Below are 106,761 nucleotides of genomic sequence, written 5' to 3'. Positions count from 1 at the left end.
GATTCGCTCATTTTTAATGCTAGCGATTCTTCTTTATATAAAGAAGAAATCTTTATTTTCATCATCCATTTGTTCAGTTTTCAAAGAACTTGTCTGTCCTCGTTTCTTCAACGAGTCAGGAATTAGATCATACCATGTCGGTTGCTTTCTTGTCAAATCTTTTTTTGATTTTCTTTTCAGCATCCTCCGCTTCGAGAAATGTTATTCTCAAAGCAACGTCTAATAATGTAACATGCCTAAAGTTATTTAGCAAGCATTTTTTAATTTATTTTTTCCACAGCTATAATACCTCCTACTTTAAACAGTAGATAACAAAACAGCCAACCCGTAATAGAACGGAATGGCTGTACTCTTGCAATCTAATTATTCTTGCTCCAGCAGTCTGATGAACTCATTCTCATCTTCTATGGTATCAATTCCGAGCTGTTGGGCCTTGGCCAGCTTACTTCCTGCCTTTTCACCAGCTATGACCAAATCCGTCTTTTTGGATACAGACCCAGTCACATGGGCTCCGAGTGCCTCCAGCTTAGAAGCAGCTTCATCACGCGTAAGCTGATGCAAGGTACCTGTAAGCACAACCGTTTTGCCACTGAAAAAGCTATCTGTCTTCTTCTCCTGAGGAGCTTCGGGAGCCTGAGCCTTTACCCCTAGGGATAACATCTTTTCAATCCCCGCTTGGGTAAATGGATCAGCAAAGAAGGCAACGATACTCTCAGCTACAATCCCGCCCACATCCGGCAATTCTATTAATTCCTCTACCGTAGCGGACATGACCTTGTGCAAATCACGGTAATGATCAGCCAACATGCGTGTAGTCGCTTTACCGGTATTCGGTATACCAAGGGAATAAAGGAATGAAGCCAAATCCCTCTCTTTACTCTGCTCAAGCGCTGCCAGAAGGTTATTGGCTTTTTTCTCACCAAATCGCTCCAGCTTCACAAGATCATCGAATTGAAGTGTATACAGATCCGCAGGCTCGCGCACTTCCAGTTCGTCATGCAACTGGATTGCCGTTTTGTCGCTGAAGGTTTCAATATCCATGGCGTCACGTGACGCAAAATGGGAAATACGAGCCACAATTTGTGGCTTACACCCCAGCTTATTATCGCAGAATAAATGAGCCCCTCGCTGCTGCAACGGGAATCCACAGGCCGGACAATGATCCGGTACGATAATTTCCTCTCCGTCGTCCTCAGACGTAACTTTTCCCAAAATTTCCGGAATGACATCATTCGAACGGCGGATAAACACACGAGCACCCAAAGCGAACTTCAGATTTTTCCGCTCGATATCCCCAGCATTGTTTAGTGTACAATTTTGTACGGTGACTCCCGCCAGCTCTACCGGTTCTACCCTTGCCAGTGGCGTAATTTTACCTGTACGACCTACATTCCACTCAACAGAGTTAAGCACCGTGGTCGTTTCCTCCGCCTCGAACTTATACGCCACTGCCCATCGCGGAAATTTATCGGTATAGCCGAGAACCTCACGTGTGCGCATATCCGTAATTTTGAGTACCGCCCCGTCAATGAGATAATCCAGTCCAGTACGAGACTTTTCGATATCAGTCAGTTGTTCCATAGCATCATCAAAATCGTCAAAGTAAGTCAGATACGGATTCACCTTAAAATAATTGTCACGCAGGAACGTCATCATCTCCTGGTGGCTGCTAAACTGGATGCGGTCCGCGTACCCCACATTGTAGAAAAATGCATTCAATCGTCGTTCTGCTGTTGTTTTGGGATTCAAATTACGCAGAGCACCTGCTGCGGCGTTGCGTGCATTTTTAAGAGGGTCCACAGCGGTCTCATTATATTTGGCCAGCACAGACAGATTCATAATGCCTTCTCCCTGTACTTCAATGGTCCCATCCTGAAAAGGAATCGTAAGCGGCACGGATTTAATGGTTTTCACCTGTGCCAATATTCCCTCGCCCACCACGCCATTGCCGCGTGTAGAAGCCTGTACCAGCTTCCCGTCGGTATAAGTCAGGTTCAGCGTCAGTCCATCAAATTTAAGCTCTATCGCATATCCTAGAGGCGGTAAAGGCTGCTCCGGGTTCTTGGTGTTGTAATCGTTGACCAGCTTCACGACACGCGCGTTCCAGGCACGCAGCTGCTCCACATTCTGTGCTTTATCCAAGCTCCATAACGGGGCCAGATGGCGATGTGGTGTGAAGCCTTTGAGTAACTCCCCGCCCACACGCTGTGTCGGCGAATCTGGCAGCACAAGACCGCTCGTCTGTTCAAGCGCTACCAGCTCGTCATAAAGCACATCATATTCTTTGTCGCTGATCTTGGGCTCATCCAGTGTGTAGTAATGATAGTTATATGTGTTCAGCTCAGCAACAAGCTGCTCCATCCTGTGCATTGGATTCATGCAGGCGTATCCCTCCGGGAACTTCATCAGGGCAGAGGCCTAAACCACGCTGCCACTGTGAGGTTCGAGATTTAATGATGTTTGAGATTTATTCTACTTTTGTAATCGGTGCAAAGCCAGCCAGCAGGCGTTTAACCCCTACTGGAGCCGGGAAAGCGATCTGAAGCTCCATATCATTGCCTGTACCTTTTACAGCTACAATGGTTCCAATTCCCCATTTGCCATGCTGCACCTTGTCTCCGGCAGCAAAAATGGAGGGACCTCCTGCCGAAGCAACCGGAGTTGGTTTCGCGGATGAAGATGTTGTAACGGTTACGCGGGGCGACGCAGAAGCGGACGAACCACTGCGGCTCATCGTATCAAAGGAACGTTCTCCGCCAAAGTTACTACCGTTGGTATTACCCAGTCCACGTCCGCCATAAGAGCCGCCTACATTGCCTGAGCGGCGGTAGCGGTCACGTTTGATAATTGTATCCTCTTTGAGCTCTTCCGGAATCTCTTCAAGAAAGCGGGAAGGCGGATTAGCGGTGGTACGGCCAAACAGCGTGCGCATCTGTGCGCATGTAAGAAACAGTTGCTCCTCTGCACGGGTAATCCCGACATACGCCAATCTGCGCTCTTCCTCCAACTCTTCATTATCCAAAAAGGCCCGACTGTGAGGGAATACTCCCTCCTCCATACCGACAATAAATACAATCGGAAACTCCAGTCCTTTTGCGCTATGCATGGTCATCAATACAACCGCATCGCTTTGTTCCTCTTCATCGTCATTCATGGAATCAATATCCGCGATAAGAGCAAGATCGGTCAGGAAGGAGACGAGTGACTTGTCCTCCGCTCCTTTTTCAAATTCCATCGTTACCGACAGGAACTCATCAATATTCTCCAGACGTGAGCGTGATTCAAGCGTATTCTCGTTTTGCAGCTCCAGTCGATATTGGCTGGTTTCCAGCATTTTTTCCGTTAACTCGGTGACCGAGAGATAGTCCACCATGCGACTCAAGCCTTCGATCATATCGTAGAACTCTACAAGCGCATTGCGCGTACGTCCGGCAAAGCCCAAATCGTCTACCACCTGCAACACACGGAAAATAGAAACTCCACGCTCCGCTGCGGCTGCTTGCAATTTACCGACCGTTGTATCCCCAATACTCCGTTTTGGCACATTAATGATTCGGATCAAGCTGATATCGTCATCAGGATTGGAGAGTAGGCGAAGGTACGCCAGCAAGTCCTTAATCTCTTTACGATCATAGAACTTGATGCCGCCAACGATCTGGTACGGAATATCCGATTTGATCAAAATTTCCTCGACAACCCGTGACTGAGCATTGGTACGGTACAAAATAGCATGATGGCTATAGGTTTTGCCTGCATTGATATTTTTATGAATTTCCGAGGCGATAAAATAGCCCTCATCATGCTCCGAGTCAGCCCGGTAAACTTTAATCTTGGCCCCGCCTTCTTTGTCAGTCCATAGTTTCTTCGGCTTGCGGCCCGTATTTTGACCAATCACTTCATTGGCGGCATTCAGAATATTCGAGGTTGACCGATAGTTTTGTTCCAGTAAAATGGTACGCGCTTCCGGATAGTCCTCTTCAAAGTTCAAAATGTTGCTGATATCCGCCCCGCGCCAACGATAGATGGACTGATCGCTATCGCCAACTACGCAAATTCGGTGATGCTGGTCAGCCAGCATTTTACACAGCATGTACTGCGCACGGTTCGTATCCTGATATTCATCGACATGAATGTATTGAAATTTTTTCTGATAGAAATCAAGCACCTCAGGTACTTCTTTAAATAGTTGAATCGTTGCCATAATCAGATCATCAAAATCCAGAGAGTTGTTGTTTTTGAGACGTTGTTGGTATTTGGTATATACCTTCGCCACAATTCCCTCGAAATAGTCACCAATCTTGCGCTCATACATTTCAGGAGTGACCAGTTCATTTTTAGCTGTACTCATCATGGACTGAACCGCTTTGGGCTCGAATTTTTTGGTGTCTATGTTCAGATCCTTCATGCAGCTCCGAATGACAGACAATTGATCCGTGGAATCGAGAATGCTGAAATTGGAGGTAAATCCGATTCGCTCGATGTCCCGACGTAAAATACGCACACACATAGAGTGAAAAGTGGATACCCACACATCTCTCCCCTGCGGGCCAATCAGCTTGGATACGCGATCCTGCATTTCACGCGCGGCCTTGTTTGTAAAGGTAATCGCCAAAATGCCCCATGGAGCCGTCTTGCGGGTCGCGATGAGGTAGGCAATCCGGTGCGTAAGCACTCGGGTCTTTCCACTGCCTGCCCCAGCCATAATCAGCAGCGGTCCGTCTATCGCCTCCACTGCCTGACGCTGAGGCGGATTGAGGCGGGCTACAGCCTCGTGTATATCTATTGATTGCATGCGTGCATGCTCCTTTCTGCAAGCTTCCATAAAATCACGTTCTATACTTCCAACTTCACAGCCACCGTCTCCAGCGCTTTCGCCAAGTCACGGTAAATGATGTTCCCTACTACAATGGTGTCACAAACGGCAGCCGCTTGTAACGCGGTAGATTTATCCACGATACCTCCTCCGTATAGGACACGGGCGCACTCCGTATTGCGATGTATTCTTTGTACCAGCTCCATATCCCCAAACGTACCGCTATACTCCACATATACAATTGGCAGGTGCATAAGCTTGTCAGCAACCTGTGCATATGAGGCGGCAGATGAGACATCAAGCGATGTATCCGCCCCTGTAAGCTTGGCGACCGTGGAATCACCGTTCAAAACAATATATCCTTCCGTCACAAGTAAATCCCAAGGGATCATATAACCAAACTGCTCAATCGCACGCTGATGCTGTCCTACGATCCAATTACTGTCCGTGGTATTAAGCACCATTGGAATCATATACAGATCAAACCCCGGCACCACAGCCTCCAGATCGGACACTTCAAGTACACATGGCACCTCATAACGCCGAACCCGCGACAGCAAATCCACCGTATTTTCATAGGTAATGCCCGATGAGCCTCCTACCATAATGGCATCCGTACCAGACATGCATATGGCATCCAGTCCCTCATCGTCCAGTTCCTTGTCAGGGTCCAGCTTAAATACATGCCTCCATGATTGAATCGAATCTGCCAACACACATTCCTCCAGCATCCATTGTGCTTTTGCCACGATCCGGTCTAACCGGATTCCAATATCCAAAAGCGTTCTATGCTAAGTCTATGACAGTGCTCAAAAGGTGTCAATGTTCGTATTCGATGGGAACACTCTGTTCACATATCTCAGGGCCGTAACGCGTACAGCCAACTGCGTTTTTGGAGTTCCTTTTCCGTTAAAACATCCGTATAGAATCCGCGCACACCCATCTGTTCGTAGTCAGCAGCATCTTTTAGATCGTTAATTGTATTTACGTAACACACCGCCCCCGCCTGCCGCAAACTTTCCACTAAAGCACCACTAACCCTGTTTTCTGGCAAAGTCACTGCCGTTATATCGTTTTGTTGTACAAACCGGATGATTTGGTCATCCGTATCTTCTGTCGCATAAAGCGTATAAATAATGGAGGTATAGGGATAAATGCTACGCAGCGTTCGCAGCATTTCCTCGTCATAAATTTGCGGGACGATGCGAGATAAAAGTTCCGGATTTTTCTCCTGTGCCTGACGGGTCAGTTGCGCAAACAACTGTTTTATTTGGGCCGGGTCCTGTTCTTTTGTATCGGTCACGACATAGGCATCCGGGTATTTCTCTAACAGATCCAATACATCATTCCAGTCTACCGGGGTATAGGAGCCGTAAATGGGGGTGTTTTTGAATTGCTCGTAGCTCCAGGGCTTCCCTCCCTGTTCTTTACCAACTACCTGCTCCTGCTGCATTTGCTCTGTAAAAGACTCTGTCCATTCATGGCGCGCCACCAAATGCCTGTCCGAAGTAAACATCAGGTCGACCTCGAACACGCGGCTGCCTTTTTTATAATTATTCACAAACGCTTCACGCGCATTGGTATAGGCTAAACCGTCAACGGCTCCCATAGCATGCGAAATCACACGATGGGTGGTAAAACCGGTATGCTCCTCCGTGGATTGCCCTCTGTAAGCCAATAAAAACGTGCCAATCAACATTAATAGAATTACCGCCGCAATCAGTCGTTTCATAGGGTGTCACATCCTTTTCGTACAGGTCAATACCCTGCATGCGCACACTCAAAACAACTTCCAGACACAAAAACACCCTCCGGCTGAACCGAAGGGTCAAATCTGGATTAATACGCATTCTTGAAACCGTTGCGGATGGTGCGGAAAATAATTTTAATATCGAATAAGAGCGACCAATTCTCAATATAGAAGATATCATGCTTAATCCGTTCCTCAATGGACGTGTCACCACGCAACCCGTTGCTCTGTGCCCAGCCTGTAATACCAGGACGAACATGGTGCTTCACCATGTACTTTGGAATCTCCTCGCGGAACTGATCCACGTAATACGGGCGCTCCGGACGAGGGCCGACAACGCTCATATCTCCTAGCAGCACATTAAAAAATTGCGGCAGCTCGTCGAGACTCGTTTTACGAATAAAGGTGCCAAAGCGAGTACGCCGGGGATCATTGGCCGTCGTCCAGCCTGTATCCTCAGTCCCTGGTGGCAATACCTTCATCGAGCGGAATTTGTACATCATGAAGGTACGCCGATTCAGACCCACCCGCTCCTGTTTGAAAATGACCGGCCCTCTCGATGTCGTCATCACGCCAATCGCCACTGCCAGCATAACCGGAGAAGTCAAAATAATAGCGAACAGCGAGAACAGAATATCGAACAAACGTTTAAACAATCGGTTCCCCGCCACATCCAACGGAATATCCCGTACATTGATCATTGGCATGCCTGCAAAGTTATCAAAATACGGTCGAGACGGCAAGTAATCAAAAAAGTCGGGAATGATGAGCGTGCGCACCCCAGCCTTTTCACACATGTTGATAATCTTGGGATACTTATCATGTGCATCCAGCGGAAGAGCCAAAATGACCTCGTCAATCATCATGCTCGACAGCGTAGCTTCTAACTGATCCAAGCCTCCAAGGATTGGGCGGAAATGCTCTTCTTCCTCTTCATCCCAGTGACGCTTATCATCCAGAAAACCCACCACTTCATATCCCAGATCAGGATACTGTCCAAGATTATGATAAAAACGCTGGCCCAGAGTACCCGCCCCGAGAATGAGCATGAACTGCTTGTTGTAGCCTTTTTGGCGGAGAGCTTTAAGTACCTGCTTCAAAAAATATCGATAGAATAAAATAAGCAGTACGTTCCCAATCATATAGATCGCCAGATAGGACCGCGAAATGTCAATTTGCTTTACGAAGAACATGACACTCAACAGCACGAACAGGCCAACAATATGAATCTGGGTGACGCGAAATACGTCGTCTGCAAACCGTTTTTTGCGTTTGGGTGAATAGAGAGAGAATAACATCCCCAGCACCACGGCAATCAGACCGTAGATTAAGCTCCAGCCTCCATAGACTTGAATAGGAAGCGGCTCTTGATAGGTAATCCATTCACTTTCGAATTTGAAGAACCAGGCGATCAGAAAGGATAACTGAATGACCGCGAAATCCGCCACAATATACAATTGGGTTAAAAAACGTTGATTTCTGCGTATCATGCTTTCACCTCGGTACGAGATTGTTCGCCACTGTCTGGCTTGGCCGGTGCAGTGAGCTTATTTTTCAAAAAGGCCATTCCAAATTTCACCGTAATTCCCGCATATACAACCATATTAGTGATCCAGCTGTACTGCTGTTTATAATGCTTGCGGTGAAATACCCACATGGCTCTATGAAACTCGTAAATAATTTTCAAAGGACGACGACGAGCGCTGCCACCTTTGATATGAATAATATATGTGCGCGGATAGTAGTAAATGCCCCATCCCGCCTGCTTAATCCGGTAACACCAATCAATGTCCTCGCCATACATGAAAAAGGTTTCGTCCAAGCCGCCGACCTGCTCAATCGTCTCCCGACGCACCAGCATAAAAGCACCCACCAGCACATCCACTGGATACTCATCATCCGGGCTTAAGTGCCCGAGCTGGTATTGATTGTACTTGGGGTTATCCGGGTAACGCTTCGACCAGCCGAAGGCGTAATAAAAGGAGGCAGACGGCGTTGGAAACCCACGCTTACAGGCCTTATCCAGCGAACCATTCGGCAAAATAACCTTGCAGCCCGATGCTCCCATCTCCGGATTCGTATCCATGAACCGAATCATCGTATCCAGCGTGTCCGGTTGCACCAGAGTATCGGAATTCAGCAACAATACGTAACGCCCGCCCGCTACCTCGATGCCCTGATTGTTTGCCTTGGCAAAACCTGTGTTATCCTCATTGGCAATCAACGTAATCTCCGGATAGGCAGCACGAATGGCTTCCACAGACCCATCATTGGAGTGATTGTCGATAACAATCACTTCATATCGATATTGCGTCTCTGACGCATACACCGACTGCAAACAATCCAGCGTCAAACGGCATGTATTATAGTTGACGACCAGTATGCTTACATCCATATTTAAAACGCTCCTGACAAATTCAGTAATCTATTCTACTATCGACTATTATAACATACCCAACAGATCACGGGGCGCAAAAAAGCACATAACTTGTAACCTTACACAGTTAGCAGGATTTTGCAAAATTCGATTCCAGCCGCTTCAAAGTGCAAATATAGACGAACGAAAACGTTTCGATCTATATATTGTTCATTGGAAGTCGCTTTTTAGATTTTTGTAAAATCCTCGGTTGAGGTATAAAAATCATCGTGGTAAGATATACATGGAAAAAGGGCTGGTGCCAGCCAGCCCCTGCGCAACCAACGCTCCAAGAGCGGACGGTTTTGGAACATCAGGCCGAAAATAGACCCTTCCTTTCGGGGGCGGTCTATTTTCGTTTGTTAAACTCTAACAGTGTGACGATCAACGCCCCGAACGTCAGCATTAAACTGAGCGCCTCAAACACTGTCACAGGCTTCACCCCCTCCTCGGGAGAGTTAGCCGACCGCCCTTGCCAGCCTATATCGGTTGCACCCTTCAATTATACTATATTTTTCCATAAAGGAACATGTATTCGATGATGTTTTTGTAAAATAGTCATGTCTGTTAAAAAATACAATGAACATGTAGGCATAACTACAAAACGAGGCCTCTATCCTTTCATTTGCTCTCCAACTGGATTAACAGAAAAAATAACGATAAATATTTTTAGATGCGGCTTGTCGGGGGTATTGAAATCCAGAACTTCTTTATTATCCATGCAGAACATAGTGTTTAGGTTTTCAATTAAAAATTGTAGATGTACGACATATGGAGCATGTTAAGAGCATAAAAAAAGCTCATGGCTGATTTCATGTAAAATGAGGAGACGCACCATTTACACAACATCAATCATGAGCAGCTGACATCTTGATATAACCGGAAATAACGAGTTAGAAATCCTTCCGCAATAAGAGCGCCTGTCCTACTTATAGGAAATCAGTTCATCTATTTGTATCCACTCTCAAATCAGTCAATTAATCAAGTGAAACAGTGGTAGTTACCAACAGTTTATTCACTTGTTTTTTTCATAAATACAATGTATTTGCTCGCCAAATAATTTACTGCTATAACTATAAAATTCACAATAATTTTTGCTAGAAAATCATCCATCCGTACATTTTGGACTAGCACAATCATTAAAATGATTTCCAAACAAAGAGATGATAATCTGATAAGGAGGAATAAGATGAATTCTTTAGACAACAAAGTCAATCGAGAGTCATTTTTTTTAAACACATATAGTTTATTCGTTACAAAAGCAAATATTATAGATATTAACCAAGCGACGGTAATAGAAAGTTTATAATCTGCACCCATTACTTTTGTGAAGAAGGCATATACAATCAAATTTATAATTGTTGTAAGAACTCCAAAAACAGCGTAATTCAAAAACTCCTTACCTAATTTCATATCCGACCCTGAAAGAATCTATTTTCCATTTGTTTTTGTTCCGAGATAGCATCCTTGCCATTGTTATACTCTTTCACAAAATACAGTGGTCTTCTTTTGGTTTCATTAAATACTCTTCCTAAATATTCGCCAATAATACCGAGAGATAACAATTGTATTCCTCCAAGGAATAAAACTACTGTCATAAGTGAAGCATAGCCAGCGACGGAGCCCCCGAAAACAAGCGTTCTAGTTATAATAAAAATCATGTAAAAAAATGCACCTATTGAAATGAACACCCCCAGCATTGCAGATAATCTTAGGGGTACCGTTGTGAAAGAGGTAATTCCTTCAATAGCCAAATCTAAAAGTTTATAATAATTCCATTTTGTTTCTCCCGCCGCACGAGAGTCGCGATTGAATAAAATCTCCTTCTTTTTAAATCCAATCCAACTAAACATACCTTTTGTATACCTTTGTGTTTCTCTTAACTGTTTTAATGCCTCTATACAGCGCCTGTCGAGCAAACGAAAATCCCCTGTATTTTCTTGTATAGGAATCCTGCTCATTTTCTGAAGCAACTTATAGAAACTAGAGGCTGACCATTTTTTAAACCAAGTTTCCCCGGCTCTGGTTGCCCGCTTTGCATATACGTCATCATAGCCTTGCTCCCAATATTTAATCATCTCTATAATTAATTCAGGAGGATCTTGAAGATCCGCATCAATAATCACCACAGCATCCCCCATGCAAAAATCTAATCCAGCAATCATCGCAATCTCTTTTCCGAAGTTACGTGATAGATCCACTAATGAGATTCTTTTATCCTTCTTGCTTAAATCTTTAAGAATTTCAACTGTGTTATCCTTACTTCCGTCATTTACGAATAATAATTCAAAATGATAACCTGTAATAGAGTCAATTACTCTGGTTAAGCGAGAATAAAGTTGGTAAATAACTTCTTCTTCATTATACGCAGGTATAAGAATTGTTATAGTTTTAAACATGGAAGCCCCTTCTTTACAAGCATAATTATTTAAATTTAATATTACTGATTAAAGTAGTATCATTATTATTTGAGAATTTCCCCTTATCAACCTGAATCACCACTTTTTGATATTGAGAAATATCTACATCGAATACTCTGGGATTGTTAATTGTAATATACTCTTTTTTTATCTGTTTCCCATCCCCTAATATCGTTAAATATACTTCCGCAGCTTCCGGTATCTTGGCTATATCTTTATCTTTCGTTTCCATAGAAGCAGTAAAGGATAATCTTTCAAGAGATTTTTGCGAATCTACTTCTACATAGGAAACACTTTGAACATCGTTGGTTTCTCCAGGGTGAATAGTTATGTTATCCGGCGTTAACTTAACTTCAACATCAGGCAATCCAGAGTAAGTTTTTGAAATATTAACTCTATAATCAGAAAATGTATACAGTTCTTTTTTGTCAGGATATTTGTCAAAAAACTCTTTTTGCATTTCATTTAGAGCCTGCAATGAAGAATTGGAAAATGGCTTCATGCGCTCAAAAATAGTGACCTTTGTATTGCTGACCATATTAACTGTCTTTATCACAGAATAATTATCAAATCGACCATTGAGGAAATACTCAGCGGTTTTCCTTACAACCATTTCATCCGATACAATTGGTTCAACTACTACAACAAACCCAGACCTTAATAATAAATCTGGAAATCCTAAAGCATCATTGTAGGATGAACGAACTAAATAGTTTAATGCATTTTTTTGATCAGGAAGATACAAATTATTGAAAATATCATCATAACAGCAGCCGCCTGAAATGACATATACAGGTTTGCTTGGACTTGACACACTATTTAAAAATTTAGTTATGTCCTTGATCTGATCAATATCATTGTTAACTCTAGGCTCAGTGTGTTTCGGTAATAGGGATACCTTTCCAACAGTGGTTTGCAAATTAACGAAATAGCCATTAGCTATAAATAGCATACTTATCGCTAAACAAACTGTAAGCAATAGTTTGAAGATCAAACTCATCTTGGATATCGATAGTTTAACAGAGCATTTTTTTATTAAAAACACATAATTGTAATTCATAAAAACAAGCACCATCATACCTGTTGAAACCAATAAAATATGCTGAGGTGACATGCCCTGCTCCGATGTAATCAATAGATAAGCGAAGCAGCTCTGCAATATTGAAAAAATTGCAAAATATCGAGTCTTTTTAAAAGCGACACCAATAATCGCCCCAGTTAATACCAAAGTCATAGTAATTAAACCGAAATAATTAAACATCTCAATTAATTTATCCAGAGGAGGATGATTATTATACTCATATACGCCTTTACCTACGTCACGTATACTCAGTAGAATAAAAGACTTGAAAAATAAAAATAAGACTAACAAGCATCCTACTCCAATTACAAACAGTTTTGAAACACTGCGAAAGAATTCCTTTAACCCATATTGTTTATCCCAAAGGGTCTTAATAAGTTCAGTGATAAATACTGCTGCGAAAAAAGATACTACGAAATAAGAATACCATCTGCGCAAAAAAGCAAGTGAAATCAGCAGAATAACCATAATTATAATATCCTGAATACTAAGTGATTGTATTCTCTTTTTATACAAAAGAAGATACAGCATCATAATAGATATAAGGCCTACTCCATCAAGGTAACCAATCAAGCTGGAATACACCACGCCACTAAAAGAAAAAATCATAAGTGTTACAACCAATAAGATACCACCTATTTGTACATCTTTCTCTTTATTCTCTTTAATATCCCTAATAAGATTACTGGACAGTACAACAAAGAAAAATAAAGCTGGTAGTATAAAAGCAAAAAAGACACTGAGTATGTATCCTTTATACCCAAAACCAAATACTTTAATCCAAGGAGATAAAAATAAAAGCACCAAATCATTGTAATCTTCATGAAGGACAGACTGATACACATTATAAATTATTTCAAAAAAACTCTTATTGAGATCATTGAAAAAAACATTACTCTTACTCCAATAAAAAGCATTATCCGAAAAGTATATCGTTCGTTCAATAGAATAAATATAACTTATAATCACGGTTCCTAGTAACGCTATACAAATAAAAGATAATGTGTATAGAATCGCCTCTTTTCGGCTCCGTACAAAATTCAGTTTCAATAAAATGTACAGAAAGAAAGCAAAAATAAACAAATTAATATAGGCCAAAAAAAGTATATTGCGATTACCGGTGTCTTTAACAAAAAAAGCTACTACTGCTGCTATGATAATAAAAATTATACTGTAGATAGTCTTAAGTTTGTTGCTTGTAGGTAATAAATACATTCAGGTAAACATCCTTTCAATAGTCCAGATACTCATAATCGTCTGCTTAATTATTTGTGCCGCTATGAAAATGTATAACATAACTTCTATGAGGAGCTCAGTTAACTTAAATTTTATAAAACTTCATTGCGTAGCTCAAAAGTGCTGAAGCGTTAATTCAACCATTTTTAGAGTTTACCTATAATAAAAACAAACTTGTATATCAAATTGTCAATTACAGACTGTCTATAAAATGGTGTTCGGAACATATATATTACACGCTCAATTATATTTTTGCTCTGAAAACTAAGAAATTCGGCAATCTCCTGTTGTTTTTGATAATCAAACCTCTGTTGAAATGTCTCTGCAAACTCTTTAGCCTGTTTACTTAAAATATAATGATTTTTTCCGTTCAAAAATCTATTCCATCTTTTGCTCCACTTGCTTCTCCATCCATCTGATGCTCCCCCCAGAACATTGTTTTGATGTTGCCGATAGAGAATCCTTGGCTCGGGATCGAAAAAAACCCTTCCAAAGGATGAAACGCACAAGTAGATCCACCAATCGTGCATGATGACATTATTTATATTTAATGGGAGGTTTTCTTTTACTAATTCCATTGTATTTTTATTGAATACCATTGTACAACCAACACATACATTTTCAATCAATGCATTGTAAAGAGACAAAGGTCTTTGCGGCGGTATAGGCCATATTTTTATAGGAGATAGTTGCTTATCCACCATTTGGGTTGCAGAACAGTACATTAATGGAACGTTAGTAGCAAGCTCATTTAGAGAGGATACCGCGCTTATTAACTTATCCTTATTCCAAACATCATCTTGATCACAAAATGCGTAAACATCAAACTCATTGGAAGACATCAAAACGAGATCAAAAAAACTTTGAGTAACCCCCTTATTCTCACCCTTAAATATAACGATTTGCTGTGGATACAGCTTTTTAAGATACTCCAGCTTTTCCACAGTACTATCTGTTGAACCATCATCACGAATTAATATTTGAACTGACACGCCTTCTTGTCTAATTAAGCTTAAAATTTGCTCGTCAATATACTGTTCTCCGTTGTAAGTAGATAATAGAATCTGAACTCTGGAAGCTAGCAGATGATCCCCCCCTTGTAAAACACACCCGTGTTCTTATTAATCAATATATTCAGGCTACTATATACACTATAGACTGTACTTCTCACAAAGCACAAGAAAAAATCCCCCAATCTCTGTAGCATATAGGGGGATTTTTAACATTCTAATTATCATTTCGAAAATCAGCCAGTTCTTTTATAAAGTCATGTAAGCCTTCCCGCCAATGGCGAAGATTGTTCAAGCCGTTCGTACGAATTGCGATATGCTCCATAACCGAATTACTTGGACGTGCTGCCGGTCTCGGAAACTGATCAGTCGCGCATGACTCAAGTGTCGCAATTATCGTAGCGTCCAATATGTCCGCTGCTTCTTCAAAAATTGCTTGTGCAAATTCATACCATGTGCAAGAACCGCTATTGGACGCATGATATACGCCATACTTCTCGGTTTGAAGCAACTCCGCCAAAAAACGAGCCAAATCTACCGTATAGGTAGGTGAGCCTTTCTGATCGTTTACGACCTGAAGGTGCGGCTTTTCCTGTCCAAGCTTCAGCATCGTTTTAACAAAATTGTTCCCGTGCAATCCATATACCCATGAAGTACGAACAATAAAGTATCTGGAGGAAAGTGTCTGAGCCAATATCTCCCCGGCCCGCTTGGACTTTCCGTAAATACTCTGCGGATTTGTATTGTCATACTCATGATATGGCTGCTCCGCTGTTCCATCGAATACGTAATCTGTGCTGATATACACCAGCTTGGCTCCTGCTTTTTCCGCAGCCAGTGCCATATTACGTGTTCCTGCTGCATTCACTTGATAAGCCCCGTCTACATCGGTTTCCGCCGCATCCACTGCTGTATATGCTGCACAGTGGACGACAGCGTCAGGTTGATATTGCCCTACGATCTTCACAGCTTGCTCCAAATTCGTTATATCTAGCTGTTCCCGATCGTATCCAAGGACATCATTTCCTTGCTCCTGAAAAACCTTTACTACGTCTTTACCAAGTTGACCCGATGCTCCAGTAACTAGCACCTTCATCTTTATGCATCCCCCATGCGGGAACCGTACTGCTTTGCATAGTATTGCTGGTATTCGCCGGATTGAATGCGAGTCCACCATTCTTCGTTGTCCAAGTACCAACGAATCGTTTCTTTAATGCCTGTTTCAAAAGAGTGCTTTGGCTTCCAGCCCAGCTCATTCATGGTCTTTGTTGGGTCAATGCCATAACGGCGGTCATGACCTGGACGATCCTGCACATACGAAATTAGAGATTCTGGCTTGCCCAGCTCCTCCAATACCGTTTTGACTATATGCACATTCGTCCGTTCGTTATTTCCACCGATATTGTATACTTCACCAAGCTTCCCTTGATGAATGACCAGATCAATTGCACTGCAATGATCCTCAACATACAACCAATCGCGGATATTCAAACCATCCCCGTATACGGGTAGTTGCTGATCGCTCAATGCACGTGAGATCATTAGCGGAATCAGTTTTTCCGGAAACTGATATGGGCCATAGTTGTTGGAACAACGCGTGATATTCACAGGTAGACCAAAGGTTTCATGATATGCACGAACCAGCAGATCGCTTCCTGCCTTGGACGCAGAGTAAGGACTATTAGGCTGCAGCGGAGTTTCCTCCGTAAACAAGCCTGTTTCACCCAAAGAACCGTACACCTCATCTGTGGATACCTGTACAAACTTGGTCACGTTATATTTCTTAGCTGCGTCCAGCAGCACCTGTGTACCAAGAACGTTCGTCTTCACAAACACTTCCGGTTCCAAAATACTCCGATCGACATGCGACTCTGCCGCAAAATTCACCACCACATCAATTCCTTGCTGCATCAGTTGGTCAATCGCTTGAGCGTCGGTAATATCCGCTTTCACAAAGGTATGCTTGGGATGATTTTCGATGGACTTCAAATTTTCCAGGTTACCTGCATACGTAAGCGCATCTATATTCACAATTTCGTAATCTGGATACTGTTTCAGCATATATAATACAAAGTTACTACCAATAAATCCGGCACCGCCGGTGACAAGAAGTTTCATAAAGACCTCCTAAAATACTTTCCAATATATACATAACATGCACTTAAATCAAAAAGGAACGGACAACAATGGATTATACTCTTACTTTATCGTTCCATATCTATTCAAAATTAATCTCTGCATTTGCTAATACAGGGTGCTTCTGATCCTTCTCCGAAAGAATTGCATGGGAAGTAGGCCAATCAATCCCAAGCGCCGGATCATTCCAGAGTATACCACGATCATTTTCAGGTGAATAATACTCATCTACCTTATAAAACACCTGAGTATTAGGCACAAGCGTACAGAATCCGTGGGCAAAACCTTTAGGGACCAGTAATTGACGCTTATTGTGTTCACTCAAAATTACACCAACCCATTGACCGAATGTCGGGGAACTTTTACGAATATCCAGAATCACATCATAGATAGCTCCTGAGATCACACGAATGAGTTTTGTTTGTGCTTTTGGATCAAGCTGATAATGCAAGCCACGAATAACTCCAGTCTCTACAGATAACGACTGATTATCCTGAATGAAAGCATGGTCAATACCGTTGTCTTTCATGATCTGCTCATTGTAGCTCTCCATAAAATAACCACGATGATCACCATGGACCACCGGTTCAATTATTTTTGCACCTTCCAGTTCCAAAGGGATTACCTTCATAGTTCGTATCCTCCCTTTATTTAAAGCTTTAATTTTCCAAATTCTTCACCAAAGACGATATCCTTGGCTAATTCATTAGCACGTGCAAGAGATGGGTGGGTTCCCGCATCTGTCCACCATCCTTGAAGAACATCGTATGTTAATGTTCCATTAGCAATATATGCATTGTTAACATCAGTGATCTCAAGTTCTCCTCGAGCTGATGGTTCAAGTGTTTTTACAATTTCAAACACACTATGATCGAACATATAAATTCCTGTTACAGCATAATTGCTTTTTGGATCTTTAGGTTTCTCTTCAATAGACACAATCCGTGCACCTTCAAGCTCAGCCACTCCAAAACGGTGTGGATCTTGTACCTGTTGAAGAAGGATCTTCGCCCCGGTGATTTGATTACGGAAATTATCCACAAATGGTGCAATATCATCTTCAAATACATTATCACCCAAAATAACAACCATTTGATCGTCTCCTACAAATTGTTCAGCCAGATCAAGGGCTTGTGCAATCCCACCTGCCTCATCCTGAACTTTATAAGTGAATGTTACGCCCATTTCACGACCGCTACCAAGAAGGTTAACGACATCTCCCATATGCTCTTTACCTGTAACGATAAGAATATCCTGAATGTCAGCTTGCTTGAGCTTGGATACAGAGTGGAAAATCATTGGATATTTACCCACAGGCAGCAGATGTTTATTTGTTACTTTGGTTAAGGGATAGAGGCGAGAGCCTGTACCTCCTGCAAGAATTATACCTTTCATAAAAAAACCTCCCAATATAAAAAATAGACCTTATATTCAAAAACAATTTACCTATTTTATGTTTCTTTCGTGTTCCCTTTAATAATAGAGGCTATTCCATCTTCAAGAGTAGTTGATGGGTAATACGCCGTTAGACTATTTAATTTATCTGTATTAACCACATTTTTCATAATTGTAGTTTGCCCTGTATTTTTATATTCAATGTTTATTTTCTGATTCGTTCTTTGCTCGACTATTGAAATAACCTGACTTATAGAAGTGCCTACTCCACTGCCAATATTTAATATCTCTTGATCAACCAACTTAATCGCACGGAAAGTCGCTTCCAGAAAATCATCTATAAATATAAAATCGCGAACAGCCTGAATATTACCCCAGAATATAAATTCTTCCTTATTTAGCGCCTTATTAATTAAGACTGGGATGATTCCTTGTTTCTTATTGGGATTCTGGAATCCTCCATAAGGATTGGTAACCCTCAAAATAAGATAAGGCAAATTATTGGTTTCATTGTGCTTAATTTTAATTAAATTTTCAAAAAAGACTTTCTGTAACCCATATATATTGATTGGATTCATGGAATCATCCTCTTTGGCTCGGGCCAAGGTATTGCCATATACTGTTCCTGCAGAGGATAAAAACACAAATTTTTTTACTTTAACATAGCTACAGAATTCAATAAGTTTTACAAAAGAAGTATAATAGGATTCTATGTCTGCTAACACATCTGAAAACATATTTGTTGCGTTAATTGAACCAGCTGCGTATAAAACAATGTCGTCTTGCTTAATATATTTTTGGAGTTCTTCCATATCGTTTATGTCAGCCCCAACAAATCTTATTCCTTCTGAAAGCAAATGCGAGTACTCCGAGTCTCTGCCCATAATCGTCACAGACCAAGCTTTTTCATGAAAATAATTGGCCAAATGTGAACCTAGATATCCACAACCAATGATCACAACATGTTCCATTTAACCCTCCAATATTTTAAAGAGATACGTTTGAATTTTTTCTGCTTCTTTTTCCCAGGATGAGTTCTCCAGCAGATCACTCGCATTATCCATTAGAATTTGAACGTCTACTTTTTTATTCACAACTTGATCGAGGGCCTCTACAATTTCATTCACATTATCTTCCACATAAATAAACATATTTTTATCGGGATCGATCCAGTCATTATTTCTACCCCGATTAATTACAACCGGGCATCCAGACGCCATCAATTCCAGAGGTAGTAAAGACAAGTTTGTAAAAGATAAAATTAATGATACATCGCACTGGCCATACAAATGTGATAATTCTTCAATTCTGACTACACCAGCATTAAAATGCTTAAAGGGTATTTCGTACTCAGAAACATCCCAACCAGCCATAACAACCTCAACGTCCGGATTCTTCTTGCAAAATTCGTTCAAAGCTAAAATCCCCAGTTCGAAGCCTCTTCGCTCTGTAGGCGGCCGGGAATAAAAAAAGACTCTTCGTATCTCCTTATCCCGTTTTTCCTGTGGCTTATAAAGATCTTTTTCGTATGAAAAACTAAAACTTTCACATATCATACCGTAATCTGATGCCAGCTTTTCTTTAAGCCATTCACCTGCCGTTATTCCATAGAAGCCAAATTTATAGGTTTGTTCTGCAAATGAATACGCACTTCCTGGTGCGTAAAAATAAGGCTCAAAATCTTGCACAAAATATACTTTTTTCACACACTTATCAAAAGACCTAACATAATAGGCTGTTTGCCAAGAAGTCGCAACAGCAACATCATATTCGATGTTTACATCAACCTTGTCATCAAGTATATAAACATTAGACTTTAGTGGAAAGAAGTAATTCCCGATAACCCCTTTAACACTGGCTGAGTCCCCCCATTGAGATTCACCACAAATATATATATCTGATTTAACATCTAATTTCTCTAATAAATATACAATTCTAAATATATTCAGATGACCGCCTGATCCAATCCCAAAGTCAGGAATAAACCATGCCAGGCTCAACTCATTTCCAAGCCTATTACTTAATTTAGCCGCTTTATTTTCCAGTAACAAATAATGATAGAACTTAAAAACATTTTTCTTCGTTACAGCAATCTCATTTTTCTTCTTTATTTTTGAGACCACGGTTTTACTGCCTTTTATAACTCCTTGCGACCGAATAATCTTTGCTGCTTTTTTAGCATTATAAAGAAACACATTATACATGATCAGCCCTCATTATTACTTATTTATTAATTTGTATTCTCTTGAAAACAACCGATTAAGTGACGTATACTTGTTTCCCAAAACTCCTAAATAGGCACCTGAGTACCTTATTGTATTTTTAACTAAAGAGTAAGCAGCCCAATATAGTTTTCTTTTTCGACTTATATTGGTGTTGTGGCGCAGAAACCTAACATCACTTATAAAGTGTTTAGCTATATATGCTGGCAATAAAAAAACACTCTTAACAGAAGTGTAATTATAAATTCGGTACAGGCCCTTATACTCGTCATAATAGCGTTTAAACTGCTGCTTAAACGTATAATTATGAGAATGGTAAACTACTGATTGGGGAGAGTAAGCCTTCTTGTACCCTCTTTCAATTATTTGCCTTGCCCACAGCTGATCCTCAGCAAAATCCACTTCTGGATAAGGAATTATATCCCAAATTTTTTTGCGCATTGCCGAGGAATTATCCGAATAATAACATAATAAATGTCTGTATCCTTCTTCCCTATTGTATCTCTCTTGATCATCCAAATAATATATTGTTGTCTCTGCACCAAAATTATTAAAATGTGTTATGATGTTATGCTTCTCAAAAATATCGCAATCATCATAAGGCAAGTGCCTGCCGAATACACCCACTATGTCCTCATCTAAATCAAAGCACGAAACCAAGTTTTTCAACCAAAACTGATCGTAGGGCAAGGCATCTTGAGTAATAAACACAAGGTATTTACCACTGGCTAAAGAGGCTCCTAGATTCCTTGTTTTCCCATGCCCAAACTCTTTGGGCATAATTTGCTTCAGAACGATGTTTTCATTTTGTTTTTGCATATCTTGTATAAATACAACTGTTCCATCAGAAGACCCGGAATCTACAATAACAATTTCAAAAGGAGCTCCCAAATCCTGATTCAAAACTTCCACCAATACTTTTTTGAATATATCTCCTCCGTTTTTTGTGGGAATAATTACAGAGGCTAATTGATTCAATTCATTCATGGTTATAAATTCCCTTTTTTTATTTTTTTATGTTTTAAATAGTATATAAAACTGCTCATTACATTCTTATACTCATTTTCGATCAGCAAGAGTCTTCGATTCTCATCTGTTAATACGTTTTTTTGCTCTTGAAGATTCTCTAGTTTTTCATTCAATTGTTTTATACTACTCTGGGCTAAGTTAATATTATTTTCCAATTCACTATTTTTGGACTCGCTTTGGTTTACTCTTTCCCACAGTTTTTGTATCTGCTCTCTTTCTTGAGACAGAAGCGTCTCAGTACTGTTAACCCGCTCCCATAAAGCCTCATTCTGAGCATACGTCTCTTTAAACACGATTTCAGAGGTATTGACCCTCTTCCACAAAGATGACACTTCAAGCTCTTTCTTATTAATTATAGCTTGTTCAACTTTATATAGCTGGTCCAGCTCTTTAGAGTAAGATAAAGCATTTTTATTTTCAGAAAGATCAAGCAGGGCATTTTTTACGAAGTTAAATATTCTGTTGGAAAGATCCCTGAGTTCATGAGTATTATCTATTCCACTCCTAAAGTAATCAACTATATACTCAGCTTTGTCCAGCATATAGACTGGTTTTCTCAGACAGTAATTACTTTTTTGGATGAGTTCAAAAAAGCCTGTTAACTTAGTGGAATACTCGCCAGAAAAAGTCACATGAGGGATGCCGTAACTGTATGAAATGATATTTCCGTGTAGACTCGATCCAATAAAACCTTTTGCATTTGCTAAAATAGCCACTTTATCCACCAAAGTTAGTAAAGGTATATTTTCTTTATTAATTAAATAAGAGTCAGCAAGTAGAGGTGCAAGTTGATCATATAATTCATTGTCCCCAAGACACTCACCAATTGAAATAAGGACAATAGGTAAACCAAGGCTCTTGGAAATAATATTGAGGAAAACAGCTACGTCTTTAACCTCTTCCTTGGAGATAACATTATCGTTAGCCTGAAAAACAATGTACTCCCCTTTTTTTAATAGATATTGACTATCAGTTGCTAAAGAGTCCAAAGTGGATTCAAGAGATGCCTTAGGGAAATATTTAGAAATACATAATACCAAGTCAGGTACAATTTCACTACTTATACCGACATCAGACAGAAACTTGCTTGACCTCTGATCTCTTACTGATACGGCTTTAAATCTGGCAAATGAATTTTTCACATATCTTGAGAAACCCTCATCTAATTGAAAGGGAACACCTAAACCAATTGTGTAACAATTCTCAATACTAGCATCAGTAGGAGAAATAATATTACTGAAGCTAAGTCTACTCTCTTCATAAAGACTATTAATAGACCAGTCATCTGACCTTAACAAATCGCCTCCACCAATAAAAACCTTATCGAAAGAGTAATTATCAAATTGTATAATATCCTCTACTTGCTTTTGATCTGTGTAGGTCGGTGTGTATTGCATACAATTGGGGCTAAAAAACTTGATTTCATATGCCTCGTTTGAATGACTACAAATATCATTCACAATTTTTTCAAAAACCATGGGAAAAAGCAAATCACCTAAGTTATCAACATTAAATGTACCGACCTGAGCAATTTTCTTCATAATTAACCACCTTTAATTATTTCAACTGTAGAATCCATGTCCATCAAACCTATTACAGTCCTTTCCGACTTAACGGTTATCTTGTTAACATCATATCTTCTATCCAGTGGGCGGCTCGTTCCTTCTACATAATCAGATAACCCTACCGATACTATATATTCATCAGGAGCAAGATACATTTTTTGCGAAAAAGTAACGATAATTTCTTCTCCTCTTTTTACTGGTCCTATATTTTGATTAAGATAGTGAGTATTACCACTATACATCTCAAGTCCCTTCTTATTCTTTATATAAAATCCAAGAACAGGGTTCTCACAATACTGTAAAAACTTAACAGTAACCTTCAATTCAAAAGAATCCAGCGTATAAACTAGCCACTGACTCTCTGAATCACCCTCACTTATACACTGGATTTCTTTTATCACTGCAGTCTCATCGCCATATCGATATTCCTCAGAAGAAGTCTCACTTACAATGTCTACCAATGAGGATTCCTTTTCAACTATTTTATTGACTCTTTCTATTTTTTGGGTGATCTCATTATTAGTATTGTACAGTTTCACATAATCGTTAATGATCCTTCTAGGCTCACCTTGCGAAAAAACTTCTCCCTTATTCAATAGAACACATCGGTCACATAATGTACTTATACTGGTAACATCATGACTAACAAATAAAATAGTTACTCCGTCATTCTTCATAGTCTTTATTTTCTCAAAGCATTTTTGCTGAAAAAATATGTCTCCGACTGATAATGCCTCGTCAATTATAAGAATTTCAGGTTCTACATTTATGGCTACAGCAAATGCTAATCTTGCGAACATCCCGCTAGAATAGTTTTTAACGGGTTGGTATACAAAATCTCCAATATCCGCAAAGGAAAGGATATTTTCTATTTTCTTATCCATATCCGCTTGTTCAAATCCCATAAGCATACCGTTAAGATATATATTCTCAATCCCCGTATACTCAGGATTAAATCCTGCACCCAATTCCAACAAAGCAGCAATTTTACCACTAATTTTCACGGTACCGCGGGTAGGGGTTAGGATACCTGTAATTATTTTAAGTAAAGTTGATTTCCCAGAACCATTTTTCCCAAGTATCCCTAAGGACTCACCTTTATTAACATGGAAGCTCACATCATTTAATGCGTAAAAGTTCGTATGATATTTTTTTCGCAATGGGTTAATTGCTTCTTTAAGTCTATCCGTTTGATGCTCATACAACTTATATTGTTTTGAAATATTCTCTACCTGTATAGCTATACTCATATTCAAATATCTCCTTATAACACATCAGCAAAGTGAGGTCTTAATCTCTTAAATATAAAAGCGCCAATAAACAGAAAACATAAAGTCACAAACCAAAAATACAAACTCATCCTTGGATATTCCCAAAACCAGCTTCTAAAAATTAAACTATTCCTATAACCTTCTATAATGTAGTACATGGGATTCAACTTAATAAGAAATTCATATTTTCCAGGTATCATTTTTAGAGACCATAAAATAGGAGTTACCCAGTATCCGAATTGTAATAACATCGCTAATATTTGCCCTACATCCTTTAGAAAAATAACCAGTGCAGAGGTAATCCAAGAAATACCAAGCAAGAAAACAGACATAGCAAAAAGATAATAAAAGATTTGTAAAAAATATATATTCGGTGGATAGCCATATCCCCAAAACATCAGTACCATTATAACCAAAAAAATCAAATGAATAATTAATGGAGATACTATTTTCACAATAGGTAATAAACTAACTCTAAATACTACATTCTTCACAAGAAAGACATTGCTCACTATTGAGTTTGTAGCATTCATAATGGCATCCGAGAAAAAAAACCACGGGATGATTCCCGCTACAAGCCATAGAATGAACGGGTAATTATCAACGGGCATGGACTTGAATCCTACTTGGAATATAAACCAAAAGATTAGTATAGAGATTGTTGGCTGGATTACTGCCCAAAGAAAACCTAAATACGATCCCAGATACTTGTCCTTTAGATCTTTTACAGATAATTGTAAAATCAATCTCCTATTTAAATAAATATCCTTAAAAAAAGATAACCCTAACATTAAACTTACTTCTCCTTCCGCACGCTCAACTGTTGAAACGATAATGTCAATTTCTAATGTAACTGTCAGTGAATCTACATTCCGCCTAGCTCGTAGATAATCATTATGCTAAAATATTGACGTATCTACAAGAAAAGGAGATTGTAAACCTTGTCGAATCCAGTATACGGGAAACAGGCCAAAACGTCGACCCGTGACGATAAAAGGCCGGCTATGTTTTGGGTGTTAATTGTTGGCATCGTTCTGTTTTTAGCTTGGGCCCCCTTCCAGGCTGCACTTTTTAATGGGCAAATGCTTGATTTTGAGAAGCCACTCTATTGGGCTTTGATTATCAGCACGATTCTGCTGATTTTGGGAATCGTATCTTATTATAAGAAATTCAAGCTGGAAGAGCAAAGGGATTGGCTGGCTGTATTGGTACTGCTGCTTCCCCTGACTTATGTGCTTTCACTAACTTCAGCAGCTTCACATTACCTGGCCATGAATATGGTGGTGGTACAGTGCATCTATGCCGCTCTGTTTATCATCTCAATTTATCTACTTCAGGATCGGTTAGGCAATAAGATTCTTCACAATCTGATTATGACCGTTGCTTATGTCATTGTAGGCTTTGGCTTTATCAACTGGTTCGGACAGTGGGTGCTTACCGGCAAGCTGGTAGGTTGGTTTAGCCAATATGTTTATCAAAACCGTTATACCAATGCAGTCATGACAGATACAAATGGGCTCCGGCTGACATCGGTGTTTCAATATGCGAATACATATGCCGCCTTTCTAATGGCTTTCCTATTCGCTGCCGTTTTTTGTCTGATGAAATCAAAATCATGGTATGGCAAAGCTACTCATGGCTTCATGTTGGTGCCAATTCTGGTCTCGCTATTCCTGACCCTGTCACGGGGCGGTCTGGTTATGCTGCCAGTCGTATTCGTGCTGCTCTTGCTTTTCTTTAAACCTGCACGCCAGATTATATGGATTTTACATTGCGCCATTGCAGGTGTAGCGTCAATATCTATCTTGACTCCGATTACAAATATGGGATTACAACTCAATAAGACCTACAACGGCGGAGAGGCGGCCAAGGCTTGGGGATTACTTATTGGTGTCTCCCTTGCTGTTGCTGTCGTACTGTGGCTTGTTGAACGTTATCTGGCACCAAAGCTGGAGAGTGCCCTCACAGGGTGGACCTCCCGAAAGTTATCCAACCTGTGGCTGCCTGTCGGATCGGTTGTGGTGATTGGCTTGCTGGCTTTTCTGTTTATTGGAACTGGCCTGCGCAGCGTACTGCCTGATAACGTCCAGGTCCGGTTAGAAAACATCAATTTCCGGCAGCATAGTGTTCTGGAGCGGCTTGTATTCTATCAGGATGCTGCCAAATTAATTAAGGATTACCCTGTAATTGGCACTGGTGGTGGCGGTTGGGCTACTTTGTATGAAAAATACCAAGACTATCCTTATACTAGCCGTCAGGCTCATAATTTTTTCATGCAGTATTTAGTTGAAGTGGGCATTCTCGGTTTCGTAATTTTCATGTCATTCATCTTATATATCTTCTATAAATATATTCGTAGCTATATTAGACAAAATGATGAAGATCGAGATTCTCACTTTCTGTATCTTATTTTGGCACTCTCGATCTTACTTCACAGCTTGTTGGACTTTAATCTTAGTTACGTGTTCATGGGCATACTGGTATTTATGAGTCTTGGTGGTATGGCCGCTGCTATGGACAGCAAGCCGCTTAAACGCCTGTCTATGAACGCTTCCGGATTCCGGATCATGTACAGTGCAGTCATTGGTGTCCTGAGCATCGTGCTGCTTTTTGCTGGTCTCCGCTTCGTGCAATCAGCTAATGCTGCCACATATGCGAAACAGATCATGGCGGTCAGTACATCATTTGAGGAAATTCAAAGTGCTATTAATAAAGATCTTGAACTTCGTCCTACACATCCGGATTCGGTTATAAGACTGGCTGCACTGTACAAGAATGTTTATCAGCAAACGAAAAAAGAGGAATTTTATACTGCTGCAATAGAGGTGCTAAATACGGGCCTGAAAGCAGAACCGTATAATAAATTCATGTATAGCTCCAAAATTAACCTTTTACAAATAAAGGGTGAGAATGAGCAGGCCCTCAGCATTTTGGAAAATAACATCTCTAACTTTAGATGGGACAATGACTGGTACAATATGTTGATTACTCAAGCTTATTCTCTTGGTGATCAGGCACGTGAGCAGAAGGACACGGCCATGGAGCAGAAATATTTCCAAGCAGGTCTTGCTGCTTACCAGCAGGTTCTGGATGGGGTAGCTCATATTAAGACGGTTCCACCTGAAATTCAATTGACACGTACTTTTGAAGTAACCCCAAGCATTGCGCTCAGTACTGGCAAAATTGAGTTCATGTCAGGTAAGCCTGCAGAGGCTGCCAACATCCTCAAAAACGGCTTGAAGGACGACCTGAGTGACGCTACAAATCGTGAGGTGGCTCGTTATTATATCGTCGCTCTGCAAAAGCAGGGACAGGATGACAAAGCATTGTACGATAAGCTGATAAAAGCTGATCCGAAGGAGAAAGAGCTAATTGCTCAGTTGAAATCGGAGAAATAGAGCAACACAAAAAGAGACTGCCGTGATATAACACATCATCTGGCAGTCTTTTTTTTATACTGAGGAAGAGGGGCTTATTACGGTGATACTTTTTTTTGCTGATCCATCTTTTCAATAACTTGCCTCATATAAGCCAGCACTTCATCTTTAATCTCATCATGTTGTAGAGCATAATGAATGGTTGTTTCAATGAACCCCAACTTTTCTCCAACGTCATGGCGATTTCCATCAAATTCGTAGGCCAGGATCGGATTCTTTTCACCCAGTTTGGACAATGCATCCGTCAATTGAATCTCCCCGCCTACTCCAGCGGATTGCTGACCAAGGATGTCGAAAATATCTGGCGTCAAGATATAGCGTCCCATGATCGCCAAGTTGGAGGTTGCTTCTTCTTTCTTCGGCTTCTCCACCAAACGTTCTGCCTCAGAGATCTTCGAAGTAAGTGCATGACCCTCAACAATCCCGTAACGATGAACCTCGTTCCAATCTACTTGTTTTACTCCTACAACAGAACGCTGATACTCGTCGAAAACGTCCATCATCTGTTTGAGACATGGATTCTCAGACTCAACGATGTCATCACCTAAAAGTACAGCAAAAGGCTCATCCCCTATGAATTTACGTGCACACCATATAGCGTGACCTAAACCTTTGGGCTCCTTCTGACGAATATAGTGGATGTCTGCCATCTCTGATGGCTTGCGCACCTCATTGAGCAGATTCCATTTTTCCTTGGCTGCCAGATTATGCTCCAGCTCAAATGAGTAATCAAAATGATCCTCAATAGCTCTTTTACCTTTACCAGTAACGATAATAATATCTTCAATCCCAGATGCTACAGCCTCTTCGATAATATATTGAATGGTTGGCTTATCTACAATCGGAAGCATTTCCTTAGGCATCGCTTTGGTAGCAGGTAGAAAACGGGTTCCTAATCCCGCAGCAGGAATAATCGCTTTACGGATTTTCATGGGTTAATCTCCTTTGTCTTCAATATAACGGATAGATATACTTCTATGATTATAACAGGAAGATGGATTAATTTAATAGGCTAAAGAAGAAGACATCTTCCCTCAAAGAGAAAATGTCCTCCAATCACTAGCTTGCTATATGAATATATTATGCTTCTGTAATCTTTTTAGCTCCAGACAAATATACAGTTATTTACTTTACCAGTTGCCCGCGTGTAACACCCAACTGATTCGTCGCTTTAAGCGTCTTCCAGACCTGCGTACCGCTGATCTCTCCGCGCAAGGCACGGTTGTAGAGGTCAATCACCTCTCGTACCTGCTCCGGTGTCTCCTCCAAAAACTCCACGCGGTAGCGGGACACGCCCAGCTCCATAAAGTTGGACAGGTACTCGGCACCTGATTGCTCGATGGCGTTGTATACCGTGTTGCGGCAGCCTTCGTCCACGCGAACGGGGTGAGACATACCAATACGGTCGCGCAGGGATGCGCGATGGTCCTCACATGGACGTCCGCAGTTGGTGTAGTCCGTGCCTTCGCTCATGAAGGTGCAGTATACGCAATGTTCGGTATGGAACATCGGCATATGCTGCTGAATCACGATCTCCAGCTTATCGGTACGCGTGCGTCTGAGCATATCGACCATTTGCTGGATGTTCAGGTCGTACGACGGCGTAACAAGGTCACAGCCAGAATCCAGGAACAGATCAGCCGCTTTGTGGTTAGCGACATTCAGCGAGAAGTCACCGATCAATTGCGGATGGTGTGCATCTGGATTTTCTAACCGATGACGCATGTAGAAATACAGCGCACCCGGATTGCGTACCAGCACAGCATCTGGCTTCAGGCGCAGGATATTGTTGTGGTAGCCGTTTTCACCCGGCATGTGAATACGCGGGGTCGCCAGCGCAATTCGACGCCCTGCGGCGTGCACAGCCTCTACGGCTGCCGGGAATTGCTTAATGAACTCGAAGTCGGCGTAGATGAACTCCACGCCGGCCTCCAGCGCAGCCTCAACCTGCGGGAGGCTGCGGCACAGCGCGGTCAGTTCTGCCTGACCGCGTGCCACTGGCGATGCGGGAACCGATGCATCGCCATACACCTCTACCGCCCGCTTCGTGTACACGGGCGGTTTGGGGCGCTCGCCCGCGAGCAATTCCACCGCCTGACGGCGGATGCTGTTCAGCTCGCGCATCGGCACGATGACGTCCCCATGCAGATGGACGTCCAGTTCTTCCAGCTGGAACACCGTTCCGCCCAGTCGGCCGAACTGCTCCTCGAGCAGTTCGCGCGTCATTGGACGTTTCTGGGCGATTTCAAGTTCCAGCTCGGAATCCACGCGGACCGTCGTGCCTTTCTGCACATCGGTCCACCAGGTCGACAGCGGCTGCCCTGGAGAGCCGCTGACACGCACATGTACCGGGAAGACGCGGTACGGCTTGTTGGTGTCATACGTCTGGCGCAGACGCTTGTCCAGCGCCGGGTCGTTGGTCTTCCAAATGCGGTCGCCGACATGTACACGGCGCAGATCCACATCGTTGCGTCCCGCTACGATGTCGATAATCCAGCCTTCTCCGGCTTCGCCTTCGATCTTTACACCCTTGCGACGGATATCGTATACGCGTCCGCCTTCTTCTTTTTGCGTGGGATCTCCCGCATCGAATACAATACCGTCGCCACGTTTTAGCGGTGCATCAATACGGCATACTACACCGTCACGAAGGATTTGTTCCACCCGGCCCAGATACACACCCCGGCTTTTCGGGAATGTACCATCAACCAGCTTCTTGTTATTCGTTCCTTCCAGAAACCCGTGCGTAAAGCCGCGTGAAAAGCTTTGCTGAAGCTCGCGGATATCTTCTTTGCTGGTCTTGGAAGTGTCACCTTCAAAATACTTATCAATCGCTTTACGGTACTTGCTGACCACGTTGGCTACATACTCAGGCGTTTTCAGTCGTCCTTCGATTTTAAAAGAGATGACGCCTGCGCCAATCAACTCCGGCAGCAGATCAATGGCAGCCAAATCCTTAGGTGACAGCAGATACGTCACATCGGCCATCGGCTTTTGCTCACCATCCACCATCAGATCGTAAGGCAAACGGCATGCCTGTGCGCATTCGCCACGGTTCGCAGAGCGTCCGCCCCACATTTCAGAAGTCAAGCATTGACCCGAGTAAGATACACATAACGCGCCATGCACGAATACTTCCATCGGAAGTCTCGCTTGCTCACCTATTTTTTGAATCTGTTTTAAGTTATTTTCACGTCCGAGCACGACCCGCTCAATGTTGTACGGTTTCGTAAACTCTACCGCCTCCGGCGAGGTAATCGTCATCTGGGTAGAGCCATGGATCGGAAAATCCGGGGAAATATCGCGAATCATTTTCACCAAGCCCATATCCTGAGCAAGCAACGCGTCCACACCCGCATCCACGCAGGCATCGACCAGTTCCTTGGCGTCCTCCAGCTCGTTTTCAAACACCAGTATATTAAATGTCAAAAAGCCTTTAACCCCGTAGCTATGCAAAAACGCCATAATTTCAGGCAGTTCATCCATACGGAAATTGTTCGCCCGTGCCCGTGCGTTGAACTTTTCCACCCCGAAAAAGATCGCATCGGCTCCATTCGCCACCGCCGCACGCATACAATCCCAGTCACCGGCTGGTGCCAGAAGCTCGACATCTTCTCTTCGTACTGCTGATTTCATCATTGTCCTCCCTATACTGAGAAATAACTTGTTATTCTTTGGTTAAGCGTTATTTTTCAGAGCAGCGATGCTGCTTATTTTAAAATCCTATGAACTATCATCCTATCCGATCATCCCTACTCTGAACCCCAGGCTCACGGGATCAATGGCATCCAACTCAAAAAATCCGCACGACAAGCATTTGCGGCATAATCATTCTTATCTTGTAACTAATCTAGTGTACCAGACTGCGCCCCAAGCTTCTACACTTTCCAAGCGATTCCTTGCAAAAATATCATACTAAAAATAAAAACACCCCCAATCCCGTAAAACGGTACATTGGAGATGCTTGAACAGCCCTTGACCTTCCCCTGCCTCACTCTATAAAAGATTAGCGATCTTATGGCGGGTGCCAGCGGAGCGGGCCATTTGAATCCGTAGAAGCGCAGCGATCGCAGGATCAAATGGCCCGCGCAGCGCTCTCCCCACCATAACTCACTAATCTTTTCCCTACACCCTCTACTTCACAAACATAAACGAATTCAGCGTTGAATCCAGTGCATTAGACTGCACGCCCGTGTTGTTCGCGTCATTCAGCGTCGTTGTCACGGTATACGTTTTTCCGTCACGCTCCAGAACGATTTGGCGCCCTGTGTAGCCAATGCCTTCTTCCACGCGATGGAATGTAAAGGAAGCTGCCGAAACCCCAGCGAACGTCACATCCTTAACCTCTTCAACCTTGAGGTTTTTGTAGCTTTTACCCTGCTTATCGTAAAAGTCCTTGAGCTGGGATACCGTTAACTCGAACGATTTGTCATTATCGACTTTGATGGAGAAACTTCCTCCGGTAAACTGGTACTCCACATCACCCAATTCAAACTGGTCGCTGATCGCTGTCCAGTATCGTGGAATATTCACCGTGTACTCATAGGCTTTGGAAGTCTTTTTGACCGTTTTCGTTTTGTCTGCCAGATAGTCGTCCTCTTCCAGTTGTCCGAAGTTGCTCGCTACAGTTTGGAAATCGATTTGAAGCGAGGAAATGAGCGCATTGAACTGATCATTCCCTTTGCTCACTTTTTCCGGCACAGCGTATTCAGCCAGATAGCGGTATCCATTTTGCTGAATCAGCACACTGTATTCTTTAACCCATCCGTCGCCAAAATTGTATCGATACTCCTGAACCAGCCCCTGAACCCCCGCAACCTCAAGTGGATACGTCTTCTGGGCCTCATAAGCTGTAGATACAAATGAATCACTCAGCCACTTTTGCAGCTGTTGGCTCCAGTTTTCCAACTTGGCATCAGCCGGAGCTGAGGTCACTTTCAAGTGGAAACTCGATCCATCATTGCTTTCGTACTGCATCCGCTGATCGTCCATTTTCCAGCCTGCCGGTATGCTAAGCGACACACCATAGTCCGGGTTTCCAGCCTCACGTGTTCCCCCTACGACGGTCGACAGGTCTTTAATGCTTTTATCCTGTGCATTGAAGGAAGTCTTGAAGGAATTTAACAGACCCGCATACTGTGAGAGATCCTTATAATTCGTTGCTTTGGCATCGGAAAAATAAATGACATACAGTCGCCCGTTATCATAATACTGACGGTTTTCCCACAGCACGCCATCTCCATCCTTCGTAATGACACGCGCATAAGGTACCTTCGATTTCGGGAAGGATTTTCGATCTACAACGATTTCTCCCGTCTCCTTGGCGGTTTGCACCAATTGCTGGAGAAGGTCGTCCGCGTTCAACGGAACCGGCTGTGAGGCCGTATGTACTTCCATATAGTACGCACTGTTCTCGTCCATAAATGTGGAGATGCTCTCATCCCCACCACCTTGCCCGATAACCAGCCCTGTAGGATAGTTCATGGACCAATCGTAGTAACTGTTCCCGATCTGCGTCTTGCCCTCATCATTATCAATGCTCGGCGTTTCTTCAGCTACTGTGCCTGCCTCTTCTTGTGCCTCCATCCGAATGATAATGCCCGCACCATTCTTCTCCAGCTTGCCTCCGAGACCTTCTGCTACTTGACGTAGCGGAACCATCAGGACACCTGATGACATTTCCGGTGGAGCGGGGAGCGTTACCTTATGGCCGCCCACCCAGGCAGTACGGCTACCGATGGTCAGCGATACGATGCGAGCACCGCTGCTAATTTTGACCACATTATCTTCGGCCAGCCGAATTTTGCTGTTAAATGCTTTTTTGAACACACCAGCCGGAACCATCAACGCACCGCTTTTCGAATAGGGTTTTGCAATATTGGCATTCTGACCGTTCACGATGGCTGTGTTGCTGCCACCTTGCAGGCGTAGCTCCAAGATCGGTTTATCGCTGTCCGCCGCCACTGCGGGCAAAGCAGATAGCAGAACAGACAATGCAACCACGCCAGCTCCCAGCTTATGCATCATTTTTCTTTGAATATGCTTCACAGTAATCTCCCTCTAGCTATATTTGATATCATAACGCTCCGTTTTCAATTACTTTCCTGTAACGGTTGCCTGTTGGACTGACTCAGATGCTTCCTTGGAAGGTGCTACATTGCCATCACCAGTTGACTCATCCGAGTCCCCGGAATCCTCTCCGCCCTGAATAGATTCATAGATTTCGCCATTATCCTGTGACAGTACCAAATTGCGTTTTACAATATCGCCGTCCGTCTGCATGAGCAAGCTCACCGTCTGACCCGGCTGATAGCTTTTAAGCAACTCGTTGACGTCGATAGCGGAAGCAACACGCTTGCCGTTTATGCTATACAACTCGTCGCCTTCCTTGATTTTGGCCTGAACAGCACTAGCCGAAGTAATTTTCGTGACTTTCAAAGGGTCCTCTGTAGGCAGCCCCACGATCGCCGACCAGCTCTCTTCCAATCCTAGACCAAGACTGGCACGCCGAACCTCACCATACTTGAAAAATTGAGCAATCACATATTTCACCGTATCCGAAGGAATCGAAAAGCCCATATTTTCAATACCAACAGCCGAAAATTTCATTGTATTGATCCCGATTACCTCACCCTTGAGATTTACAAGCGGACCGCCACTGTTACCAGGATTGATCGCAGTATCGCTTTGGATGAGACGATAGGCAGCGTTGACGCCACGGTTCAATCCGCTGACGACACCCGAAGTTGCCGAATTACGCAGGGAAAAAGAGATAGGCGTACCGATAGCCACTACCTGCTCTCCCACCTGAAGATTATTCGGCGAGCCTGCTAAGGTAGCAGGTTTAAGGCCGCTTGCTTTGATTTTAACCAATGCCAGGTCACTGACCGGATCACTGTAGCTATCTGTAATACTGTAAGATTTACCGTCCGAGGTCACGACTACCGCATCATTTAATCCTTCAATGACATGCGCATTCGTGACAATCCATCCATCTGTCCGAATGATGACCCCCGTGCCGTGAGCAAGGTTGTACCGATCTCCGCCTGCCACGGCTTGTCCCGTTGCTGAGCGGCCGATGATGCCTACCACAGAGGGAGATACGTTTTTAACCACCTGCGGCACACGATCGGCCGATAACGTATATGTACCATTTGCGCTGTTATACGCGCCGCTGGTTCCTAATGCTTTATTCACATCGCCTACGTTAACATAGACCCCGCCGTTAATGACCTTTGCCTTCAAAGCAGTTCCACTGCCGGCTGCACCTGCTGTTCCAGATACACACAAAGCGCTGCCCAAAGCCAGTATGACCGCCCTTTTCCCCATCTTACGCATAGTTTCACCTTTTCCTCTCTAACATGACCCTGTTCTATCAGTTAGTCCAAATCTACCATAGAGGAGACACGCATACAATCGCTTTTAGCCCTATCTTTTTCTAAAAAAGCTATGTTTGCTGCTAACATGACCCCTCATGTCATTTATACTATAAAATTACCAAATCCTTATATCAAAAAAATAAGCAAATACGATAAATAATCGTTATAGCGTTTGGGCCATTCCTTCATTTACGGGCACTTCCAACTATGATACCATCACATTATATCTTAGTTCTATTGTCGGAAATAAAAGTATAATCTTGAATTCCTGCAAACAATGCATATGAAGGAGGCAAATGGATGGCTTACGAACCAATCTGGACCGCTCATCCCGATAAACTGAACAAATTCGAATTTGCCAAGCTGGAAAAGGACGGCCTTGACGTCATACGCACCATTATCGAAAACTATGCGAGCGAAGGCTTCGATTCGATCACTGCGGACGACATGGATCGTTTCAAATGGGCCGGAGTGTATCAGCAAAAGCCCAAGGACGGTCATTTTATGATGCGCGTCCGTATTCCTACAGGTATCATGACATCAGCGCAGGCACATGCATTAGCGGACATATCCACACTGTACGGACGCAGCCTCGTTGATGTCACCACCCGTCAGGCTATTCAGTTTCACTGGCTGACGGTTCAAGATTTACCCGATATTTTTGAGCGTCTGGAAAAAGTTGGCTTGTACTCCTTTGAAGCCTGTGGCGACTGTCCGCGTACGATTGTTGGCAATCCTTTGGCAGGCATTGATCCGAATGAATTGGTCGACACCAAGGATATTGTGGATGAAGTCAACCGTTTTTTCCTATTAAATCGGGACTTCTCGAATTTGCCGCGTAAATACAAAATGTCCATCTCCGGTAATACGTACAATAACGCGCAGGCTGAAATTAACGATTTGTCCTTTACGCCTGCTACTAAAGTAATCGACGGGAAAGAAGTCATCGGCTTTCATGTGATGGTCGGTGGAGGTTTATCCGCCAAGCCACATTTGGCGCAATCGCTGGACCTGTTTGTCCGTCCTGATGAAGTTTTGAAGGTTGCCATTGCAGTCACCACCATTTTCCGGGATTACGGCTATCGGGAAAAACGCCACCATGCCCGCCTGAAATTCCTCATCGCCGATTGGGGTCCGGAAAAGTTTTTAGCCAAGCTCACGGAGTATATCGGCGAAATGCCGGGCCGAGGCGAGGATAAAACGATCGGCTGGCAAGCAGCCTACTTTGACGGTGTGCATCCACAAGCGCAGCAGGGTCTAAACTATGTCGGTCTGAACGTGCCAGTCGGCCGTCTGGATGCTGATGAGCTGCACGAGCTGGCCGAGCTGGCTGACCGCTACGGTGATGGACAGATTCGTACGACCATGTCGCAAAATATTTTACTGAGCGGCGTGCCGGACAATCAGGTGAATGAATTACTACAGGCTCCTGTGCTGCAACGCCTGACGCCACAGCCTAAGCATTTTATGAGCCGTACCGTTTCATGCACCGGGAATGAATTCTGCAATCTGGCGATTGTGGAGACTAAAAAGCGGGCGGTTGACGTTGCCGAGTATTTGGATCAGCACGTAGATCTGGATGAAAAAGTGCGCATTCATTTCATCGGCTGCCCGAATTCCTGCGGACACAAGCATATTGCGGACATCGGTCTGCAAGGCTCGCTCATTAAAACACCCGAGGGTATGGTCGACGCGTTCGATATTGCTGTTGGTGGAGCGCTCGGACCAGGTGCCCAGTTCAATAAAGCGCTCAAAGGCCGCGTACGTGGTGATCAGGTTGGCCCGGTGTTGGCCGAACTGATTCTGTTTTACAAAGAAAATCGAAATGCCGACGAAACCTTTTATGCGTATGTACAACGGGTGGGCATTCCGACTTTTCAGGAAAAGCTATCTGCTATTTTGCAGTCCAGCACCGTCGCTTCCTGAGTACCATTTTAGTAAGGCCATTTCTATAACATGTTCTCTTATCTTCATAAAGAGCGCCCAAGCCTGCCTGTTTGTATCTCGCATACAAGCAGGCTATTTTCTTGTGGTCATAACATGGCTGCAAAAGGTGCTCTGCTGTGCTTTCAAAAAAAAGACACCGGATTATTCCGGTATCAATATTTTCGCAAAATCAAGCACTATCGGTTTTCGGGCCCCGCCGGATGTGGATGTCACCACTGCATAGCCTGTCGGTATTTTGTATATGAGTCCCGTGTCGTATCGGATGCCGAAGGAATTGTCTTCCTTGTAATGAGTAGTGGTTTCCCAAACCTTCGTACCGTTTCCTTTCAAGCCAGTGATGGTGATCCCATGCATCTTCGTGCTGCTTCCCAGCGGATCATATCGGTCACTAAACTGGACATACACCTGTTCCTCCGGCAGATATATCCGGTCGGCCGGATAATCCTCTGTATCGCCGAACAATTGTAGTCCATTACTCAAAATCTGTGTACGCTTGCTGTTTCCTTTAAGCCCTGTGACGGCTATATGGCGGCTGCCAGACAACTCCCGCACCTCTGCAATATCTTTACCAGAGCCCAAGTCAAAATGGATGTTACGGATTTCCCGTCCGTACACATCTGCCTGTACTCCTACCGGGCCATGGGGACTGTTCATAAGTGCATAATATCCATCGTGATTGCCAACCAGCCAACCTGAGGTCACCCCGTCCTTCGTTCGGTTCCACAGCTCCTCACCGGTTTCTGAGTATTTGAGCACGGTGAATGATTGCTCCGCCCGGTTCAGAGAGGATACAAGAAATCCTCCGTCCGCAAGCGGTTCCAAACCTATAAGGGAGTTCTGTCCATGGGATGCCAAGCCATCCGTTTGTAACGTTTTGGACCACACGCTATTCCCATCCTCATCAAACCGTGAAGCCTGTAACTCCCGTATCCCATCTGGCTTCGTATAGTCGATAAGCAGCAGCGAGCCACCATCCGACGTCTCCCGCTGGACTCCCCTACTGCTTGCACCAGGCTGCACGTTCAGATCCAGCTCATGTTTCCACACACCCTCCAGCGAGCTGTCCAGCTTGCCGTACGTGACATGCGCCACACTTGTCTCAGTGTTGTCTTCGATGTTCAGTACCAGAAACCCACCATTCGCTGCGGGCTGAATATAATTGTGTGGATTCCCTTCATCCTCAAAGCTTCCAATCGTCGCGCTTGTTTCAATTTCAGCCTGCTTGGGCACAGCCGCCTCGGACACCTCGGATGCATAAGACGGAACAGCGCTAAACCCCATGACCAATGCCGCTAAAGCAACTCCTGCTGTCCATGAATAAACACGTGTACGTAGAAACCCGTTTCGCCTTCCCTTCAAACGTTCCAGCTCCCTTCATGACTTTACCTCAGAGATGTTTTTAAAAACCTTAGATGTGATAAGACTACAGACGGTTTCACTTCAACTTGTAATGGTTGTCACGTGGGCACGGAACTTCATGCGATGCTATACAATCATGAGTTATATATTTACCTCTTCAAGCCCGAGCCCAAACATTTGAAACTCCACAATGGAGACTGCTCCGAGACTTTCTGCCGATGAATATAAGTATAAATTTATTATTCCAGCGCTTGGTAAACTATGTGTCACATGCTTTAACGCAAGATTTGGATAAAAGTTCTCTTTTTTTACAAAATAAAGCCCCACCAAGGCAAAGGAATGAATACGGCAATTCGTATTCTGCCTCCATACCTGTGTAGGGCTTACAAAACTTACATTAAATGATGTCTACAGATCGGCTGTCTGAAGCGCTTGGCTGCGCTGTGTATCCCGTTCAAGGATTGGCTTCAAATACCGTCCTGTATAGGATTCTTCAACCTTCACGAGCTGCTCAGGTGTTCCAGCAGCCAAAATCGTTCCACCGCCGCTACCGCCTTCCGGTCCCAAATCAATCAGATAATCGGCTGTTTTAATCACATCCAGATTATGCTCAATGACCAATACTGTTTCTCCCGAATCGACCAAACGATGCAGCACCGTCAGCAATCGGTCAATATCGTGAACATGCAGACCCGTTGTCGGCTCGTCCAAAATGTAAATCGTCTTACCCGTGCTGCGACGATACAGTTCGGAAGCCAGCTTCACACGCTGCGCTTCGCCCCCGGATAAGGTAGTCGCAGGCTGTCCCAGTTTGATATATCCCAGGCCTACATCCAGCAGCGTCTGAATCTTGCGATGAATCTTCGGAATATTTTCAAAAAACTCTGTCGCATCCTCTACCGTCATCTCCAGCACATCGGCAATACTTTTACTTTTGTACTTCACTTCAAGAGTTTCCCGATTATAGCGTTTACCCTTGCATACTTCACACGGAACGTATACATCCGGCAGAAAGTGCATTTCAATCTTGATAATGCCGTCGCCCTTGCAAGCCTCGCAGCGACCACCCTTAATGTTAAAGCTAAAGCGACCTTTTTGGTAGCCTCGGACCTTAGCCTCATTTGTTTTTGAAAATAAATCACGAATATCATCAAATACCCCGGTATAGGTTGCAGGATTTGAACGCGGCGTGCGGCCGATCGGAGACTGATCAATCTCAACGACCTTATCGATATTTTCAAGCCCGCGAATTTCCTTATGTTGACCCGGACGCACTCTGGCCCGGTTCAGATCACGCGCCAGCGTTTTGTATAGAATTTCGTTGACCAGCGTTGACTTCCCAGAACCGGATACGCCAGTAACAGCCGTGAAAACACCTAACGGGATTTTAACATTCAAATTTTTGAGATTGTTCTCCTTAGCCCCACGGACCTCCAGCCACTTATCCGTAGGCTTACGCCGTTCGGTATTGACCGGAATGAACTTGCGTCCGCTCAAATATTGCCCGGTTAAGGAATTCGGGTCTTCCATGACTTCCTGCGGAGTCCCCTGTGACATGATCATTCCGCCGTGGATTCCGGCCCCCGGCCCGATATCAATAATATAATCGGCTGCCATCATCGTATCTTCGTCATGCTCCACCACAATCAGTGTATTCCCGAGATTCCGCATATGCTCCAATGCACTAATCAGTCGGTCATTATCCCGCTGGTGCAACCCGATGCTTGGCTCGTCCAAAATATACAGTACGCCCATCAGACTGGAACCGATCTGTGTCGCCAACCGGATACGTTGTGCCTCACCACCGGATAACGTGCCTGCTGCACGGCTTAAGGTCAGGTATTCCAATCCAACATTAACGAGGAATCCCAAACGGCTGTTAATTTCCTTAAGAATGAGATTGGCAATGGACTGTTCCTTCTCACTCAACACCAACGTTTTGAAAAATTGAGACGCTTCGCCGATGGACAAATCAGTTACATAGGCAATGTTACGCTCCTGAATAGTCACCGCCAGAGTTTCTTTCTTCAAACGATGTCCCTTACAGGTGTTACACGGCTTTGCGCTCATAAATCCTTCGATAAATTCACGGATACCATCCGAAGCCGTGTCACGATAGCGACGCTCCAGATTCGGGATAATTCCCTCGAAGGTCACATAGGCTTCCTTGCGTTGGCCAAAATCATTTTCATAACGAAACCGGATCTTCTGGTCGCCCGTTCCATGTAATATGGTGTTCATTTGTTCCGTGGTCAGTTGGCTGACAGGAATGTTCTGTGGAATACTATAATGCTCGCATACGGACTGCAAAAATTGCGGATAATAGGTGGAAGTTCCTCCACTCCACGCCTGAAATGCTCCATCTTCTACACTTTTCTCCGGGTCAGGAATAAGCAGGTCGGGGTCGACAACCATTTTAACGCCCAATCCGTCACAATCCGGGCAAGCACCGAATGGACTGTTAAAAGAGAACATCCGCGGCGACAGCTCGTCTATACTGAAACCACAGATCGGACAGGCAAAATTAGAACTGAAGCGCAGCTCTTCTTGCCCCATCATGTCCACCAGCAACTGACCTCCCGAAAGGTTCAATGCTGTCTCAATAGAATCGGACAGACGTGTACGCACATCCTCCTTCACTACGATCCGGTCTACAACCACTTCAATGGAATGCTTCTTGTTTTTCTCCAGCTCGATCTTTTCGGACAATTCACGCAGTTCGCCATTGACACGCACCCGTACAAAGCCTTGCTTGGCAATATCCGCGAATAGCGTTTTATGCTCACCTTTGCGTCCCGAAACCAATGGGGCCAAAATTTGCAGCCTTGTCTTTTCAGGGTATTGCAAAATGCGGTCTACCATTTGTTCAACCGTTTGTGATGTAATTTCAATGCCATGTTCAGGACAATGAGGGTGACCAATTCGGGCAAACAACAGCCGCAAATAGTCATAAATCTCTGTAACCGTACCGACAGTAGAACGCGGATTACGGCTCGTAGTCTTTTGGTCAATGGAAATCGCAGGTGACAGTCCGTCAATGGAATCCACGTCCGGCTTCTCCATCTGCCCCAGGAACTGACGCGCATACGCGGATAAAGACTCCACATAACGCCGCTGTCCTTCTGCATAGATCGTATCGAAAGCCAGTGACGATTTACCTGAACCACTTAGCCCCGTGAGGACGACAAATTTGTCCCTTGGGATAGTCACGTCAATATTTTTGAGATTATGCGCCCTTGCGCCTTTGATGATGATGCTTTCATTCGCCAAATGTTTCATCTCCTTAACCATAGTTCACGTCATGCTATATTGCGATGGAATACCCCATACAAGTGATATATCGCAAAGAGAACGACCACATGGGCCGCCCTCTCTATTTTTAAAAGCAATCATCCATTTCATTTTTTCAATGTGTTCGCGCTACTAGCCGCCCCTGAAAGCTTAATCAGCCCGCAGTTCCAGCAAAGCGTCACGCAACTCGGCGGCGCGCTCGAACTGAAGATTCTTGGCGGCATCCTTCATCTCCGCTTCCAAACGCTGAATCAGCGACTGACGCTCCTTCTTGGAAAGTTTACCCGTCTCGCCAGGAAGGTAATCATTACGTGCCTCGGCCACCTTGGTCGCTTCAATGACATCACGAATCTTTTTACGAATCGTTTGCGGGGTAATGCCATGGTCTTCATTATATTGAATTTGAATCGCACGGCGGCGTTCGGTTTCTTTTATCGCTTTATCCATAGAATCCGTAATTTTGTCACCGTACATAATAACACGACCATCACTATTCCGCGCTGCCCGTCCAATGGTTTGGATGAGCGAACGTTCGGAACGCAGGAAACCTTCCTTGTCCGCATCCAAAATCGTCACCAGTGATACTTCTGGCAAATCCAGACCTTCCCGCAACAGGTTGATCCCAATCAGTACATCAAAGGTACCCAAACGGAGATCCCGTAAAATCGCCATCCGCTCCAGTGTCTTAATGTCAGAATGCATATACCGGACCTTGATACCCACTTCTTTTAAATAGTCGGTCAGATCCTCAGACATCTTCTTGGTAAGCGTGGTGACCAGTACCCGCTCCTCACGCTCCATCCGAAGCCGTATCTCGCTAATGAGATCGTCGATCTGTCCCTTGCTTGGACGAACCTCGATGATGGGATCAAGTAGTCCTGTAGGTCGGATGATCTGCTGCACTGTCGTTTCACATTTTTCCATTTCATAGGGACCAGGTGTAGCCGAAACGTAAACGATCTGATTCACCTTGTCTTCGAACTCTTCAAACTTCAGCGGGCGGTTATCCAACGCAGAAGGCAGACGGAAACCATGCTCCACCAGTACATTCTTACGTGCCTGGTCACCATTATACATCGCCCGAATCTGCGGCAACGTAACATGAGACTCATCAATCACGATCAGCATATCATCCGGAAAATAATCCATCAGTGTATATGGTGTCGCCCCACGCTCGCGGAATGTCAGTGGACCTGAATAATTCTCGACGCCGGAACAAAAACCAACCTCTTTCATCATCTCAATATCATAGCGGGTACGTTGCTCCAAACGTTGTGCCTCCAGCAGCTTCCCTTGTTCCTTCAGCTCCACTAACCGCTCTTCAAGCTCACGTTCAATGTTGACCAGTGCTACCTTCATCGTATCCTCATGAGTAACGAAGTGAGATGCAGGGAAAATGGCAATATGATCACGTTCACCGATCAATTCACCCGTAAGCACATTAATCTCGGTGATCCGTTCAATTTCATCCCCGAACAGTTCTACCCGTATAGCGTGTTCTCCATGGGAAGCCGGGAATATTTCAACAACATCCCCTCGTACACGGAAAGTACCCCGCACGAAGTTGATATCGTTCCGCTGATATTGAATATCGACCAAGCGGGACAAAATCTGATTGCGGGGTTTCTCCATACCGACTCTAAGCGAGAGCAGCAGGCTTGAATATTCTTTCGGGGAACCCAAACCATAAATGCAGGAGACACTCGCTACAATAATAACATCACGACGCTCAAACAGAGAGCTTGTGGCCGAGTGGCGAAGTTTATCAATCTCCTCATTGATGCTGGAATCCTTCTCAATATACGTATCGGAAGACGGAATGTATGCTTCCGGTTGGTAGTAATCATAGTAACTGACAAAATAATCAACTGAGTTATTCGGAAAAAACTCCTTAAACTCACTCGCCAGTTGGGCAGCCAAAGTCTTGTTATGTGCAATAACCAGCGTAGGCCGATTCAATTTGGCAATCGTCTGTGCGATGGTAAACGTCTTACCTGTTCCCGTAGCACCCAACAGTGTTTGATGCTTTTTTCCTTTTGTAATCCCCTCTACCAGTTCAAGAATGGCATGAGGCTGATCGCCTTGAGGCTGGAATTCCGACTGAATTTCAAAAGTCTTGTCGCTAACAACGATATCACTCATTGCCCTGCATCACCCTTATCGTCTAAAATGGAAACATCATGTTTCTACAACAGTCGAGCTAAAACGTCTTTACCTGTAAACCTATGTCGATATTTCCCGAGCAATGATACTTGGGAAATATGGTTGGATAAGAATGTTTGTTCCCGTATTATACCTCTTTCTTTCCTTGGATGCAAACGATAAGTCTTGAATAGGAGTGAATTAAATTTTGGATATCACCATCGTGTTGGGCATCATCGCCGGAATCATAGCATTAATCGGTGGCTTCTTATGGGAAGGCGGACAATTTACAGGGCTGCTTCAGGGTACATCGGCTCTGATTGTATTTGGCGGAACGTTCGCCGCAGTTGTTATCAGCTTCCCCGCCTCTAAACTAAAGACCATACCAGCTGCCCTTCGGATGGCGTTTAGCCGTGAGGACAACCTCTCTGAGCAATATATTGAAGATTTGGTTTCCATGGCAGCCACCTCCCGCCGATCCGGAGTGCTTGCGCTGGAGCGTATTTCCTCAGAACATCCGAATGCATTTCTGCGCGAAGGTCTTCAACTGGTCATTGACGGAACCGAGCAGGAACAAATTAAACAAATTCTGGAACTCGAGTTAGATACCATTGAGCATAAGTACGAAGGATATGCCAAAATATTTGAATCCGCAGGCGGCTATGCCCCTACGATGGGGATTATCGGTACTGTGATGGGCCTGATCCATGTACTCGGCAGCCTGACCGAGCCGACAGCGCTTGGACCGTCCATTGCTGTCGCTTTTATCGCCACACTATACGGCGTTGCCAGCGCCAATCTGATTTTCCTGCCCATCGCATCCAAGATCAGAGCATGCAGCGAAAGTGAAATGGTCACGATGGATTTACTGCTGCAAGGCATTCTCGCCATTCAAAACGGAGAGAATCCGAAGCTTGTACGCAAAAAACTGGAGTTCTTTATCCGTTCAGAGCAAAATCTGGAGCCTAAGCCGCCTCGTCGCTCACGTTCAGAGGATGCTACTCCAAAGGAGGACTTCCATGAGAGCGCGCGCTAAGCGCCGTGGGCGGCAAGGAGGCGGAGACCATCGTGACCGCTGGATGATTACCTATGCCGATCTAATCACACTGCTGCTCATTTTTTTCGTCGTGATGTACGCTATGAGCAGCCTGGATGCGAAAAAATACGAAGTCGTTGTCCAATCCCTGCAAGATACATTCCATAAGGGCGATTCCATTTTAGAGCAAGGTTCAGGCATTACAGGTACGGCGGATCGATACACAAGCAAGAATCCACCTACAACCAAGCAACCTTCATCCGATAACAAAGCAGCCGGACCGACCAAACTGACCGAACGCGAACAGGCATTTCGCAAGCAGGAAAAAGAACTTCAAAATCTGATGAGCGTCATTGAGCAATATATTTCAGACAACCAACTGCAAGATCAGATTTTCGTATCAGATCAGCCGCGCGGTATTGTCATCACCCTGAACGACCGCTTTTTATTCGATCAGGGCAGGGCTGCACTCAAGCAAGGCTCTGCAAACACGTTATCCAAGCTGGCCAGTCTGTTCCGGGATTTGAAAACGCCGATCAGCATCGAGGGCCATACGGACAATATTCCGTTCACACGCTCTTCGAACACTTCGACCTACAAGGACAACTGGGAGCTTTCCGGGGCGCGGGCGCTATCCGTGCTTCGATTCTTTCTAGACAGAGAAGGATTATCTCCTACAGAATTTCAATATGCGGGTTATGCCGATACCCGACCAGTTGGAGATAATACGACCGAGGCCGGACGACAAAAAAACCGCCGTGTCGAAATTACCGTGCTGCGCCAGCTTCAACAGTAAATGCCAAAAACCTCCTCAGTCACACTTAACGTGAACCGGGAGGTTTTTTTAGATAGATATCATCGTTCTACATGGCTTCCGCTCTGATGACGCAGAACAATAAACCGTACGAACAGCGTTGTATAAAGCGGCGTACGAGGTACGAGAGAGGTTATTTAGTTTAAGTCTATATCCCCACTATGTATTAGAAGCCCAAGATGAAATTAAGTAAAGCCTGGTCATGATGCTTTGAAACTCAATAAGATAAGGCTAACTCGTGTTGCTTCTCTCGCACTGGTGAAGTTGTGGAGATGCTTTGCTTGTGGTAGCTATATTTCCAATCGCTGTACAAATTAAGGAGCCGATCCAACTCCATAGACTTGGTCAACACCCGTCGATCCTTTAATCCCACCTCTTTCGCCAATTCATTTAATTCCTTACGCTTTTCTTCGATGCAGTCCTCCAATTCTTGCAATTTCACATCAACAAACCTCCTGTTTGGTATGGTATTTACAGTTAGTTTACAAGCTGATACCTTCCTTACAGGTTAATAATATAATAAAACCCATTTCATCCCTTTAACGGAATAAATCAAAAAAGCCAGCCCTCATTAGGACTGGTTTTTTGATAATTCCTTTTTCCAGAGAACACTATATTTATTTAAATAGACAACATTATTCCGAACTCAGCCGCCTCTACCATGGCTAGAAGTAGTAATTTGAGAACCATTACTGATTATAATATCATGAAAAGACGATAAAAAACCGATATTAACGACTGCTATTAGAGAAAGCAAAAGTGAAAGAAAAACCTTCCTCATCTTTGCACACCCCCTTAATAATAGATGCATAGATCTCAATTTGCTCTTCGTCGCACATAGCTCTATGATTCTCAAAAAACACCATACTCTGAGCAAAACTCTCTACATTTTTGAGCGAGAATGATATTTGTATACACTGTAAAATAGCATTTATTCCATCCTTGTATCTCTTATTTCGCCCAAGATAAATAGCTAATTGAAAATTAAAATTATAATAATCATCTAAAAATATTACATCTTGAGTATTTTTGAAAGTATCAATATATTTGAGAAAGCGCTCCAAAATGTTATCAACTGAAAACAAGTTTCTATTAGCCGATTCTAAAATATTAACAAGACCGGGTAATATCTCATCATTATTGTTCTCTAATAAATCCACATATTGAGGGAGCACAGATGTATCACCTAGTAATAAATCAAGTGTGTAAGAGTTCCCTCTAGACCATACGTTGAATTTCTCCACCTCTCTTTTCCCAACGGTATCTAGTCCATCAAACCAACTTAAATCAGCATACTCGGCAACAATATTTTTAGCCTCTTCATAGTCTCCAAGTTTTTGAAGGGCGTAAGCTTTCATAAGTAATCCTTGTCCATAGTAGACTACCAAATGTCGTTCAGTTTTTATTGGTATATAACCCCTGTTTTTTAGATACCTTCTTTTATTTTCTTCTTTATATATAATTTTAGACTGTTCCCAAAGCTCATCGCTGTGTGTAATGGTTTCTTGCCATTTATGTAGTGAAGAATATATATTTGTTAGATGTAACAGCCCGTCCAATTGATGACACTCTGGTAATCGAAATCGAAAAGGTTCAAATTGAATAGCAGCCTTAAGGTTTATTTCAGTATTTTCTCCAATTTTTGCACGAAATAATTTATAGTGACTGATTGCCAGCCTCTCAGAATGTTGATACTTCTCATTCTCAATGACACATTCATAGAAAGGAATGGCCTCCTGTAGCTTCCCTTCTTCGTACAGTTCCTCTGCTAAAGAAAAGATCGTTGGAATGTGGTTAAGATCCTCCATTAACCGTGAAAGCACCTTCTCCACACACCTCAGATTTCCCACTTCAACACAACGAATCAGAAATGGTTTAACCCTTTTCCAATGAGGTCTTCCATCATAAAAGCATTCATCTACATATAAGTCATACAACCAGTCCTCTGGATAATTAAGCGCTTTAGTAATTAGATCCATTTGTCTTACGGAAATCGGTTTAGGTGGATTGCCGTTAAGCATAGCACTAAATATGCCTCGGTTAAGACCCGTAGCTTGTCCAAAACTATTAAAAGTGTAACCACCAAGTTTTAATTCTTTTTCAATCTCCGAGCGAATCGTGGTTGTATTCTCCATTAAAACACCCCCCGCATATTCAGATGATTTTAAAAATCACCCTCCTCGACAAACAATTACAATATACTAGAAATTATATGAACAAACTGGATGGTGGTCAACCCCTTTTTTTACACCGTTTTAATATATATTGGAATTAAATGTGTGTTTAATAGTCTTTACAAGGACTTAATATTATATTTTTAAGGCAATTTAATTACCTCCACGCTTGATCTACCTTTGTCTACACTCATACTATAGGAGTGTGGATGTCTATGGAAACAACAAAACTCATAGGAGCAAAAATCCGACAATTTCGAAAATTGCGTGATATTACACAAGAACAGCTTGCAGAAGCATCTGATTCAACAGGTTCCTATATCGGCAAGTTGGAGCGCGGCGAGGTCAATGTACAGATTAAAACTTTGGAGAAAATAGCCGAAGCGCTGGAAACAAACGTATTCGCATTTTTTGACTTCAATCCATATGAAGAACTCAAAAGTCAGCCCTGGATATGGGAATGTGTTCATTTACTCTCCCAGCAGAATGAAGCCGATCAAAATAAAGCTTATCGCATATTGAAGGAACTGTTCACCTCTTCAGTAAGTGAGCTTTCAGCAAGTAACTCTGATGAGTCCGGCGAATAACGAAAAAAATTAACTTTTTCCCGATTGATCATGAACATAATATTTCAAAAGGGCTATGTACCCTACCTTAGTAGTAGGTTACATAGCCCTTTTATGTTCTAAGAAGTCATCTGCTTAATGTTACACTCCACTGCTTTAATCACTTTTTCATATTCTGTCCACTGTTCATGTGTCGAATGATCCTTATATTTCTCAAACAATAGCGTGATGGACTTGATATAGTAAGCCTTATCATTTAACTGTGAGGATGCTTTGAGACTATTCAACATACTGTCGATCGCCTCAGAGTAGCTCCCTTTATTAAAATAGTAGCGACTAAGCTCAAGAAAAAAGTGAGAATAGGTCATCAGATTATAATTTGTATGATAGTAAGAAATATTTGTACGCAAGTCCCTAAATTCATTAATATTTTCAGCAAAAAGGAGCAGAATATCGTCTATGGAGTGATTGTAATTATTGGCCGATTCCATAATGGTCAATAGCCCATGTAATATTTCCTGAGGATTATTCCTAATAAGCTCAACATAGGCGGGTAATCTAGTCATATCTCCCATTAGAATTTCTAAATTCAAACGGTTTGCTTTAGCCCACATTTTAAATTTCCGCGCCTCTAGCATTCCAAGCTCATCTAGCCAGTCACAGTCAGTTAAATCTTCATAAAAAGGGATGAATCCCATAGCTTTTTCATATAGCCCTTGTTTTTCAAGCATGTTCCCTTGCATTAAGTATGCTTGACCATAATACACGATTAGATGTCTTTCCGTGTTTAGAGATTTTACTTCACGATTTTTTATTCTAGCTTGAATCTGCTGCTGATAAACATTTGTGGCAAGTACCACAAGTTCTTTCGCGTATTGTATAGCTGTCTCACAGTCATAAACTTGAAAGTATACATTTGCCAGCTTTAATAAAGCATCCAGTTGATGATTCTCAGGTAAATTCTTACGAAAAGGAGCGAACTTCAAAGCCAGTTGGCAATTATTCTCCAGATCTTTGCTTAAAGAGTAAGAAAATAGCCTATACTGGCTGATCGCTAGCCGCTCCGAGTGATAATATCTTTCGTTCTCTACTACACACTCGTAAAAAGGAACTGATTTCTTTTCCTTTCCTTCTGCGTGTAGTTCTTCTGCAAGCGAAAATATGGTCGGCACATAGGACAAGTCCTCTGTCAGTCTCGATAAAACCTTCTGAATGAAGTCCTGTCTTCCTAACTCCACACAACGCAACAGAAACGGCTTAATCCGCTTCCAGTGCCCTTTTCCTTCGTAAAAGCATTCATCTATGTACAACTCATATAGCCAACCATCAGGATACCCCAGCGCCTGAGTAATCAGATCCATCTGTCGAACGGAGATCGGTTTGGGTGGGTTGCTGTTCAGCATGGCGCTGAATGTGCCGCGGTTAATACCGGAGATTTTACTAAAACTGCTAAAACTATAGCCCCTTTGCTTCAATTCTGTCTCTATCGTTGAGCGGATCGTAGGTGTATGTTCCATGTTCATCCCCCCTGTGTGGTCAGATAACAAGATAAATATTAGTTTAGGGAACCATTTGATTCATACCATAACGCACTTCTTCAAGTACTTTTTCATATTCTGCAAGTTGCTCATGTGTAATATGGCCTGTTAGTTTTTCGAATAACAGAGTTACTCCCTTAATGAATGTACTCTTCGTATTTAATTGAGAAGATACTCTGAGGCTTTTGATTATATTATCAATAGCTTCTGAATATCTGCCTATATTGAAAAAGTAACGCGCAAGTTCCAAATACAAGCGAGAATAATTCCATAAAAGAGTGCTTATTTGATAGTGTGAAGATTTTGAAACGAATTTCTTATAGTCACCAATTTCCTCAGAGAAAACATCTAGAATACTTTCTAAAGAGAAATTGTACTTATTTGCCGACTCTATAATAGTAATTAATCCATGAGAAATTTCTTGGGGATTTTGCTGTAAAAGCTCGACATAAGATGCTAAACTGCTGACCTCTCCAATTAAAACTTTTAAATTAAGAAGATTAGCCTTTGCCCACAATTGGAGTCTTTTCACCCCTTGCAGCCCATTTTCATCCAGACCCTCAAACCATGTTAAATCTTCATAATAGGGAATGAATTTTAAAGCCTCTTCATACAGTCCTTGATTCTCCAACGCATTTCCGTGCAATAAATACCCTAAACCATAGTATACGACTAGTGGCTTTTCAGTATCGAAGCTATCTAGTTGCCTGTTTTTTGAACGGTTATAAACCTGTTGATGATAGACACTTTTAGCCAGTGTACGGAGTTCTGTCGCATACTTTATTCCAGCCTCCCAATTACTTGCGTTGAAATAAACATTAGTTAACTTTAATAATCCATCCAACTGATAATTCTCTGGCAAACTTTTGCGGAACGAACTAAAAATAATAGCAGCCTGTAAGCTGCTTTCTAAATCTTCGGTAAGCGAGCAACAAAACAATCTGTATTGACTGATCGCTAGCCGCTCCGAGTGATAGTACCTTTCGTTTTCTACCACACACTCGTAAAAAGGAACTGATTCCTTTTCCTTTCCATCTGCGTGTAATTCTTCTGCAAGGTCAAATATGGTCAGCACATAGGACAAATCCTCTGTCAGCCTCGATAAAACCTTCTGAATGAAGTCGCGCTTCTTCAACTCCACACAACGCAACAGAAACGGCTTAATCCGTTTCCAGTGCCCTTTTCCTTCGTAAAAACATTCTTCTATGTACAGCTCATAAAGCCATCCCTCGGGATATCCCAATGCCTTGGTAATCAGGTCCATCTGCCGAACGGAGATCGGCTTGGGTGGGTTGCTGTTCAGCATGGCGCTGAATGTGCCGCGGTTAATACCGGAGATTTTACTAAAACTGCTAAAACTATAGCCCCTTTGCTTCAATTCTGTCTCTATCTTTGAGCGGATCGTAGGTGTATGTTCCATGTCAATCCCCCTCAATAAGTTTTGGGCATATCATAAGTGATATTTTATATGTAAACCCTATCCTTTAGGAAATTCATTTCAATACAAAATCACGTAAATAGTGAAATATATGGTCTATATAGTCACTTTAATTTATGATGCCTTAGAAAGAAGTCTTTTTTAAACGAATCCCATGATAATTGAAAAGTTGAATGAAGTACATAACGTTTAAATCCTTCATCCAGTATGAATTGAACCTGAAACAACAACTAATACTGCTCTGCAAGTGTGGGCGCACGATTCTGATCCTTTTCAAGAATATTAAGAGCTACTCGCAGTTCATCTGATCGCTCCGCTTCTACGCCCCATTCTTCTCTTGCCATATGTAATTGACTAGGGACTCTTTAGGTTCACCCAAGCGTAGTAGCAGCTCCTTTCGAACCGACTTGCCGCGCTCCAATAGCTTCTTATATATAACCTAACCACTTTTATTTGTACTCAGTACCCATACCGCTTCTTTAACGCTATACAACTCATATACCTGTATAAGCTCTTTAATGGATAAATCCTTTACTCTTCTCTCTCATTGGTCTTAGCTCGGTTCCCTGAAAAACAAAATAAAACGCTCCTGGGGAAATTGAGCTTCCGCAGGAGCGCGTATGGAGCTAATTACTTTTTCTTCTGAGATACTTGGATGCTGCTGCTGCAACAATCACAAATATCACTATGGAAAAATAAGGATATGAATCGGAGCTGCCAGCATTGTTAAAAGCTTTGATAAGCGCATACAATGCCACCAATCCAACGAGACCAACAACCAATTGGGCACTTCTTCGTGCTGGCTGCTTTGAACGCTTAAATATGAATAGAACAGCAGCAACGCCCAAAAGAGCATAAACCATCAGAAAAGCAGTGACATAAAAAATTGGGTTCATAATCACCTGCCCCTTCTTTTACAGTATATACAATATTATAGTAAAAGTAAGGTGTTTAGTGCAAATCTTAGTTGGAATTTACCGTGTAATACGGAGCTGGCAACCAATGTAGATTGAGCGTAGTACCGCGTGAACCGTTATAGTTGTCCAAGCTTGAAGCAACCAAGTCTGTTCCTAAAGATACTAATGCAGCTGCGGCACTGGCAGCCCAAGGTATAGGATTAGGACCCATAATACCACCTATTGCAGCAGCCAAACCTGAAACAGTCAAATATCCTTTAGATTGTTGCTTTAATGAATAGGAGAGTTGTTTGGTTTCGCTTTGTGACATCGTTATTGCTACTCCCCACCAATACGAGTTCGAGGAAGCATTAGGTGTGATTACGTTTTGCGGTTGAATAGGTGCTTGTCCAGACGGGACAATCGTTTGGTTTTCAACGTCTAATTTGGTTTGTCCACTTTTGAGAGATTCGTTGATGATCTGAACACCACTAGCAATATATTCGTAAGCCTCTTTAGAGACAGCATCCTTACCAGCTTCGTCAATGTAGAGCAGACCGTCCGCACCCGGTTTAATATATTTCTCCAAACCCTGGGCTGCTTCCAGATTCTTTTGCAATGTTGCCGTATCGAGATGTTGTAAAGTTACAATAGGAGATTGGCTTTGTTCTTGAAAAGAGTCATTTACACTTGAACTTGCAAAAATTGCACTCGGCGCGACAACAGCTCCTAACAAACTAAAAGATAAAGCGGTAGCAACCAGTCTATTCTTCTTCATAGATAATTCCTCCGATTCAAGATATTTTTTCAAACTCAGTAAAACCCATCCCCCAAACGACTACACTACAACCTGAACATCCACACATTTAAGTCATTAATTTATAGTAAATATTACGAGTTTTTTTTATATGCGAAAACAAGGATGAATTATTCAAAATTATTTTAGTTCAAAGGGCAGAGTATCCCCCACAAAGTGTTTAAAGCATGGCCATTCTATAGGATATAATGGTTCTTTTTTTACTTATTTCCACTTATCTTGCTGCTTATTTAGTATTTATTTTTATTGGAAGGATCACTCTCAAAAAATGTAGTAGTTTTTTTATATCTCCTCCCTTCCTAGTGGGGCCGCTATATTAGCACAAACAAGATCTTGCGTGGTGGGTTTTTCCGCCCTGGATCTGGAAATCCCCTTGGTTGTTCTTGCTTCATGTGTCAAAAAATACGAACTCCTTTCAAACAAGTGGTTTTAGCTCCTTTGTTAAAATGCGAGTTCCTTTTAGCAAGTTCCTTCATCCACTGAGCCAACTGCTTTAAATCATGCACGGTTATTCATCTTAAAAGCCTATCCTCCTTCCCACCAGCTCTAAAGAAATTATAATTCTTGATGTGTTACAAGAACGATAAAAATAAACAAATCATTTCTTTTTTTACAAAATAATCAATAAAAAAACCAATCCTGTAAGATTGGCCTAGTCTAATTGCATATGATCTTGAAGACTCTCCATAGAAACTGGTGGCTTAAACCAATTTCTTTGCTTGGATAATGAAAGATAATCAAGGGTGTCCTTTTGCCCTTTTAGTATTCTCCCACGTCTGTAATGGTAAATGGCGAGCTGATACATGTAACAATAATAATAGGTCATTTGTTTAGCATCCTCAGACTCCTGTAATCTCTTTATTCTCTCTGAGTATTTGTCAATAATAGAGTCTATATCAAAATTGTACTTATTAGCAGATTCTAGTATGGTTATGAGTCCAGAGCTTACTTCTCAGGGTGATTTTCGAGGAAAGCTATATACTCAGGAAGGATATTTCTATTACCCAATAATAAATCTAAAGTATACGAGTTGGCTTTAGCCCACAAACGGAATTGCTCTACATCTGCTTCACCTTCTAAATCAAGCCCTTTAAACCAGCTTAAATCTGCATAGCCCTCAAGCTCTGCCTTTGCCTCCTTAATATATCCTTTCTTTTGTAAAGCTGTTGAGACAGAAAGGAATCCATAACCGTAGTAAAATACCAAGTGCCTTTCTGCACGTGAGCAATGATCTGCTCTTCTTTTTTCCTTCCTTATTTGCCGATCCATATAGATTACATTAGCAAGTTTCTTTAATTCATGACCATACTTCTCTACCTCATCCCATTTGTGTAAGTAAAAATATATATTTGTGATCTTATGAATCGCCTCCAATTGATAACGCTCAGGAAGCAAATTACGATAAGGTGTAAATTCCAATACTAACTCAAGACTCTTTTCCAAATCAGACATTGCATAAGCTTTAAATCTTTTATATTGGCTTATAGCCAACCGCTCCGAATGACGATATTTTTCATTTTCGATTACACATTCATAAAAAGGGATCGCTTCCTTTTCTCTGCCTTCGGAATATAATTCTTCTGCAAGCTCAAATATGGTTGGAACATAGGACAAGTCCTCTGTTAGCCTCCACAATACCTTTTGAACGAAGTCCTGTCTTCCTAATTCCACACAACGCAACAGAAACGGCTTAATCCGTTTCCAGTGCCCTTTTCCTTCGTAAAAGCATTCATCTATGTACAACTCATACAGCCAGCCTTCCGGATACCCTAACGCCTTAGTAATCAAGTCCATCTGCCGAACGGAGATCGGCTTGGGCGGGTTGCTGTTCAGCATGGCGCTAAATGTGCCACGGTTAATACCGGAGATTTTACTAAAACTGCTAAAGCTATAGCCCCTTTGCTTCAATTCTGTCTCTATCTTTGAGCGGATCGTAGGTGTGTGTTCCATGTCAGTCCCCCTCAATTAGTTTTGGACATATCATAAGTGATATTTTATATGTAAACTCTATCCTTTAGGAAATTCATTTCAATACAAAATCACGTAAATAGTGAAATATATGGTCTATATAGTCACTTTAATTGATGATGCCTTAGAAAGAAGTCTTTTTTTTACGATTCCCGAAATATTTGGGGTTTGAAATACCTCCCTTTTCCAACATTCAAACTCTTCATTCATTACAAATTTTGATGATTTCATGGAAAAAGGGCTCTCTCGGATTCATTCAAGAGAGGAAATTAAGAGAATGGTAGTCCCGATTGTTACAATAGTCTTATTTATTTTCATCACTTGACCTTCTTTCATGTTTAATGAAAATTAACTCATACTATCCAAGAAGTAAGTATATATTTAGTTGTATTATTTTTTGCAACTACGACGACTATATGTTATGTTAACTGTAAATATTTGTTTGGAGGTATGGTCAATGAAATCATTTCGCTTTTGGTTGGTCCTAATCTCAATTTTAGTAATTATTGTAAACATTTCAGGATACGACGACTACAATATACTATTGGCTATTATTAGTCCGTTGGTTTGGATTTACGAATCATTTCGATTTGTACGAGAAGCAGATATTTCAATAGTAGTTGTATACTTGACTACACTAGGTTTCTGGTATCTTATTGGTTTGGTTTTGGATCGTCTAATAAAAAAAACAAGATAAATTTTTTCCAAAAAATGCAACACTACCTTATGTCCTTTGAGCATGAGGTACACAACAGGTCAGCCCCTCTATAAAACTATTTCAATACCTACGAACTCCTTTCAAACAAGTGGTTTTAGCTCCTTTGTTAAACTTTTAGCAAGTCCCTTCTGATAGTCGTCCCTTCATCCACTAAGCCAGTTGCTCTCAATCATACATGGTTATTCATCTTAAAAGCCTATCCTCCTTCCCACCAGCTCTAAAGAAATTGTAATTCTTGATGTGTTACAAGAACGATAAAAATAAACAAATCATTTCTTTTTTTTACAAAATAATCAATAAAAAGACCAATCCCTTAAGATTGGCCTAGTCTAATTGCATATGATCTTGAAGACTCTCCATAGAAACTGGTGGCTTAGACCAAGAGAAGAACGTAATGCCCCCCTCTCTTGGCAAATAATCGGTTGATTCACATGTTGCCGTATAACGGACGCTTGTCTTAATTAGCTGTCGGTTCGCTTCCCCAAACAAGTACACCATTATGATACAACGTAGCTTTTGTATGATCAGCATATGAAGTTTGCGTGCCTTTATATGAGTAATCGTCACTTTCGTTATAATTCGACCAGTCTGTTTTATGAATTCGGGTTTGAATTTCGCCCGTGCTTCCTCCAGGTGCTAACACGCCTGCATTCGAGTTGAAGCTGACTTCCAAATAATAATCAGCGCCGGTTACAGCTTTATCCATTTTAACCAGCTTGCCATTCAGCTTCGAGCAGCTCAGCGCGGCATAGTCGCAGTTGAATGTCTGCGCGCGGTCGCCGTCGATCGTGTAGTAGTAGCGAATTTTCAACTCGTTGATCGGTACGGAGATTGTACCTTTGTTTAAAATTTGGAAATGCGGCTTCAAGTTATTGTCATTCACATTTGTATCCGCTGCGCGATACTGGAGCAACAGCCCCTTTGTCGGCTGCTGAGCATCCGCTTTCGGCGTTGCACTAGCCTTGTTCGAAACCGTTTGTCCTGCATCGTTCTTCGCTACGACTTGGTAGTAGTACGTCGTGTCTGCCGTTACGGCTGTGTCGGTGTAGCTGCTTCCGTATACATCGCTCGCTACTGTGGCGAACGCGTCGTTTTCATCCGTCGAACGCTTCACTTCATAGCTTGCCGCATTCGCCGATGCTGTCCAGCTCAGCGCTACTTTCGCCGTTTCGCCCGCTGCGTTCAGCGTGAAGCTGCCCGGTACTGACGGCTGCTCAGTAATACCATATGTTTTTAAGTTAGTCGGAAGCTTGTCGAGCGTAATGACGTTCGGATGATTATACACTTTTTTCAGATGCTCAAGACTGTTTTGTTTGCCATCTCTCAAGAAATCCCCATACCATGTAGCGAACCAGCTCCAATGGGCTTGATACGCCTTCATCAGATCAGGATCTGGGATAGGTCCGTTTTCGCTCATGGCAACTAACTTTTTGTCCTTGCCCAATGCAACAAGGTCTTCGTATTTTGCAATTTGCGGACTGTAGTCGCCTGCTTGCGGATAAGAGTCAAAGCTCAAAATATCCACATAGTCGTCTCCCGGATACCAATTGGGAGCAACAGAATTCCATACCCAAATCAGATTGTTCAATTTGTGCACATTAGTCAAACGGTCATGCATCAAAATATACAATTTTTTAACAGGCTCAGGACCTTTAGCGCCCCACCAGAACCATTTGCCTTCCGCTTCGTGCAAAGGACGAAACAGGACAGGAACTTTCGCATCCTGCAACTTCTTCAATTGCCCTGCAATCACATCGATGTCGCGAATAAGCAATTTATAATCTTCGGACTCTGGATTATTCATCGCATATTCTATATCGAATGTGGTCGAGTCGGCATAGAAGCCTCTCCACCATTCTTTTCCCGGCGTATCGATAAGATCTTTCGGCGCGTTCCAGTGCCATGCAAAGGTAACAATGCCCCCTTGCTTATCCCATTCAATCGCCTTTTCCGTCTCTGTGGAACTAAGACCGTGTTCCGCTCTGCTTGGCGAATAGTCAATCAGGTCAAGCGCCGCAATAGCCGGCTTTTTACCTACATTTGCTTGAAGCCAATCAATTTCGGGCATATCCTCTTGACCGGAGATCGTATTCTTGCCGTATTGATCAACCAGATAGTTCATCAATGCTCTTGCTTCTACTGTCGCGTTCGGATTGATGAGCGTTTTGGTTACCGCATGCGGTGGACGGTCAGCAGCAGGCTCCAGCTTGACGTAGTCGATATCGTACCAGCCCCAGCCCGTTTCAAAACCGATCGTATTTGCCCCTGCATTTAACAGAACCTTACCACCGGAAGTTTCTTTAAAATCAGCCGATTTCCAAAGTACCAGCTCGCCAGATGCTTTGCCGTTTAAAGAGAAATTCGTGCGTTTATCATCATAAGGAGAACGGTAGCCGATTGTAAGATTGTACAAGCCTGCCGTTGGAGCCTGAATCGTCATCGTCAGGGAATCCCCTGCATTGTGGAAATTAGTTACATAACCAGTACCGGAAAAGCCGGTTCCGCTGGATTCCACAGTTGTTCCCTTCAGTGTGCCGTCTTCGGCTTCATAGCGAACCGGGCCGTTTACAGGCGTCCGCGGAACCGCTTTCAAGACATTGGATTCGCTCGTTCCCGCATTTGTTTTTGCGGTTACTTTGTAATAGTAAGAAGTGCCGTTCGTTACGTTAGTATCCGTATAAGACGTTTCGATCAAGTTGGATGCTACAGCAGTAAAAGGACCGTTTTCATACGTTGCCCGCTGTACACTGTAACCCACAGCTCCACTGGAAGCGTCCCAAGACAAATCGACTTTCCCATCGCCAGCCTCAGCTCTCAGAGCAAAGCTTTCAGGACCTTCCCCAGGTGGCACAGACGTATCATTGCCAGCAGTCAACACGATGTGATAAGCCGTCAAAGGCGGTACTGTATAGGTAAAGCGGTTGCCTGAAATTTGCGTAATTGGCGCTGCTTTCTTAATTTGCGAGCTATTTTTGTCGAAGCCCCATACTTTACCGGAACCGTAAGTCGTCTCGCCGGAAAGATCAAATTGGGCGTCGAATGCGCTGTCCATGCTTTTATTCATGACAACGAGGTGCAGTTCTTTGTAGGATGCATCCGTTACGGAAGCATGCACCGAGCTATTGACAATATCCGACGTTTGCGCATTAACGCTGATATCACCGAAAGTAGAGCTTTTTCCGTCATAATTGCGGTAAAGCTTGTAAGCGGCACTAACGTAGTTGTTGGCACCATCCTTTAACTTCCAGTAATTTGCCATATAAACGTCGTTTTTGCCCAAGATGCCCAGCACATCGGTCATAGCGATACCGCCGGAAATATCATTTTCGCCGCCATAGCTATACTCGGTCAAAGCCAGCTTGGTTCCCGGGTAATACTTATCCACCGACTGCTTCAATCGAGGCAGTAAAGGCAAGAATTCGCTGTTCCATTGAGCGATCCAGCTATCTTCCTTGTAGGTCGGATCCCACAAAGTACGAGGCGCTTGCATTCTGGCTTTCTTCGTTTCATCGTTGCCTACCTCATTCGTAATTCGTATGCCTCCGCCCATCGCTTCAGGATACCAGTGTACATCGAAGACATCCAGCAATCTCTTGCCTTCGGCTTGCGAACTGAGGCGCATTTGATCCAGGTAATAGTCCACGAACCAACTGTAGTTGCCTTTTACAGAGTTCCAATCAGGTGCAGTTTGAAGATCTGTATAGGCGCCAAAACCGTAAAGAACCGGTCCAAAAATTTCCGCACCCGCGTCAACTGCTTTGACTGCTTTGGATAAACTTACCGACCGATCTACCAACTCTTTCGCTCCGACTTTTTCACCATGAATGCGCGGATGCGTATGCGACCAGAGAGCGGGTTCATTGTCGAGCGCATATCCTTTTACACCCGTCTTTGTTGAAGCAGCGCCGTATTTTTTCACTAAAAAGTTGACGAATTCATCCGCATAAACCTGATTGTCATTCAGATCAGGCTGCAGTTGAAACGGCGCATTTTTGGCGTTTACAACCTGATTCCAACGAGCGGAAGGAGCCTTTTCGCTTTCCTGCACACTTCCGTTTCCATCCTTGGCCACATAACCGGCCATCGGCAGCGTGACTAAAGAATAAGTGCCAAGCTTCAGCGATTGATCATGAAACGAAGTCGTCACCGCTCCCGGCTTTTCACATTCGGCTTTTGTCAGACCGCCATTGTTGCATAAATAGTTATCGCTGGATTGCTGCCAATCGCTTCCTGCATTGGACATGTTGTTTTCCCAGTTGTATCCGGTCATCCGATTGCCACCAAGTCGCCTGGCAGCCAGATTTTCATCGCCTGCCAAATCCTGATTCGTACCGTATATATAAGGACTAATAGGCTTACGATCCTTGGATGTATCGACTTTAATGGTAACGGTCTTTGCCGTTTGACCGTGAACTACAGTTGGAGCCGGTAGAGCCCCCCCTACTATAATCGTGCATGCCATGACGACAGGCAGCCATTTGGAACGTTTGGACAAAATACCACTACTACTATTTTTCGCCTTCATGCCGCTTTCCTCCTTTAAATTTGAAAAGAGCGGCACCCATACGAGTGCCGCTCCATCAGGCTTTAAGGCTCCTGACCCCAAACGAGTTTATCGTTCTGGTACAGCGTCACCTTACTCTAATCTGCAAATTAATTTTTTGTAGGATCGTAGGAGTATTCATCTGCCACATTGTAGTTCGTCCACTCGTTTTTGTTGAAACACGCTTGAATTTCGCCAGTCGAAGCTCCAAGTATCCGGTTGACTGCACTCTCCTCTCCGTCCGAAATCCAGCATTGGCCCGGATCTTCAAGTGTTGCAACAGCCGTATTCACACCGCACATGATGGGTTTGCCGTTTGCATCAAGGTAGTACCGTTATCGGCTTCTTGTTGATAAATGTGTAATAGTACAGCTCTGCTATACGTTCTACCGACCAAGCCTGCATATCGAACCATTTGTTGGACGGAATGTCCATATACATAGATTATTCCATATAGCCATATAGTAGAACATGAATTCGGAATAAACCTACACACATCTGAATTGCCTGAGGAAAAACAAGCTTGGGTATTTATCCATGGATTGCGATATTGGTGTAGAAGAATCACATTTTCCTTTATCAGTAGCAGCTATTTACTGGAGAGAAATGGAACGAAGGGCATGGAGAACGGGGATCCATATCAAACTATTTCTAGAGAAATTACAGAATGAAGAGCCCCCAGCATTTAAATCATGGTGGTGTAAGAATGCTGCATTGCCTTCCAATGCTTTTACGAATACTTAAACAGTTTTTCAATATTCTCATTATTCTTCTTCAATCTATTCAGAAACTCTTGTTGAATCACACCCATCTTTCCTACCGTACCTTGTCCTTTTGAATAAGCTTATAATAAATGCGTGCAGGCTCTGTCTCTCCAGTGGATAAAATGTATTCTGCTAAAGGTGCGCACAGCTTTTGAAGATAGAAGGAGTATAGCAGCTCCGCCGTGTCAAAATGAATTTTCAACACCTGTCTCATCAGTCCTTCAAATTTGGGATAATCCAGTTCCTCCGGGGTGATATCAAACGGGTATTCAGGAAAGGTTTTTTTCTGAATTTCGATAAATTGCTCCCTAAGCTTTGGTTGGTTGCCTGATCGCGCGGCTGAGAAATTCATCATAAAAAACGATATAAAATCTGTCTCACGATCACTTAATTCATAATACTCACACCAACGCATGAACATCAGCGGTTTTACCATATATAAATCTCCTTTAACAAAAGTTCAGATTTATCGTTGAATCGCACAAAATCTAACAGGTTCCAGCATATGTAATATATAGGTTAAGTCCCATTTTAAAATATGATTCCTTAAACAAATTTTGCATTTTAACATATCCCTATATCTCCAGAAAGAACTCTCCAGATCTACTTCATCCGAAGAGTTCTCCGTATCTACCTCAAACTCAAACCTTACTTGAGCTTATTGTCTCCGATTGGAATTTTCATTTCTAGTTCAGGCAGGTATGTTCTTTTCGAATTTCCTTGTTCATCGTATACAGGTTTGCCTCCCGGCTCGGTTACATTAAAATAGGGTTTAATGGTGATGAATTTCGGTGTTTTCTCAAAGGGAGCTACGAGGATTTGGTGAATACCTGTCCTTGTTTTAGTTCCAGGACGTCCTGAATCCCCATTAACCCATTGTTGTTCCTGCCCCTCATCATCCAAAACCGCATAGCCTAGTGTATTCATAGCCAGTCCATACCCGTATGCCTTACTCCCATACGTAGTCGGGCCAGAGCTTATGTAATGGGTCTTGGTCACGATCATGGTAGACATCGGTGTCATCTCTAATTTTTCCACAACCAAACGGGTAAAATTATTTGATTTTTCCATTCGAGGCGTGAGCACCAAGTTTTTAGAAGGAATCTTTTGCACAGGTAATTCAAGCTTAAAGGGCTGTTTTATTCCTGTAATTTGTATTTTTGCCGTTAGTTTAAATTGGTCAGGAAGCCCTTTGCCTGTCGAGTACATTCTCTCTAAATCACTATAATAAATGATGACGGAACCCGGAGTGCCTCCAGAGTTAGTAATTAGCGAAGGCCCATCAAATTGAAACGGTTTGCCATTGCACCATAATGTAATATCTTCAATTCGTTCATGCAGCGTTGTGCCCAAGTCCTCCCGGTTACTTTCCAGTGTCAAAGCCATACGCACACCGTCATAAGCAACTTGCGAGATATGGAGCTGGGTTCCGTTATGAGTGCTGCTGGCCGCCATTTTTGTTACAAGACCTGCTTCTTCGACCTTCTGAAGTCCCAAGTCACCCGCTCGCATAAATGCACTCCCGCCTGCCGTTGAAATTCCCCAGTTACCAGCCAATTGCAAGACACTGTTTACCAGTGGAACTTGCCACAACGATTTCGCTATCGTAGGAGAAACGAATGCAGAAGCTATAATTCCACTGCTCATTACAGTAACTAAAGAAGCTGTCAGGATGATTCTCTTAAATGCGTGGCGACGAGAGGTTGAATCCACAGAATTCGTATGTTGATAGACAAAACCCGTCTCAATCTGGCTATATACTGTTTCCAGCCGTTGACGCACATATGGGGTAATAACATGCTTATTGCGGGTTCTCTCTTTAGCTGTTTTCCATTCATTATCCAGATTAATATCTTCCATGGATCGGCGTTCCCCTTTCTCCTGGATTTGATAACTTGCGCAGCAGAGATTTCCGTGCACGATACAAACGCGTTTTAACCAGACTTTCTGAAATGTCCAATGCTTTTGAGATCTCCTTAATATTCAGATCATAAAAGTATCTCAAAGTAATGACGATCCGCATCGGTTCTTCCAACTGCTCTATTGCTTCATGCAATTCAATGTTTTCATACTCACCTGAAATACCCATTGGGTGTGAATACTCAGATACCGTAACAGAGCGAGAACGCTTTTTAGCTATTTTATTCGACTCGTTGATTACAATCCGATACATCCAGGTTTTAAAGAGACTTCCATCCCGTAATGTACCTAAAGACTTGTATGCCTTGAGTATTGCTTCTTGTAGAGCATCAGCACTATCTTGTTCATTTCGCAGGATAGAATGCGCCATCCCATACAGGTCGCTCTCCACTTCTCTAATGATGTTCACAAAAGCTCGTCTATCCCCGCCTTGCGCCTTTTTGACCTCATTCTCAATATTCAAAGGAGTCCTCCTTTCAAGTTTCCTATCTATTAGATCATTTGAAAGGGCAATGCGTTACAATTTTCTTCCAAAATGCTCAACAAAAAAGACCTTTTCAACATCTTAATGACGCTGACCAGGTCTTCTCATGGAATTCCGTATCTTCACATTCGTATCTATTCTAATCCTCTACATAGCTGACCGATTACAGGCTGCAAGTGAAAACATAGGCGGGCGGGACGTTGTAATGTACCTTTTTGATTTGGATGTCACCAAAGAAAGTACGAAAAAAATTGTGTTTTACCTTACTATATTGGAACGTAATAAATTTGCCCTCCTGGCCCAATACTTCAGCCGTTTGTCCCAAAATCAGGCTGGATAAAGCGGCTGGTAAACTGGTAAAAGGGAGTCCTGATACGACGTAATCCACTTTTGAGACATGATACTGTTTCATATACCGGGCTACATGCTCGGCCGATCCATGAATGACGTGTACTTGCTCCAAGTGTCCGTACTTGCTTAGCAATGTTTTGTAAAACGATTCATTGGCCTCAATCACTAGCAGTAGTGTATCCGGGCGCTTGTTCAAAATCAGTTCTTGCGTAAACACACCGGTACCTGCACCGTACTCAATGATGCACGATGCTTTGTCAAAAAAAATCGGTGTGGCAATTTGCTTGGCCAACTGTCTTGAGCTTGGTATGATAGCGCCTACGCTGCGTGGATGCCTGATGTACTCTCGAATAAAGTGAATCGCATTCATCTTTCCCTCTCCCTGCTTGACACACATAATAGGCATTCGGTTCATCAAGATATCGAATTACATATCCATTGTATCTCGATCAGAATAGTCATTTCAAGCAGGCTACTGTCTGAATATAAAAAGAGGACAGCCTTATTCAAATTTAGTCAAATAAAACTGCCCTCTTGCTGTACTCTTTATTTTTCTATCGTGTCCAAACTTGGACTCTCCGCCTTGGATGCCTGTCCACCTTTACGCTGCCGTGCGCCCAAGCGCATAGCCATAATCCGGTAGATCGAGGCAGGACGTATGGATACGGCCCAATTCGCGTCCGCATCCGGTGCAAGCACGACTCCCAACTGATGGTGATCACCATCGTACATGCCACGCTGCACAAACTTGCTCTCACCTTGAAGGTTGCGTACCTCCAGCTTGCAAAAAGCGGAGTTGATCCGCAAGGCTTGATGCAGCTCGTTACGACTGTTCACGACGACGCTGTTCACGCGGTAAATGGCCTCGCCGGGCAGAATGCCCATCGCCGTCGCCGGACTATCCGGCAGTACAGCCAGTACACGCAGCCCTTGCTCCGGATGAACAAACATAGGGTTGAGGCGGCTCTCCTCCATGTTGCCGTACCAGATCAGCGCCTCATGGGCCAAGAAGGAGAACAACGCTGCCACCAGCGTCAGCGGACTCCACCACGCCGCCAGCAGGCTTAGCAGGAGCAAGGCTACGCTGTAGAGAAGCAGGCGGTTAGACGTTAGCACCGCCTTCTGGCGTGGCAATTGGCCTAACGTCACGCTGCTGAAGCCCATTAGGACAGGCAAGGCTGCCAGCATATATCCGGATCCATCACCAAACAGCGGCGTCCACGGAAGCGTAAAACCTCCCTGAACAGGAACCAGAAGCAACAACGGAATGGGCCAGAGGTCTTCCATTCGATAGCCTCCGACCAGCCTTCCCCGCTTGCCCTCCACGAACAGTGGCGTTGCGGCTTTTCCTCCCTGCCAGCGAACCAACAGCGCCTCAGCCACATGCAGCACAGCAACCAGCACCAGCAACGCCGGAATATCCAATCCACGGATGGCTGCCACTGATACTCCAAGCGCTCCCACAGGCTGCCAGCCTTCTGCCACGTTCAAAGCAAACTGGGCTACACCCAGCAGGCCCACCGAATAGGCCAGGCACAGGTAACGCACGCGTACCAGCATAAGCAGCAATGTGGTCACCCACAGGCAAACGATAGAAGCCGAGGTCAGATGGACACTTACGAACATTCCCAGAGCGGACAGGGCCAGCCCCGCGATTAGACCACTCCAGACCACACGCCACGTCTCACCCGCCCAATTATGCAGCTTGGTATGAAAGAGCTTGCGCTCCAGCAGCATTTGCCGACGGTAGCCAAGCGCGACAATGAGTATCGAGATATAGTAAAACGGCTGCAAAAGCAGGTACAAGCAAGCATTTAGAACGCTCCATCCCCATTGTAAAGCCCATTCCAAGTTCATTCACACTCCTTATGCCCCTGGCCCGCTGTTTAGCGGATCACGTACATTTCATATCCATTTATTCTATATGAAATTGCCAACGTAGGGAAGACAATCCGGCAGACTGCAAATAAATCCCAAAATAAAAGGAGGCTGTTTCCAGCCCCCTTTGTTGTAGCCTTATTATTATTTCGCTGCGCTGGTCTTCATTTCCTTCCGAATCTCTTCAATCCCCTGCTTGAGTTGATTGTCATTTTTCGGATCACGGATTTTTTCGATCAGCTTGGCTTCCATCGCCGCCGCTGTCTTCGCATCAATCACACCGTTAGCCGTCAGCTTCGCCTGTTTTTGAAAAGCAATAACGGAGCTTTCCGTCACTTTATCAAAATAGCCGTCTTCGCGACCCGGCTTGTAGCCCAAGCCTTGCAGAATGATTTGCGCATTTTTCACATCGCCGCTATTCATATTGTATTTCAACGGCTTTTCCTTGTTGAGTGGCGCTGCTGTGAAGAATTCAGGCTGATCCACCGCAATATCCGGCTTAATGCCTTTTTTGTGAATCCACGTTCCATTTGGCGTGAGCCATTTGGCAATCGTGATTTTGAGCAGACTACCGTCGCCCATTTGCTTGTCATAGCTGGTTTGTACGGTACCTTTACCAAAGGAATTTTCCCCGATCAATACTGCGCCAGCCGATTGCTGGAGAGCTCCTGCCAGAATTTCGGACGCGCTTGCGCTACCTTTATTCATGAGCAGCGTCACCGGATATTTCTTGCTCGATCCTTTGGATTTCTCTTCTTCACGCTTCTGATTCTTGTCTTCCACCTGTACGATCGTTTTGCCAGCAGGTACAAATTGCTGTGCAATATCAATCACGACGGAAAGCACGCCGCCCGGGTTATTACGCACGTCGATGACGAGCCCTTTAAGTCCCCGTTTTTCCAGCTTCGCGAGTTCTTCTTTGAAACGATCTGCTGTATTTAAAGAGAACTGGGTAATCGTGATTACACCTACACCGCCGCTTTCCATATGAGCCGTCACGGTTTCCATATCAATGCTGTCACGGGTAATGGTGTATTCCAACGGATCAGGAGAGCCGCTACGCTGGATTTTGACCTTGGCCTGGCTGCCTTTAGGTCCACGTATTTTGGAAACAGCCTTGTTTAGATCCAATCCGTCTAGCGTTTCACCGTTAACGGACAAAATAATGTCCTTGGAGCGCAGCCCTGCCTTCTCGGCTGGTGAGCCTTTAATTGGCGTTACCACAACCACTTTTCCGTTTTCTGCTGCTACCTCGGCCCCGATTCCGGTAAAGGAGCCTTCAATGGACTGTTCAAACTGCTGTGCTGTTTCTTTACCCATGTAAGAGGAATATGGGTCGCCGAGCGATTCCATCATACCGTTGATGGCTCCGTCCACCAGCTTGGTACGGTCGACGTTCTGATAATATTGCCCCTGGATCAGATCCATCGCTGTCTCGATTTTACGGATATCACTTCTGGAGGTGGAACTGCTACCTGTCACACTCGCCAGCAGTCCTTCGCCCAGAGCGCTGTTTCCCACTGTCGTCGCTCCAGTATAAGCAAAAGTGAGCAGACTTCCGCCTAGCAGCCCGATCACCATCAAGAGTACCGCTGTACTTTTTTTCAACATCTAATCGTCCACCGCCTTCTCTTTATCTTGGTTCCTATCCTCACAACGCATAACCATCCACGCAGTATACGTCTAGCTTGTACGGAATATGTTAATTGTATCCTACTCCGTGTCTCAATGCACCTGTTCTGCACCGGGAATACAGCTATTAAAGCAAAGCCCTATTTACAACCGAATTGGTTACAAATAGGGCTTACCTTATCTACTATAAATAGTTCATCGGATTTACGGGTTTGTTATTCTCGCGCACCTCAAAATGACAGTGGGGTCCCGTGGAATTGCCCGTTGAACCTACTTCTGCAATTTTTTGACCGCGTTTCACAGTCTGTCCTGTACGCACCACCGTACCACCATTGCGAATATGTCCGTACAGGGTCCATAGCCCGTCTCCATGGTCAATCACAACCGTGTTTCCATAGCCACTCCACCATTCCGCAACAATGACAACTCCGTCTTCTGCTGCATGAATATCGGTTCCCTGCGGAGCCGCCATATCAATACCTGTGTGGCCTTTAAGCTTGCCGGTAATCGGATGTACCCGCATGCCAAAAGTAGATGAGAGTCGGTAATGGGATACAGGTAAAGCCAATGTGCCTGATCCGCCCGTATACGTACTGGCTGCCGCATGGCTGGAATTCGAGCCGGCGCCTGAAGAAGATGAAGCATATCGCTTGGCTTCAGCAGCACGTGCAGCCGCTCTAGCGCGTGCTGCTTTGGCAGCCTGCTCCGCTCTGAGCTTGTTTTTCTGCTGCACCAGACCCACACGTTTGTTAGCAAGGGCTACCAGCATATCATTTTGCTCTTCGCTGATTTCATCTGACTCAGCAATATCATGATCGTAATTGGCAATCAGTCTTTGCTTCTCTTTTTCCTTCGAATTCAGTTCTACTTTGGCGTCCTGCTTGAGCGCATACAGCTTCTTGGCATTTTTATATTCTGTGTCGAGCTGCTTCTTCTTGCTTACGACCAGAGCCTTGTCCTTTTTATGCTCGTCCAACAGGATCTGATCCTGCTCCACGATCGTTTTCAGGGAATCCACCCGGCTGAGGAAATCGCTAAAGCTGGCCGAAGACATAAGCACGTCCATATACGATACTGTTCCGTCCGTATACATCAAGCGCACACGGGTTTCCAGCATCTTTTCACGTGCCTGAATGCGGTCAATGGCTTCAGATAAATCTTTTTTGGTTGCACGCAGATTATCTTCGGTTTGATCAATCTGAACCGCTACACGAGTCAACTGGTCGCTAACGCTGTTAATCTGGTCGAGTACAATTTTCAGGTTTTGCACGGTTTTATTTTTGTAATGTTGGGCATACTGTTTATCTTGAGCCGCCTTTTCCTGCTGTTGCTTGGCAGATTGGGCCTGCTTTTCCAATTGATTCAGTTGCGAATTGATTTCATGCATGCTTTTGGCATATCCGTCAGAAGGCTGGATTAGCAATGCGGCTACCAGGGTAGCGGCCAACACAGATCCTGTTTTTTTCAACTTGCACTCCCCATCCTTTATCGCAAAATAACACCGGCTTCCCCGTTCTAAAGAATACCGACTGTGACGTCCACCAATGAATCTTTATACTTTCAAGAACTTGCGCATGGATAGGGTACTGCCTACAATCCCGACAAGCATCCCCAAAATGATAAGCAAGGCACTCAATTGAATCCAGACGCCCTGAAGCGGCATAAGCTTCAACATATTCAGTGCAATATCGCCTTGAACGGCTGTAAGCAAACGCTGATAACCAGCAAACAAAATACCTACCGTAATCACAGAACCCATCAGGCCAATAAGCGCACCTTCAATAAAAAACGGCCATCGTATAAAAAAGTTGGTCGCACCAACCAGTTTCATAATGCCAATCTCTCTGCGTCGTGCCAAAATGGTCACGCGGATCGTATTCGAAATCAGGAACATGGACATAAGTCCCAATCCAGCTACGAATACAAAGCCCACATTACGGATGAGCTTGGTAATGGTGAAGAGCGTCTCCACGGTACCTTTTCCGTAACGGACCTTTAAAATCGGTTTCTCCGGATGTATCGTGTTCAGTTTTTCAATCTTCTCAGCCACAAATGGGACCGTCGTCGGTTCAATGACCTCTACAACGATTTTGTCTGGAAGTGGATTGCTGTCCTTATCAAAACCCTCCAGCAGTTCCTTGCCGCTGTCTCCCAAATCTTTTCGCAGCTCCTCCAAGCCTTGAGCTTTGGTGATGAAGGTAGTTTTGCTAATTTCCGGCATCGCCGCAATTTCCTTTTGCAGCGTTTCACGCATGTTTTGTTCTACATTCAGCTCCAAAAATACATTAACCTCCACCTGGCTATCCGCCTGATCAGCCAAGGAGTTGACGTTAAGCACCAGCATAATAAACACACCCAGTATAAGCAGTGACACAACAATCGAGGTAACGGATGCCACGGACATCCAGCCATTGCGGAATATGTTTTTGAAGCCTTCCCGCAGATGACGCAAGAAGGTATTAAAAGTCATATCCGTACTCCCCTCTCACCTGATCCCTTACGATGTTGCCATTTTCGATGGCAATGACGCGTTTACGCATGGAGTTTACGATGTCCTTATTGTGTGTCGCCATAACAATGGTCGTGCCGCGAAAATTAATTTCGTCCAGCAACTGCATGATCTCCCATGATGTTTCGGGGTCCAGATTACCTGTGGGTTCATCGGCAATGATCACGGACGGATTGTTGACAATAGCCCGTGCAATAGCTACGCGCTGCTGCTCCCCACCGGAAAGCTGGGCAGGCTCGCGATTCATTTTCGTTTTCAAGCCAACCAATTCGAGCACTTCCGGCACCCGTTTGCGAATCAGCTTCTTGGGAGCCTCAATGACTTCCATCGCAAAAGCGACATTCTCATAGGCCGTCAAACGCGGCAAAAGCCGGAAATCCTGAAAAATGACTCCGATGTTGCGACGAACATAGGGAATTTTACGCTGCTTGAGCTTCCCGATATTAAATCCATTAACTGAAATTTGCCCCTTGGTCGGTACTTCTTCTCTATAAATAAGCTTCATAAAAGTCGATTTACCCGCCCCGGACGGGCCGACTACGTATACGAATTCATTACGGTCAATTTTGACCGATACTCCCTGAAGTGCGTGGGTTCCATTAGTATAGGTCTTCCACACATCCTGCATTTCAATCACTCGATCACTTCCCGCTGCTTAATCATATTACGTATAACTTAATATCCATTCGACATATTCCATGCATTTCCTTTAAAAAGTCCTGTATTTCATCATACCGTTTATCATTGTAACAAATTTGTTACCTAAATAGTACCGAAAGTTTTCTGCTTTTGGCACATATATATGAATATTATGGCACATGAACACGCTGCCAAGCTTACGAGACAGGAGACAGCCGCATTATGAAAAAAATTCATTTATCCTTTATCTGGATATGGACTGTAATTCTGGCGTTGGCCATGTTGTGGGGAGGACTGCATCTGTACGCCGACAGGCAAACGCTGCCGAAAGGCGTAACAGTCGGAGGAGTCAATGTGGGAACCATGAATAAAACAGCCGCGCTTCGACTGCTGGACACGAAGCTAAATGCATTGAAGCAACGCCCCCTGATCCTGACGGACAGCGACAGTAGCGCGCAGGATATCAAGCTTACGCTCGGGGAAGCGGGTATCCACTATGAAGCGAAGGCATTCCGTGATGCCGTGAACGCGCTCGGCTCGGAGCATCTTTGGACTCGCGCGCTGACGCGGTTTTCCTTTGGAAAAGAATGGACCATCACACCTTCCCGGCAAGAATCGGCCTTGCAGGCCAGGCTGGGAGCCGATTGGGAGGAACAACGATACGGCAAACCTGTCAATGCCACGCGCCAGATCGACGGGGACGATCAGGTTCGCTATATTCCGGGCCGCTCTGCCAGTCGCCTGGATTGGTCCAAACTGGGCGTAGCGCTCGATAAGGCGCTGCCCAAGGATTTTACTTCTTCCGGGGAGCCAGTGCGGGTGGAGTTGCCGTTTCGTCAACTAGAGCCGGAAATTTCGGTGGACGGTCTGCGAAGCGAAGGGATTGAGCGCAAAATCGTCCAGTTTTCCACGAGCCTCGGCAGCAGCTCGGAAGGACGTGTGTACAACGTCAATTCGGCGGCAAGCACCGTTGACGGTTTGATTCTCAAGCCGGGCGAGATATTCGATTACGGTCAAATCATTGCCAAAGCTGAGCGCACACACGGCTTTCGTGAAGCCCCGGTGATCGTGAACGGGCAGTTGGAATCGGGTATAGGCGGGGGGATTTGTCAGGTATCCAGCACTGTCTACAATGCGGCGCTGCGAGTCGGCCTGGACATTGTTGAGCGCCGCAACCATTCCTTACCGGTCAGCTATTTACCCAAAGGGCAGGATGCGACTTTTGCTACGGGGTCCATCAATTTCCGTTTCAAAAACAATACCGGCAAGCATCTGCTCCTTCGTGCTGCTGTCCAAAACCGGACGCTGACCGTCAAATTTTTCGGCACCTTCCCGTCCAATGTGTCCTATGAGCTGGAATCGAGTACGGTTCGTGTATTACCCATCCCAGAGAAGACAATTCGTAATGACTCACTTTCCCCCGGCTTCTATCAGGTGCTTCGGCAGGGCAAGGCGGGATACGTGGTGGAAACGTACCGAATGAAGATCGTGGATGGCAAGACCGTGGAACGCACCCGAATCAGCCGTGATACCTACCGTGCGCAGCAGCGCATTGTGGCTGTTCGCGGCGGGAGCGCATCACCTGAGCCACAGACACGCGAACAGCAGGAGCCTATTGTAGAAGATGGCATAAGTGAATAAACTTCGCATAGCAGCATAGCAAAAATCCCCCTTCGACTACCGCCTGGATGGGTACCAGCGGAGTTAAAGAGGGATTTTAGCATGACAGATTCAAAATTTCGATATCAAAATCATGAATTGCCGATATGAAGTGACAGGATGGCCTTACTCGCTGCGTTTGCCTGAAACAGAAATTTCTACAGGCGAACTTTCGTTACCGCCGGCATCCACAGCTTTGATAACCAGTCTAACAGTGGCTTTTTGAGTAAGCACGTTAATGCTGAACGTGCCGTCGTCCTTGGCTACTGCACTACCGATTGGCAAATCATTGGAATAGGCGGTTACTGTGGAACCTGCTTTAGCTGTCCCTGTGATCGTACCTTCGCCGTCATACACTTCGTTTACTTTAAGTGTATCGCTGGTAGCTACCGCATCAGTGTTTGTATCTGTAGTTGTATCGGTGCTTGTATCTGTTGTTGTGGAGCTGTCCGTAGTATCCGTAGTCGTATTAGTGCTGTTATTCGTTGTGCTGTCTGTGCTGGTACTGCTATCTTCTGTTTCGCTTCCAGAAGAAGTAGACGTGTTACCATACGTCGAATCCGTAACGTTACTGTATGTGGAATCTGTTACCGTTCCGCCAGGAGTCGATGTAAGATTATCAACCGCGCTCAGGTTGTAACCGGAAGCTGCATCCAGAATGGCAACCGCTTCTGCACGTGTCAGCGACTTCAATGGCTGGAATTTACCATCAGGATAACCATTGATAATTTTTTGCTCCGCAGCGGCTGCTACACTTTTCTTCGCCCATGATCCGATTTTGTCGGAGTCTATGAACTTGGTGACATCTGCCGCGTTACCTGCTGTCAGTCCAATGGCTTTGCCCACAATAGCCGCTGCTTCCTGACGTGTTACTTTCCCATTCGGTTTGAGCTTGTTATCTGCATAGCCGCTTATGTAACCTGCATTCACGGCATTTGTCAGTTCATTGTATGCCCAGTGCGAAGCTGGTACATCTGTGAATGTTCTGCTTCCATTACCGTTTACCTGAACACTGTCTGCATACGTTACGTCCGTAACGACCGGAGTATCCTGCGTGAACGTACCAAGACTGCGGTTCAAGAGAACGATAAATTCTGCACGCGTGATGGCCGCATCCGTTTTCACCGCACTGTCTAATTTTCCTGTAGCCGACCAACGTTGTACTTGGTCTCCTGCCCAATGACCGCTTGTATTCTGAGGAGCGGCTGCTGCTGCACTGAATGCGCTAAGAATAAGACCTGTGCTCAATACACCAGTAATCGTGTTTCTGAACTTATTTCCCATACTCTGAATTCCTCCTTTGATTGGCTTCACCATTCTTTTTTAAACACTTTACCAGAAATCAAACCCAAAAAACCCCCAAATCAAAAAAATCGTCCCATATAACCATAAACCGTCCTTATGTAGGATAAATGGGACTCAGGACTTAATGCCTAGTCATTTACTTGGATATGTATATTTGGACAGGCTACGGTATACTGAATAAATCATCAGTCGTATACTAGATCACTGTAATGAGGTCACAAAATCCCTAGTAAAAGAGGTTTTTCTATGGCTCTTATTCAATGTCAATTTTATTCAGAAATCCTTGGCTTGAACACATCCATGCATGTTATTCTCCCTCAGGAAACCCGTTCGCAGATAGGACTGGAGGGCAAGCAAGGAACCGGGCCACACCCTACACTGTATTTGCTGCACGGCCTGTCGGACGATGATTCGATCTGGTTACGCAGAACCTCCATTGAACGCTACGTTGCTTCACTGGGCATTGCTGTTGTAATGCCACAGGTACACCGGAGTTTTTATGCGGATATGGAGCAGGGAGGGGCATATGGAACCTTTATCAGTGAAGAACTGCCAGCTTTGGCACGCTCCTTCTTTCCCTTGTCCGCCAAGCGGGAAGACAATTTTGTTGCCGGTCTTTCCATGGGCGGGTACGGCGCCTTCAAACTGGCACTCCAGCATCCAGAGCGCTTTGCGGCCGCGGCCAGTCTCTCGGGGGTGATGGATTTACATGCAGCACGCATCGACCCTATACATAAAGCGATGAGTTCGGCGGAATGGAATCACATTTTTGGCCCAGATGAAATACGCGGAACAGATCATGACTTGCTGGAACTTCTACAACGTCATGCTACCTTGGGGACTTCGCTTCCCCGGCTCTACCAATGCTGCGGTACGGAAGATTTTCTGTATGAGGGAAACCAGACTTTTCGACAAGCATGCGTTACTGCCGGGATTCCACTGACCTACGAAGAGGGTCCAGGGACTCATGAATGGGGATACTGGGACGCGAAAATTCAGGATGTACTCGCTTGGCTGCCGCTCAAGGGGCAGTAAATAGGTGTAAAAAAATACCCGCAGCTTCCCTCGCCGTATCATGGCGAAGTGGTTAAGCTGTGGATATTCGTTATGAAGCGATATGCTAACCAATATTCATGGTCCTGCCACAGATCAAGGAGCTGTCGTCGTAGCCGTAGATGGAGATTCGGATTGTGACTTGGGAAGCACTTTGTACAAGCGCCATTCCCCGTTAAACTCGCGTTCGAGCTGAACCCAGGGTGCTCCTTTTTCATACAAATTCGGATACACCATGTTGATTTTACTTAATGGCATGCCCGACTTGATCTGGGGTACAAGAATATAATCCACATGACTTTCCTGCGGATAGCTTAATGCCCTGTTAAACGTATAATCACTTGTGATCAGGAAGCGCTTCGGGTACTGACTATACACGATCATGGTGTAAGCTGAGGCAGAATCGGTCATAATAGTCGACTTGGGCAAATGCTCATCCAGCCAGATCGCAATTTTCCGGTCCGATACCTGTCTCACATAGTTCACATTACCTGTTCGTGTGAGGAAGCTGTTCTCATCCGGCGCGATATCCGGGCGAGTCAGTGCATAGGAGAGTAATCCGGCGGTGAGCACCAGACTGACGGACACCAGACCAAAGGCCGCCCGCCGCGCTCTACCCTGGAGCTGACTCAGCTCATACGGCAGCCAGGCGACGGTAATCGGAAATACATACATAAAATAGCGAAACCATCCATATGAAGATTGCTTCATCATGAGTAAAAATTGCAAACCCGGCACAGACAGGAACAACAACAAAATAATCAGCGTTCCCCACCGCAACAACCGCCCGCTTATCAGGCGAATGAACAGAATAGCGAACAACGGCACAGAATACCAGAGAGTTTTGGAAGCGATAAATTTCAAAGCAACCAATGGATGATTAAAGATTTCCACGAATTTATCATCATTTAGCAGCTCTGCCGATTGCGCGGTGTTGGAATACTCCGAATTGAGGAAATAAAAGGCGTTTCCCATAATGAGGTAGTTAAAGAAAATCCACAACAGACCGGAAAAGACAACAGGCAGCAGGAGAAGCAGCCAGGTCGCCTCGACCTTATGTAGCTTTTCCCGAAAAGGCAGCTCACGTCTGCCCATGTTCCGGTGAAGAAACAGAATGGCTACGACCACACCGCCTGCCATCGCCACCCCCAGAGGGACTGCTTCATATCGAGTCCAGAACGCCATGGCAAGCGCTAATCCGGATACGATCAGACTCGCCGTCATGCGGTCCTTGAGCCACAGCGCAAATTCAATCACTGTCATCATAATAAAATATATGTATAGCGAATCGCTCAGCCCGTTGGCACCGAATAGTAAAATAAACGGATTCAGCGCATAGAGCAGCGCCAGTACCAAGCTCATTCCCGAGCCAAGCCCTGTTCTGACACCTGCTCGATACAGCAGCACACCTGTCAAAGCAGCAAGGGTAGCGCTCATAATGACAGCCGCCAATCCGTAGGATGCTAATGCTGGAAATAACGGATATAGCAGTAATATCACCATTTCCAAAAGACTGGGCAACGGATTCCAGATGAATCCGATGGCACCCAAATGCGGATCACGGCTATACAGCACATAAAATGCATTGGCTACGCGACTGAGCGCGTCTGTATGCATATATCCCAGAACGTAGCTGAAATAGATGCCTGCGGACAGCTCAAGCGCAAGTATAAACACAAACAGACCTATAACCATCCATCTGTTTGCAGACCATTTGCGAAAGGACATTCCTCTCGTTCCCCCTCAAACTTGTTGTAGCAATACGGTTGGAATCCTAATTCCCCCCTACAGCCGGATCAACCCAACCGCGACTACTCTGCTGCCTGAAATACAATTATCATGGCTCTATATCATGTTCCACTTTATACAACCGCCACTGTCCACTAAAATCACGTATCAAGGAAGCCCACGGAGCGCCCTTTTCAAACAGATTGGGATAGCTTCGGTTTACCTGATCCAGCGGAACCCCTTCCACCATGCGCGTTACCAGAACATAATCCACCTTGGAAGCAGGCAGATCCGTTAAGGATTTTCCAAAATCATAGTCGCTCGTAATCATAAATTTCTTTGGAATCTTGCTGCTCAAAATGATTGGATAAGCCGCATAGGAATCTGTCAAAATGAGAGACGAACTATAATGCTCATCCAGCCACGGCGCAATTTTTCGTTCAATTAATTGCCGATCATAGCTTTCATTTCCACTATGCGTCAGGTAGCTGTGTTCATCTGCCGCAATAGCGGGATTGCTGAGCGCATAGGACAACAAGCCTGCTGTAATCAGCATCCCGGCTGTCACCATCGACACTCCGACTCCCCGCATTTTCCCCTTCATTAAACTCAGCTCATATGGCACCCAGGCGATCGTAATCGGGAACACGTACATAAAGTACCGAAACCAGCCGAAAGAAGACTGCTTGAGCATCAGCAATAATTGAAGACCGGGTACGGATAGGAAGATTGCCAGCAGTGTTAATGTGCTCCAACTGAACAGACGCTTGTCCAATAAACGTACGAGCAAAATTGCAATCAGAGGTGCCGCATACCATGAAGTACGTTGCCCGATAAATTGCAGCATCAGCGCAGGATGGGCAAACATCGCCGCAAAACGCTGATCCTCCAGCAAAGCCGCCGATTGGGTGGCATTGGAATATTCCGAACGTAAAAAATAGAGCGGGTCGCCCATAATAATCCAGTTAAAAAAGATCCAGAGCAGACCGGAAAAGATGATCGGCAGCAATAACAACAGCCAGGTCGCTTCCACCTTGTACAGACGCTCACTGATGGATAATTCCTTTGTATTCGTGTCTTTGGCGATGCGCCGCCGATGTAGAAAAAGAACCGTCAGCATTACCCCCAAAGCCATCCCCATACCGAGCGGAACCGCTTCATAGCGCACCCAGAAGGCCAAAGCGAGCGCAAAGCCTGACACAATCAAGTGTGCCGCCTTGCGATCCTTCAACCACATACAGAATCGGGTCACCGTCAGAAGAATAAAGAAGATATACGGCGAATCGCTCAGCCCGTTGAAGCCGAACAAAAACATGAACGGATTCAGCGAAAATAACAGCGCAATCAGCAGACTGATTCCACCATGAAGCCCCAGTTGTTTCCCGGTTCTGTACAATAGCGCCGCACTGGCCCCTGCGAACACGCTGCTCACAATCACGGCAGCCAGTCCATGAGAAGCGAGCACTGGAAATAACGGATAGAACAACAGCACGATCAGCTCCATCAGGCTGGGCAACGGATTCCATACAAACCCGATAGCCCCCAGATGAGGGTCACGGCTGTATAGCACATAAAAGGCGTTAGCGACCCGGCTGAGCGCATCAGTGTGCATATAGCCGAGATGCCAGGCAAAATAAATGCCCACCGCCAATTCAAGCGCAGTAACGCAAGCGAACAAAGTTAACATTTTTCCGTGTTTTCTCAAAATCATGAAGTCTCTTTCTGACGCTGTTGTGGAACAGAGAAGATCCAATAGCGATTCCAGATATAATTATGAACGGGCACAATGATGGTGGTCAGTACCTCACCAATCAGATACGACCAGCCGATCCAATGAATGGTTGCGTACATAAGACCTGCATTCAAGAGCAGGCCACAGGAGCAAACCAACAAATATTTAAGAAACTGGGTGCGACTCCCCTCCCCGGTAGGCTCGAATGTCCAGTTCCGGTTCAGCACATACGACACCAGCAGCGTGACTACGAATCCGATCGTAGTAGCCATTACCGCAGGCACCCTGAACATTTCCACCAGCAGTACAAGTACACCGACATGGATACCTGTACCCAGCAGCCCCACTATGCCATATTTAATGATTGGATACTTTAGATATGAACGTCTGATCATGTTGATTAAACTCCCTGTCCACCCACAATCGGTCAGCGTTCGCTCGTTTGTCTGCAATTAGATAACGAGGTCTGGCTTTGACTTCGTGATATATGGCGGCGATATATTCTCCTACCACTCCGATGGACAGCATCAATACACTGCCGATAATCAAGAGCAGCAAAATAACAGTTGTAAAACCGGTCACAGCGGTACCCGTTAATTTGTGCGCCAAGGTTTGAATTCCCAATATAACTGAAATCAGCATAAAAATGAGTCCCATTAAACTTACTACCCGCAACGGCACGGTTGAAAACGAAACTATTGCTTCCGCTGCCAGCCGAACCAGCCCCAACGGACTCCAGCGACTGGGGCCCTCCTCCCGCGGAGCCACCCGGAACGAAATCTGGGTTTTACGGAAACCAAGCCAAGCCGTCATCCCGCGAAAAAACGGAATCCGCTCAGGCATCGCCATCCAGGCATCCACCACCCGGCGGTCCAGCAGCTTATAATCCGAAGCATCTTTGAGGTTAAAGCCTGTCAGACGATTCAAGGTCGCGTAGAACAATGAAGCCCCAAGCTTTTTGCCCACCGACTCTTCTCCACGGAATTCCTTCACACATTCGACCAGATCGTAACCCTCATCCTGCCATAAACGCACCATTTCCCCAATCATCTCAGGAGGATGCTGCAAATCTCCGTCCATGACGATGATGGCATCGCCGGAGGCATTTTCCAAACCAGCGCACAGCGCCAGCTCCTTGCCGAAGTTCCGGCTCAGCCGAAGTGCGAGCAGAGAAGGCATACGGCGGGACAATTCAGACAGCTTGAGCCACGTATCATCTTTGGAACCGTCATCTATGACAATCAGCTCATAACGTGAAGTGACGACAGACAGCACCCCATCAATCACCTTGAGGGAACGCTCCAGATGCGAGCTTTCATTGTACATGGGAATGACAACGGATAAAAAAGGTGTTTTTGTCTCCATTCTTGCTCCTTCTTTCTTCATATTCAGGAGGACTGTACCGGGGCATCATCCAAGTCGTGCATATCGGTCAGACCATGCGTCGTCTTCTCCCAATAGAACGGCTTGGTAATGAGCTGCCAAGCTGCTTTCACCGCAGCTATACTCATAAGTACCCAATATAACGGCGAGAGTAGCCCATATTTGACCATCGCGTATGAAAATGTACGTTCACCGCGCTCTTCCAGTTCCCCGATGACCCAATACATTCCGGCCACATTACTGAATACGAACAAAAAATTACCGATATAAAATTCCGCGCTCGCCAGGTAATACACATAACCCGGGAACAACTTGGGAATAAAGGCCATTTCCCAGCCAAACCATAAAATCAGCAATCCCCAAAAGATCGGATTCAGCAAAGGTAGCATCGGTGTCGCCAAAATCATCACCTGAAAGCCGAAAAAGCCTTTCCAGCCCACCTCACGCACCAGCTTCACCGGATTGCGCATATGAACCAGCCATGTCTGCATGTATCCCTTGATCCAGCGTGACCGCTGACGAATCCAGTTCCCTACGCGACTGTTCGCTTCCTCCCATGTACGGGAATCGACAATGGCGGTTTTGTAACCGCCTTTATACAGACGTATACCCAGATCGGCATCCTCGGTTACATTGTAGGGGTCCCACGCATTGATATCTTTGAGTACGGATACCCGAAAATGATTGGATGTTCCGCCCAAAGGAATAGGCGTATCTAACTGCATAATACCCGGCAGCAGCAGTTCGAACCACATACTGTATTCCTGCGTGAACCAGCGGGTCAGCAAATTTTGCGTACTGTTAAAATAGTTGAGCTTCGCTTGAATACACGCATAATGCTCAGGGAGCGAGTCGAACGCCGCAATGACCTTTTTAAGCTGGTCGGAGTCTGGACGATCCTCGGCATCATAAATAACCACAAATTCGCCGCGCGCCCGAATAAGTCCGTAGTTACACGCCTTCGGCTTGGTCTTGGGCAAGCCGTCAGGAACGACCAGTGTCGTATAATAGGCGGGCAGCTTCATTTCACGAAGCAGCTCAATGGTCTCAATATCGTCCTCTTCAATCAGCAGCCGCACATCCAGCTTGGATTTTGGATAATCAAGCTGCTCCAAATTCCGCAACAGCATTGGAAGCACGCCCGCCTCCTTGTACATTGGTACGAGAATCGTATAGATCGGCAGCTTTTTCTCATCCATGGCGTCGACCTCTTCCTTCGTGAAGCGAAGCTGCGCCCCACGCCGGGAACCGAGATAAATAATACCAAATTTAAATAGTGTCATGGCAAAATAAAACAGCTGAATCAGCATATTGATGATCAGCACCGTATTCCAGCTGTTCCAGAAAAGACCGAGCAGCGTAATCACGCCCATCGCCGCGAACACCCACAGTTGTCCCTTCGTAAAGGTCGTGCGCGCCGAATTATGCGGCTCTTTTTCCAACAATCCGGTCGTGCTCTCCTGCATCATTTCTTCACCGTAGATCTTACCCCAGAGCTGCTCCATCTCTTCCTTGGTCGCCAGCACCTGCTCCACCGGCATGCCGAGGATTTCCTCCAGCTTCAAGCGCCGCTCTTCCGGCAACGGGTCACTGACCGCCACAATATAGCGGTTCATATATTCATGAATGACGACCACGCCGTAAGCCATGGCCACCTGCTCGGGTAACTTATAGGCTGCATCCAGTGCCAGCTCTTCACCAATACGGCCGATCCGGTTCTGTGTAGCAATCGCGCGGTACAAATCCGCAGGCTCCAGCATTTGCAATGACAGCAAAATATCGCCGAGCAGCCCGCCGCTCTTCGCTTGGAACTCCAGTGCGCGCTCTAGCTGCTCTGGTGAAATATAGCCGGAACGTACCAGCATGTCGCCCAGTCGCTCTTTGGATTCATCACCGTCCACCTGTTCCTGTAGCTGCTCGGCGGTAATGAAGCCCATCTCTACCAAAATGTCACCCAGCCTGCCACCATAACGCTTCTGGTTTCGGATGGCGTCCGTCAGCTGATCGCGGGTAATCATGCCGTTGTCCACCAATTGGTCTCCCAGGCGAGCCTTGCCGTTCCGTCCGTTCTGTATTCCCGTGGCGGCCTCTCCGCCTGCGGAACCAGGAGCGCTGAAGACTACTCCCAAGGCGGCTCCTGCCGCAGCCTGTTCCTGTTGACCGCTAGCATATTGGACTTGCGCCTCCTGCGCTTGTCCATCCTGTACACTCTCATCCAGCAACTGCTCCACCGCTGCTGTCGTATCCACTGCGCTCTGTAACGCCTGGATACGCAGTTCCGTATCCTGGAGCCGCCGCTCCAGTTCCTCAATATGAAAATCCAGCTTGTACAGCACCGGGGCCTGCTCCGTCCGCTGTGCCTCCAGCTGCTGCTCCAGTCGTGCGATCTGCTGACGCTCTTCTTTTATTCTTCTCTTGGTTTGGGGAATTGAAACTCCCCCCATCTGCCACCTCAGCCTGTCACCCATGGATTCCCGCCCTTTCAATCCAACGCCGCTCTTCTGCGAGCGCATCCGCAAGCAGCTGCTTCAACTCCGCGTCCCGTTGCTTCTTCCGTTCCAGCGCCGCGTGGAAAAGCTCCCGTTCCTCGCGCAGCAACTTCTCTGCCTGTATCCGCTCTTCGTGTAATGAAGACACCAGCTGATCAGCGTCAGAAGCGTGATAACCGATCCATGCGCTCTTTAACTGTCGCGCCGTTCTTTTGCTTCTCATAATACCTCCCTGAACCGTCCCGACTCTGCCTCTTGCCCTGTCCCTGCATCCATAGTCTTACGTCTTCCTGAAAAGCAGGGCATTCTCTTATTCTCATTTAAACCCTTCGTTTACATATTGATGCAAGTCTTCTGGTCAAGAGAGACCCGTAAAAACCTGACATTTATTCATTTGATACCAGTTATGTCCTGATGAATTGGTAATCCAATTAAAAACTTAGTGCTATTCTACCATAATCATAGTAGGAGTAGGTATACAATAATGTAAATTCTAGAAACTTTCACACTAATGCATACATAGGTATATAGAACTATTTTATAATTTTTGTGATTGCACCTGTCCAGGAAATCTTACGCAATCTATCATTGTTCAGATCACCATTAAAGCCAAATACACGCCACATACCTTAAAAAGCACAAAAGGCACCCCGAACGGTGCCCTTGCTGTCTTGATATCCTGCTATATGTGCTAAACTATCAAATTCTACTCAACGTCCCGCTACTGTGCAGAGAATAATGTTTCTTTTAGCTGATTAGTTACTCCGTTTATGCCCTTCAAACCATGTAGACGTGCTGCTCAGTAGCTGTTCACTGCGTCCGATGGCTGCCTGTACCTGTCCGGTTGCAGTTCCGCCGTATACATTCCGGGCATTTACCACCGCTTCCGGTTGAAGCACTTCATAGATGCGGTCGTCGAACAAATCGGAAAACTGCTGGAATTCCTCCAGTGTCAGATCAAGCAAATACTTACCATGCTGGATACAATACAGTACCGTTTTGCCGATGACCTCATGCGCCTGACGGAACGGAAGTCCTTTGCCGACGAGGAAGTCTGCAATATCCGTCGCATTCGAGAAGTCCTGATTGACCGCTTGACGCATGCGATCCTTGTTCACCTTCATCGTCGCGATCATCGGCGCGAACAATTGCAAAGCCCCTTCCAGCGTAGCGACAGTATCGAACATGCCTTCCTTGTCCTCCTGCATATCCTTGTTGTACGCCAGCGGCAAGGATTTCAATACGGTCAGCAGTCCAACAAGATTGCCATAGACGCGTCCGGTTTTACCACGTACCAGCTCAGGTACGTCCGGGTTTTTCTTCTGCGGCATAATGCTGCTGCCTGTGCAAAAAGCATCATCCAGCTCAACAAAGCCAAACTCCGTGCTGCTCCACAGTACCAGTTCTTCGCTTAGACGCGACAAATGTGTCATGATCAGCGAAGCTCCAGCCAGAAACTCTACGATAAAGTCCCGGTCGCTAACGGCATCCAGACTATTTTCATAAACTCCGTCAAAACCCAATTGCTCTGCTACAAAATGACGATCTATCGGAAAAGTGGTTCCGGCCAAAGCTCCAGCGCCGAGCGGCAATACGTTAATCCGCTTGTAGCTGTCTTTGAGGCGGTCAATGTCACGCTCCAGCATAGACACATAAGCCAGCAAATGATGCGCGAACAAAATAGGCTGCGCCCGCTGCAAGTGCGTATATCCGGGTACAATCGTATCCAGATTATCCTTCGCCTGCCCGATCAATGCGGCTTGCACATCATGCAGCATACCGACCAGCGCCACTACACGTCCGCGCAAATACAAGTGCATATCCGTTGCCACCTGGTCATTACGGCTACGCCCGGTGTGCAGCTTTCCGCCAACCGGACCAATCGCTTCGATCAAATTCTTTTCGATATTCATATGAATATCCTCGTCGGAAACCGAAAATTCAATCTCCCCACGACGGATACGTTCCAATACCGTGTGTAGTCCTTCCTTAATCGTGTCTGCATCAGCCTGCGGAATAATGCCGCATTTGCCCAGCATGGCCACATGAGCCAAACTGCCCTGAATATCTTCTTCCGCCAACGCCTGATCAAATCCGATGGAAGCCGTATATTCCTCTACCAGCTTGTTGGTCTGCTTCGTAAAACGTCCGCCCCATAACTTACTCATTTTTTGCAAGATCCCCTCTCTGCAATACAAGCCGCCCTCGTCACTTGGACAAGGACGGCCCGCATCCCGTACATTTTTAGGTTAACTCATTTATTTATTATTTTTGGCTACTCCCGCATTGACCTTCAAACGCAAGGCATTCAAGCGGATAAAGCCAGTTGCATCCCCTTGGTCGTAGGCTTGTGTCGGGTCGGCTTCCATTGTCGCAATATCCGGGTTGTACAAGCTGACCGGACTTTTGACACCTGCGCCAATAATATTGCCTTTGTACAGCTTCACGCGCACGGTACCACTGACATTCTTTTGGCTCTCATGAACCAGTGCTTGCAAAGCCACACGCTCCGGTGCGAACCAGAAACCGTTGTAGACCAGCGTAGCATAACGAGTAATCAGACTGTCGCGCAGATTCATGACCTCGCGATCCATCGTGATGGACTCCATTTTGCGATGAGCTGTGAATAGGATCGTGCCGCCCGGCGTCTCATAGACTCCTCGGCTCTTCATGCCGACAAAACGGTTTTCCACCATGTCCACACGTCCAATGCCATGCTTGCCGCCCAGCTCATTCAGCTTTTCCATAACCTGCAACGGGTTTAGCTGCTCTCCGTTCAATGCAACACAGTTTCCCGCTTCAAACTCCAACTCCAAATATTCCGCTTCATCAGGAGCATCCTCAGGTGCATTGCTGAGCAAGAACATTTCTTTATTTTCAGGAGCGCTCGGATCAAACCAAGGGTCCTCCAGCACGCCGCTTTCATAACTAATATGCAGCAGATTACGGTCCATGGAGTATGGCTTGGCCGCAGAAGCGGTTACCGGAATGTCATGTTTCTCCGCATAGGCAATCATTTCTGCCCGGCCCGGGAACTGATTGCGGAACTCTTCCAGCCGCCAAGGTGCGATCACCTTGATATCCGGCGTCAACGCCGCCGCGTTCAGCTCGAAGCGCACCTGATCGTTGCCTTTGCCTGTTGCGCCGTGAGCGATAGCTGTTGCACCCTCTGCAATCGCAATATCCACCATCCGTTTAGCGATCAATGGACGTGCAATACTCGTTCCGAGTAAATATTGTCCTTCATACAAAGCACCCGCCTGAAACATCGGATAAATAAAATCCTTGGCGAATTCATCACGCAGATCATCAATATACACTTTGGAGGCTCCAGTAGCGAGTGCTTTTTCCTCCAAACCGTCCAGTTCTTCCTTCTGTCCGATATCTGCGGTAAACGCTATAATTTCAGCGTCATAGGTTTCTTTAAGCCATTTCAAAATGACCGACGTATCCAGACCGCCGGAATATGCGAGTACGATTTTTTCTTTTGCCATGATTGAAGTCCTCCCCAAATGCTTCTAGCCACTATCTTTCATTCACATCTGCATCTAAATCTACAGATCATCTTCCACAAATGCAATCTTTCTAACGATAAAACATAACTTCTTTATCCCATCAAAGCAACCATCAATGCTTTTTGGGCATGCAGACGGTTCTCAGCCTCATCAAAAATCACTGAATTCGGTCCGTCTATTACACCTGCGCTCACTTCTTCGCCACGATGCGCAGGCAGACAGTGCAGGAACAGATAATCCGGCTTCGCCAGCTTAACCAGCTCCTCATTCACCTGGAAGTTGGCAAAAGCAAGCTCCCGCTCCTTCTGCTCCTCCTCAAAGCCCATGCTCGCCCATACATCCGTGTAGATTGCATCTGCATCCTTTACTGCTTCTTGCGGACTTGGGGTAATCACAATCTCACTGCCGGTTTGCTTGGCAATCTCGCGGGAAGCGGCCACAACACTCGGATCAGGCTCATATCCAACAGGACTTGCAATCGATACATGCACGCCAAGCTTCGCTCCACCAATCAACAGGGAATGTGCCATATTGTTGCCGTCCCCGATGTAGGCCAATTTAAGCCCTTTAAGCTTTCCCTTTTGCTCATACAAGGTCTGATAGTCAGCCAGCACCTGACACGGATGGGCCAAATCGCTCAAGCCGTTGATCACAGGAACAGATGCATAACGCGCCAATTCTACAACATTATCGTGCCCGAAGGTACGGATCATAATGCCATCCAGATAGCGAGACATCACCTGCGCCATATCGCTAATAGGCTCACCGCGTCCTAGTTGAATGTCGTTTTTACTAAGAAAAAGGGCATGCCCGCCCAATTGAAACATGCCGACTTCAAAAGATACCCGCGTACGTGTAGAGGATTTTTCAAAAATCAGTCCGATCGTTTTCCCCTTCAGCGGCTGATAGGTTTCTCCATTTTTATGCTTGCGCTTGATTTCGATGGCGAGATCAATTAAATATTGAATTTCTTCGGTCGAGTAGTCATCCAACTCCAGAAAATCCCGCCCTTTTAGATTGATTTGCTGCAATGCCCCGCCCTGGCTCATGCTATCGTCTCCTTTTACACTCTAATCTAGGTAGTTTAACCACCTAAGCAATGTACTCCTGAATCAACTCAGTAATAAGTGCTACAGCCTGATCTATTTCGTCCTTCGTTACATACAGGTTAGGCAACAGGCGAATCACGTTAGGACCTGCGGTAATGAACAGAATGCCTTTCTTTTGTCCTGCCAAAACAAGGTTCGCCACAGGCTCAGCACACTCGATACCCACCATCAGACCTTTTCCACGGATATCCTTCACAAAAGGAATCTCTCCAAGCTGCTTTTGCAAGCTTTGGAACAAATACTCGCCCAGCTCAGCCGCACGTTCTGGAAGTTTTTCGTCAATAATCGTTTCAATGGTGGCCTGAACCGCTGCCATAGCAAGCGGAGTACCGCCAAAGGTAGAGCCATGGCTACCCGCTGTGAACGCTTCGCGCAAGTACCCTTTGCCCAGCATCGCGCCAACGGAAAAACCACTGCCCAAGCCCTTTGCCAATGTAAAGATATCCGGCTCTATGCCGTAGTGCTCAAAGGAAAACAGCTTGCCTGTACGTCCCATGCCCGTCTGTACCTCATCAATGATCAAAAGCAATCCATGCTCATCGCACAGCTTTGTAATCACGTCTACAAAAGCAGGTTCGACCGGATACATTCCGCCTTCTGCCTGCACCATTTCCAGCATGATCGCGGCCGTATTCTCGCTGATCGCCGCTTCGAGCGCAGCTTGATCATGAAGCGGAACGCTTTTGAACCCGACTGGAAGCGGTAAAAAGCCTTCTTTTACTTTATCCTGACCCGTAGCGGTCAAGGTTGCTAGCGTCCGTCCGTGGAAGGATTGCGTGAACGTAATGATCTCGTAGCGTCCCGTCTGCTTCACCTTCTGGTGATAACGACGCGCCAGCTTGATCGCAGCTTCATTAGCTTCCGCTCCGCTGTTGCAGAAAAACACGGCGTCTGCGCTGCTATTGGCAGTCAGCAAAGCGGCGGCCCGTTCCTGTCCCGGAATATGAAACAGATTGGATACATGCCATAGTTCATCAATCTGCTTTTTCAAGCGTTCAGCTACAGCCTGTGGCGCATGTCCAAGATTGGTAACAGCAATGCCTGACATGAAATCCAGATAACGCTTGCCCTGATCATCCCACAGCCAGCTTCCTTGTCCTTTGACCAGTGTAAGCGGGTATCTTGCATAGGTTGGAAAAAGAGAGCTGTCTGTCTGTACTGCTGCCTTTTCGGTTTGTGCTCCAACAACGACTCCGTCCCTACCCGGCGTTTCGATGCTCACCAGCGTATTTAGTTCCTTACTCATTATGTTCACGCTCCTTTTGTTCGTTTGGTTCTATAGGATTTCGTTATATGTTTGCAATTACTGCATGCGCACGATGCGCGTTCCAATGGCTTCTCCGCCCAGCACACGGCTTAATACCTGCGGTTCGCTGCCGTTCACAATGACAACTTCCTTCACCTTGCCGTGGATACAGGCAATAGCGGCTCTCACCTTAGGAATCATGCCGCCGTATATTTCACCTGTACTGATCATATCCTCAATCTCCTGTACGGTGATGGATTCCAGCACCTTCTTCTCTCCGCCGATCTTCTTCAATATGCCTGGTACATCCGTAACGACGATCATCCGGCTAACGCCAATATGGGATGCCACCGCACCCGCCGCTGTATCTGCGTTAATATTGTAGCGCTGACCGGATCTATCAATCCCGATAGGCGCAATAACGGGCATATAGTTCATATCCAGCACACCTGTAATAATGGAAGCCTGAACAGACGTTACTTCTCCGACCCAGCCGACCTCTGCGGCATTCGACACAGGTTTTGCCTCGATTAAATAGCCATCACTGCCCGACAAACCGAGCGCTCGACCTCCGTGCATTCCGATCCTGCGTACAATCTGCTTGTTAATGCTGCCCGCCAGCACCATTTCCACGACATCCAGCACAGGCTCGGTCGTTTTGCGCAATCCGTTGATGAATTCCGTTTCGATGCCCAGCTTCGCCAAATTGTCTGAGATTGCAGGGCCGCCGCCATGTACAATAACAGGTTGAAGACCTTCTGACTGCAAGCGAACCAGATCGTCAAAGAAGGAATCAGGCAACGCAGCCAGCGTACTTCCTCCGCATTTCATCACAAAATTACGACGCGCCAATCCCGCATGATTGGCTTGATCCGCGTTTTCCACTGCCGATTGCATATAATCTCCCCTTTTCTCCTCTGCACAGTCCGTGCCATTTTACAATAATGCCAGAATTACATCCGTGTTTATTCCGTTGTCTATGTCCGATATGCAGCGTTAATCCGCACGTAATCGTAAGTTAAGTCACAGCCCCAAGCTGTGGCGGTTCCGGTTCCGTGATGCAAATCCACAATAATCCGCACCGTATCTCCCCGAAGGTAGGAGAGCGCCTCATCTTCATCAAAAGCGACTGGGCTGGACGCGCTCAGCACAACAATATCACCCAAGCGGATGTCTACCGTATCTGGATTGACCGGCTCTCCGGCCCGCCCGACAGCGGCAATAATCCGGCCCCAGTTCGCATCAGCACCAAAAACGGCCGACTTCACCAGACTGGACCCGATCACTGTCTTCGCTATCGCTTGAGCAGATGCATCGCTTACCGCGCCGCTCACGGACACCTCTACCAGCTTCGTAGCGCCTTCCCCATCACGGGCAATTGCCTTCGCCAGCTCACGGCAGATATAGGTGAACGCCTCGGCAAAAGCAGTCCAATCGGGATGTCCTGCGTGCAGCTCACGGTTACCCGCCAGCCCGCTTGCCATTGCGATCAGCATATCGTTCGTGCTCGTATCGCCATCTACCGTAATCATATTAAAGCTGGTATCGGTTGCCTGCTTCAATAGCTGATGAAGTGTAGTCTGCTCAATTGCAGCATCACAGGTCATAAAAGCCAGCATCGTCGCCATGTTCGGATGAATCATGCCTGAGCCCTTCGCCGCCCCGGCGATGTGTACGGTCACACCATCCACTTCAACCGACACGCATGCTTCCTTTTTAACCAAGTCCGTCGTCAAAATGGCTTGCGTAAATTGCTCCGCTCCGTCGTTTCCCCCGTTCACACGGCCAGGTAATGCGGATATGCCGCCAAGCACACGGTCCATTTTCAAATGCTCGCCAATCACGCCCGTTGATGCAACGGCTACATTGCTCTCCGCAACACCCAGCTCACGAGCCGCAGCCGAGCGCATAGCGTAGGCATCCTGCTCTCCTTGCTGTCCAGTACAGGCATTGGCGTTCCCGCTGTTCACCACGACCGCTTGCAGCCGACCATCCACGAGACCTTCGCGAGTCACTTTGAGCGGTGCAGCCTGAAATACATTGGTGGTGTATACCGCAGCGGCTGTCGCCTCTACCTCACAGCGAATCGCGCCGATATCGTTGCGGTCGGTATTTTTAAGTCCGCAGTGCAATCCTCCGGCTGTAAAGCCGCGCGGGGTTACGATATTCCCCCCGTTTACTACTGTAAACCCTGATTTGCCCATAATTGTGTGCCCTCGTCCGCAACGCTTTCTATAAGTAACGGTTCTATTTGCGAATCCATTCCCGCCCGCTTACGTTTCCCGTTTCCATGTTGCGGCTGCTTGCTGCTTACGGATATACCGGTATGAAGCCCAGTCCGAGGTTCTCCTCCCATCCCATCATCAAGTTTAAGTTCTGAATCGCCTGTCCGGCAGCACCCTTCACGACATTATCAATGACCGAAATAATCGTAAGGCGCCCGGTCCGTGCATCTGCTGCAAAACCGATATCACAGTAATTGGAGCCAAATACTTCCTTCGTTGCTGGCCATATACCTTCACCGCGCACACGGACAAAAGGATGGTCTTTATAATAATCCCGGTATAGCCCGATGAGATCCTGATCTGTATGTTCACCCTTTAACGTGGCATAAATCGTGCTCATAATTCCTCGGGTCATCGGAACCAGTTGCGTCGTAAACGTAATCGTAACGTCCTCACTTGCAATATCGCCCAATACCTGTTCGATCTCAGGGATATGTTGGTGCTTGTTAATCTTGTAGGCTTTAAAATTCTCGTTCATCTCCGCATAATGCGAAACGAGACTTGTTCCCCGGCCGGAGCCAGATACCCCGGATTTGGCATCTACAATCAGCGTCCGGTGGTCGATCCAACCTGCCTTCAGCGCAGGGATAATTCCCAGCAAGGTAGCCGTTGGGTAGCAACCCGGATTAGAAATAAAAGAGACGCCAGCAAGCTTTTCTGCATACACCTCACTGAGTCCGTATACAGCTTGCTTGAGATATTCGGGTGAAGCCGCAGGCTTTTTATACCATGCTTCGTACGTTTCTCCGCTTTGCAGTCTGAAATCCCCGGAGAGGTCGATGACCTTCAATCCGGCATCTAGAAGCTGCGGCACCAGCTTGGTGCTGACACCAGAAGGTGTAGCTGTGAAAACCAGATCGGCCTTGGCAGCAATCTCTTGGACATCAACACCGTCCAAATCCTGAACCACAATGTCCGTCAGATGTGGAAACCCGTCACTGATCGGAACACCCGCGCTGGACGAAGAAATAACAGATACAATCTCTACCTGCGGATGATGAACCAAAAAACGAATGAGCTCCACCCCGCCATATCCGGTGGAACCGACAATTGCCACTTTTAGCTTGCTGCTCACAGATCTTCCTCCATTCCGTTCCTATGAAATATGTATTATTATACGACTCTATTCATATAAATACAACATACTCATGTAAAGTTATTCACCCAAATTTGAAATGATTTTCTCATGCATTAGTATTCATTAAGATTATCCATTGGCTACACTTGATGTCGAGGTTCCTATCAGAGCCTGTATAAATACAAAAAGGGAAACCACGTTTTGCAAAAACGGAGTTCCCCTTATTTATTAGCTAAAACCATGCCTCCCGACAAGTCATCCTGTTTTTAGCCTTCCTTCTTAAAACCTTCACCCAATACTTCACGCGTATTACTAATGATCACAAAAGCATCCGGATCTACTAGGCGAACAAGCGTTTTGAGACGAGTCACCTCATTTTGGCCTACCACAACCATTAGCACAGGACGTTCTTCGTTCGTATAACCGCCTCGCCCTGCCAGCTCCGTCAATCCCCGATCCAAGTCCTGTAAAATAGCCTGTGTGATCTTTTCCTTCTGATTGGATATAATATAGGCCACTTTGGAGTAGCTTAACCCCATTTCCACCGCATCAATGACCTTGCCCGTTACAAACAAACCAATCAGTGCATACAGCGCCCGTTCCGGCGATAGAGCAAAACCAGCCAGTGTGATGACCGTACCATCCATGAGCATGACGCAGAGTGATAGGCTGAGGCCGGAATATTTTTGAATGATCTGCGCCAAAATAGCCAGCCCACCCGTCGAGCCTCTGCCCCGGAACACGGTGCCCAATCCCAATCCTACTCCAATTCCACCATACAGCGAAGCCAACAGCGGATTCGTTGTCGGAACTGCCCAATCCTTAGTTACGTACACAAATAACGGCAGCATGATACTCCCTAGCAGGGAACGCAAACCGTATTTCTTTCCTAACAGCAGCACTCCCGCTATAAATAACGGAATATTCATTCCCCACTGCGTATAAGCTGGTTCCAAACCAAATAGGTCCTCGCCCAAAATAGATAAACCCGACACACCCCCGGATGCAATTCGGTTGGGAAGCAGGAACATATTGAAGGTCAGCGCCGTAATGAAGGAGCCGAGCACAATGAGCAGAATATCCATCACATTGCGAGCGGGGCCGCTGGCGGCAATCAGAGGCTTACGGCGTCTTCGTCGAGCAGCGGGGAGATTCATTTGGGACATCTTTCGTATTCTCCTTTAATTTAAAAATACCGTGTACACAAAAATTCCTACAGTCCGCAGGCACTTGGCCTACGGGACTGTAGGAAAACGTACAGGCTATTATTCTGCGTCCAGCTTGATCTGACTCCGCAGGTAACCGTCGATGAACGGGTCCAGATCGCCATCCATGACAGCCCCTACGTTGCCTGTTTCTACACTGGTACGGTGATCCTTCACCATACTGTATGGGTGGAACACGTAAGAACGAATTTGGCTGCCCCATGCAATATCGGACTGTTCCCCACGGATTTCGTCCAATTGTTGCCGTTGCTCTTCAATTTTGCGCTCGTACAGCTTGGAACGAAGCATCGTCATAGCCTGCTCACGGTTCTTGATCTGGGAGCGCTCATTTTGACAAGTTACAACAATGCCGGAAGGAAGATGCGTAATCCGAACTGCTGAGTCGGTCGTATTAATATGCTGACCGCCTGCACCGCTGGCCCGGTAGGTATCAATTTTAAGATCCTCTGTCCGGATTTCAACGTCCACATCATCCGCAATTTCCGGCACGACATCGCAGGATACGAACGACGTATGCCGACGACCCGAAGAATCAAATGGAGAAATGCGAACGAGACGATGCACGCCTTTTTCTGCTTTGAGGTAGCCGTAAGCATTATAGCCCTTGATCAGCAACGTTACACTTTTGATCCCTGCTTCATCACCCGCAAGGTAATCCAGCGTTTCTACCTTAAAGCCGCGTTTTTCTGCCCAGCGTGTATACATCCGTAGTAGCATTTGACCCCAGTCCTGCGACTCGGTTCCGCCTGCCCCCGGATGCAACTCCAAAATAGCATTAAGCTTGTCATATGGCTGATTTAAAAGCAATTGCAATTCAAACTCCTGAAGCTTGCTTAGCAAAGACCTGATACTGTTTTCAATTTCTCCAGCCAGTGTTTCGTCGCCTTCCTCATCAGCCAGTTCAGCCATCATCCCCGCATCCTCATATTCCTGACGGAGCTGTTCATAGCTGTCTACAGAAGACTTAACCGCGTTCATTTCCGCGATCACGGCTTGGGCTTTATCGTTATCATCCCAAAAATCAGGCGCAGCCATCTTTTCCTCAAAGTTTGCGATCATTTCCTGTTTGAGATCTAAGTCAAAGAGACCCCCTAAGGTTTGTTAGTTTCTTGCCTATTTCTCTTAAATCATGCTTTACATTTGGATCGATCATTATGTCATTCTCCTTTTGGCGATGGGTTAAGGGTTTAAAAATGTTATGAGTACGGCTGGGTGAGGAGACGCTACGCGAATGATTTGATCTTATGATCGCTGTTGCAGTGAGATGCCCTTGATTGAAATAATACATTCAAAGGTGGGCATCTCACTGCAAAGGCGAACGCTGACGCTTCTCCAGATTCAAATCCTTCGCTTCGCTGCCGACCGCCGTAAAGTCAAACGGCTTTTAAATAACCGGCTCTGGTATGTGAGCCGAGTCAAGAGCTGAATTCACTGATAAACAAGCAAGGACCTGCTTGTTTATCATAATTGTTTAAAAAGAACTGGGAGCAATATGGCCATCATCAATACTCAACCTTACCTTCCCACAGAAGAGCTAGGTTGAAAACATCGGCGTCGACCCCCTGTATGGCACAAAATGGCCGACGGTCAGTTGGATAAACTGCCGCCTGCCATTATATGCATTACAGGAAATGAATGCTTCCCTAAATCCGTCCTTCAATCCGTTATTTTCTTCGCGGACGCGAAGGAGCGGATTTCTTTTTAGGAGCAGCAGGTTCGCCACTCGTCGAAATTTTGTCTTCGTCGATAACGGCCTGACGCTCTTGGTTGGATTCAATTTGCGCCTTCATGATGTAAGTCGCTACTTCCTCCTGGATGCTGGCGATCATGGCATGGAACATTTCAAAACCTTCAAACTGGTATTCACGCAATGGATCGGTACCACCATAAGCACGCAAGTGAATACCTTGACGCAGCTGATCCATAGCATCGATATGATCCATCCATTTGCTATCCACTGCACGCAATACGATAACTTTCTCGAACTCGCGTACCATGTCTTCGCCAATCGTCTCTTCACGTCTGTGGTATCTTTCGGTAACTTTCTCGAAGATCAGTTCAACGATCTCTTCTTTTTCTTTACCCCACAGGTCATCACGGCTGATTGCATTTTCATCAAGCAGATTGTTATTCACATATTCCGCCACTTCTTCAAGTTCCCAATTTTCAGGAATGTCATCGCCGCAATGAGCTTCAACTACACGCTCAATGACAGGCTTGATCATGTCGAACACAACTTCTTTAATGTTCTCGGATTCCAGCACTTCACGACGCTGTTTGTAAATAATAGTACGCTGCTGATTCATCACGTCATCATACTGAAGAACGACTTTACGCTGGTCAAAGTTGTTGCCCTCAACGCGTTTTTGCGCCGATTCGATAGCACGTGTAATCATACGACTCTCGATTGGTTGGTCTTCCTCGAAGCCCAAGCGCTCCATCATATTGAGAACGTTGTCCGCACCAAAACGCTTCATCAACTCATCGCCCAGCGATAAGTAAAACTGTGTAGACCCCGGATCACCTTGGCGTCCTGCACGGCCACGAAGCTGATTATCAATACGACGTGATTCATGACGCTCTGTACCGATGATGTGTAAACCGCCAATACCCGATACGCCTTCACCCAACACGATGTCTGTACCCCGCCCTGCCATGTTCGTGGCAATGGTTACTGAACCCGCTTCACCTGCGCGGGAAATGATTTCAGCTTCCTCGGCATGATACTTGGCGTTAAGCACTTTATGCCGGACGCCTTTGCGTTTCAGCATTTCTGAAAGAAGCTCCGAATTTTCAATAGAAATCGTACCTACCAATATCGGCTGGTTGTTTTTGTGGCGCTCCACAATTTCATCCACTACCGCATGGAATTTACCTTTTACGCTCTTGTATACTACGTCAGGCATATCCACACGCTGATTTGCCCGGTTCGTAGGGATCTGGAGAACTTCCAGACCATATATTTTTTTGAATTCTTCTTCTTCTGTTTTAGCTGTACCCGTCATACCCGCCAATTTGCGATACATACGGAAATAGTTTTGGAAAGTAATCGTCGCCAGCGTCATGCTCTCGTTCTGTACAACGATGTTTTCCTTCGCTTCAATCGCCTGATGCAAACCATCGCTGTAGCGACGTCCGGCCATCAGACGGCCTGTGAACTCATCGACAATCAGAACTTCGCCGTCAGCTACGACATAATCCACATCCAGACGCATAATAGCGTTAGCCTTCAAGGCCTGTACGATGTGGTGATTGATTGTCACACTTTCCTGATCGTACAGGTTCTCCAGTCCGAAGAAATTCTCAGCTTTGGATACACCATTCTCGGTCAAAGCAACCGACTTCACCTTGATATCCAAGGTGTAATCTTCTTCAACATTCAGACTCTTCACAAAACGGTCAGCCGCAAAATACAACTCCGTGGATTTCTGAGCTTGTCCTGAAATAATCAATGGTGTACGAGCTTCATCGACGAGAATCGAATCCACTTCATCAATGATACAGAAGTACAACGGACGTTGTACCATCTGTTCTTTATAAAGCACCATGTTGTCACGCAGGTAATCGAATCCAAACTCATTGTTCGTGCCGTATGTGATGTCGCAGGCATATGCCGCTTGCTTTTCTCCATGACCCAGACCGGCCAAATTCAGCCCAACCGACATGCCCAGGAAGTTATAGATTTGCCCCATTTCTCCGCTGTCACGTTGCGCCAAATAGTCATTGACCGTAACCACGTGCACACCTTTACCCAACAGTGCATTCAAATAAACCGGCAGTGTTCCCACCAGTGTTTTACCCTCGCCAGTTTTCATTTCGGCAATTCTACCTTCATGCAGCGCAATACCACCAAGCATCTGCACGTCATAATGACGTTTGCCCAGTACCCGTTTGGAAGCCTCACGAACGGTTGCGAAAGCTTCCGGCAAAATCTCTTCCGCCGTCGTTCCCTGCTCAATCCGGGCTTTAAACTCCGCCGTTTTCGCTTGCAGCTCCTCATCCGATAGCTTCTCGAAATCCGGCTCTAATTTATTAATCAGCTCAACCGTCTTCATTAAACGCTTGACGTCACGTTCGTTTGTATCTCCAAAAATTTTCTTTACAATTCCTAACATGGTTTACCCCTTTCACGCAAAACAATTAATAGAATCAATTTCACAATAAGAAAGGGTCCATGATGAAATTGATCCCGATATGTTTGACAGGCCCGGCTATACCAGCCCATCGTGCGATGTTCTTTGCATAAATTGTAACAGTTTGTAGGACATGCCGCAACAAAAGCCGCTCCCTGATTTGCATCTGGTTAAAGATACCCAAACAATTGACGTATGAAATACACATTTGGTTGCGCTCTTTTGCATTAAAATTACATTTCATTTTCAAAAAAACATATAAAAGAGCCCTACCCCGCCAGGTTCGCAAGGATAAGGCTCGTCGTTATTTTCATTCTTCCCAATCTCCAATGAAGCATGCTTTCAATCAGGAACCCTCTATTCATTTTAAAACATGACAAGTTCCTGTCTTACAGATTATTCCCGTTCGATCAGGCCGTATTTACCATCATTGCGCTTGTAAACCACGCTGACTTCTTCGTTATCAATATTGGCAAATACAAAGAAATTATGTCCAACCATGTTCATTTGAAGAATGGCCTCTTCCACATCCATTGGTTTCAATAAGAAACGCTTGGTGCGGACGACTTCCAGCTCATCCAATTCTGCATCTTCAGCAACAGCCACGCCACCTGCCGTATCTTCAACAAAAAGGGTCTTCAAACTGCCTTCCTGACGGAATTTACGGTTCAGCTTGGTTTTATGCTTGCGGATCTGCCGCTCAAGCTTGTCTACCACGGCATCAATAGACGCATACATGTCGTCGCTTTCGTCTTCGGCACGGAGTACAAGCCCCGGCAAAGGAATGGTTACTTCTACAGTGTGCAAATCTCTGGTTGTGCTTAACGTTACACTTCCGTCAGACGTCGGGGGTGCATCGAAATACTTCTCAAGTCTGCTGAATTTCTTATCAACGTAGTCCTTCAAAGCGTCGGTAACCTCGATCTGTTGACCTCGTACTGTTAAGTTCATAGGGCACGCCTCCTTTGCCCCTTCAGTATAGCACATATGTTAACGCCAAGTAAAAAAACACCCAACATTTCGGAGCTATTTTACAAAAATCTTCTTTTTTCGATAAAACCCTTGGCGGCTACCTCATCTTTTGAAAAAGATCATGTTTTAAAGAGACCTGCATACACATGTGAATAATGAACACATATAAAAATAGTTGATCTGCTGCATCGTGACATTTTATGTATTCCCAGCTTTACGCTCAACTACTTTAACGAAAGAGGAGGGAGGCTTTTCACACTGAATCCGATGCAGGCCTGTGGTGCATGCACGACTTAGTTACCATGCGTGGCAATTTTATACGAAAGGATTATTACGTCCAGCCTAGCTGGCTCTTCCCAAACGACGATCCTCCAAACAGCGAATATTGGAAGAGATAGAAAGTAGGAAGCTAATCCATGGCTTTTATTCAGCGTTATGAAACGAACCAGACGGGGGCTGTTACCTTTATAGGGAATACGCTCGGACTGGCCCGTTCCGCTTCGGTAGGAGTACCAGGAAATGTAACCAGCATTGGCGCTTTCATCACAACCAATACAGCCTCTCGTTTTGGCACATATCCATTGGGCACAACCTCTACAATTACAAGTAACTCATCAACAGCATTTCTTGTGCTTCCTGCGGGCAGTACGGTGCTGTATGCTGAGCTTATTTGGGGAGGTAGTTATGCCAACGGCAGCACCAATGTGTTGTCCAGCGCCAACAATCCGGTCACATTTCAAACCCCCGCCTTGTCCACTACCATCAGCCCTGAATCTGCAACCTCGGTCAATGTAACCAGTCTCAGCACCTATGTGAGAACGGCGAATGTGACCAATCTGGTCATTCAAGGCGGCGCAGGGGCATATACGGTCGGAAATGTAACAGGCACCATCACGGTTCCAGATTCGACCAACACGAACCATGCGGGCTGGACGCTGGCTGTGGTGTACAATAACCCGTCTCTGCCCTTCCGCAATCTGTCGCTGCGCGTAGGTGGTGAAGGGGTGAGTAGCGCCACAGGCGCCGTTAACGTTGTGGTGAGCGGCTTTGCCACGCCTGTACAGGGGACCTTGCGCGGCAGGGCACTGATTAGCGCCCAAGAGGGTGATGTAGACATCACTGGAGACCGTGCGCTGTTCGGACCTACCACAGCCAGTTTGACGGCGCTGTCGGGGCCCAACAATTTTTCAACTAACTTTTTCGCTTCCCAAATTAACGGGGATGACGGCACATTGGTCACGACGGGGACATTCGGTACAACCAATGCCGTGAATGGGGCACCCGGAACGCAGGTCACGGGTGGACGGCAGGGTTGGGACATTACTAACGTAGATATTTCCTCCACGCTGCTTAACAGCCAAACCAGCGGTGTCCTCCAACTGACAACAAATGGCGATATTTACACAGTAAATGCCAATGCAATTCAGATTGATATCAACGCCCCGCTGGTAACCCTGACCAAAACAGCCAGCGCCACAGGCTCGGTTATCGGCGATACACTTACGTATACAATCAACATATCGAATACTGGCCTGGTTAGCGCCTCCAGCACAGTGCTCACCGATACCATCCCGGTCGGGGCCACCTTCGTAGCCGGCAGCGTTGTCGTCGCAGGTACGGCCCAGCCGACAGCCAATCCCGCAACAGGGATTACCGTAGGTACGGTGGCTCCTGCTTCGACCGTGACCATTACGTTCCGAGCAACAGTCACTTCATTGCCAGCAAACACTCAACTGGGCAATCAGGCATCGGCAGCCTTCTCCTTCCAGACCGTGCCTGGCGGGCCTGTCATTTCCGGTAGCGTCCCGTCCAACACAGCGAGCACACCGATCTACCAGCCTGTTATCGGGATTGTTAAAAGTGGCCACACAACGGCCGCTACGGTTGGAGATACGATTACGTATACGTTCCAAGTCTCCAACACGGGCAGCATTGCTGCAAATCTCAGCTTTTCGGAGAGCATTCCCGCCGGATCATCCTTCATACCAGGCAGCGTGACCATTGGCGGTTCTTCCGTACCTGCCGCCAATCCCGCCACAGGCTTCTCAGTAGGAACGATCAATACGGGGGCTACTATACCGGTCACCTTCCAGACCCTCGTCAATTCCGTTCCCGCCTCCGGAAGCTTGACCGATCAGGCAACGTACACATATACCTTTACACCGCCTGACGGGCGTGTATTGAACGGAAGCGGTACATCCAACACCCTCACCATACCTGTATCCTCACCGAATGTAACTGTGACAAAAGCTTCTTTACTGGCGGCTGCCGCAGTCGGTGAAACCGTTCAGTTTACGATAACCGCTACGAACAACGGAATAGCCAATGTGACCAATGTAGTGGCTACTGATCCGTTACCTGCTGGAGTTGCCTTCGTAACTGGCAGCGTCACCGTGAACGGTACGGCATCGGCGTCTGCTACACCCGTCAGCGGCATTCCGATTGGCACTTTGGCTCCGGGTGCATCGGTTACCGTGGTGTTTCGGGCAGCTATTAACTCATTACCGTCTCCTGCACAGATCAACAACCGTGCAATCGTCAGCTTCACTTCCGGTGCCTTTACAGGATCATCCCTGTCTAATCTGGTGACCATTCCTGTCGTTATTGCAGCTCCGACGATTACCAAAAGCGCAAGCTCCAACCGTGCCAGCGTAGGCGGCACAATCACTTACTCATTTCTGATTGCCAATACAGGAACTGCTGTATTAACCACAACCTTGACGGAAACTGTTCCAGCAGGCTCTACCTTTATTCCGGGAAGTGTCATTGTCGGAGGGTCCTCAGTGCCGGGGGCCAATCCCAATACGGGAATTTCGGTCGGCACTGTAAATCCCGGTGCACAGATCACCGTCTCGTTCCGTACTACTGTTGATTCCATACCATCCGGAGGGGGATTGAACGATCAGGGGCTGCTCCAATACACGTATCAGTTGCAAGACGGAAGAACCTTGTCTGGCTCGCTGCTATCCAATATCGTCTCCGTATCCATCTCCTTGCCCAGCGTAGCGGTGACAAAATCTTCCGGATTCACATCCGTTAGTGTAGGTGAAACGCTGACCTACAGCGTGACCGCTACAAACAACGGAATTGACCCGATCACCAGCACCGTGATTACCGATCCACTTCCCGGCAGCGTGTCCTTTGTTCCCGGCAGCGTGACGGTTAGCGGCTCGCCTGTGAGTGCTGCTGACCCCAGAAATGGCATTCCAGTCGGCACGATTGGGGCAGGTGCATCTGTTCAGGTAGCCTACGCTGTGCTGGTCAATGCCGTCCCGGCTGTACAGCCGCTGCAAAATACAGCCAGGGTCAGCTTTACGAGCGGCGCTTTTACTGGAACATCCCAGACGAATACCGTTTCTGTGTCGGTTTATCAGCCTCGCATCAGTGTGACCAAATCCGCCAATACAACTGCTGCTACAATAGGCGACACAATTCTTTACACATTGTTGGTAACGAACAGTGGCAACTATAATGCTTCTGCGACGCTGACAGATTCTATTCCTGTCGGATCGACATTTATGGAAAACAGTGTGGTTATCAATGGCGTCAGTCATCCTGGAGCCAGTCCGGCAGCTGGTATTTTCATTGGAACCGTGTCGCCGCAAAGTCCTATCACACTGACATTTCAAACGGTGGTCACCTCTCTTCCGTCACCGTCCCAGCTAACAGATCAGGCGACCGCCGCTATTTCTTTCACTTTGCCTGACGGCCGGGTACGAACAGATAGTGCATCGTCCAACGTGTTATCCATTCCTGTGTCTGCGCCAAATGTATCCATATCAAAGACTGCAAACCGCTCCACTGCCATTCCGGGTGATTCGGTGCTGTACACCCTGACCGTACTCAACAACGGAATCGAGGCAGTGAACAATATAGTAGTTTCCGATCCTATCCCGGCTGGCTCCAAATTCACTGTGGGTAGCGTAACGCTCAATGGCTCAGCCGTTGTCAGCGGAGATCCGTCTGTGGGAATTGCAATCGGCAGCATTGCCCCAGGAGGAGGCGCTACAATCACCTTCAGAGCGGTGGTATCCTCTCCATTGCCGATTCCGCCGCAGCTCACCAATCAAGCGCGTGTCAGCTACACCAGCGGCGCTTTTTCAGGTGTATCTGTGTCCAATGTGGTGACGGTGACCGCAAATGCTCCAGTGCTAACCGTGAGCAAAACCGCCGGGCCTGTACGGGCAACGGTTGGTGATATCGTAACGTATTCCGTGGCAGTAGAAAACAGCGGTAATATTGCTGCTGCTGCCACTTTGACAGACAATATTCCCGCAGGCTCAACACTGGTACCGAACAGCGTGGTCGTCAACGGTGCTCCTGTTCCGGGTGCCAGTCCCGCAACAGGTCTGTCTATTGGCTCCATCGCACCCGGAGCCGTGGTTCAAACAACTTTTCAGGTGGTGATTACTTCCGTGCCTTTGCCTCCCCAACTCACCGACCAGGCGAATATCAGCTTTTCCTTTCAACCGCCGGATGGCCGGATTGTCAACGGCAATGTTTCGTCCAATACTGTCACGATTCCCGTATCGTCGCCGAATGTACAGGTTACCAAAAACGCCTCGGCGGCTGATGCTGTTCCCGGTGATACGATAACCTACTCCATTACAGCTACGAATAGCGGAATTGAAACGGTCACTGATGTTCGCGTAACAGATACGATTTCAGCAGGCTCTACTTTTATTTCTGGCTCCGTAACAGTCAATGGAACGACACTAGCTTCAGCCAGTCCCCTAACAGGGATTCCGGTCGGTTCACTGGCTGCCGGAGTATCTACGACTGTCACCTTTTCCGTATCTGTCAACAGTCTGCCTCAACCGCCGCAACTGAGCGATCAGGCTTCCGTTTCTTTTACCAGCGGCACACTGAATTTCACATCACTCTCCAACACAGTCACCGTTCCCGTTTACCAACCGATTATCAGCCTTGTTAAAACCTCTGGTACGAGTCAAGCGACTGTGGGCGATACGGTGGTTTATACTTTGACTGCGCAAAATACAGGCAATTTAGCGGCAACTGCCACCTTCACCGACGTCATACCGTCAGGCTCCTCATTTGTACCCAACAGCGTCACTGTAAACGGTCTGCCCGTTGCCGGAGCTGCGCCCCAAGCGGGTGTAGCGGTCGGAAGCATTGCTGCGGGTGCATCTGTCTCCCTTACTTTCCAGGTTGTCATTAACTCTGTTCCTGTCAGCTTGGGCTTGTTAAATCAAGGCTCGGCTACATTTACCTTCCAACCGCCTGACGGTCGGACACTGAACGGAAGTGTTCAATCGAATGCGGTGTTTATTCCGGTATCCAATCCGAATGTCGCCGTGACCAAAACGGTCAATCAAACCTCCGTCGCTTTCGGTGATACTATTACGTATACGATTACTGCAACGAACAACGACATTACACCCGTGACAGGGACCGTTTTTATCGACCCGATTGCCGACGGCACTACTTTTATACCTAACTCCGTACAGGTAGGCGGTGTAACGATACCGGGGGCCAACATCGCTTCAGGAGTCTCTGTAGGCTCGATCCCTGCATCCGGCTCTGTAACCGTCACCTTTCAGTCTACCGTAACGTCACTGCCTGCCTCAGGCGTGTCAACAGATCAGGCGATCGTCTCCTTCAACTCCGGGGCATTCGCAGGGCAATCTGTCTCTAATCCGGTCAATTTGCCTGTCTTGCAGCCGATTTTGAACGTGACCAATACCATTAGCGCGGACCGTGCAACCGTTGGGAATACACTGGCTTTTGTCATTACTGTAACCAACACGGGAAACGCCCCTGCACAAACGGTTGTGCTGGATCTGTTGTCCAGCTCGCTCAGCCTGAATCAAAACAGCGTATTGGTTAACGGCTCCCCCCTCCCCGGAGCAGACCCGATTACGGGGGTGAATATCGGGAGCGTTGGACCTGGCGCTACGGTGACGGTCTCGTTTAGTGCCGTGGTTATATCTGTACCGCCCGGTTCTATACTGACCAATCAGGCAAGTGTGAACTATACATTCCAATTGCCGGATGGACGAACGTTGACCGGAAGCGGCTCGGCCTTACCCGTGTCCATTCCGATCTCGTCGCCTAACGTCACCGTCACCAAGGCGGCTAATGTTGCCGACGCTGTCGTGGGTGATTCGGTTCCTTACGTCATTACTGTCTTCAATAATGGACTTGATCCCGTTACTAGCGTCATCGCTACCGATACAATCCCTGTCGGAACTGCGTTTGTGCCTGGCAGCGTTACAATCAATGGTGTACCTGTTGTTTCCGCAAATCCGCAAAACGGCATTCCTGTAGGGACCCTCGGTCCTAGCGGTGGCGCTACAATTCGCTTTTTGCTTAATGTACAGTCTCTGCCGACACCTGCTGTCATTACCAATGAAGCAACCGTCAGCTTCACCTCAGGTGTCTTTAATGGTTTTTCCGTATCTAGTCCCGTTACTATCCCTGTGTATCAACCGATCGTCACGGTAGCCAAAAGCGCAGGAACGGGAAAGGCGACGGTTGGGGATACCGTAACCTACACGCTTTCAGTTACTAACGGTGGAAATATCGGTGTAGATACCGTGCTTAGTGATCCGATTCCAGCCGGATCAGCCTTTATTCCCAACAGCGTGGTTATTAATGGCACAGCAGCCCCTGGCTCTGACCCAACGGTCGGAGTTGCACTGGGTATTATAGGAGGGAACACAACCGTTACCCTGACATTTCAGGTAGTCATTACCTCGCTACCCGCATCAGGTACATTAGTCAATCAGGCAACCGCTGCGTTCAGCTACCAACCACCGGATGGTCGTGTGCTGAGCGGAAGTGTGGCATCTCCATCTGTGACTGTCTCCGTCTCTTCGCCAGATGTGGATGTGGTCAAAACGACCTCCGCTACAGATGCCGTGGTGGGGGATACGATTACGTATACCGTGATTGCTACAAATAACGGGATCAGCCCAGTCGTCAATGCCGTCGTCTCTGATCCACTGCCGCCCGGGACCAGCTTTGTCTCTGGTAGCGTAACCGTGAATGGAGCGCCTGTGCCTGCTGCCTCACCAAGCTCAGGTATCCCTGTAGGCACCATTGCGGTAGGCGGCTCAGCAGCAGTCACTTTCCAGGTTTCTGTCGTCAGTCTGCCTCAGCCGCCGCAAATTACCAATCAGGCTACCGTCAGCTTCACTTCAGGCGTTCTGACCTCGTCTTCGCAGTCCGATCCTGTCACCTTGCCAGTTTATCAGCCTATCATCAGCCTGACCAAGACCGTTAATACGGTCAACACGCAAATCGGATCGACGCTGGTCTACACACTGACGCTTGCCAATACGGGAAATATCGCTGTTATTCCTGTGCTGTCGGATAACATTCCCGCAGGCTCAGAGCTACTGCCTAACAGTGTCGTCGTTAATGGCGTCCTTGTACCGGGAGCCTCACCAGTTGCAGGAATCACACTTGGTTCCCTTGCTCCTTCGGGGAGTATCGTGGTGAGCTTCCAAACTGTCGTTTCGTCCCTGCCTAACCCGCCGGTACTGACCGATCAAGGGCAAGCGAACTTTACTTACTCACCGCCTGATGGCAGAGTTCTAAGTGGTTCCGTCACATCAAATACGGTCAATGTCACTGTATCCGCTCCTAATATTCAGGTAGCCAAAACGTCCAGTCTCACAGCCGCTGTAGTCGGAGATACGATCAGGTATACACTGAGCATCACCAACAGCGGTGTGGATACAGTCACAGATACCGTGGTAACCGATACGATTCCGTCTGGTACCTCCTTTGTTCCGGGTAGTGTTCTTATCGACGGAGTAGCCTTCCCTAATGCTTCGCCAGTTGCAGGAATTGCCATTGGAAACGTCGCGCCTGGAAATACATTTATCGTCAGTTTCCAGACTTCCGTCCAAACCTTGCCGCAGCCACCCCTACTCACAGATATCGCGGCTGTCACGTTTACCAGTGGACCGTTCACCGGAACTGCCTTTTCCGTCCCGCTCATCGTGCCTGTGTTCCAGCCGTTGATTGCACTTACCAAAACATCCAGCACCCTTAACGCATCCGTCGGTGACACACTAACCTACATGATTACAGCCGTGAATAACGGAAACATTGCAGCAGCCCTTACGATCAGCGATAACATTCCTGCCGGATCATCTTTTCTTGCCAACAGTGTCAGTATTGCAGGCAGTCCGCAGCCCGGATTATCCATTGAAACAGGCGTTCCAATTGGCTCCATATTGCCAGGCGGAACTGTATCTGTGACTTTCCAAACCATTATCAACTCGCTGCCTAACCCACAGGTGTTGATCGACCAGGCATCTGGAACGTTCACGTTTCAGCCGCCGGATGGCAGAACCATATCTGGATCAGCCGTCTCCAACTCACTCAGCATCTCCGTATCCTCACCAGATGTCAGCATCGTCAAAGGTACAGCGGCTACAGATGCCATTGTCGGAGACATCATCACCTATACACTAGCTGTCTCCAATAATGGGATTAGCACAGCCAATAACGTTGTCGTTTCAGATATGATTGCAGCAGGAAGCTCCTTTGTAAATGGCAGTGTGACCGTAGGCGGAACCTCCTTCCCTAGTGGAAATCCGGGATTTGGTATTGCTATCGGTTCATTCGCTCCTGGAGCCGTTACGACCGTCACGTTCCAGGTTCAAGTTAATTCCTTGCCTACACCGACACAACTATCCAACCAGGCTTCAGTCAGCTTTACAAGCGGCATTTTCACTGGCAGCTCTACATCCAATATCGTGACCATTCCAGTGTTCCAACCGATCCTGACAGCAGCCAAAACAAGCAGTACCAACAATGCTACGATAGGAGACGTCATTACCTACACCATCGTTGTAACCAACACCGGGAACATCGCAGCCTCGACCACTGTAACCGACAATATTCCGGACGGCTCCGTTTTCCTGCCAAACACCGTGTCGATTAACGGCATTGCCGCTCCCGGCGCAAGTCCGGTTTCTGGCATCCCGACTCCAGCCGTATTCCCAGGCCAATCGGCGACCATTACTTTCCAAGTGCTGGTATCTTCCATCCCTGTAACTGTACTGCTGGTGGATCAGGCCGAGGTAGACTATCGCTTTAGTGCTCCAGACGGACGGAAAGCGGGAGGTTTCCATTTATCCAACATCGTCGAGGTCGCCGTTTCACCGCTGAACATCACATTAAGCAAAAGCGTAAGCTCACCTTTCGCCACTGCTGGAGATACCTTGACTTATGAACTCGTTATCCTTAATGAGGACGGGGACACTGTGCAAAACGCTCGTTTGCTGG

The 106,761-nt window shown here is 45.7% G+C and carries 73 protein-coding genes (1 of these 73 cut by a window edge); 8 read left to right on the top strand and 65 right to left on the bottom strand.

Annotated elements, in window-relative coordinates; translation table 11 throughout:
• Positions 1-363: 363 nt before the first annotated feature.
• The 21 genes from ligA to ACWXW9_RS15650 all read right to left on the bottom strand — a co-directional run bounded on the left by ligA (position 364) and on the right by ACWXW9_RS15650 (position 25,135).
• Positions 364-2,379 (bottom strand): NAD-dependent DNA ligase LigA, encoded by a 2,016-nt coding sequence (gene ligA / locus ACWXW9_RS15750; protein WP_494930168.1) that lies wholly within the window; start codon positions 2,377-2,379, stop codon positions 364-366.
• An 88-nt stretch (positions 2,380-2,467) separates the two neighbouring features.
• Complete coding sequence (pcrA, locus tag ACWXW9_RS15745) at positions 2,468-4,792, bottom strand: DNA helicase PcrA (protein WP_494930167.1); 2,325 nt, start codon at positions 4,790-4,792, stop codon at positions 2,468-2,470.
• A 41-nt stretch (positions 4,793-4,833) separates the two neighbouring features.
• Positions 4,834-5,526: a heptaprenylglyceryl phosphate synthase gene (gene pcrB, locus ACWXW9_RS15740; protein ID WP_494930173.1), complete on the bottom strand. Its 693-nt coding sequence runs from the start codon at positions 5,524-5,526 to the stop codon at positions 4,834-4,836.
• A 146-nt stretch (positions 5,527-5,672) separates the two neighbouring features.
• Positions 5,673-6,545 (bottom strand): phosphatidylinositol-specific phospholipase C/glycerophosphodiester phosphodiesterase family protein, encoded by an 873-nt coding sequence (locus ACWXW9_RS15735; RefSeq protein WP_494930166.1) that lies wholly within the window; start codon positions 6,543-6,545, stop codon positions 5,673-5,675.
• Between the two features lie 107 nt (positions 6,546-6,652).
• On the bottom strand, positions 6,653-8,053 hold the full coding sequence (locus ACWXW9_RS15730; protein WP_134912270.1) for an undecaprenyl-phosphate glucose phosphotransferase: 1,401 nt from the start codon (positions 8,051-8,053) through the stop codon (positions 6,653-6,655).
• On the bottom strand, positions 8,050-8,958 hold the full coding sequence (locus ACWXW9_RS15725) for a glycosyltransferase family 2 protein (protein ID WP_494930165.1): 909 nt from the start codon (positions 8,956-8,958) through the stop codon (positions 8,050-8,052). The genes ACWXW9_RS15730 and ACWXW9_RS15725 overlap by 4 nt, the downstream gene beginning before the upstream one ends.
• A 370-nt stretch (positions 8,959-9,328) precedes the next feature.
• Positions 9,329-9,481, bottom strand: a complete 153-nt coding sequence (locus ACWXW9_RS15720) for a putative holin-like toxin (protein ID WP_494930164.1) — start codon at positions 9,479-9,481, stop codon at positions 9,329-9,331.
• A gap of 509 nt (positions 9,482-9,990) precedes the next feature.
• The gene (locus ACWXW9_RS15715) at positions 9,991-10,392 is read right to left on the bottom strand and encodes a GtrA family protein (RefSeq protein ID WP_494930163.1); all 402 of its coding nucleotides are present in this window, start codon (positions 10,390-10,392) and stop codon (positions 9,991-9,993) included.
• Positions 10,389-11,378, bottom strand: coding sequence for a glycosyltransferase family 2 protein (locus tag ACWXW9_RS15710; RefSeq protein ID WP_494930162.1), 990 nt, complete (start codon positions 11,376-11,378; stop codon positions 10,389-10,391). Before ACWXW9_RS15710 ends, ACWXW9_RS15715 begins: the two co-directional genes overlap by 4 nt.
• Before the next feature lie 25 nt (positions 11,379-11,403).
• Positions 11,404-13,695 (bottom strand): TgpA N-terminal domain-containing protein, encoded by a 2,292-nt coding sequence (locus ACWXW9_RS15705; RefSeq protein ID WP_494930161.1) that lies wholly within the window; start codon positions 13,693-13,695, stop codon positions 11,404-11,406.
• 167 nt (positions 13,696-13,862) lie between these two features.
• A complete protein-coding gene (locus ACWXW9_RS15700) occupies positions 13,863-14,735 on the bottom strand; it encodes a glycosyltransferase (RefSeq protein WP_494930172.1) in 873 nt (290 codons plus the stop codon).
• 208 nt (positions 14,736-14,943) lie between these two features.
• Positions 14,944-15,822, bottom strand: a complete 879-nt coding sequence (gene rfbD / locus ACWXW9_RS15695) for a dTDP-4-dehydrorhamnose reductase (protein ID WP_494930160.1) — start codon at positions 15,820-15,822, stop codon at positions 14,944-14,946.
• A gap of 2 nt (positions 15,823-15,824) precedes the next feature.
• On the bottom strand, positions 15,825-16,844 hold the full coding sequence (gene rfbB / locus ACWXW9_RS15690; RefSeq protein WP_494930158.1) for a dTDP-glucose 4,6-dehydratase: 1,020 nt from the start codon (positions 16,842-16,844) through the stop codon (positions 15,825-15,827).
• A 100-nt stretch (positions 16,845-16,944) separates the two neighbouring features.
• A complete protein-coding gene (rfbC, locus tag ACWXW9_RS15685; protein ID WP_494930157.1) occupies positions 16,945-17,493 on the bottom strand; it encodes a dTDP-4-dehydrorhamnose 3,5-epimerase in 549 nt (182 codons plus the stop codon).
• Between the two features lie 20 nt (positions 17,494-17,513).
• Entirely contained in the window at positions 17,514-18,257 is a 744-nt protein-coding gene (locus ACWXW9_RS15680) for a sugar phosphate nucleotidyltransferase (RefSeq protein WP_494930156.1), read from the bottom strand.
• Between the two features lie 56 nt (positions 18,258-18,313).
• On the bottom strand, positions 18,314-19,228 hold the full coding sequence (locus ACWXW9_RS15675; protein ID WP_494930155.1) for an NAD-dependent epimerase/dehydratase family protein: 915 nt from the start codon (positions 19,226-19,228) through the stop codon (positions 18,314-18,316).
• Complete coding sequence (locus ACWXW9_RS15670; RefSeq protein WP_494930154.1) at positions 19,229-20,461, bottom strand: glycosyltransferase family 4 protein; 1,233 nt, start codon at positions 20,459-20,461, stop codon at positions 19,229-19,231.
• 15 nt (positions 20,462-20,476) lie between these two features.
• Positions 20,477-21,466, bottom strand: coding sequence for a glycosyltransferase family 2 protein (locus tag ACWXW9_RS15665; RefSeq protein WP_442435453.1), 990 nt, complete (start codon positions 21,464-21,466; stop codon positions 20,477-20,479).
• Between the two features lie 2 nt (positions 21,467-21,468).
• Positions 21,469-23,049: a polysaccharide pyruvyl transferase family protein gene (locus tag ACWXW9_RS15660; protein WP_494930153.1), complete on the bottom strand. Its 1,581-nt coding sequence runs from the start codon at positions 23,047-23,049 to the stop codon at positions 21,469-21,471.
• Positions 23,050-23,051: 2 nt separating this feature from the next.
• Complete coding sequence (locus ACWXW9_RS15655; protein WP_494930152.1) at positions 23,052-24,323, bottom strand: ABC transporter ATP-binding protein; 1,272 nt, start codon at positions 24,321-24,323, stop codon at positions 23,052-23,054.
• Between the two features lie 14 nt (positions 24,324-24,337).
• Positions 24,338-25,135 (bottom strand): ABC transporter permease, encoded by a 798-nt coding sequence (locus tag ACWXW9_RS15650; RefSeq protein ID WP_494930151.1) that lies wholly within the window; start codon positions 25,133-25,135, stop codon positions 24,338-24,340.
• Between the two features lie 150 nt (positions 25,136-25,285).
• Between ACWXW9_RS15650 and ACWXW9_RS15645 the strand changes: the two genes are divergently transcribed.
• On the top strand, positions 25,286-27,742 hold the full coding sequence (locus tag ACWXW9_RS15645; RefSeq protein ID WP_494930150.1) for a Wzy polymerase domain-containing protein: 2,457 nt from the start codon (positions 25,286-25,288) through the stop codon (positions 27,740-27,742).
• A gap of 77 nt (positions 27,743-27,819) precedes the next feature.
• Here ACWXW9_RS15645 and galU read toward each other — a convergent pair whose 3' ends face one another.
• The 4 genes from galU to ACWXW9_RS15625 form a co-directional block, all read right to left on the bottom strand.
• Positions 27,820-28,713: a UTP--glucose-1-phosphate uridylyltransferase GalU gene (gene galU / locus ACWXW9_RS15640; protein WP_494930149.1), complete on the bottom strand. Its 894-nt coding sequence runs from the start codon at positions 28,711-28,713 to the stop codon at positions 27,820-27,822.
• Between the two features lie 193 nt (positions 28,714-28,906).
• Positions 28,907-31,417, bottom strand: coding sequence for a U32 family peptidase (locus tag ACWXW9_RS15635; protein WP_494930171.1), 2,511 nt, complete (start codon positions 31,415-31,417; stop codon positions 28,907-28,909).
• Between the two features lie 498 nt (positions 31,418-31,915).
• A complete protein-coding gene (locus ACWXW9_RS15630) occupies positions 31,916-33,829 on the bottom strand; it encodes a stalk domain-containing protein (RefSeq protein ID WP_494930148.1) in 1,914 nt (637 codons plus the stop codon).
• 48 nt (positions 33,830-33,877) lie between these two features.
• The gene (locus ACWXW9_RS15625; RefSeq protein ID WP_494930147.1) at positions 33,878-35,119 is read right to left on the bottom strand and encodes a S1C family serine protease; all 1,242 of its coding nucleotides are present in this window, start codon (positions 35,117-35,119) and stop codon (positions 33,878-33,880) included.
• A gap of 341 nt (positions 35,120-35,460) precedes the next feature.
• On the opposite strand from ACWXW9_RS15625, the gene ACWXW9_RS15620 reads away from it, so the two are divergent.
• Positions 35,461-37,086 carry a nitrite/sulfite reductase gene (locus ACWXW9_RS15620; RefSeq protein WP_494930146.1) on the top strand — a complete coding sequence of 542 codons (1,626 nt, stop codon included), beginning with the start codon at positions 35,461-35,463 and terminating at the stop codon, positions 37,084-37,086.
• A 162-nt stretch (positions 37,087-37,248) separates the two neighbouring features.
• Here the strand turns inward: ACWXW9_RS15620 and ACWXW9_RS15615 are convergent, their stop codons facing one another.
• From ACWXW9_RS15615 to uvrB, 3 genes are all read right to left on the bottom strand, one after another.
• A complete protein-coding gene (locus ACWXW9_RS15615; RefSeq protein WP_494930145.1) occupies positions 37,249-38,466 on the bottom strand; it encodes a hypothetical protein in 1,218 nt (405 codons plus the stop codon).
• 408 nt (positions 38,467-38,874) lie between these two features.
• Positions 38,875-41,736, bottom strand: a complete 2,862-nt coding sequence (gene uvrA, locus ACWXW9_RS15610) for an excinuclease ABC subunit UvrA (protein ID WP_494930144.1) — start codon at positions 41,734-41,736, stop codon at positions 38,875-38,877.
• Positions 41,737-41,907: 171 nt separating this feature from the next.
• On the bottom strand, positions 41,908-43,899 hold the full coding sequence (gene uvrB, locus ACWXW9_RS15605; protein WP_494930143.1) for an excinuclease ABC subunit UvrB: 1,992 nt from the start codon (positions 43,897-43,899) through the stop codon (positions 41,908-41,910).
• Positions 43,900-44,107: 208 nt separating this feature from the next.
• On the opposite strand from uvrB, the gene ACWXW9_RS15600 reads away from it, so the two are divergent.
• Positions 44,108-44,935: a flagellar motor protein gene (locus tag ACWXW9_RS15600; RefSeq protein ID WP_494930142.1), complete on the top strand. Its 828-nt coding sequence runs from the start codon at positions 44,108-44,110 to the stop codon at positions 44,933-44,935.
• A complete protein-coding gene (locus ACWXW9_RS15595; RefSeq protein WP_494930141.1) occupies positions 44,919-45,731 on the top strand; it encodes a flagellar motor protein MotB in 813 nt (270 codons plus the stop codon). The genes ACWXW9_RS15600 and ACWXW9_RS15595 overlap by 17 nt, the downstream gene beginning before the upstream one ends.
• A gap of 235 nt (positions 45,732-45,966) precedes the next feature.
• Here ACWXW9_RS15595 and ACWXW9_RS15590 read toward each other — a convergent pair whose 3' ends face one another.
• Both ACWXW9_RS15590 and ACWXW9_RS15585 read right to left on the bottom strand, forming a co-directional pair.
• Positions 45,967-46,191: a Spo0E family sporulation regulatory protein-aspartic acid phosphatase gene (locus ACWXW9_RS15590; RefSeq protein WP_494930140.1), complete on the bottom strand. Its 225-nt coding sequence runs from the start codon at positions 46,189-46,191 to the stop codon at positions 45,967-45,969.
• Between the two features lie 289 nt (positions 46,192-46,480).
• On the bottom strand, positions 46,481-47,884 hold the full coding sequence (locus ACWXW9_RS15585) for a DNA-binding protein (protein ID WP_494930139.1): 1,404 nt from the start codon (positions 47,882-47,884) through the stop codon (positions 46,481-46,483).
• Between the two features lie 254 nt (positions 47,885-48,138).
• Here ACWXW9_RS15585 and ACWXW9_RS15580 point away from each other — a divergent pair, with 254 nt between their 5' ends.
• The gene (locus ACWXW9_RS15580) at positions 48,139-48,510 is read left to right on the top strand and encodes a helix-turn-helix domain-containing protein (protein WP_494930138.1); all 372 of its coding nucleotides are present in this window, start codon (positions 48,139-48,141) and stop codon (positions 48,508-48,510) included.
• 98 nt (positions 48,511-48,608) lie between these two features.
• Here ACWXW9_RS15580 and ACWXW9_RS15575 read toward each other — a convergent pair whose 3' ends face one another.
• The 17 genes from ACWXW9_RS15575 to ftsE all read right to left on the bottom strand — a co-directional run bounded on the left by ACWXW9_RS15575 (position 48,609) and on the right by ftsE (position 70,582).
• Entirely contained in the window at positions 48,609-50,006 is a 1,398-nt protein-coding gene (locus tag ACWXW9_RS15575; RefSeq protein WP_494930137.1) for a helix-turn-helix domain-containing protein, read from the bottom strand.
• Positions 50,007-50,049: 43 nt separating this feature from the next.
• A complete protein-coding gene (locus tag ACWXW9_RS15570; RefSeq protein ID WP_494930136.1) occupies positions 50,050-51,447 on the bottom strand; it encodes a helix-turn-helix domain-containing protein in 1,398 nt (465 codons plus the stop codon).
• Positions 51,448-52,091: 644 nt separating this feature from the next.
• Positions 52,092-52,361: a hypothetical protein gene (locus ACWXW9_RS15565; protein WP_494930135.1), complete on the bottom strand. Its 270-nt coding sequence runs from the start codon at positions 52,359-52,361 to the stop codon at positions 52,092-52,094.
• A gap of 67 nt (positions 52,362-52,428) precedes the next feature.
• A complete protein-coding gene (locus ACWXW9_RS15560; protein WP_494930134.1) occupies positions 52,429-53,139 on the bottom strand; it encodes a hypothetical protein in 711 nt (236 codons plus the stop codon).
• A gap of 984 nt (positions 53,140-54,123) precedes the next feature.
• Positions 54,124-55,128, bottom strand: a complete 1,005-nt coding sequence (locus tag ACWXW9_RS15555) for a helix-turn-helix domain-containing protein (RefSeq protein WP_494930133.1) — start codon at positions 55,126-55,128, stop codon at positions 54,124-54,126.
• A 1,193-nt stretch (positions 55,129-56,321) separates the two neighbouring features.
• Positions 56,322-60,389 carry a glycosyl hydrolase gene (locus ACWXW9_RS15550; RefSeq protein ID WP_494930132.1) on the bottom strand — a complete coding sequence of 1,356 codons (4,068 nt, stop codon included), beginning with the start codon at positions 60,387-60,389 and terminating at the stop codon, positions 56,322-56,324.
• A gap of 128 nt (positions 60,390-60,517) precedes the next feature.
• A complete protein-coding gene (locus ACWXW9_RS15545) occupies positions 60,518-60,700 on the bottom strand; it encodes a cellulose binding domain-containing protein (RefSeq protein WP_494930131.1) in 183 nt (60 codons plus the stop codon).
• Between the two features lie 28 nt (positions 60,701-60,728).
• The gene (locus tag ACWXW9_RS15540) at positions 60,729-60,848 is read right to left on the bottom strand and encodes a glycoside hydrolase family 48 protein (RefSeq protein ID WP_494930130.1); all 120 of its coding nucleotides are present in this window, start codon (positions 60,846-60,848) and stop codon (positions 60,729-60,731) included.
• 375 nt (positions 60,849-61,223) lie between these two features.
• On the bottom strand, positions 61,224-61,607 hold the full coding sequence (locus ACWXW9_RS15535) for a hypothetical protein (protein ID WP_494930129.1): 384 nt from the start codon (positions 61,605-61,607) through the stop codon (positions 61,224-61,226).
• Between the two features lie 212 nt (positions 61,608-61,819).
• Positions 61,820-63,031: a DUF4179 domain-containing protein gene (locus tag ACWXW9_RS15530; protein WP_494930128.1), complete on the bottom strand. Its 1,212-nt coding sequence runs from the start codon at positions 63,029-63,031 to the stop codon at positions 61,820-61,822.
• Positions 63,018-63,554: an RNA polymerase sigma factor gene (locus tag ACWXW9_RS15525; protein WP_494930127.1), complete on the bottom strand. Its 537-nt coding sequence runs from the start codon at positions 63,552-63,554 to the stop codon at positions 63,018-63,020. Before ACWXW9_RS15525 ends, ACWXW9_RS15530 begins: the two co-directional genes overlap by 14 nt.
• Before the next feature lie 184 nt (positions 63,555-63,738).
• The gene (locus ACWXW9_RS15520) at positions 63,739-64,296 is read right to left on the bottom strand and encodes a class I SAM-dependent methyltransferase (protein ID WP_494930126.1); all 558 of its coding nucleotides are present in this window, start codon (positions 64,294-64,296) and stop codon (positions 63,739-63,741) included.
• Between the two features lie 176 nt (positions 64,297-64,472).
• Entirely contained in the window at positions 64,473-65,783 is a 1,311-nt protein-coding gene (locus ACWXW9_RS15515; RefSeq protein ID WP_494930125.1) for a serine protease, read from the bottom strand.
• Between the two features lie 165 nt (positions 65,784-65,948).
• Positions 65,949-67,415 (bottom strand): S41 family peptidase, encoded by a 1,467-nt coding sequence (locus ACWXW9_RS15510; protein ID WP_494930124.1) that lies wholly within the window; start codon positions 67,413-67,415, stop codon positions 65,949-65,951.
• A 205-nt stretch (positions 67,416-67,620) separates the two neighbouring features.
• Positions 67,621-68,904, bottom strand: coding sequence for a murein hydrolase activator EnvC family protein (locus ACWXW9_RS15505; protein ID WP_494930123.1), 1,284 nt, complete (start codon positions 68,902-68,904; stop codon positions 67,621-67,623).
• 84 nt (positions 68,905-68,988) lie between these two features.
• Positions 68,989-69,906: a permease-like cell division protein FtsX gene (ftsX, locus tag ACWXW9_RS15500; protein ID WP_404519462.1), complete on the bottom strand. Its 918-nt coding sequence runs from the start codon at positions 69,904-69,906 to the stop codon at positions 68,989-68,991.
• Complete coding sequence (gene ftsE / locus ACWXW9_RS15495) at positions 69,896-70,582, bottom strand: cell division ATP-binding protein FtsE (protein ID WP_014278394.1); 687 nt, start codon at positions 70,580-70,582, stop codon at positions 69,896-69,898. Before ftsE ends, ftsX begins: the two co-directional genes overlap by 11 nt.
• Before the next feature lie 224 nt (positions 70,583-70,806).
• Between ftsE and ACWXW9_RS15490 the strand changes: the two genes are divergently transcribed.
• The gene (locus ACWXW9_RS15490; protein WP_494930122.1) at positions 70,807-72,225 is read left to right on the top strand and encodes a VanW family protein; all 1,419 of its coding nucleotides are present in this window, start codon (positions 70,807-70,809) and stop codon (positions 72,223-72,225) included.
• A 144-nt stretch (positions 72,226-72,369) separates the two neighbouring features.
• Here ACWXW9_RS15490 and ACWXW9_RS15485 read toward each other — a convergent pair whose 3' ends face one another.
• Positions 72,370-73,527, bottom strand: a complete 1,158-nt coding sequence (locus ACWXW9_RS15485; RefSeq protein WP_494930121.1) for an S-layer homology domain-containing protein — start codon at positions 73,525-73,527, stop codon at positions 72,370-72,372.
• Positions 73,528-73,794: 267 nt separating this feature from the next.
• Here ACWXW9_RS15485 and ACWXW9_RS15480 point away from each other — a divergent pair, with 267 nt between their 5' ends.
• Positions 73,795-74,583 carry an alpha/beta hydrolase gene (locus ACWXW9_RS15480; protein ID WP_494930120.1) on the top strand — a complete coding sequence of 263 codons (789 nt, stop codon included), beginning with the start codon at positions 73,795-73,797 and terminating at the stop codon, positions 74,581-74,583.
• Positions 74,584-74,697: 114 nt separating this feature from the next.
• Here ACWXW9_RS15480 and ACWXW9_RS15475 read toward each other — a convergent pair whose 3' ends face one another.
• The 17 genes from ACWXW9_RS15475 to hpf all read right to left on the bottom strand — a co-directional run bounded on the left by ACWXW9_RS15475 (position 74,698) and on the right by hpf (position 97,476).
• Entirely contained in the window at positions 74,698-76,329 is a 1,632-nt protein-coding gene (locus ACWXW9_RS15475) for an ArnT family glycosyltransferase (RefSeq protein WP_494930119.1), read from the bottom strand.
• Between the two features lie 109 nt (positions 76,330-76,438).
• The gene (locus ACWXW9_RS15470; protein ID WP_494930118.1) at positions 76,439-78,040 is read right to left on the bottom strand and encodes a glycosyltransferase family 39 protein; all 1,602 of its coding nucleotides are present in this window, start codon (positions 78,038-78,040) and stop codon (positions 76,439-76,441) included.
• Positions 78,037-78,456, bottom strand: a complete 420-nt coding sequence (locus tag ACWXW9_RS15465) for a GtrA family protein (RefSeq protein WP_137060511.1) — start codon at positions 78,454-78,456, stop codon at positions 78,037-78,039. Before ACWXW9_RS15465 ends, ACWXW9_RS15470 begins: the two co-directional genes overlap by 4 nt.
• Positions 78,419-79,426, bottom strand: a complete 1,008-nt coding sequence (locus ACWXW9_RS15460; RefSeq protein ID WP_494930117.1) for a glycosyltransferase family 2 protein — start codon at positions 79,424-79,426, stop codon at positions 78,419-78,421. The genes ACWXW9_RS15465 and ACWXW9_RS15460 overlap by 38 nt, the downstream gene beginning before the upstream one ends.
• A 23-nt stretch (positions 79,427-79,449) precedes the next feature.
• Positions 79,450-81,912: a cyclic di-GMP-binding domain-containing protein, MshE-related gene (locus ACWXW9_RS15455; RefSeq protein WP_494930170.1), complete on the bottom strand. Its 2,463-nt coding sequence runs from the start codon at positions 81,910-81,912 to the stop codon at positions 79,450-79,452.
• Entirely contained in the window at positions 81,905-82,156 is a 252-nt protein-coding gene (locus tag ACWXW9_RS15450) for a hypothetical protein (RefSeq protein WP_431086457.1), read from the bottom strand. The genes ACWXW9_RS15455 and ACWXW9_RS15450 overlap by 8 nt, the downstream gene beginning before the upstream one ends.
• A gap of 532 nt (positions 82,157-82,688) precedes the next feature.
• Complete coding sequence (gene argH, locus ACWXW9_RS15445) at positions 82,689-84,101, bottom strand: argininosuccinate lyase (protein ID WP_192512788.1); 1,413 nt, start codon at positions 84,099-84,101, stop codon at positions 82,689-82,691.
• Between the two features lie 90 nt (positions 84,102-84,191).
• Positions 84,192-85,427: an argininosuccinate synthase gene (locus ACWXW9_RS15440; protein ID WP_044646925.1), complete on the bottom strand. Its 1,236-nt coding sequence runs from the start codon at positions 85,425-85,427 to the stop codon at positions 84,192-84,194.
• 113 nt (positions 85,428-85,540) lie between these two features.
• Complete coding sequence (gene argF / locus ACWXW9_RS15435; RefSeq protein ID WP_494930116.1) at positions 85,541-86,497, bottom strand: ornithine carbamoyltransferase; 957 nt, start codon at positions 86,495-86,497, stop codon at positions 85,541-85,543.
• Positions 86,498-86,540: 43 nt separating this feature from the next.
• Entirely contained in the window at positions 86,541-87,803 is a 1,263-nt protein-coding gene (argD, locus tag ACWXW9_RS15430; protein ID WP_494930115.1) for an acetylornithine transaminase, read from the bottom strand.
• A 57-nt stretch (positions 87,804-87,860) separates the two neighbouring features.
• Positions 87,861-88,700, bottom strand: a complete 840-nt coding sequence (gene argB, locus ACWXW9_RS15425; RefSeq protein ID WP_192512791.1) for an acetylglutamate kinase — start codon at positions 88,698-88,700, stop codon at positions 87,861-87,863.
• An 80-nt stretch (positions 88,701-88,780) separates the two neighbouring features.
• Positions 88,781-90,007 carry a bifunctional glutamate N-acetyltransferase/amino-acid acetyltransferase ArgJ gene (gene argJ / locus ACWXW9_RS15420; RefSeq protein ID WP_494930114.1) on the bottom strand — a complete coding sequence of 409 codons (1,227 nt, stop codon included), beginning with the start codon at positions 90,005-90,007 and terminating at the stop codon, positions 88,781-88,783.
• A gap of 106 nt (positions 90,008-90,113) precedes the next feature.
• Positions 90,114-91,163: an N-acetyl-gamma-glutamyl-phosphate reductase gene (gene argC / locus ACWXW9_RS15415; protein WP_494930113.1), complete on the bottom strand. Its 1,050-nt coding sequence runs from the start codon at positions 91,161-91,163 to the stop codon at positions 90,114-90,116.
• A gap of 269 nt (positions 91,164-91,432) precedes the next feature.
• On the bottom strand, positions 91,433-92,332 hold the full coding sequence (locus ACWXW9_RS15410; RefSeq protein ID WP_494930112.1) for a YitT family protein: 900 nt from the start codon (positions 92,330-92,332) through the stop codon (positions 91,433-91,435).
• A 99-nt stretch (positions 92,333-92,431) separates the two neighbouring features.
• Positions 92,432-93,545, bottom strand: a protein-coding gene (prfB, locus tag ACWXW9_RS15405; protein ID WP_155985392.1) for a peptide chain release factor 2 whose coding sequence is annotated in 2 segments (ribosomal slippage) — positions 92,432-93,472 and positions 93,474-93,545 — 1,113 coding nt in all. Because the reading frame shifts where the segments join, the coding sequence is not laid out codon by codon here.
• 511 nt (positions 93,546-94,056) lie between these two features.
• Positions 94,057-96,507, bottom strand: a complete 2,451-nt coding sequence (secA, locus tag ACWXW9_RS15400; RefSeq protein WP_494930111.1) for a preprotein translocase subunit SecA — start codon at positions 96,505-96,507, stop codon at positions 94,057-94,059.
• A 414-nt stretch (positions 96,508-96,921) separates the two neighbouring features.
• On the bottom strand, positions 96,922-97,476 hold the full coding sequence (hpf, locus tag ACWXW9_RS15395; RefSeq protein ID WP_494930110.1) for a ribosome hibernation-promoting factor, HPF/YfiA family: 555 nt from the start codon (positions 97,474-97,476) through the stop codon (positions 96,922-96,924).
• 437 nt (positions 97,477-97,913) lie between these two features.
• Here hpf and ACWXW9_RS15390 point away from each other — a divergent pair, with 437 nt between their 5' ends.
• Positions 97,914-106,761, top strand: the 5' portion of a protein-coding gene (locus ACWXW9_RS15390; RefSeq protein WP_494930109.1) for a DUF7507 domain-containing protein. It continues 2,225 nt past the right edge of the window; the window shows 8,848 of its 11,073 coding nt (coding positions 1-8,848); the start codon lies at positions 97,914-97,916; its stop codon lies beyond the right edge, outside the window.

It is taken from the genome of Paenibacillus sp. LT-B23 (genome assembly GCF_059417685.1).
Note: the sequence above shows the minus strand (reverse complement) of the source record. Positions and strands in the feature narration are given on the sequence as shown.

What these genes read in the sequence shown, in the direction of transcription:
- ACWXW9_RS15635 (WP_494930171.1), bottom strand. Translation starts at nt 31,417, where the DNA reads ATGAAATCAGCAGTACGAAGAGAAGATGTCGAGCTTCTGGCACCAGCC.
- argD (WP_494930115.1), bottom strand. Translation starts at nt 87,803, where the DNA reads ATGAGTAAGGAACTAAATACGCTGGTGAGCATCGAAACGCCGGGTAGG.
- ACWXW9_RS15540 (WP_494930130.1), bottom strand. Translation starts at nt 60,848, where the DNA reads ATGTATATGGACATTCCGTCCAACAAATGGTTCGATATGCAGGCTTGG.
- ACWXW9_RS15670 (WP_494930154.1), bottom strand. Translation starts at nt 20,461, where the DNA reads ATGTATAATGTGTTTCTTTATAATGCTAAAAAAGCAGCAAAGATTATT.
- ACWXW9_RS15665 (WP_442435453.1), bottom strand. Translation starts at nt 21,466, where the DNA reads ATGAATGAATTGAATCAATTAGCCTCTGTAATTATTCCCACAAAAAAC.
- ACWXW9_RS15565 (WP_494930135.1), bottom strand. Translation starts at nt 52,361, where the DNA reads ATGAACCCAATTTTTTATGTCACTGCTTTTCTGATGGTTTATGCTCTT.
- ACWXW9_RS15560 (WP_494930134.1), bottom strand. Translation starts at nt 53,139, where the DNA reads ATGAAGAAGAATAGACTGGTTGCTACCGCTTTATCTTTTAGTTTGTTA.
- pcrA (WP_494930167.1), bottom strand. Translation starts at nt 4,792, where the DNA reads ATGCAATCAATAGATATACACGAGGCTGTAGCCCGCCTCAATCCGCCT.
- secA (WP_494930111.1), bottom strand. Translation starts at nt 96,507, where the DNA reads ATGTTAGGAATTGTAAAGAAAATTTTTGGAGATACAAACGAACGTGAC.
- ACWXW9_RS15570 (WP_494930136.1), bottom strand. Translation starts at nt 51,447, where the DNA reads ATGGAACATACACCTACGATCCGCTCAAAGATAGAGACAGAATTGAAG.
- ACWXW9_RS15680 (WP_494930156.1), bottom strand. Translation starts at nt 18,257, where the DNA reads ATGAAAGGTATAATTCTTGCAGGAGGTACAGGCTCTCGCCTCTATCCC.
- argF (WP_494930116.1), bottom strand. Translation starts at nt 86,497, where the DNA reads ATGAGCCAGGGCGGGGCATTGCAGCAAATCAATCTAAAAGGGCGGGAT.
- argH (WP_192512788.1), bottom strand. Translation starts at nt 84,101, where the DNA reads ATGAGTAAGTTATGGGGCGGACGTTTTACGAAGCAGACCAACAAGCTG.
- rfbC (WP_494930157.1), bottom strand. Translation starts at nt 17,493, where the DNA reads ATGAAGGTAATCCCTTTGGAACTGGAAGGTGCAAAAATAATTGAACCG.
- ACWXW9_RS15660 (WP_494930153.1), bottom strand. Translation starts at nt 23,049, where the DNA reads ATGAAGAAAATTGCTCAGGTCGGTACATTTAATGTTGATAACTTAGGT.
- ACWXW9_RS15555 (WP_494930133.1), bottom strand. Translation starts at nt 55,128, where the DNA reads ATGGAACACACACCTACGATCCGCTCAAAGATAGAGACAGAATTGAAG.
- ACWXW9_RS15625 (WP_494930147.1), bottom strand. Translation starts at nt 35,119, where the DNA reads ATGCGTAAGATGGGGAAAAGGGCGGTCATACTGGCTTTGGGCAGCGCT.
- ACWXW9_RS15650 (WP_494930151.1), bottom strand. Translation starts at nt 25,135, where the DNA reads ATGTTAGGGTTATCTTTTTTTAAGGATATTTATTTAAATAGGAGATTG.
- galU (WP_494930149.1), bottom strand. Translation starts at nt 28,713, where the DNA reads ATGAAAATCCGTAAAGCGATTATTCCTGCTGCGGGATTAGGAACCCGT.
- ACWXW9_RS15715 (WP_494930163.1), bottom strand. Translation starts at nt 10,392, where the DNA reads ATGAAATTAGGTAAGGAGTTTTTGAATTACGCTGTTTTTGGAGTTCTT.
- ACWXW9_RS15725 (WP_494930165.1), bottom strand. Translation starts at nt 8,958, where the DNA reads ATGGATGTAAGCATACTGGTCGTCAACTATAATACATGCCGTTTGACG.
- ACWXW9_RS15510 (WP_494930124.1), bottom strand. Translation starts at nt 67,415, where the DNA reads ATGTTGAAAAAAAGTACAGCGGTACTCTTGATGGTGATCGGGCTGCTA.
- ACWXW9_RS15515 (WP_494930125.1), bottom strand. Translation starts at nt 65,783, where the DNA reads ATGAACTTGGAATGGGCTTTACAATGGGGATGGAGCGTTCTAAATGCT.
- ACWXW9_RS15440 (WP_044646925.1), bottom strand. Translation starts at nt 85,427, where the DNA reads ATGGCAAAAGAAAAAATCGTACTCGCATATTCCGGCGGTCTGGATACG.
- ACWXW9_RS15530 (WP_494930128.1), bottom strand. Translation starts at nt 63,031, where the DNA reads ATGGAAGATATTAATCTGGATAATGAATGGAAAACAGCTAAAGAGAGA.
- ACWXW9_RS15480 (WP_494930120.1), top strand. Translation starts at nt 73,795, where the DNA reads ATGGCTCTTATTCAATGTCAATTTTATTCAGAAATCCTTGGCTTGAAC.
- rfbB (WP_494930158.1), bottom strand. Translation starts at nt 16,844, where the DNA reads ATGAAACTTCTTGTCACCGGCGGTGCCGGATTTATTGGTAGTAACTTT.
- ACWXW9_RS15620 (WP_494930146.1), top strand. Translation starts at nt 35,461, where the DNA reads ATGGCTTACGAACCAATCTGGACCGCTCATCCCGATAAACTGAACAAA.
- ACWXW9_RS15735 (WP_494930166.1), bottom strand. Translation starts at nt 6,545, where the DNA reads ATGAAACGACTGATTGCGGCGGTAATTCTATTAATGTTGATTGGCACG.
- ACWXW9_RS15730 (WP_134912270.1), bottom strand. Translation starts at nt 8,053, where the DNA reads ATGATACGCAGAAATCAACGTTTTTTAACCCAATTGTATATTGTGGCG.
- ACWXW9_RS15710 (WP_494930162.1), bottom strand. Translation starts at nt 11,378, where the DNA reads ATGTTTAAAACTATAACAATTCTTATACCTGCGTATAATGAAGAAGAA.
- rfbD (WP_494930160.1), bottom strand. Translation starts at nt 15,822, where the DNA reads ATGAAGGTGCTAGTTACTGGAGCATCGGGTCAACTTGGTAAAGACGTA.
- ACWXW9_RS15550 (WP_494930132.1), bottom strand. Translation starts at nt 60,389, where the DNA reads ATGAAGGCGAAAAATAGTAGTAGTGGTATTTTGTCCAAACGTTCCAAA.
- ACWXW9_RS15520 (WP_494930126.1), bottom strand. Translation starts at nt 64,296, where the DNA reads ATGAATGCGATTCACTTTATTCGAGAGTACATCAGGCATCCACGCAGC.
- ACWXW9_RS15490 (WP_494930122.1), top strand. Translation starts at nt 70,807, where the DNA reads ATGAAAAAAATTCATTTATCCTTTATCTGGATATGGACTGTAATTCTG.
- ACWXW9_RS15460 (WP_494930117.1), bottom strand. Translation starts at nt 79,426, where the DNA reads ATGGAGACAAAAACACCTTTTTTATCCGTTGTCATTCCCATGTACAAT.
- ACWXW9_RS15585 (WP_494930139.1), bottom strand. Translation starts at nt 47,884, where the DNA reads ATGGAGAATACAACCACGATTCGCTCGGAGATTGAAAAAGAATTAAAA.
- ftsX (WP_404519462.1), bottom strand. Translation starts at nt 69,906, where the DNA reads ATGACTTTTAATACCTTCTTGCGTCATCTGCGGGAAGGCTTCAAAAAC.
- ACWXW9_RS15675 (WP_494930155.1), bottom strand. Translation starts at nt 19,228, where the DNA reads ATGGAACATGTTGTGATCATTGGTTGTGGATATCTAGGTTCACATTTG.
- ACWXW9_RS15410 (WP_494930112.1), bottom strand. Translation starts at nt 92,332, where the DNA reads ATGTCCCAAATGAATCTCCCCGCTGCTCGACGAAGACGCCGTAAGCCT.
- argB (WP_192512791.1), bottom strand. Translation starts at nt 88,700, where the DNA reads ATGCAATCGGCAGTGGAAAACGCGGATCAAGCCAATCATGCGGGATTG.
- ACWXW9_RS15470 (WP_494930118.1), bottom strand. Translation starts at nt 78,040, where the DNA reads ATGATTTTGAGAAAACACGGAAAAATGTTAACTTTGTTCGCTTGCGTT.
- uvrB (WP_494930143.1), bottom strand. Translation starts at nt 43,899, where the DNA reads ATGAGTGATATCGTTGTTAGCGACAAGACTTTTGAAATTCAGTCGGAA.
- ACWXW9_RS15465 (WP_137060511.1), bottom strand. Translation starts at nt 78,456, where the DNA reads ATGATCAGACGTTCATATCTAAAGTATCCAATCATTAAATATGGCATA.
- ACWXW9_RS15575 (WP_494930137.1), bottom strand. Translation starts at nt 50,006, where the DNA reads ATGGAACATACACCTACGATCCGCTCAACGATAGAGACAGAATTGAAG.
- argJ (WP_494930114.1), bottom strand. Translation starts at nt 90,007, where the DNA reads ATGGGCAAATCAGGGTTTACAGTAGTAAACGGGGGGAATATCGTAACC.
- ACWXW9_RS15595 (WP_494930141.1), top strand. Translation starts at nt 44,919, where the DNA reads ATGAGAGCGCGCGCTAAGCGCCGTGGGCGGCAAGGAGGCGGAGACCAT.
- ACWXW9_RS15580 (WP_494930138.1), top strand. Translation starts at nt 48,139, where the DNA reads ATGGAAACAACAAAACTCATAGGAGCAAAAATCCGACAATTTCGAAAA.
- hpf (WP_494930110.1), bottom strand. Translation starts at nt 97,476, where the DNA reads ATGAACTTAACAGTACGAGGTCAACAGATCGAGGTTACCGACGCTTTG.
- ACWXW9_RS15655 (WP_494930152.1), bottom strand. Translation starts at nt 24,323, where the DNA reads ATGAGTATAGCTATACAGGTAGAGAATATTTCAAAACAATATAAGTTG.
- ligA (WP_494930168.1), bottom strand. Translation starts at nt 2,379, where the DNA reads ATGAATCCAATGCACAGGATGGAGCAGCTTGTTGCTGAGCTGAACACA.
- ACWXW9_RS15705 (WP_494930161.1), bottom strand. Translation starts at nt 13,695, where the DNA reads ATGTATTTATTACCTACAAGCAACAAACTTAAGACTATCTACAGTATA.
- ACWXW9_RS15485 (WP_494930121.1), bottom strand. Translation starts at nt 73,527, where the DNA reads ATGGGAAATAAGTTCAGAAACACGATTACTGGTGTATTGAGCACAGGT.
- ACWXW9_RS15450 (WP_431086457.1), bottom strand. Translation starts at nt 82,156, where the DNA reads ATGAGAAGCAAAAGAACGGCGCGACAGTTAAAGAGCGCATGGATCGGT.
- ACWXW9_RS15475 (WP_494930119.1), bottom strand. Translation starts at nt 76,329, where the DNA reads ATGTCCTTTCGCAAATGGTCTGCAAACAGATGGATGGTTATAGGTCTG.
- ACWXW9_RS15535 (WP_494930129.1), bottom strand. Translation starts at nt 61,607, where the DNA reads ATGGTAAAACCGCTGATGTTCATGCGTTGGTGTGAGTATTATGAATTA.
- ACWXW9_RS15455 (WP_494930170.1), bottom strand. Translation starts at nt 81,912, where the DNA reads ATGGGTGACAGGCTGAGGTGGCAGATGGGGGGAGTTTCAATTCCCCAA.